This is a genomic window from Pseudothauera rhizosphaerae (assembly GCF_004801305.1).
Classification (GTDB): domain Bacteria; phylum Pseudomonadota; class Gammaproteobacteria; order Burkholderiales; family Rhodocyclaceae; genus Pseudothauera; species Pseudothauera rhizosphaerae.
In genome coordinates, this window is the sequence record NZ_SSOD01000008.1 from 1 (window position 1) to 111,895 (window position 111,895).

Below are 111,895 nucleotides of genomic sequence, written 5' to 3' on the forward strand. Positions count from 1 at the left end.
AGCAAAAACGGAGGGCAACAGCCCGAGGACGACCCGATCGGAAGCGAAAAACGCCATCAAAGTCGAAAGCCCGTCACTGATACGCGCTCGAAATCGGTCCGCGGGCATTTGTTCAGCACTTCCTTAGGTATTTTGGCGTAAAAATTCAGCATGATCGTAAAGCGTGAGTTGGGCCTCCGCTGCAAGCTCTTTGGCACTCGCCACATCCGATGATTTGACAATGAAGGAGCAATAGAAATCGGAGTTTGTCTCGAAGTGCAAAAGTGCTAAGCCTCTTGCGGTGAGCCACTCCGAAAGGGAAAGCAGTGCTTCGTGAACGGAACGAAATTCCGCTTCGCAATCGTGTTCCCAGCGTTCGCCGAAACCGAGTGTGCTCAGAATTTCGGAAACCTGCCAAGTAATTTCCTCTCGTGCTTTCCAATCTAATTGGATAAACACCCACTTACCTCTCCGTTGTCCATCTTCGCCTGACGCTACTTCACTCAGTGCTTCAAATGAGTCTTCTGTGTCATTCAGGGCTGATTTCCCAATTCGGCATAGACGTTGAGATTCAGTCTTGGTCAAATGGGATGTAGCGAACTGCAGAAACCGCTGTAGATTCTTCTTTCTTTTGGACAGTTCGGCCTTGTTCGTGGGATGCAGAATTTCCCATATTTCGTCCTCCGATACATTCGTATCAATGGGCTCTGCCGGAGTTGTGAGATCCCTGTTGAACAGTTTGCCTAGAAATTTGAGCATTCTGAATACCTAACGTTCAAGGTCAGGGACGCTGCGCGGCTTTATCGCGCAGCGTCCCCTGCACCGCAGGGTTAGCCCTTTTTTACAGGAGTGCATTATTGATATCGCTCGCGATATTTTTTCCGGCGCGGTGATCGCTGCTCGTTTTGGGAAGAGTGAACGTATAGCGGCCATCGCTCTGAAACACGACTTTGTAGTGCTTTCCATCTTCGGAGATGCTAAAGCCAAGATTTAGCAATGCACTCCGAGTTGGCGCATCCATGTCACGGTAGGTTTTGAATAGCGACTTGATTTCTTCCTGCATCCTCTCAGCGTGGCGTGATGGCTGGTTTATATTGAGTAGATCAGTAAGGACATGCTGGCGCCGGCTGTTTTCTCGAGTTGTACGTAATGCTTCCTGTAGTGCCGCAATCGCAATGTCACGAATTTCATGGGGATAAAGGTCTTGCTCTTTCCCGGGCGAGATAAGCCCCGCCACAGATGATTGATTGGCAGATGCAAGGCGCTTAATCTCGGCATGCAGGCGGGAGATTTCTTGCTCGGCCTCTATTAGCTTTCCATCCTTCGCTGCTTGTTCAGCGTCGAATGCATCAATGTACTCCTGTAGCGCAGTAGACCCTTGCGACCTGAGTAGATCGAATCGCTTGCGCGAAATCGTTTCTTTCAAATGAGCCCATGTGCAAGTAGAGCGCAGTCGCCGATTTGAAAGCGCTAGCCTGATGTCTTTCGCAATCTCCAGTTGGATGGCTCGCGGGTTCGGCATGGCTTCGTCGATGAAATACGACTTTCGGGCATCGCTCTCCGGCCAATAGACGCCGACCGTGCCGCCAAAGGCATTGCGGGAATTGGTAAGGGTCTTAAGGTGATACGAGAATTCGCGGCTTGGCTCAACCACGACGTGTGCCATTCCTGAAACGTACTGCGCGAGTTCATTCGGGTTGACGAGGAGGTTGCCGTCAAATCCCGCGCTGACATAAACGATAGGCAACTTATTTCTTGCAAGGCCACTTATCAAAGCGGCTGCGATGCTTGCCTCACCTTCGGCAAGGCGGAATGGTCTATCCGTCACTGGAACTTCGCCATCCATTCCGCCACCCAATTTTTCGAGGGCTTGCCGAATGAAATAGGGCTTTTTCGGGGGAGGAAGCCGGACAGCGGTACTCAGAGCCTCGCAGGAGACCTGAAGGCTAAGAACATGACGTTCATTTGTTTTGAGAGAAACAATGGATGTCGTCCATTCCAACCCACTTTCCGTGCGGACGTAGCGAAGGCCACCTATCGCAAAGTCTTGGCCGTTTGCGCAGGCTGTCGTTACCTGCTCGGAAAATGCAGATATGGTTCTTTCTGCATCAACCGGTAGTTCATCCAATTCGGCTTTGGGTATCTTCGTGTGCGGACTCCCAGATACCCACTGATACGCAAGGTGAACGACATCTGCAACGGACTTACCGGAGTCAATTGGGAATTCTGTGGAGAAGTTCGTGGTCATGGCAAAGGTGGGAAATGAAGAGGGCTAACGTGGAAATCACCGGGCGGCAAAAGCGCAGCTTTTGAAGAACCGGTGCATTGTAGGGTTAGGAGATGATGTGTGGTGGAACATTGTGTTTTTCCGCAATATTCCATAACCATAAATCGAACAGGATGATTGCAACAGACATTACAGCCCGAAAAATTTCATGTGAGACAAGGTAGGTAAGCAAAACTGCTGCAAGTGTGCCAAGTAGCCAAATAGAAATTTCACGCCAGAAGCGTTTTCGCGCAGCATAGATCACAGGAGCGAGACCACAGCACGATATGACCAAAACTACGCCTATAGCCAAGGCACTCAATGCAATCCCCTAACGAATGAATTCACCGGCCTGCGCGGCTTTTCGCGCAGGTCCGGTGGAATGATGGGTTAGGCCGATAGCCCAAAGCGCAAAAGTCGGCTTTGGCGAGACGGCGACCAAGACGCCAATGCTCATCGCGGCATGAGTGCGAACACACCCCAGCCTAGGTACTCGCGCGTGTAAGCGGCATGGCGTTTAGGCTCCGAGGTTAGTTTGGCTCGAACCTCTTTCGTTAACTCGTCGTCGGGATTGGCTTCAAGCCATCGGCGCATGGTGAGCCATTTGGCCGCTTCGTATCTGTCCCAACCGTCTTGATTAGCCAGAACCATTTCAACAACGTCGTAGCCGAGCTGATCGAAAGATGCGATAAGTTCTGGAAGGGTGAGGAAGTTGGAGATTGAGTTGGCAAGACATTCCTTGGCAATGTCTTCCGTTGGCGGCAATTGCCGCCAATAAGGCTCACCGATCAGAATGATTCCGCCGGTGCGTAGGCTGCGCGCCAGAAGCTCGATGGTGCCGGCGACGCCTCCGCCAATCCATGTAGCACCGACACAAGCGGCCACGTCGGCCTTCTCATCGGAGACGTAACCTGCCGCATCGTCGTGAATGAACTTGACTTGATGGGCAACACCGAGTTCTTCAGCGCGCTGTTTCGCCTGCTCGGTGAACAACGGACTCATGTCAATGCCGGTGCCGATAATGCCGTGATCGCGTGCCCAGGTGCACAGCATCTCCCCCGAACCGCTACCAAGGTCAAGCACTCGTGCCTCCGGCTCCAGACGCAATGCAGCGCCGAGACTAGCGAACTTGTCGGGTGTGAACGGGTTGTGGATACGGTGCGCACTTTCCGTGATGTTGAATATCCGTGGGATGTCCAATGCGAAGATTTCCTTAAAGGTTGCGAACAGATTGAGTAAAAGGCCTAACGTTCAAAATCACCGGCCTTGCGCGGCTTGTCGCGCAAGGTCCGGTGGATTGCAGGGTTGGGCCTCACGGTGGGTTGTTCCCCAGAGCCTAAAGATGGAATACATATGCCGCCACGGCTACAGCGGCAACGCATGCCGGAACAGCCAACAGAACCGATGCTATTGCGACTAGACGCTGCCCTCTTTTTAGACACTGGGCACCAACGACAACGCACGTGATGTTGATAGCGGCAAACAAAAGAGCCATTAAGTTGTGGGTGTGCTGGGGGACGCCAACACCAAGTATCCAGAAGACCACCGATACGAACGCACTGCCAAGAGCAAGCACAACAAACGACACAATGACCCAAGGGCCTACCCGCTTTGGCAGGGATGTGTTCAACGGGATGGAATGGCTATTGCTCATACGGGTTGTGAGGCCCAACGAATGAAAGGGACTTCCCCGTCCCGGCCTGACCGCATTGCGGTAATCGGCACCTGAGTGCCACGATGGGAAGTGCGAACTCTCATCAATCCGTCCGAAAGGGGAAGTCCATGAGCATTGTGACCGTTGGAATCGATCTCGCCAAGAACGTATTTGCCGTGCATGGCGTCAATGAGGCTGGCCGTGCCGGGTTGGTACGCCCGGCGGTACTGCGCGAGAAGCTGCATGAACTCATCGCAAGCCTGCCGCCGTGCGTGGTTGGCATGGAAGCGTGCTCGGGCGCGCACCACTGGGCGCGGTTGTTTCAGGCGGCCGGTCATACTGTTCGTCTGATCGCGCCGAAATTCGTGACGCCTTACCGCATGAGCGGGCGGCGCAGCAAGAACGATGCGGCCGATGCCGCGGCGATCTGCGAGGCCGTGCAGCGCCCACACATGCGTTTCGTGCCGATCAAGACGCTCGATCAGCAATCGCACCTGATGGTGCACCGTGCCCGCCAAGGCTTTGTCGAACAACGCACCGCTACGCTCAACCGCATCCGGGGTCTGCTGGCCGAGTTCGGCATCGTGCTGCCGCTCAAGGCCGCCACGGTGCGCAGGCGCGCGGGCGAATGCCTGGAGGAACTGCCCGGCTGGGCCAATACGGTCATCGGTGATCTGCTCAGCGAGGTCGGCCGGATCGATGAACGCATCGCGCAGTACGACCGCCACATCCGGGAAATTGCCCGTCAGGACAGTCGTGCTCAACGCCTTACCCGCCTGAGCGGTGTAGGCGAGACCACCGCCACCTGCCTGGTGGCCTTGATCGGCAATGGTCATGACTTCGAGTGCGGCCGCCAGTTCGCCGCCTGGCTGGGTTTGGTGCCCGGCCAGTACAGTTCGGGCGGCAAGGCCCGACTGGGGCGCATCACCAAGGCAGGAGATCCTTACCTGCGCAGCTTGCTGGTCATGGGCGCCCGGGCCGTGTTGGTGGCAGCCAGGAACAAGACCGACACATTGAGTCGCTGGGCGATGGCATTGCAGCAGCGGCGAGGCTACTGGAAGGCGGTGGTGGCCATTGCCGCCAAGAACGCACGCATGGCCTGGGCGGTACTGCGACGAGGCGAAGCCTTTGTGCTGCCAGCCTGATCCAGTTCCAGCCTGCAACCGACCAACAAGCACCGATTTGACCGCCGTGTGACGGCAAGCGTTGATGACAACAGGTCTGGACCTGCGCGGGGCGTGACCGATTAATTCAAGGGCGGCTGCATCAGCGCCGGCTAACGAATGGGTTCCCCGCGTGCGTCCTTCATCAGGGTCCGCAGCCACTGAAGCGCTGCAAGAGTGACCGTTTGTAGTCTGGCCAGTCCGCACCTTGTTGTTCTCGCCTTGTTTGCAGATCACTCGGAAGGTATTTGTTTGGCAAGAAAAATCACTGCCGCTCCGCCGGCCACGGGACGCTATTGCTTGACAGATGGGGAAGCCCTTGTAGTTTGAGGTAACCGGCGACCGTAGCGCGAAGCGCGGAGGGGACCGGCAAGCGCAGCTTGCCGGGCGTCCGGTTGACCGAGAGGTTAGAAGGTGAAAATGCTGATGAATTTAGCATGAGGCGTGGGCGGGAGAAAAGCCTTTGGGGGAATTTGGGGCGCGAGCGGACAAATGGCGAAGGCAGTGGTTTTGGAGGCGGCTAACTTGGTGAAGATGGCTACCTTTCGGTTGGCCGCCAAGTGGCGAACCGGTGGCTGTTTGAGGCAAAGCGCCTGAACTTGAGGCGGCGTATGCCAGGGAGTGGTGCTTGAAGTGGGGCGTGGGCGACAAAATTGGCTCGGAAAACGGCCCGCCTTCTAACGTAGAGCTAACCGGCGCTGCGCGGTTTTATCGCGCAGCGTCCAGCGACCGAAGGTAGCGGAGTTGAGCGACTAGTTAGGAGAATTTGCAAGGGCCAACACCTCGGGCTTGAAGCTGTTGCGCTCCAGCTTTTTGCCTACAAACCAAGTGCACGAGACGGTTGGTGCTTTTCCTCCATGCGGAAACTCCACTTCTCCAACATAGTCGACAGTCATGTCTGGGCCACCGCTCTTTAGCTTGACAACATCTCCAACCTTAAAGGTCATGATTTCTTCTCCTAACGTTCAAGGTCAGGGACCTGGCGCGGCTTTATGCGCCAGGTCCCCTGCATCGCAGGGTTAGCCCGCTGCTTCGAGAACTGCTTCATTAACGCCTCCAGTTGCGAGTAACTCCAGAGACCGAGAAAAAGCGCCCAGGCTTTCGTAGGTCGTGAGCAGATCAACGGCCAACGACGATTGCCCTTCCGGCCGGTTGTGTTGATGAACGGGAGTGGACAGCACGACGCGGCACCCGACCCGACCAAGGGAACCAACTGGGTAGAACGTCAAGCCGACATGCTCTTGCTCGAGGCCCTCACCAGACTTGCTCCAATAGCCACCACGGATTCCAAGTGGTGGATCGGCCGGTAGCGGAAATGCGGTGGCGAGTTTCTTCGCAAGCTCAACGAGGCCGCTTTCGCTAAACCTGGCCGAAGCGGCACCAGCAAAGCCGTTGGACAAGACTTCAGCGAACAACTCGCCCGTACCGTCCGTATCGGGCTTGAACTGAAGGCGAAGAGCATCGGCCATGTTTGTAGCGGGCTAACGTAGAAGTAACCGGCCTGCGCGGCTTTTCGCGCAGGTCCGGTTGACTGCCGGGTTAGGGCGCGGCATTTGGTTTCCCCGAGATGCGCTGCCACCAAGCGGCGGACGACATTTTGTACGGAGCGAGAAGCTCACATAGCTTCTTGCTTGGGGCTGAGGTGGAGTACGTTCCTTTCTCCCAAGATGCCGTAGTTGTCCATTCCATAGCTTTGGCTACTGCGAGTGCTTCGGGATACGTGAGCGCATAAGTAACAGCGTGCTCAGGTTCTTTGAGGCCCCAAACATACGCGAGTAGAAGGTTTGCGATCTTCGAGTACTTCCGGTCAATGGAGAACGCCCGAGTAGACGCAGCCTTCATCTGGATTGGGACGGCGACGAAACTGGAAACTTTCGATTCAAGATCAACGTAGGCAATTAGATCAACACCCCTATCTCTGGCCGGAAGTGCAACTTCGAGGCCGGCGAGAAGAAGTTCATCCACCAACCGATTGCGGCCCAGCAGTTCAATGGTCTGCGTGTCCATGCGGAATAGCGCCCTAACGTTTAGTAGACGACAAATGACGGCGTAAGGGTGTTATGCGACATACGGGTTTGTTGAAATGTCTTCCGTATCATTCTGATTTTTCTCGTATGATTCAACAACGACAATGTCATGGTGTCGCCTAACATGATTAGCACGTCACTCCCTTCCGCTCCCCGCCTGCTCGACGTGGTGCGCGACCGCATCCGCCTCAAGCACTACAGTCTGCGTACCGAGCAGGCATATCTGGGATGGATCAGACGATACATCATCCACCACGGCAAGCGCCATCCCCGCGACATGGGCAAGGCGGAGGTGGAGGCGTTCCTGACCGCGCTGGCGGTGGAGCGAGACGTGAGTGCGGCGACGCAGTCGCAGGCACTGGCGGCGATCCTGTTTTTGTACCGGGAGGTGCTGGAGCAGCCGCTGCCGTGGCTGGACGAGGTGACGCGGGCGAAGCGGCCGGCGCGGCTGCCTTCGGTGTTGTCTGTGGAGGAAGTGCGGCGCCTGATGGGCGCGGTGGACGATGGGCGTATGGAACTGGTGATCCGCCTGCTGTATGGCACGGGGATGCGCCTGCTGGAAGGCCTGCGCCTGCGTGTGAAGGACGTGGATTTCGCGCAGGGGCAGATCATGGTGAGGGACGGCAAGGGCGGCAAGGACAGGGTGACGGTGCTGCCCGCCCGACTGGTCGAGCCTTTGCGCGCGCAGGCGGCGCAGGTGGAGGCGCAGCATCGGGCCGACCTGTTGGCCGGGCGGGGCGAGGTGTGGCTGCCTCACGCGTTGGCGGCGAAGTATCCGGCGGCGGCGAAGTCGCCGGGCTGGCAGTATTTGTTTCCCGCGGACGGTTTTTCCACCGATCCGCGTTCGGGCGCGGTGCGGCGCCACCACCTGGATGAACGGCGGGTTCAGCGGGCGGTGAAGCGGGCGGCGGCGTTGGCGGGCATCGTCAAGCCGGTCAGCCCGCATACTTTGCGCCATTCGTTTGCCACCCATCTGCTGGAAGGTGGCTACGACATCCGCACGGTGCAGGAGTTGCTGGGGCATGCGGATGTGGCGACGACGATGATCTACACGCACGTGCTCAACCGGGGTGGGTTCGGGGTGGTGAGTCCGCTGGACAGGTTTTGACCGTTTCTTGCGGGCCGGGCGGTTTCAGGTGCGGGTCTGCATGTAGAGGCCGAAGAGTTCCCCGTTGAGGGCGCGCAGGCGTTTGCGCTCTTCGACGATGTCGGCGTGGCGGCCCTGGCGTTCGAGGGCGAGCAGGCGGATGAGGGTTCGGCAGGCTTCTTCCTGCGGGGTGCGCTGCGGGGTGGTGGCCGTTTGCAGGACGGTGCGCAGTTCGGGATGGTCGAGCAGCGCCCAGGCGGGAAACCAGGCGTGGTCGGCGGGGGTGTCGGCGAATTCCCGTTCGTATTGCAGGAGCAGGCCGGTCAGCGCCTTCGACGGCAGGCGGCGGGCAAGATCGCCGAAGCGCACGGCATCGAGCCAGGCGAGTTCGGCCAGCAGGGGCCATGCGGTGTCCAGGCCGTGCAGGTGAAAGCGGGCTTCCGCGGTCCAGGCCAGCGGGTGCGGAATGCGCCGCCAGGATTCGATGGCGCTTGCGTGGTGTTCCGCTTCGCACCAGTGGCGGGCGCGCAGAAACAGTGGGGCGGCGTGCGCTTCGGGCGCATCCGGATGGTAGGGCAGGTGTGCGGCCGCGTGAGCGAGGGCGTGCCAGGCGGGGTGCAGCCAGCGTTCCGCCTGTTGCTCGCCGAACAGGGATGCGGCGGCCGGGCGGGTTTCCCGTTCGAGGCGCGCGATGGTTTGCAGTGCGTCTGCGTGCGTGGGGAAGGGCGGGATGTCCGGGCTGAGCCGGCCGGCCAGCAGACGGGCCGGGGCCAAGGCAGGGTCGTGGGGAAATTCGGCAGCCAGCGCGGCGAGTGCGTGTTCGCTGGCCGGGGCATCGCGGGACCGGAGCGCCGCGAGCAGATCGTTGCGCAGCATCACGTCACGGCTGTGGGCGAAGAGATCGAGCTGCATCGGGAGGCGCGGCGATCAGGGGAAGGGCGAGATCAGCGGGATGGTCTTGCGGCCGTGGCGGCGATAGACATGGAAATCGCTGTCGAGGGTCAGGATGCGGCACGGGTCGTGGCATTCCGATAGCCTTATCAGGCAGGCATCTGCAAGTGAGGCGGGCACGTTGTCGTAGCGTTCGAACAATGCACGTACGGCCCTGATCTGCTCGTTCAGCGACATTGCGACCCGTACGGCGCCACGTTCGATCAGTGCCAGCGCCCTGGCCGGATCGAAACCGGAGCGGGCCAGCAGGAAGCAGGTTTCGGCGACAACGGCCTCGCAGGTCAGGAAGGGGCCGGGGTACTGTGCGAACTGCGCCCGCGCCCAGGCATGATGGGTGTCGTCACGGAACAGCAGTGCTACCCAGGGGCCGGTATCGAGGATGATGTGGCCGCTCACGTGCGTCCGAACCCGTCCAGATGGCGGGGGTTGGAAGACAGGTCGGCAGGGCCGCCGGAAAAGCAGCCGGCCAGTTCGCCAGCCAGATCCAGCGCGGAGATGAAGGAGTCTGCGGCCGTGCGCTGGCCGAGATAGATCGTCAGCGCACGGCGCACCAGTTCCGACTTGCTGACGTGTTCCTGTTCACTCGCCTGCTGCAGATCGTGTTCCAGGGCGGGTGGAATCTTGATGGTCAAGGTGTTCATGAAGTGGTCTTACCGAGTGGCGGTTGGTATTGCACTACTCTAGTCTCCGCTGCGTGGAAGATCAATGTCATCAGCAGGGTGGGGCAGTCGTATGAATGCTTTTGTCTCGAATGCCGATCAGGTGCGAGATGGTCCTGATGTCACCAGAAGAGGCTTTCCTGCTCGCCTTTTTCGCCCAGTTCCAGCATCGCATCGGCGAGCTCGGCGAGTGCCGGGGGCAGGTCGCCGCGCTGGCGCAGCCGTTCGAGCTGGCCGCGGTCGCGCTCGGTGAGGGGGCGGCGGTGGGCGAGGCGGTGCAGGTCCGCGCCGCCCATGTGCCAGGGTTCCCAGGCTTGTCCGGCCGCTTGCCACGGTCCGGCGGCCTGCAGGGCGATGGCGATGCCGTCCGGGTCGGGGTCGCAGGCGATGGCGGCTGGCGCGGGGGCGAGTTCCAGCAGATGGGCGACGGCCTCGCGCCACCAGCCGGGTGGGTAGCCGGGCAGCCAGAGCACGGCTTCATTGGGTTCGCGGGCGGCGGCGGCTTTTTCGAAGGCGCTGCGGTTTTCCACCAGGCGCCAGCGCCGGGGCGGGGCGTGGATGCGGGCGATGGCCTGCACCGCTTGCGGCGGCAGGCCGATGAAGGCGGGCAGGGCGGCCAGATCGAGCGTGCCGTTTCCGCTTTCCAGCCGGCAGCCGGCGGCGATGAGCAGCAGCGGGGCGTGGGCGGCAATGCCGAAGGCGGCGAGGTCCAGGTTGTCCGCAAGCCATTGCCATTCGGCGTCGGTTATTTTCTTGGTGTCCTGGCGGGCGAAGTACGCGAGGTCGCGCCGGGTGGCGCTGCCGCCGTCGCGGCTCTGCCGCGCCCATTCGGCCAGGGCTTCCAGCAGTTGCAGGCGGGCGAGCGCGCTGGCAGGCGGCAGAGTGTCCAGTGCGGTGCGGGCGGCGTCCAGGTCGGGGCGGTCGAAGGCGGTTCGGACGCGCTGTGCCCACTCCTGCCGGGCGGCGTCGGGTTCGGGCAGGCCGAGGGCGCGGCGCAATGCGGCGGGGTCGATGAAGCGCAGGCTGTGGGCCTGCCAGCCGTGGGGCGGGGCGCGGCGTTCTTCCACTTCGGCGAGGCCGTCGGCCAGCAGGCGTTCGAAGAGGGCGAGCGCGGTGTTGGCGCGGCCGGCACCGGCCTGCTTGAGCAGGGCTTCGTGGCGGCAGTGCTTGTCCGGCGTGGCACGGCGTACCCAGGCGCCGAGCAGTTCGCGCCACGGGGCGGGCCAGGTGTCCAGCGCCGCGGGGGGACGGTCGAAGGCGCGGCGCAGGCGCTTGCCGCGCAGGGTGGAGCGGGCGGGGTCGGTGAGCCAGGCGGTGGAAAGGCCGTGGGCGTCGGGCGGGAGCCAGTGGGGTTCGGTGACGGCCGGCATTCTTTTCGTCGGCAATACGTGGTGTGCTGCCGGTCAGTTCGATTGCTGGCGGCTGACGAGCGGGAAGCGTTCCGGATGGCGGATCGACTCCACGGCGAGGTCCACGTCCAGATCGGGCCAGTACAGGTGATTCACCGAAGGCCGTTCCACGTTCAGAACCTTGCCGATGGGAGCTTCCCGGAACCAGGGGAACTCCGTAAACGGCAGGAAGAGTTCCGCATCGTCGAGCAGGATCCAGAGGCCATGCGCGGAAATATTGGTGACTTCAGCCGGGGAAGTGCTGGTGCCAAGCGCGGCGGATGTCATGTTCGTGCTCCCGGACCAGGCGTAGCGCCTCGTTGATCTCCTGGCGGGCAAGACCCGTATGCTGGGCCAGCTCGATGGCAGGAGGCTCCAGCCAGAATCTTGCCTCGCCGTTCTGGCCTTGGACGTGAACGTGCATGCGCGGTTGTTCCCGCGAGAAGAAGTAGAACCGGAAGCCGCTGGCACGGAATATCGTCGGACTCGCGGCGCAATGATACGCGCGTCGGGAGCGCTACACCGCCCGCTGCAGCACCCCGATAGTCGGCGCCCAGTCGTCCCCTGGTTTCTTCTTGCGCGTCACCAGCGTGAGTTGCGCGGGGGCGAAGACGTTGGCGTTGTGGGTGACCGGGGTGGTGATGAGGTACTGGGCGCGGGTGGCGCGCAGGAAGGTGCCGACGCGGTCGATGTTGGCCACGTCCAGGTGGGCGAAGGGTTCGTCGATGAAGACGAAGCCGCCGGGGCGGGCGTCGTCCATCAGCAGGGCGATGAGCAGGATCAGCGACTTCATCACCTGCTGGCCGCCGGAGGCTTCGCCGTCGTTGAGGCCCACGGCGCCCTTGCGGTCGAAGTCGAAGCGCACTTCCAGACCGGCCTGGGTGAGCGACAGATCGTCGGTGCCGAGCGCCGGGGGCGGGCAGTCCACGCCCACGCCGGCCAGTTCGCCCAGGGCCTTGAGGTTCTTGCCGTACTGGCGCACGGTGGCGCGCAGTTTGGCGATGTAGGCGTTGCGTGCTTCCTCGGTGAGGCGGCGGGTGGTGGCGCAGTAGCCCTGGCGTTCCCGGTAGTCCTGTTCGCGCTTGGCCACGTCGGCCTTGAGGCGTTCGGAGACGGTGAGCACGGCCGGGTCGGTGACCCAGTCGCCTTCCGCGAGCCGCGTGCGCAGGCGGTCGCGCTCGCGGCGGGCACCGGCGGCGGATTCGTATCGTTCCGCGAGCAGGGCGATGTCGGCCGGGTCGCGCCAGTGGGCCGGCATGCCACGGCGGAGCGCCCGCAAGCGGATGAGGCGCTGGGCCTGGGCGTGGCGGCGCGGGGCGGTGTCCCGGTCGAGTTCGGCCAGGCGCTGTTCGATGGCGGCGAGCTCGCGGTTGCGGCGTTCGATTTCGATCTGGATGCCGGCAAGCTGGCCGCCGAGTTCTTCGTGCAGGGTCTCGATCTGGTCGCGCGCTTCGGCGGCGGTGGCGAGTTCGCTGCGGGCCTGGGGCAGTTCGGTTTCGGCCACGGCGTAGGTTTCCGCCCTGGCGGCGAGGAGTTGTGCGGATTGCAGGCCGAGCAGGCGCGAGCGCAGGGCGGTGAGGCGGTCGGCGGCTTCCTGTACCCGTGGGCGCAGGGCGGAGAGTTCCCGGTCCAGATCGCGGATGTCTTCTTCCAGCCGGGCGATGCGGGCCTGGCGGGCCAACTCGCCGAAGTGGAAGTCGGCCGGGCGGCCCAGGTGGCGGGCGCCGCGGCGTTCCCGGTGGTAGCCGTCGCGGGTGATCCATTCCACGTCGCGGGGCAGATCGCGGGCCGCTTCCACGTCCTCCACGCGGCGGATGCGGTTGAGCAGATCGGTGAGCCAGCGCGGTACGGGGGCGCTGAAGTTGACCACTTCGGCCAGGCTTTGGGGGCGCGGCGGCGGGGCGGTTTCCCGTTCCGGCACGACGAAGTGGCGGAAGCGTTCCCGCTCGCCCAGGGCCCAGGCGGCGTGGCGGTCGGATTCCCGCTCCAGCAGCAGCACGTGGCGGTAGGGGCGCAGCACGGCTTCCAGGGCGGCTTGCCACCCGGCGTCGGTGACTTCCACGACTTCGGCGAGGCCTCGGTGGGCGATGCCCTCTTCATCCAGCAGGGCGCGGAAGAGGGCCACGTCCGGGTCGCTGGGCGGGCCGCTGCGGCTCCGGGCGGCACGCAGGCTGTGGGAGTTTTCCTCGAAGCGGGCGACCAGCTCGCGCTCCTGGGCGCGCAGGCGGACGAGGACGGCTTCGGCCGCTTCGTGCTCCCGTTCCAGGGCGACGGCGTCGGCCCCGTGTTCAGCGGCGAGCTGGGCACGCAGGGCGTCGCGCTCGGCCAGCAGTTTTTCCAGGTCGCGCACGCGGTCGCGGGCGGCGAGGTAGGCGGTTTCGATGCCCTGGCCGTCCTGCTTCAACTGGGCGCGTTCGGCTTCCGCCGCGGTCTTTTCCGCGCGTACTTCGTCCAGGCGCTGCAGGGCCTGGCGGCGTTCGCTCTGGCGGGCGGCGCGCTCGGTTCGTTCGGCGGCGAGCTGCTGGCGTTCTGCGGCGGTGTCGCGGGCCAGTTCGGCGGCTTCCAGGCGGGGCACGATCTCGGCTTCCAGGGCCTGGGCCTCGTCGTCGAGCTGCTTCCACTGCAGGTAGTTGTCGGCTTCCAGGCGGCGGGCTTCGGCCTGGGCGCGCAGGCGGTCCAGGTCCAGGCCCAGGTCGTCCAGTTCGCGCTCGGCGTTCTTCTGTTCCTCGCGGGCGGTGGCGTAGTTGTCCAGCACCTCCTTGTCGCCGAACACGTCGAACACCAGCTCCAGCAGGGCCTTGGGCGAGTATTCGCACAGCTTGTCGGTGTCGCCCTGTTCGAGGGCCAGCACCTTGGCGATGGCCGGCGTCAGCCCGCCCCAGGCGAGCCGGCTCTGGTAGTCGCGCAGGCCGATCCAGTCTTCGGTGCGTTCCAGGGCCTCGATGGGCTGGTCGCCGTCCACGATGGCGTAGTCCCGCGTCCATTCGCCGCCGGCGCGGCGGATGCGGCAGGCGAGCGTCACTTCGTCGGCGAGGCAGGGGAAGAAGGGCCGCCGCCCCGTGCTGCCCGGCTGGTTGGCGACCACGGCGCGTATCCACGCGAAGCTGCGGTCGGCCCTGCGCACGTAGCGGCGGAAGTCGCGCTTGCCCGAGCAGCGCAGGGCGAACAGGGTGCGGAGCGCGTCGAGCAGGGTGGTCTTGCCCGAGCCGTTGGGGCCGACGATGGTGATGATCTGGGCGTCCAGCGGCAGGGAGAAGCGGCGCCAGTAGTCCCAGTGGACGAGTTCGAGCTGTTTGATGTGGAACATGTCAGGCGTCTTCCCCGGTCTCGTCCTCGTCCGGCAGCACGTCGGCCACCTCGAAGGCGTTGGCTTCCGGCATGGGATGGCCGGCGCGGGCGATGACTTCGGCCAGCGTGCCGTGGATGATGCGGTCGGCCAGCACGCGGTAGTCCAGCGCCACGTCCAGCAGCGGACCTTCGGCGACGATGCCGTTGCGGCGTTCGATGAAGCCCAGGCGGGCGAGCTTGCCGAGCATGAAGTTCTTCACCCGGCTGCGTCCGCCCAGCAGGGGGCCGAAGTCGGCGATCAGGGAGGCTTCCGGGATGCCGGCGGAAACCGCGTCGCCATGCTCCACCGGTTTCTCGGCGCCGAACATGTCGCCCTGGCCGTCGTCGGCGACTTCGCGCCGGGTGACCTGGCGCTCCCGCTTGGGCAGCACGATGAGGGACCAGATGACCACCAGCAGGGCGATCTCGTCCCGCGTCAGGCCCACGTTGCTGGCGGCGTATTCACGCTTGGCGCCGAACACTGGTTCCACCATCTCCGCGGCGAGGGCGGCGGCCACGTGTCCGGCGTAGGGGTTGTCCTGCAGTTGCAAGCCCACCGCGGCCAGGCGGTGGTCCAGTTCCACGCGGAAGGTCTCGTCCACCAGCGCGCGGCGCACCAGGCGGTCGCTGCGGGGCAGCCAGCGGTTGGCGAGCAGGCGGGCGGTGAGGGTCTTGATGTCCTGTTCCATGGGATGAATGGCCTGGTCTTCAACGACCGTTCGGGCTGAGCCTGTCGAAGCCCGTTTGTTGCAATCGCCCTTCGACAGGGCCTGTCCCGAGCCTGTCGAGGGGCTCAGGGCGAACGGTATCGTATCCATCGGATGTGCCACGCGGCGCGACCCGGCCGGCGGAGATCAGCGCGATCTCGTCTTCATTCACTGCTTCCAGCGTGTCGCCGAACAGCACGTCCAGCGGCAGGCGCATGAACTCGCCAACCGGGCCGTCGGCGGGGCCGGACGATTCGCCGTCGGCCAGCAGGGCCAGCAGCGACAGGCGGTAGGCGGCCGGGGCGAAACCGCCGCCGGCCACCACTTCGGCCAGGGACGCGGGCCGGGTGACGGCGCCGAGGCGGCCGGCGAAGTGTTCCAGCAGGGCGAGGTCCTCCGTTTCCGGCGCGGTGTTGACCTCGGCGGCGTCCGGCGGGGGCAGGGTGGTGTCCACTTCCCGGGCACGCACTTCGTCGGAGAGCACGGCCTCCGCCCGGTCCAGCAGTTCGTGGCCGCCGGCGAGCAGGGCGATCTCCGGCACCAGGGCCAGCGCCTCGTCGGCGAAGGCGGCCAGCCGTTCGGCGGTGAGCGTGCGCAGCCAGGCGGAGACGTCGGACGAGGAGATGCCCGAGGCGCCCAGCGTTACACGCTGGGCCTCGATCTTGTTCAGCGCGCGCTGGAAGCTCGCGTCCGCGCGCGCCAGGCGCGACTGGGCGAGGCCGATGCGCTGGGCGATGGTGGCGATCTCGAAGGGCACGTCCGGGTCCGCGAGCAGCTCGCGCAGGATTTCCGTGCCCCGCGCCAGCCATTTCTCGTTGGCCGACAGGCGCCGCCGTGCGGCGAGGATGTGGAATTCCGAGCCGGAGGCGATGGCTTCCTCGAAATGCCAGGTGAGGTCGTTGAGCTTGGAGAGGAGATGCCCGAGTGCTTCCGGCGTGAGGCTGCCCACCGCCTGCAGGCCGGCCAGTTGCGCGGTGAGGAAGCCGAGTTCCGCGTCCTCCCCGTCGGCGAAGCGCAGCAGCATGGCGATGGCCGCCACCGCGTTGCGGCCCAGGTCGGAGAGGTGGTACAGGCCGTCGTCGGCGAAGGCCAGCAGGGCGTTGTCGCGCAGGCGCTTGAGCACCGTTTCCAGCTTCACCGGGTCGAGGTAGGTGAAGCGTGCGCGCAGGGCGTCCGGCGACCAGCGCGGGCTATCGGATTCGCGCCCGATCTCGCGCAGCACCAGCAGGCGCAGCAGCACCTCGGCCTCGGAGCCGCGGAACAGGGTGATGAAGGCGTCCAGCAGCGGCCGCGCGGCGACCAGCGGCGCGAGTTCCGGCACGTCGTCGGCGGCGACGCCGGGGGCGAGGAATTCGGCGAGGTCGAGGGGCGGGTTCAATGGTGTCTGGTGTGTGGTAGATGACCGATGCAGGTCGGTCATTGGGGGTTCTCCCTCCCCTTCAAGGGGAGGGTTGGGGTGGGGATGGGTCTAGCACGTCGGGGAAACCCATTCCCCTCCCAGCCTCCCCCTTGAAGGGGGAGGAGTGTCCTTTGTGTTCCTGGCGCTTGGCTCACACCCCCTGCTTCAGGCTCGCCGCGATGAAGTCGTCCAGGTCGCCGTCCAGTACGGCCTGGGTGTTGCCCACCTCGTAGTTGGTGCGCAGGTCCTTGATGCGCGACTGGTCCAGCACGTAGCTGCGAATCTGGTGGCCCCAGCCGATGTCGCTCTTGCTGTCCTCCAGCTTCTGCTGCTCGGCCTGGCGCTTGCGCAGTTCGGCTTCGTACAGGCGCGCCTTCAGCATGGACATGGCCTCGGCCTTGTTCTTGTGCTGGGAGCGGTCGTTCTGGCACTGCACGACGATGCCGGTGGGCTCGTGGGTGATGCGCACCGCGGAGTCGGTCTTGTTGATGTGCTGGCCGCCGGCGCCGGAGGCGCGGTAGGTGTCGATGCGCAGGTCCGCGGGGTTGATCTCGATCTCGATGGAATCGTCCACTTCCGGGTACACGAACACCGAGGTGAAGCTGGTGTGGCGGCGCGCGTTGGAGTCGAAGGGGCTCTTGCGCACCAGGCGGTGGATGCCGGTCTCGGTGCGCAGATGGCCGTAGGCATAGTCGCCGGCGACCTTGATGGTGGCGCCCTTGATGCCGGCTACTTCGCCTTCGGACTCCTCCAGCAGCTCGGTCTGGAAGCCCTTGCGCTCGCAGTAGCGCAGATACATGCGCAGCAGCATGCCGGCCCAGTCCTGGGCCTCGGTGCCGCCGGCGCCGGCCTGGATTTCGATGAAGCAGGCGTTGGGGTCCATGGGGTTGGAGAACATGCGGCGGAATTCGAGCTTGTGCACGCCCGCTTCCAGGTCTCCCAGGTCGGCTTCCACCGCCGCCAGGGTGTCCTCGTCGTCCTCGGCTTCGGCGAGATCGAAGAGATCCTTGAGATCGGTGGACTGCTGGTCGATGTGGCGCAGGGTCAGCACCACGTCTTCGAGCTGGCGCTTCTCCTTGCCGAGTTCCTGGGCGCGTTCGGCGTCGTTCCAGACCGCCGGGTCTTCCAGGGCGCGATTTACTTCTTCGAGCTTCGATGCCTTGGCATCGTAGTCAAAGATACCTCCGCAGTTCGCGGCCGCGCGCGGCGAGGTCGGCCAGTTTTTCGGCGATGGCGTTGAGGCGTTCGGCTTCCATGGGACTGCTCCGGGGCAATGCGGAAAACCGCAAAGTATACCGCAGTCCTCGGACCCGCTCCGGGGAGATCAGGCCGGCTCGAAATGCTCCAGCATCAGTTGCACGCTGGACACGCCGTTGTACTCGTTGATGCTCAGGCGGAAGGCGGCGCGCAGGTCGGGCGGGGCGCCGTCGGCGTGGTTGAAGCGGATGGCATCGAAACGCGTGCTGCCCCTCACCAGTTGCAGCTTCAGGTGGCGGTCCTTGAGCAGGCGCTGGTTCTCGACGCGGAACACGTCGTCGAAGAGCGGCGCGGGGAAGCCCTGGCCCCAGATGTCCTGCTCGATCAGGCGCGCGCCTTCCAGGCTCATCCAGCCGGATTCCAGGGCGCCGTCCGTGTCCATGCGGCGGGTGAGGTCGGCGGGGCTGACCAGGCCGGCGACCACTTCCTCGAACACCTGGCTGAAGCGGTCGAAGTCTCCGGTGCGGATGGCGAGCCCGGCGGCCATGGCGTGGCCGCCGAAACGCAGGATGAGGTCCGGCGCACGCTTGCTCACCAGGTCCAGGGCGTCGCGCAGGTGCAGGCCGGGGATGGAGCGGCCGGAGCCCTTGATCTCGCCCTCGGCGCCGGGGGCGAAGGCGATGGTGGGGCGGTGCAGGCGTTCCTTGATGCGCCCGGCGACGATGCCGACCACGCCCTGGTGCCAGTCCGGCTCGTACAGGCTGACGCTGGCGGATTCGGCGGCGTCGAAGCCTTCCAGGCGGGCCAGCGCCCCTTCCTGCATGTCGGCCTCGATGGCGCGGCGTTCCCGGTTGAGCTTGTCCAGTTCCTGGGCGATGTTGAGCGCCCGGCCGGCGTCGTCGGTGATCAGGCATTCGATGCCCAGGCTCATGTCCGAGAGCCGCCCGGCGGCGTTCAGGCGCGGGCCGATGAGGAAGCCCAGATCCGTGCTGGCGGCGCGCGCCGGGTCGCGCCCGGCGGCGGCGAACAGGGCACGGACGCCCGGCTGCAGGCGCCCAGCGCGCATGCGCGCGAGGCCCTGGGAGACGAGGATACGGTTGTTGCGGTCGAGCTGCACGACGTCGGCCACGGTGCCCAGCGCGACGATATCCAGCAGGTCGCCCAGGTTGGGCTCCTTGCCTCCGGCGAAGGCGCCGCGCTCGCGCAGTTCGGCGCGTAGCGCGAGCATGACGTAGAACATCACCCCCACGCCCGCCAGCGCCTTGCTGGGGAAGTCGCAGCCGGGCTGGTTGGGGTTTACGATCACGTCGGCCTCGGGCAGTTCGTCGCCGGGCAGGTGGTGGTCGGTGATCAGCGTGGCCATGCCGTGGGCGCGGGCGGCGGCGATGCCTTCCACGCTGGCGATGCCGTTGTCCACGGTGATCAGCAGGTCCGGCTCCATGCGCGCGGCCAGCTCCACCATGGCCGGGGTGAGGCCGTAGCCCATGGTGGCGCGGTCCGGCACCAGGTAGTGCACGTCGGCGCCGAAGGCGCGCAGGGCGCGCACGCCCACGGCGCAGGCGGTGGCGCCGTCGCAGTCGTAGTCGGCCACGATGACCATGCGCGCGCCGGCTTCGATGGCGTCGGCGAGGAGTTCCGCGGCTTCCCGCGTGCCGGTGAGCGCGTCGGGCGGCAGCAGGGCGCCGAGGGAGTAATCGAGATCGGACGGCGCGACGACGCCCCGCGCCGCGTACAGGCGGGCGAGCAGGGGGTGGATGCCGGCCTGGGTCAGCATGGCGAGCGCGCGCTGGGGCACCGGGCGGGGATGGATGCGGGGCTGGGCGTTCATGGAGGGCTCAGGGCAGGGTCTTGTGCAGGGCGTCGAGGCTGCGGGGGCGCTGCCAGAACTTCCACAGGTTGCGGGCAGAGAGCGTGAGCTCCAGCGTGGCGCGTGTGCCGGGGGCGCTGAGGATGAGCGTTTTCAGGCGTCCGGTTTTCAGGGCGTCCAGTACAGGTACGTACCATTCCCGTTCCAGCGCTGCCAGGCCGTTGCGCCAGGCGTCCAGGTCCAGGTGGAGGGCGGGACGGGCGAGGTGCTCCAGGACCACCAGCGTGGGGGTGGTCAGCGCATCGATGGGGTTGGGCGTGCGGGGGTCGATGCCGGCGGCACGGGCCAGACCGCGTACTTCGGGGGAGGCCGCCTGCACCGCGGGCAGGGGCGAGCGGGCGCTTGCCGGCACATGGCCGCCGCCCCACAGCCACAGGCTGTTGATGAGCGGCCGGCCCGCTTCCTCCCGGGCACGGTTGACCGGATGGTTGTGCAGCATGATCTGGATTTCGCTCGTCACCCGCTGCCAGCGGGATGCGTCCGCCCCTTCCGGCAGGCTGCGCGCCACCGGGCGGCCGACGGCCTGCAGGAGCGGGACGAAGCGAGCCGCGGGCGGTTCGGCCGGGCGCAGGTACCAGCGTTCCGGCGTGGCGGCCTCGAAGCGGCCCACGTCGGCGAAGGTGTCGTTGAGGGCGTCGATCAGCGCGGCGGCTTCGCCGGCGGCAATGTCCAGCGTGGAGGCGTCCGCCAGGATCAGGTGTTCGCGGGCGAAACTCAGGCCCACCGGGTCGGCGCACAGCCAGTCGGCGCCTCCGGATGGGGTGCCGGCATCCTCCTCGCCAAGACGGCGCAGCGCGGCGGCCGAAACCTGCTGCGGATCGAGGGCGAAGGCGGCATGCAGCCAGTCGTCCGCTCCGGTCGGTGCGGACGTGCGCAGCCGGCCGTGGCCGAGCAGGCGTTCGAGGGCGGGCAGGTCGAGTCCCCCGGCCGGATCGGCAGTCTGGGTGCCGGGCCATAGCAGGCCGGGCAGGACGAGGTGAAGGTGCATGGAGGAAGAGGGTCGCTGCGGCAAGCGCGCAGTCTACCAGCCGCGGTGGCGGGGTGCCGGGGTGTCCGCGTCAGCCCTGGTGGGCAAGTATCCGGTCCAGGCGCTGGTGTCTGCGCCAGAGCTTGAGGAGATCCCGGGGCCGGAGGTGGATGTCCAGGCTGGCCTGCTCGCAGGGCGCAACGACGTGCAGGGAGGATAGCTGCTTCCTTCCGAGGGCCGCGAGGAGGGGGGCGAACCAGATCGATTCGACTTCCCGCAGGCGGCTGCGCCACTTGTCCCCGTCGCCACGCTGGGCGGGGCGGAGCAGGCGGGTGTCGACGATAAGGCTGTTGCGGCCGGGCAGGTGGTGGCCCAGGGCTTCGACCCGCGCGCCGGCCAGCCGTGCCAGGCCGCGGGTCAGCTTGTCGTTGCTGCGGATCAGGGAAGCCGGGGCCTGGGCGCGCTCCGGGAGGGTGCCTGCGCCCCAGAACCACAGGCCGTTGAACGGGCGGCGCCCGGCGGCTTCGCGCGCCCGGTTGACCGGATGGTTGCGCAGCAGCTCCTGGGCCTCGTGGATGATCCGTCTCCAGTGCAGCGCATCCTCGCCCCGGGGCAGGAACTGTTCGACCGGCCGGCCGACCACTTCCCGCAGGGAATCGAAGCTGACGGCCGGCGGTGTTTTCAGGCGCAGATACCAGCGCCGGGCCGAGCGTGCCTCGAAGCGCAGGAAGCCCTTCTCCACCGGCAGAAAATGGGCATTGAGGGCTTCCAGCAGCGAGGTGGCCTCGGTGGAGGAGAGGGGGGCTTCACCGATGTCGTCCAGCATGGGGTGATCGTGGGAGCCGTGCAGGTGGACCGGGTCGGCACACAGCCAGTAGCCGTCCACCGCGGCATCGTCCCGTTCGCCGAGGCGCCGCAGCGCGGCCACCGGCACGTCGTCGGGCGACAGGCCGAAGGCGCTGGCGACGGCACTCTCGTGGCTGGTGCCGACATCCCAGGACAGCCGGGCGAACCGGAGCATGGTTTCGAAGGCCGGCAGATGCAGGCCCGCCGCCAGCTTGCGCGTCGGCGGGAGCAGGCCGGGAAGCATGAGCTCGAAGTGCATGACGACGGTATGGAGATATGATGCGCGCCAGTCTAGCACGGGCTTTGCCGGGTCACGGTTTGATACATTTGCATGCCCGGCGAATCCGGGAATGGCGCTGAAACGATGGCGAGGCGGAACGGGGCGCCCGCTGGGCGTCCCGTTGCGGCACAATGGCGCCCTTTGGCCCCCGAGTGCTTCGCTCGATGCGATACGAATTCCTGGTCGGTCTGCGCTATACCCGCTCGCGGCGCCGCGCGCAGGGGCGCAACCGCTTCATCTCCTTCATCTCCGCCGTCTCCATGCTGGGCACCGCCCTGGGCGTGGCGGCGCTGATCGTGGTGCTGTCGGTGATGAACGGCTTCCAGGAGGAGCTGCGCACCCGCATCCTGGGCGTGGCCTCCCACATCCAGGTGAGCGGCTATGGCGGCGAACTGGAGTCCTGGCAGCGCGTGGCCGACGGGGCCGCGCGCCACCCGGAGGTACTGGCCGCTGCGCCCTACGTGCAGGAGCAGGGCATGCTGTCCTTCGACCAGGCGGTGCGCGGCACGCTGGTGCGCGGCGTGTTGCCGGCCGAGGAGGACCGCGTGGCCGATTTCGCCCGCTACATGAAGGCCGGCAGCCTGGACGAACTGCAGGCCGGGCGCTTCGGCATCGTGCTGGGGCGCGACTTGGCGCTGGCCCTGCGCGTGCATCTGGGCGACAAGGTGACGCTGATCGCCCCCCAGGGGCTGGTGACCCCGGCCGCGGTGCTGCCGCGGGTGCGCCAGTTCCAGGTGGTGGGCGTCTTCGAGGCCGGCATGTATGAATACGACTCGGGGCTGGCGCTGATCCACCTGCGCGACGCCCAGGTGCTGTACCGCCTGGACGATGCGGTGAGCGGCGTGCGCCTGAAGCTCGCCGACCTCTTCGCCGCGCCGCGGGTGGCGCGGGAACTGGTCGGCTATATGGACGAGCCGGTGGTGGTCACCGACTGGACCCGCAGCCACGCCAACTTCTTCCGCGCCGTGGCGCTGGAGAAGACGATGATGACCATCATCCTGTTCCTCATCGTCGCGGTGGCGGCCTTCAACATCGTGTCCACGCTGGTCATGGCGGTGCAGGAGAAGCAGGCGGACATCGCCATCCTGCGCACCTTGGGGGCGAGCCCCGCTTCCATCATGACGGTGTTCGTGCTGCAGGGGGCCATCATCGGCTTCGTGGGCCTGGCCGGCGGTACTGTGGCCGGGCTGCTGCTGGCCAACAACCTGGACGTGGTGATCCCCTTCCTGGAGTCGGTGACCGGCGCCACGTTGTGGAACAAGGAGATCTACTACATCAGCGAACTGCCTTCCAAGGTGCTGGCGGCGGACGTGGTGACCATCGTCTCGGTGTCCTTCGTGCTCACCCTGGTGGCCACGCTGTATCCGAGTTGGCGCGCTTCGCGCGTGAATCCGGCGGAGGCGCTGCGCTATGAGTGAGGCCGTGGTGAATCCGCAGACGAACGCGTCGGTGCTGGCCTGCGAGGGGCTGGTGAAGACCTTCCGCGAGGGCGCGGATGCGGTGGAAGTGCTGCGCGGCGTGGATTTCGCCGTGGCGCGCGGCGAGCGCATCGCCATCGTCGGCGCTTCGGGCTCGGGCAAGAGCACGCTGCTGCATCTGCTGGGCGGGCTGGACGTGCCCGGCGCCGGCACGGTGCGCCTGCAGGGGCGGGATTTCTCCCGCATGTCGGACGCCGAGCGCGGGCAGGCGCGCAATGCCGCGCTGGGTTTCGTGTACCAGTTCCACCACCTGCTGCCGGAGTTCTCCGCCCTGGAGAACGTGGCCATGCCCCTCTACATCCGCCGCATGGCGCGGGCGGAAGCGGACGCGCGCGCCGCGGCGATGCTGAAGGAAGTCGGCCTCGGCCACCGCCTCGACCACGCTCCGGGCGAACTGTCCGGCGGCGAGCGCCAGCGCGCGGCCATCGCCCGGGCGCTGGTCACCCAGCCCGCCTGCGTGCTGGCCGACGAGCCCACCGGCAACCTGGACCGGCGCACGGCGGAAACGGTGTTCGACCTGATGCTCTCCCTCAACGAGCGCCTGGCGACCAGCTTCGTCATCGTCACCCACGACGAGGCGCTGGCCGCGCGCGCCCAGCGCACGCTGCGGCTGCAGGACGGGCGCTTCGCCTGAGCCGCCGCGCGGCGGTAGTACGCGTTACCCACAATGGGCATACGTGCCGCGGGTGCATTACGCTCCCGGCGGCGCGTGCGGCATATGGCCTAAAGAAATGCGCCGCGCGGCCGTTCAAGGCATACCAACAAGAAATGTCCGCCCCTTGCCGCGGGGAGCGGACCGCTCCCCCCTTTGAGGAGAACCGACGATGTCGTTCCTGTTTTCGCCCGCCATTGCCCTGCTCAACCGGCTGCGGTTCCGCTGGAAATTCCTGCTGCTGGGCATCGTTTCCGCGGCGACGATCGCCTACCTGCTGGCGGCGCTCGTCGTGTCGCTGCGTACCGAAGTCGGCGTCGTGGACCGCGAACTCGACGGCCTCCATGCGGTGGGGCCCCTGCTCAAGGTGGTCGAGGCCGTGCAACTGCGCCGCGCATTGGCGGCCGGCGCGCTGGACAACGCCGACGACACCATGAAGGCGCGCCTGCCGGCGGCCACCCAGGCGCTGGACGAGGCCTGGGCCCAGGCTGAAAGCATGCTGGCCGGGCTGGAGCCGAGCTACGGCGGAGAAGGCACCCAGTGGCGCGCGCGCTGGACCGAGGCCGGCGAGATGTACCGCAGCCAGAAGGCGCGCAACATCAACGCCACGGTGCAGTGGGTGTTCGACGGCCATACGCTGATGATCAAGAACGTGGTGCTGGTGCTGCACGACCTGGCCGAGCGCACCGGCCTGGCATTCGATCCGCAGGCCAACACCGCCTTCCTGATCTCCCTGCTCACCGAGACCGTGCCGGACGCCACCGAGCGCATCGGGCGCCTGAACGGGCTCGGCTCGTCGGTGCTGGCGGAAAAATACCTCAACGGGCCGACGCGGCAGAACCTGACCCTGCAGATCGGCGAACTCGACCACTCCATGCTGGCCGCCGAGGAGATGCTGGAGCGGGCGGCGCTGGCCAATCCCGAGCGGCGCACGGAACTGGAGGACCTGCGCGTCGAGTTGGCGGTGGCGGTGGAATCGATCCGCGGCCGGGTCATCGACGACATCCTTTCCGAGTACTTCCAGCAGGAGCCCATCGCCTTCTTCGACGCAGCCTTCGCCGCGCTGAGGGTGGCGTTCGACAAGTCGTCGGCGGTCATCGTGCCGACCGTCGAAACGCTGCTGCAGGAGCGCCGTGCCGGGCTGCTGCGGGCTTCGAATGCGGTGGTCGCCATTTCCGTCGTGGCCGTCCTGCTGCTGGGTTATTTCGTCGTGGCGCTGTTCCTGGCCGTCGAGCAGTCGGTGCATGAACTGGGCGCGGGCGCCGAGCGGCTCGGCCAGGGCGATCTGACCACGCGCATTGCCCTGAGCTCGAGCGACGAGCTCAGCATCGCGGCCGGGCGCTTCAACGCCATGGCGCAATCCATTGCCGAGGTCATGCAGCGCGTGCAGCGCAGTGCGGACGAGGTGAGCCACGCCGCCGCGTCGATGGCGTCGTCGTCCACCCAGGTGAGCCGCAGCTCCGCCCACCAGAGCGAGGCCGCCTCCAGCATGGCCGCCGCGGTGGAGGAGATGACCGTGGGCATCGACGAGATCGGCCGCCACGCCAGCGAGGCCGAGGCCATCTCCAGCCGTTCCGGCGAAATCTCCGAGAGCGGTGCGCAGGTGGTGCAGCAGACCGCGGCCGAGATGGAGTTGATCGCGCGCGAGGTGGATGCCACCGCGGGCACCATCGAGGCCCTGGGCAAGACGTCCGAAGAGATCAGCAGCATCGTCAACGTGATCCGCGAGATCGCCGACCAGACCAATCTGCTGGCGCTCAACGCGGCCATCGAGGCCGCCCGTGCCGGTGAGACCGGGCGCGGCTTCGCGGTGGTGGCCGACGAGGTGAGGAAGCTCGCCGAGCGTACCAGCGGCGCCACGCAGGAAATCTCCACCATGGTGCAGGCCATTCAGAGCGGTACCGGCGAGGCGGTGCAGTCCATGAACCGCGGCGTCAAGCGCGTGCGCGACGGCGTGGAATTGACCCGGCGCGCGGGCTCGGCGATGGACGAGATCCGCAGCGGCGCGCAGACCGTGGTGCAGTCGGTCAGCGACATCTCCATGGCGCTCCGGGAACAGAGCGCGGCCAGCAACGACATCGCGCGCAACGTGGAGCAGATCGCCCAGATGGCCGAGGAGAACAACGCCGCGGTGGGCGAGGCGGCCAGCACCGCAGCCCATCTGGAACAACTGGCCGGGACGCTGCGCGAGGAAATCGGGCATTTCCGCCTGTAGCGGAGAGATGGCCCCATGCCGCTCTCCAACCGGGTTCAACTCATTGTCTATCCGGACCGTATCGGGAATGGATTGGCGGATCTCGCCGATTTCGTCGAGCGGCGGCTGGGGGCGGCGGTGGGCGGCCTGCACCTGCTGCCGCCTTTTCCGTCGAACGCGGACGGGGGGTTTTCGCCGCTGACCCACCACGACATCGACCCGGCCTACGGCGGCTGGGCGGACGTGGAGCGCCTGTCCGCGCGCTACGACCTGTGCCTGGACCTGGTGCTCAACCACATTGCCGACGAATCCCCCGAGTTCCAGGACTACCTGCGGCACGGCAAGGCGTCGGCCCATGCCGGCCTCTTCGTGGATGTGGATGCGCTGGGCGAGATCGGCCCGGACGACCTCGCCAGGATCCACATCCGCAGGGAGAAGGAACCCTTCCGCGAAGTCGTCTTCGCCGACGGCACGCGCGGGCGGGTGTGGTGCACCTTCACCGAGCGCCAGATCGACCTGGACTACGGGGCGCCTCAGACTTACCGGCTGATGGCCGGAAACATCGCCGCGCTGGCTGCCCATGGGGTCAGGCTGCTGCGCCTCGATGCCTTCGGCTACACCACCAAGAAGATCGGCACCAGTTGCTTCCTGGTGGAACCCGACGTGTGGGCGATACTGGACTGGTTCCGCGGTACCGCCGCCGCCCACGGCGTGGAACTGCTGCCCGAGGTGCACGACCATCCGAGCTGGCAGCACGCCATCGCCCAGCGCGGCATGTGGTCCTACGGCTTTGCGCTGCCGCCGCTGGTGCTGTATTCGCTGCTCGACGCGAACAGCCATTACCTCAAGGCCTGGCTGCGCATGTGTCCCCACAATCAGGTCACCGTGCTCGATACCCACGACGGCATCTGCATCCCGGACGTGGAGGACATCCTGCCGCGCTACCACATCGAAGCCCTGATCCGGAACGTTTCCGAACGCAGCGCCGACCCCATCCTGCGCCGCTCGGCGGCCAACGTGCATAGCGTGGGGGCCATTTACCAGCTCACCTGTACCTTCTTCGACGCCCTGCAGCGCAACGAGGATGCCTACATCTGCGCACGGGCGCTGCAGTTCTTCGCGCCCGGAATCCCGCAGGTGTATTATGTCGGGCTGCTCGCCGGCGGCAACGACGGGGAACTGATGCGGCAGACCGGCGAGGCGCGCGACATCAACCGGCATTTCTACAGCGTGGCAGAGGCGGAAGCGGCGCTCGCCGCGCCGGTGGCGCAGCGCCTGCTGCGCCTGATGGAACTGCGCTCCACCCATCCGGCCTTCGGCGGCGCGTTCGAACTGGAATACTCCAACGATTCCAGCGTCGCCATGGGCTGGCACAAGGGCGAACATCACTGCCACCTGTTCGTGGACCTCAACTTCCGCACCGCCACCATCACCTGTACCGAAGCGGACGGGGGCCGACTCAGCTACCGCTGTTGAGCGGCCGGACTGCGCCGCCACTTGCCGTCGGCATGCCGTTCGTCCGATGATGATCGGGTATGCGTGCCGCAATCGCGATGTTCGCGCTGGGGGTGTGGGCCTTCCAGCAACTGCCCACGCTGCCATCCGTGACGTGGCTGGCGGGCGGCAGCGTGGCGTTGACCGCGGCTGCCTGCGCCGCCGTGTGCCTGTGCCGGCGTTCCGATGCGCGCGCCGGCTTCCTGTTGGTCTGCCTGTCGGCGGCCATGGCCGGGGTCCTGTGGGCCGGCTGGCGGGCCGAGTGGCGCCTGGCGGACGAACTGCCCATGCAGTTCGAAGGCCGCGACGTGGCGCTGACCGGCGTGATCGCCGGGCTGCCGCGCCGGCTCGACGACGGGGTGCGCTTCGTGTTCCAGGTCGAGGAGGCCGCAGTCCCGGTGCCGCGCCGGCTGCAATTGTCCTGGTACGGCCCCCGGGGCACGGACGTGGCGCCGCCCGTGCCCCGGGTGGGCGAACGCTGGCAACTGACCGTGCGCCTGAAGCGCCCCCACGGCTTCGTCAATCCCCACGGTTTCGACTACGAAGCCTGGCTGCTGATGCGCGGGCTGCGGGCCACCGGCTACGTGCGCGCGGCGGCGGACAACCGGCGTCTCGCCGAATGGGCGGGCGGGCCGCTGGCTGCGGTGCATCGCGCCCGCGCGGCCATCGGCGAGCGCTTTGCGGCGGTGCTGGGCGACGCACCGCAGGCGGGCATCGTCACCGCGCTGGTGACCGGCGAGCAGCACGCCATCACGCCCGTCCAGTGGGAGGTCTTCCGCCGCACGGGCGTGACCCATTTGATGGTCATCTCCGGCGGACACGTGTCGCTGGTGGCGCTGCTGGTGGGCGGACTCGCCGCGCTGGCCTGGCGCCGCATCCCCGCGCTGGCGCTGCGCCTGCCGGCGCGCCGCGCGGCGGCGCTGGCCGGCCTGCTGGCGGCGGCCGGCTACGCGCTGCTGGCGGGCATGGAAATTCCGGTGCAGCGCGCGCTGATCATGCTCGCCGTGGTGGCGCTGGCCTTGCTGACCGGGCGCGAGGCGGCGGCCAGCCGGGTGCTGGCGCTGGCCCTGCTGGCGGTGCTGGTGGCCGATCCGTGGGTGGTGCTGGCGGCGGGGTTCTGGCTCTCCTTCGCCGCGGTGGGGGTCATCGTGCTGGTGCTCGGCGGGCGGCTGGCCATCCCGTCCGCCTGGCGCGCCGCGGTCCGCGTGCAACTGGCGATCACGCTGGCGCTGGTGCCCGCGCTGCTGTTGCTGTTCCAGTCCTTCTCGCTGCTGTCGCCGCTCGCCAATGCGCTGGCGATCCCGCTGGTGAGCTTCGTCCTCACGCCGCTGGCCCTGGCTGCGGCGCTGCTGCCGGTGGACGCGCTGCTGCATCTGGCGGCGTGGTTCGCCGGCTGGCTGCTGGTGGGGCTGGAGTGGCTGGCGTCCTCGCCGCTCACGGTGTGGCGTCAGGCCGCGCCGCCCGGCTGGCTGGTGGCGGCAGGTGCGGCCGCGGTGGGCTGGCTGCTGCTGCCACGCGGCACGCCCGCCCGCGGGGCGGCGTTGCTGGCGCTGGTGCCGCTGCTGGGCTGGAGCCCGCCGCGCCCGGCCCCCGGCGGTTTCGTCGCCACGGTGCTGGACGTGGGGCAGGGCCAGGCCATCCACGTGCAGACCGCCGGCCGCGATCTGCTGCTGGATGCCGGGCCGCCCTACGGGCCGGCGGCCGATGCCGGCGAGCGGGTGGTGCTGCCCTATCTGCTGGCGAGCGGCGTGGGGCGGCTGGACCGGCTGGTGGTGTCCCACGGCGACTCAGACCACGCGGGCGGCGCGGCAAGCGTGCTGGCGGGGATCGAAGTGGCCGCGCTGGCCGGCAGCCTCGCGCCCGGGCATGGACTGCCGGAGCGGGCCGGGCGGGCGCTGCATGCCTGCCGCGCCGGCGAGCACTGGGAGTGGGACGGCGTGCGCTTCGAGGTGCTGCACCCGGCCGCGGACGGCGCCCGGCTGCGCAAGGAGAACGACAATGCCTGCGTGCTGCGCATCGCCGCGGCGGGCGGCGCCGTGCTGGTGGCGAGCGACGTCGAACGCGTCGCCGAGCAGGCCCTGCTGGCACGGGCGGGGGAGGGGCTGGCGAGCCACGTGATCGTGGCGCCGCACCACGGCAGCCGCACGTCCTCGACGCCGGCGCTCGTCGCCGCGGTCCGGCCCCAGGCGGTGGTGTATTCGGTGGGCTACCGCAATGCCTTCGGGCATCCCCACGCCGACGTATGGGCGCGCTGGGCGGCGGCCGGCGCGCAGGCCTGGCGCACCGACAGCCAGGGCGCGATCCGCGTGGCGGTGGGCGTGGACGGCGTGTCCATCACGGCCGAGCGCGAACGGCGGCCGCGCTACTGGCATGGACGCTGATAGACTCCGGGGGTCGTCATCCACGCCAAGAACATGAAAGTGCTGGACGCCCTCCGCGAATTCTTCCGGCCCGAGCGCCGGCCCGCCCGTCCCTGGCATGGCCTGCGCGAGCGCTCGGTGCAATGCATCGGCCCCCACGGCCTGCACCGCATGGCCTACACGGAGTGGGGCGACCCCCACAATCCGCGCGTGCTGGTCTGCGCCCACGGGCTCACGCGCAACGGGCGCGACTTCGATTTCCTCGCCCAGGCCCTGGCCGACGACTACCGCGTGGTGTGCCCGGACGTGCCCGGGCGCGGGCGCAGCGACTGGCTGGGGGTCAAGGCCGATTACGGCTTTCCCCTCTACGTGGCGGACATGATCACGCTGCTCGCCCGCCTCGACGTGGAGACCGTGCACTGGGTGGGCACCTCCATGGGCGGCATCATCGGCATGCTGCTCGCCAGCCAGCCGCACACGCCCATCACCCGGCTGGTGCTCAACGACGTGGGGCCGGTGATCACCGCAGCCTCCCTGCAGCGCATCGGCCAGTACGTCGGCACCGCGCCGGTCTTCGCCGGCATGGCAGAGGCCGAGGCCTACGTTCGTGCGGTCAGCGCGCCCTTCGGTGCGCTTACCGACGCCCAGTGGCACCACCTGACGGCGCATTCGGTGCGGCCGGTGGAGGGCGGCTTCTCGATGATCTACGATCCGGGCATCGGCGACGCCTTCCGCACCACCCCGCTGGTGGCGGACGTGGACCTGTGGCAGGTGTACGACGGCATCCGCTGCCCCACGCTGGCCATCCGCGGCGCTGAATCGGATCTGCTCGAACGCAGCGCCCACCAGGCCATGGGTGAGCGCGGCCCGCGCGCGCGCCTGGTGGAGATCGAGGGCGTGGGCCACGCGCCGACGCTGATGGACGAGGCGCAGATCGGCGTGGTGCGAGACTTTCTGCTGGAAGGGAGGGGGACACGATGACCCGTCCGGAATTGCCGCCCGCGGCCGGTCTGCCGCTGCCCCACCCGACGCGTTTCGTCGATGCCGGCGGCCATCGCCTGGAAACCTGCTGGATTCCGGGGCTGCGTCCCGGCGCGCCGGCGCTGGTGTTCCTCCACCAGGGGCTGGGCTGCGCCGACATGTGGCGCGATTTCCCCGCCCAGGTGGTGGCGGCCACCGGCTGTCCGGCGCTGGTGTATTCGCGCTACGGCTACGGGCGCTCGGAGCCGCGCAGCACGCCGCGCGGGGTCGATTACCTGCACGTGGAGGCGCTGGAAGTCCTGCCGGCGCTGCTCGATGCGCTGGACATCCACGATCCCGTGCTGGTGGGCCATTCCGACGGCGGCTCGATCGCGCTGCTGCACGCCGCCGAGGCGCGCCGCCGGGTGCGCGGGCTGGTGGTCATGGCGCCCCACGAGTTCGTCGAGGAACTCACCCTGGCGGGCATCCGCGACGCGCGCCAGGCCTGGTTCGACGACCCCAAGCTGCGCGAGCGCCTGGCCCGCTACCATCCGGACGCCAAGGACGTGTTCTTCACCTGGAACGACACCTGGCTGCTGCCGGAATTCCGCGCCTGGAACATCGAGGCCTGCCTGGACCGCATCGCCTGCCCGGTGCTGGCGATCCAGGGCGAGGACGACGAGTACGGCACCCTGCGCCAGATCCAGGTGATCGCCGAGCACGTGGCCGACACCGAGTTGCTGGCGCTGGCCGACTGCCGCCATTCCCCGCACCGGGATCAGCCCGAGGCCGTGGTCGAGGCGATCGCGCGCTTCGTGGCGCGGCTCGCACCGGGCGGCTGATCAGCCGCTTTCCTTCCCGTCGTCCGGTTCGAGGCGGATCGACACCGAGTTGATGCAGTAGCGCAGCCCGGTGGGCTGCGGGCCATCGTCGAAGACGTGGCCCAGGTGTGCCCCGCACTGCTGGCACAGCACCTCGGTGCGGTGCATGAAGTGGCTGTCGTCCTCGGCCGACTCGATGTTGCCCGGTTCGGCCGCGGTCCAGAAGCTGGGCCAGCCGCAGCCGGCGTCGAACTTGTGCTCGGAGCGGAACAGCGGCGCGCCGCAGCAGGCACAGGCATAGGTGCCGTCGTCCCAGCGGTTCCAGTATTCGCCGCTGAAGGGCCGCTCGGTGCCCTTTTCGCGGGTGACGTGGTACTGCTCGGGCGTGAGGTGCTCGCGCCATTCGGCGTCCGGTTTTTCCACCTTGCGGGACATGGCGGATTTCCTCCTGGGTGGTGCCGTGCGCGCCGCGCCCTCAGTGCAGGTGGCGCGGCACGTGCTCGGCCTGTTCCTCCGGCATCTCCGCATGCACGACCTCGCCGTCGGGCGAGGGGTACATGGGCACGCCGCAGTCGTCGCAGTATTCGAGCGGGAAACGGTGCTCCAGGTTCACGATGTCGGTGACGCCGCATTCGCGCAGCACGGCCTCGATCTCGGCGACGCAGTCGGAATTCTCGTCCTCGGGCCCGAGCAGCGGCCACACCACGCCGTGCACCACACGGTCGCTGCCCTGCACGGTGAAGCCGATGCGGTATTCCTCCAGGTCGCGGTCGTAGAAGGGCGCGACCACCGCCCGCAGGCGCACCGCCGGGGTGTCCAGCGCGGTGCCGAGGAAGGCTACCGAGGCGCGCACGGCGTAGGGACGGCTGGCGCGGTCGGCCTGGCGGCTGGCGGCGAAGTAGGCCTCCGGCAGCACCACTTCCAGGGCGCAGCCGGGCAGCAGCGGGGCGAGGCAGGCGCCGCCCTGGGCGCGCCACTGGGTGAGCGACTGTTCGCGCGTGCCGTCCGGTTCCTGCCAGCGGAACAGCGCCTTTCCGCGCGGCACGGCGATGGCGCCGAGGAGATAACGGGTGTCGGACAGGAAGTGCGCGGTCTCCGGCATGCCCTCGGTGTCGATGGACAGGTCCTTGCCGGCCAGCGCGGCGCGGCCCAGGTCGGCGGCGAAGCGCGCGGTGGCGCAATAACCCTGCGGCAACTGGTCGGGGCTGAACAGGAAGTCCGCCAGCCCGAGCTTGACGCCCTCGGCCAGCACGTGCGCCTGCAGGTGCACGCGCAGGTTGGCGAGTACGGCCTGGGAAATGGGGGTCGCCGGAATCTGGTAGCGCGACCAGGCCAGCACGGGGGCCGCGACGAGCAGGATGTCGTGTTGCGGCGAGGTCGCAGCGGCCGTTTCGGCGCGGGATTCCACGTAGTCGGCGAGTTCGTCGTAGGCGCGCAGATCGATGCCGTAGAGGTGGTCGAGGGCGTCGTTGAGGGTGTCCTCGTCGCCTTCCTCGAGCAGCGTGTCGATGGCTTCGGCGAGCAGGTTTTCCCAGTAGCGGTCTTCGGCGCGGCAGCCGGACTGGGCGAGCCCGGTGGCCAGCCAGACCAGCCGTTCGGCCGTACGGGCAAGGCCGCCGCGGCGCTTGGTGCGCGTTCTTTTCATTGTCGATGTGTTCCGTGTGGGTGTTTCAGTAGGCCGGCCGGTTCAGCCGCACGGCCTGCAGGATGGTGGCCGAGATTTCCTCGATGGACTTGGTGGTGGAGTCCAGCCAGCGGATGTTTTCGCGCCGCATCAGCTTCTGCGCGGCCTCGATTTCGTAACGGCAGTTTTCCAGCGAGGCGTAGCGGCTGTTGGGCCGGCGCTCCTGGCGGATCTGCGAGAGGCGCTCGGGGGCGATGGTGAGGCCGAACAGCTTGGCGCGGTGCACGTGCAGTTCGCCCGGCAGCTTGTTGCGCTCGAAGTCCTCGGGGATCAGCGGGTAGTTGGCCGCCTTGACGCCGAACTGCATGGCCAGGTACAGGCTGGTGGGCGTCTTGCCCGAGCGCGACACGCCCACCAGGATCACGTCGGCCTCGGTGAGCTCGCCGTCGTGGGAAACGCCGTCGTCGTGGGCCATGGCGAAGTTGATCGCCTCGATGCGGTTCTTGTAGTCCATGCTGTCGGCGATGCCGTGGAAGCGCCCCACGGCGTGTGTAGAGCGTTGCCCCAGTTCGGCCTCCAGCGGGCCGATGAACTTCTCGAAGAGGTCGATGAACAGTGCGTCGGCCTGGCGCAGCCCGGCGACCGTCTCCGGGTTCACCAGGGTGCTGAACACGATGGGGCGCAGGCCGTCGCGCACCGCGGCGTCGCGGATCTGGTTGGCGCAGTCGATGGCCTTGTCCAGGTCGTCCACGAAGGGGATGCGCACCTGGCGGAAGCGCGCGTCGGGAAACTGCGCGAGCAGGCTGTGGCCAAGGGTTTCGGAGGTGATGCCGGTACCGTCGGAAATGAAGAAGACGGTGCGGACGGAGGTGTCGTTCATGGTCTCTGGGCGGCTTCCGTCGGCGGAAAACCGATATTGGGGCAAACCCACCTATGCGGCAGGGCAGCAAAATTCGCTAAAATTATACTTTGCTTTCTCCCCATCAATTTCGGAAGGCCACAATGACTCGTTACGTCATCCCCTTTGCTGAGCTGCGCATGACCGACGTCGAACAGGTAGGCGGCAAGAACGCCAGCCTGGGCGAAATGATCAGCCAGCTCCCGTCCAGCGTGCGCGTGCCTGGCGGCTTCGCCACCACCGCCGCCGCCTACCGCGAGTTCCTCGCGCATGGCGGGCTGGCCGGGCGCATCAACGCCGCGCTCGACGCGCTGGACGTGGATGACGTGGATGCGCTGGCCCGGACCGGTGCGCAGATCCGCCAGTGGATCGTGGACACCCCGTTCCCGGCCGCGCTCGAAGCCGACATCAAGGCCGCCTACGGCAAGATCACCGCCGAGGGCGAAGGCAGCTTCGCCGTGCGTTCGTCCGCCACCGCCGAGGACCTGCCGGACGCCTCCTTCGCCGGCCAGCAGGAAACCTTCCTCAACATCCACGGCTACGACAACATCCTGCACGCGATGAAGGAAGTGTTCGCGTCCCTCTACAACGACCGCGCCATCTCCTACCGCGTGCACAAGAACTTCGCCCACGCCGACGTGGCGCTGTCGGCCGGCGTGCAGCGCATGGTGCGCTCGGACACCGGCGCCTCGGGCGTGATGTTCACCATCGACACCGAGTCCGGCTTCAAGGACGTGGTCTTCATCACCGCCTCCTACGGCCTGGGCGAGACCGTGGTGCAGGGCGCGGTGAATCCGGACGAGTTCTATGTGCACAAGCCCACCCTGGCGCAGGGTCGCCCGGCGGTTGTGCGCCGCAACCTGGGCTCCAAGCTGATCAAGATGGTGTTCGCCGACAAGGCCGTGGCCGGCAAGTCGGTGCGCACCGTGGACGTGCCGGAAGCCGACCGCAACCGCTTCGCGCTCACGGACGAGGACGTGCTGGAACTGGCCCGCTACGCGGTGATCATCGAGCAGCACTACGGTCGCCCGATGGACATCGAGTGGGGCAAGGACGGCGTGGACGGCAAGCTCTACATCCTGCAGGCCCGCCCCGAGACCGTGAAGAGCCAGAGCAACGGCCTGGTGATGGAGAAATACCGCCTCAAGCAGTACGGCAAGGCGCTGGCCCACGGCCGCGCCATCGGCCAGAAGATCGGCGCCGGCACCGTGCGCGTGGTCGCCGATGCCACCGAAATGAACCGCGTGCAGGCCGGCGACATCCTGGTCACCGACATGACCGACCCCAACTGGGAGCCGGTGATGAAGCGCGCCAGCGCCATCGTCACCAACCGGGGCGGCCGGACCTGCCACGCCGCCATCATCGCTCGCGAACTGGGCATCCCGGCCATCGTCGGCTGCGGCAACGCCACCGAGGTGCTGGACGAGGGCGATTCGGTCACCGTGTCCTGCGCCGAGGGCGACACCGGCTACGTGTATCGCGGCAAGCTGGACTTCGAGGTGGTCACCACCGACATGGGCAACCTGCCCGACATCCCGGTGAAGATCATGATGAACGTGGGCAATCCGGAGCTCGCCTTCGAGTTCGCGCAGATTCCCAACGGCGGCGTCGGCCTGGCGCGGCTGGAGTTCGTCATCAACAACATGATCGGCATCCACCCCAAGGCCATCCTGGAACTGTCCCAGGTGCCGGCCAGCCTGCGCGACGAGATCACCCGCCGTTCGCGCGGCTACACGACGCCCAAGCGGTTCTTCATCGAGAAGCTGGTCGAAGGCGTGGCCACCATCGCCGCGGCCTTCTATCCCAAGCCCGTGATCGTGCGCATGTCGGACTTCAAGTCCAACGAGTACCGCAAGCTGCTCGGCGGCGAGATCTACGAGCCGGAGGAAGAGAACCCCATGCTGGGCTTCCGCGGCGCCTCGCGCTACATTGCCCACAGCTTCCGCGACTGCTTCGAGCTGGAAGTGGCGGCGATGAAGAAGGTCCGCAACGAGCTGGGCCTGACCAACGTGCAGATCATGATCCCCTTCGTGCGCAATCTGGAAGAGGCGGCGGGCGTTGTGGACCTGCTCGCCGAGCACGGCCTCAAGCGCGGCGAGAACGACCTCAAGCTGATCATGATGTGCGAGATCCCGTCCAACACGCTGCTGGCCGATCAGTTCCTGCAGTATTTCGACGGTTTCTCCATCGGCTCCAACGACCTCACCCAGCTCACGCTGGGCCTGGACCGTGATTCCGGCCTGGTGGCGCACGCCTTCGACGAGCGCGACCCGGCGGTCAAGCAGTTGCTGTCGCTGGCCATCCGCAGCGCCAACAAGCTCGGCAAATACGTCGGCATCTGCGGCCAGGGCCCGTCCGACCACGCGGACTTCGCCGAATGGCTGATGGACGAGGGCATCCAGACCATCTCCCTGAATCCGGATACGGTGGTGGATACCTGGCTCCAACTGGCGGCGCACAGCAAGACCTGATTCAATCCGGGTAGCAGGTCCGGGAAAGCGGCGGCTTCGGTCGCCGCTTTTTTTGTTGACGGTGATCATTATTCCAAGTGTGAAAAATGTTACACTTCGCGGAAAATTTATGTGTTGGAGCAAATGAAATGCGTTGGAATCCAAGCCCGCGCCGGCCGCAAAGGCCCGTCTGCAGGCGGTTCGCGGCGCTTTCCATGAGATAGGCATACACGTGGGCGCGACACCGGATGACAAGACAATGGCACCGGACGGCCGCTCGCGATCGAGGAGGGTTCAGGAGTGGCATTCGTCATTCTTTCGACCGGCGGTTTGACCCAGTCCCGACTGCTCACGGTCAGGACGCGAACCGTGCTGTTGGCATCCTTCGCGGTGCTCTTTGCAGCGCTGTTCGGCGGCGGCATGCTCGGTTACCGCATGGCACAGGAAAGTGCCGCACCGGCGGTGAACGAAGAGGCGAGCGCGCCGCTCACCCTCGGCCAGCCGGAAGGACGGGCGCTGATCGAGCGGGTCGGTGAACTCACCGGCCGTCTGATCCGTCTAGAGAGCGAAGCGGTCGCGCTGGCCAAGCGCGTCGGCGTGCTGAAGGAATTCGAGGAACAGGTCGGCGCCCAGGCCAAGCCGCAGCGCACGGCCGATACCGCCGAGTCGCCCAGTGGCGGCCCGCTGCTGCCCCCCGTCGGTGAAACCCTGTCCGCCCTCGCCGTGCGCACGTCGGCGCACGACGACGACTTCGGTACCGGACTGGCGGAACTGGAGCGCCACATGGATCGCATCGACGAGGCCTTCGCCTTCGTCGAGCAGGTGACTACCGAACGCAACCTGCAGAACATGGCCTTCCCGAGCCGCTCGCCGGTGCTGGAACCGCGGATCGGTTCCGGGTTCGGCAACCGCCTCGACCCCTTCACCCGCAAGCTCGCACGGCATACCGGCATCGATTTTCCCGCCCCCAAGGGCACGCCCATCGTGGCCAGTGCGGGCGGGCGCGTGCGGCGCGCCGGCTACAACCGCGACTACGGCTACATGATCGAGATCGATCACGGCAACGGACTGGTCACCCGCTATGCCCACTCCTCCAAATTGCTCGTCCGCGCCGGCGAACTGGTGATGCCGCAGCAACGTATCGCGCTGATAGGCTCCACCGGGCGCTCCACTGGTCCGCACTTGCATTTCGAGGTCATCCGCAACGGCGCCTACGTGGATCCGCGCCACTACCTCGCGTTGACTGCTAGCAACTGACGGCGCCAAATGCCCTTGCTGAAATCTTCACCGACCCACCGCCTGACCGGCACCAGTTTCGAACTGACCTCCGACCGGCGCTGGCGCAACGGCCTGATTGCCATCCTGGTGGTGCTGGTCCTCGTCGTCCTCGGCGCCGTCGGCGTGCGCTACTTCGAATCCCAGCTTGCCTCCTTCGCCCAGTTGGCCAGAATCGAGGGCGAGAACGACCGGCTGCGCGGCGAACTCGACAGCACGCGCATGGAACTGGAAATGGAGCGCGCCACGCGCGCCGAACTCAAGCGCCAGGTGGCTGAACTCAACGAGCGGGTAAGCCAGCTCAACCACCAATTGGGATTCTTCAATTCGCAGGCCAACGGCTCGAAAAAGCCCAACTAGGCCCGCAACAACGCATGGGGTATCGCACGATGTTCAGCAAGAAGCACAGCAAGTCGATCGAATCCACCAAGCTCTCCAGCCTGATTGCCGACAACGTGCACATCGTCGGCGACGTGATGTTCTCCGGCGGCCTGCGGGTCGACGGCAAGATCGAAGGCAACGTGATCAACAAGGGCGACGCCCACGGCCTGCTGGTGCTGAGCGAAAAGGGCAGCATCAAGGGGCAGGTGCGGGTCTACGACGCGGTGGTCAATGGCAGCATCTCGGGCGACCTGGAGGTGGAACACTTCCTCGAACTGCAAGCCAAGGCGCACGTGTCCGGCAACATCAGCTACCGCCAGTTGCAGATGGAGTGCGGCGCCACCATCGAGGGCAAGATCGAACGCGTCGGCGAAGGGCTGGCCGGCGCCGAGAGCGGCGTCACCAAGGTCGTCGATATCGGTGCCTCCCACCAGGTGGCCGGCGTGCGCTGACTGCCGCGTTGCGACGGGAAAGGGGGGCGGGTCGGGTATAATCCCGCCTTTCCGCCGGCGGTGGCTGCAGTGCGCGGCCGGCCTGCGCGTTTTGCCCCTTTCCCCGTCGCCTAAATGACCGAAATCCTCAAGCTGCGCGGCGCTGCGGCGCTTTCCGATTCCCGTCTCGAACGTCTCCAGCGCCCCCTCGGCGAAGCCCTGCCCAAGTGCAGGGGCGTGAGTGCCGAGCACTGGTATTTCGTCGAACTGTCCGCGCCGCTGGATACCGCCGGGCGCGAGCGCCTGGTGGACCTGCTGGGTGCCCACCCGGCCGCCGCCGAGGCGCCGCAAGGCCAGTTGCTGCTGGTGGTGCCGCGCCTGGGCACCATCTCCCCCTGGTCCTCCAAGGCCACCGACATCGCCCGCCAGTGCGGCTTCGATCAGATCGTCCGCATCGAGCGCGGCACCGCCTACACGCTGGCGCACAAGGAACTGGACGAGCGCCAGCGCGCCGCCGTGCTGCCCCTGCTGCACGACCGCATGACCGAAGCGGTGCTGCCCACGGCGGAGGCCGCCGAGGCGCTGTTCCACCACTACGAGCCGCAGCCGCTGACCACCGTGGACGTCATCGGCGGCGGTCGCGCGGCGCTGGAAACCGCCAACGGCGAACTGGGCCTGGCCCTGTCCGAGGATGAGATCGACTACCTGGTGGACAACTTCGGCCGCATCGGGCGCAACCCCACGGACGTGGAACTGATGATGTTCGCCCAGGCCAACTCCGAGCACTGCCGCCACAAGATCTTCAACGCCGACTGGGTGATCGACGGTCGGACCAGGGAGAAAAGCCTGTTCGGCATGATCAAGGACACCCACAAGGCCCACCCGCAGGGCACCGTGGTGGCCTACTCGGACAACGCCTCGGTGATAGCGGGCGCCACCGTTGACCGCTTCTACCCGGACGCGGACGGTCAGTGGCGCTACCGCAGCGAGGCCACCCACATCCTCGCCAAGGTCGAGACCCACAACCACCCCACCGCGATCTCCCCCTTCCCGGGCGCGGCCACGGGCGCGGGCGGCGAAATCCGCGACGAAGGCGCTACCGGGCGCGGTTCCAAGCCCAAGGCGGGCCTGGCCGGCTTCTCCGTGTCCAATCTGGAGATCCCGGACTTCGCCCAACCCTGGGAGCAGCCCTACGGCAAGCCGGAGCGCATCGCCTCGGCGCTGGACATCATGATCGAGGGGCCGATCGGCGCGGCCGCGTTCAACAACGAGTTCGGCCGCCCCAATCTGGCCGGTTACTTCCGCAGCTTCCAGCAGGCGGTGCAGGGCGAGGTGCGCGGCTACCACAAGCCCATCATGATCGCCGGCGGCGTGGGCAACATCCAGGCGCAACAGGCCGAGAAACCCACCTTCCCGCCGGGCACGCTGCTGATCCAGTTGGGCGGCCCCGGCATGCTGATCGGCCTGGGGGGCGGTGCGGCGTCGAGCATGGCCACCGGCACCAACACCGCGGACCTGGACTTCGCCTCGGTGCAGCGCGGCAACCCGGAGATCCAGCGCCGCTGCCAGGAGGTCATCGACGCCTGCTGGCAGCAGGGCGAGGACAACCCCATCATCGCCATCCATGACGTGGGCGCGGGCGGGCTCTCCAACGCCATGCCGGAACTGGCCGACCACGCTGGCCTGGGCGCGCATTTCGAACTGCGCGAGGTGCACATCGAGGAGCCGGGCATGAGCCCGCGCGAGATCTGGTCCAACGAGTCCCAGGAGCGCTACGTGCTCGCCGTGGCGCCGGAGCGCCTGGAGCAGTTCCGCGCCTTCTGCGAACGCGAGCGCTGTCCCTTTGCGGTGCTGGGCACGGCCACCGCCGACGGCCACCTGACCGTCACCGACCGCCACTTCGGCAACAAGCCGGTGGACATGGACATGCAGGTGCTGCTCGGCAAGCCGCCGAAGATGACGCGCAACGTGTCGCGCCGCGCCGTGCATCTGCCGCCCTTCGACCTCACCGACATCGACGTGGGTGAAGCCTGCCGTCGCGTGCTGCGCATGCCGGCGGTGGCGAGCAAGAATTTCCTCATCACCATCGGCGACCGCTCCGTGGGCGGCCTCACCGCGCGCGACCAGATGGTCGGCCCCTGGCAGGTGCCGGTGGCGGACGTGGCGGTCACTGCCATGAGCTTCCACGGCTTCGCCGGCGAAGCCTTCGCCCTGGGCGAGCGCACGCCGCTCGCCTGCGTGGATGCGCCGGCCTCCGGCCGCATGGCCATCGCCGAGGCCGTCACCAACATCGCCGCGGCGGACATCGCCGACCTGGGCGAGGTCAAGCTCTCCGCCAACTGGATGGCCGCCGCCGGCCACCGCGGCGAGGACGCCAGTCTCTACGAGACGGTCAAGGCAGTGTCCGACTTCTGCGTCGCGGCCGGGCTTTCCATCCCGGTGGGCAAGGATTCGCTCTCCATGCGCACGGCCTGGCAGGACTCCGGGGAGGACAAACAGGTGGTGGCGCCGCTGTCCCTGATCGCCACCGCCTTCGCGCCGGTGGGGGACATCCGCCGCACCCTCACGCCGCAACTCCAGTTCCCGGAAGGCGCAGAAACCGAACTGCTGCTGATCGACCTGGGGCAGGGCCGCAACCGCCTCGGCGGCTCGGTGCTGGCCCAGGCGTGGAATTCGGTGGGCGAGCACGCCCCGGACGTGGACCCGGGCGAACTGCGCACTTTCTTCCACACAGTGCAGCAGCTCAGGCGCGACGGCCTGCTGCTCGCCTACCACGACCGCTCCGACGGGGGGCTCTTCGCCACCGCGGCGGAGATGGCCTTCGCCGCGCGCAGCGGGGTGTCGCTGATCCTCGACACGGTGAGCTACGACCCCCACATGAACGACGTGGACGGCCTGGAGAAGAAGCCGGACACCCTGCTGGGCCGTTTCTCCGACAGCGCGCTGGCCGCGCTCTTCGCCGAGGAGGCGGGGGCCGTCGTGCAGATCCGCCGCGACGAACGTGCCCGCGTCACGGAGACGCTGCGCGCAGCGGGCCTCACCTACCACTTCGTCGGCGAACCCAACGGGCGCGACGAGATCCGCGTGTGGCGCAACGGCAAGCTGCTGTTCAGCGCACCGCGCGCGGAACTGCTGCAGACCTGGGCGGAGACCGGCTACCGCATCGCCCGCCTGCGGGACGACGCCACCTGCGCCCGGGAGGAATTCGACGCCCTGGCCGACGCCGGGAATCCGGGCCTGTCGGTGCACACCGGCTTCGACGTCACCGAGGACGTGGCCGCGCCCTTCATCACCACCGGGGTCAGGCCGAAGATCGCCATCCTGCGCGAGCAGGGGGTGAACTCCCAGGCCGAGATGGCCGCCGCCTTCGAGCGCGCCGGCTTTGCACCCTTCGACGTGCACATGTCCGACCTGCAGTCCGGCCGCGTGCAACTGGCCGGCTTCCACGGGCTGGCGGCCTGCGGCGGCTTTTCCTACGGCGACGTGCTGGGCGCGGGGCAGGGCTGGGCCAAGTCCATCCTGTTCAACGAAGCGCTGCGCGAACAGTTCGCCGCCTTCTTCGCCCGCACGGACACCTTCGCCCTGGGCGTGTGCAACGGCTGCCAGATGATGGCGCACCTGGCGCCCATCATCCCCGGCGCGGAAGCATGGCCCACCTTCCACCGCAACCGCAGCGAGCAGTTCGAGGCCCGCTTCGTGATGGCGGAGGTGCTGGAATCGCCTTCCATCCTGTTTACTGGCATGGCCGGCAGCCGCATGCCCATCGTGGTCAGCCACGGCGAGGGCAGGGCGGTGTTCGGCAACGAATCCGATCGCGCCAAGGCGCTGGCCGCCTTGCGCTACGTGGACAACCACGGCAAGCCCGCTGCCGCCTACCCGTTCAACCCCAACGGCTCGCCCGACGGCCTGACCGCCTTCACCACCGCCGACGGCCGCTTCACCATCATGATGCCGCACCCGGAACGCACCGCCCGCGCAGTACAGATGTCCTGGGCGCCGCAATGGCTGGTGGAGACCAGCCCGGACGCCTCGCCCTGGCAGCGCATGTTCCGCAACGCAAGGGTCTGGCTGGGGTGACGGGGATCGTGCGCGAGGCCGGCGAGCTCTCGTCACCGGCGGCGATCCTCGGCGAACTGGAGCGCTACCTGGCGGCGGCGCTGCGCGCGGGCGATCTGCGCCTGTCCAATGCCCAGGGCGACGGGCGCAGCAATTCGAGCGAGGACGAGCGCCGGATTTCCTCCGCCCTGCGCTTCTTCGTGCACGCCAACCAGGCCTTCAAGCAGCGCGGCCTGTCCATCGAGATCGCGCCACCACGCTGCTGGTACGACTTTCTCGTTAAGAGCGAGGACGGCGCGGTGTGGCTGCCGGTCAACGTCAAGGTCACGGCCATGCGCGGGCAGGACAACATCTCCTCCAAGGAGGGCCTGTTCTACGCCGTGACCGGCGTGCGCCCGGAGCTGGTCGGGCTCAACAACTGGGAGCGCTACTGCGAAGCGGTGGCGGAACACCTGGACCCGGACACCGCGGCCGATTACTACTTCCTGGTCGTGTCCAAGAATCAGGTGGGGCAGGTGTTCTGGACCAGCCTCAAACAGATCGACCGCGTCGTCCCCAACGGCAACAACCCGCCTTTCCAGTGCGCCTGGCGCGACAACCAGCAGCGCGTGGAACGGCCGCCACGTGAGGCCGTGGCCCGTCTGCTGGACGTGCTCGGCGAAACCTTCCGCCTGCGCGCCGAAGCCTGGCGCTATTACGGCGAGACCCTCGCGCCCCGGCTGCGCGGGCTGGACGCAGACTGAGGGGAGCGCGCGCATGAGCAGGCTGCTCGACGTCGCCACCCTGGGCCAGGTGTTCACGCCCGCCGACATCGTCTCCACCATGCTCGCCCTGCGCGCCAACCGCGGCCGCGTGCTGGAGCCCTCGGCCGGCGACGGCGCCTTTTCGCGCCATCTGCCCGGCTGCGTCGCCATCGAGATGGACGCCCGCGTCGCGCCATCCGACGCGCGGGTGATGGATTTCTTCGCCTACCCGCTCGCCGAGCGCTTCGACACGGTGATCGGCAATCCGCCCTACGTGCGCCATCAGGACATCGCCCCCGAGACCCGCGCGCGGCTCGATTCCACGCTTTTCGACGCGCGCTCCAACCTCTTCCTGTTCTTCATCGAGAAGAGCGTGCGCCACCTGGACGAGGGTGGCGAACTGATCTTCATCACCCCGCGCGAGTTCATCAAGCTCACCGCCGCGGCCAAGCTCAACGACTGGCTCTACGAGCAGGGCACCATCACCCACTGGATCGAGACCGGCGACACCCGCATCTTCTCCGGCGCGGTGCCCAACTGCGCGATCTTCCGCTTCGTGCGCGGCGACTTCTCGCGCCGCACCCTGTACCGCCGCATCAACGACGCCGCCTGGGACGAGCGCGAGATGGTGCATATCCGCGGCCAGCTCGCCTTCACCCACGCCCACCTCACAGTGCCGCTGGCCGCGCTGTTCGAGGTCAAGGTGGGCGCGGTTTCCGGTGCCGACGACATCTTCGAACACCCGGACGGCAATCTCGAATTCGTCTGCTCCAGGACCGCCGCCACCGGCGAGAAGCGGCGCATGATCTACGATCTGCGGCATCCCCATCTGGAACAGCACAAGGCGCGGCTGCTGGCGCGGCGGGTGCGCCACTTCGACGAGGGCAACTGGTGGAAATGGGGGCGGGCGTACCATGACGCGCCCGGCCCGCGCATCTACGTCAACGGCAAGACGCGGCGCGTGCGGCCCTTCTTCACGAATAAGTGCGAGGCCTACGACGGCTCCATCCTGGCGCTGTTCCCCAAGGTCGCGGGCATGGACGTCGCGCGCGCCGTCGACCTGCTCAACGACGCGGTGCCGTGGGAAGAACTCGGCTTCGTCGTCGATGGGCGCTACCTCTTCACCCAGCGCACGCTGGCGACCCTCCAACTGCCGGAAATCTTCGCCGAACTGCTGCCCCGGGAGCCCTCCCGTCCTGAACGGGATCAGGCCGGAGCAGCCGGGGAGGCGGCTATAATGGGTTCATCCTGAACTCCCGGCCTGCCATGTCCCCCATCCGCCGCCCGCGTCCCATCGCCTGGATCGCCGCCTTCGCGGTGATGCTGGCCGCGCTGGCGCCCACGCTGACCCATGCCCTGTCCTGGGTCAGTGGCGCGCAGGTGAAATGGACGGAGGTGTGCACCGTGGCCGGCGTGAAGCTGGTGGCGGTGTCGGACGACGGCGGCGATCCCGCGGGTTCTTCCGACGGCGGCCTGAACGGGCTGCAGGTGGATCATTGTCCCTATTGCCATCCCCATGCAGGCAGCTTCGCGTTGCCGCCGGCCGATGTGCCGGCGCTGCGGGTGCCCGCAGGCGGCGAGCCCTTGCCGCCGCTCTTCCTCAACGCTTCCCGGCCGCTCTTCGCCTGGGCGAGCATCCAGCCCCGCGCACCGCCCCACGCCGCCTGATCCCCGTCCGACGGTCTGCGCCGCTGCGGCGCCGGCCGGATTTCGTCACCGATCAGGAGCGTTGCCGATGTTCGCAACAAACCGTGCCTCATGCTGGCGGCAACTTTTCGCCGCCGCCTGCGCCGCACTGCTGCTGGGCGCCTGCACCAACGAGCCCATGTTTACCGCCACCGACATCACCGGCGCCACCTTCGGGCAAGATTTCCGCCTGTTCGACCCGGACGGCCGTACCCGCAGCCTGGCGGATTTCCGCGGCAAGGCGGTGCTGGTGTTCTTCGGCTTCACCCAGTGTCCGGACGTGTGTCCGACCGCGCTGATCCGCGCCGCCGAGGTCAAGCGCCTGCTCGGCGCGGATGCCGGCCGCCTGCAGGTGGTCTTCGTCACCCTCGACCCCGAGCGCGACACGCCCGCGGTGCTGCGGGAATACACCGCGGCTTTCGGCGCGGACGTCCTCGGCCTGTACACGACGGTGGAAAACACCGCCCGGGTGGCCGAGGAGTTCCGCATCTTCTACCGCAAGGTCCCCACTGGCGATTCCTACACCATGGACCACACTGCCACCAGCTACGTGTACGACCCCGCAGGCCGGCTGCGCCTGGCCGTCCTCCATGCCCAGGGCGCAGAAGCCCTGGCCGCCGACCTTAAAACCCTGCTGCAGTCCTTTTCCCGCTGAGGAGATTCCCATGAAACGTCTTGCCTTTGCTTCCCTGTTCGTCTTTACCGCTTCGACTGCTTTCGCCCAGGTCCACGTGGCCGAGCCGTGGGTGCGCGCCACCGTTCCGCAGCAGCGTTCGACCGGCGCCTTCCTGAAGATCACCTCCCAGGAGGATGCGCGCCTGGTGGCGGCGCAGTCGCCCGTGGCCAAGGTGGTCGAGGTCCATGAAATGAAGATGGAAGGCGACGTGATGAAGATGCGCGCCGTGCCCGCCCTCGACCTGCCCGCGGGCAAAACGGTCGAACTCAAGCCGGGCGGCTATCACGTGATGCTGATCGACCTGCACGCCCAGGTGAAGGAAGGTGAGGTGGTGCCGCTCACGCTGGTGGTCGAAGGCAAGGACGGCAAGCGCGAGCAGATCGAGGTGCAGGCCCCGGTGCATCCCCTCGCCGCGCCGGCCAACGGCAACCAGCATGGCCACGGTCACGGCCACTGATCCGCGGCAGTGCTGAAGGAAACGCCCCGGTCGCCGCAAGGCGCCGGGGCGTTTTTCCGGGTGCCCTGCGGGGGGCAGGGTGCCTACATGCCCTGATAGATCGGTCCTTCGCCGCCCTGGGGCACGACCCAGTTGATGTTCTGGGTGGGGTCCTTGATGTCGCAGGTCTTGCAGTGCACGCAGTTCTGGGCGTTGATCTGCAGGCGCGGCTGGTCGCCTTCCTCGACGATCTCGTACACCCCGGCCGGGCAGTAACGCTGCTCGGGGGCGTCGTAGCGGGCGAGGTTCACCGCGATCGGCACCGCCGCGTCCTTCAATTGCAGGTGACAGGGCTGGTCTTCCTCGTGGTTGGTGTTGGAGAGGAAGACCGAGGACAAGCGGTCGAAGCTCAGCACGCCGTCCGGCTTCGGGTACGCGATCTTCGGGCATTCGGCGGCGGACCTGAGGGCGGTGTGGTCGGCCGTGTTGTGCAGCGTCCACGGCACCTTGCCGCCGAAGAGCTTCTGGTCGATGCCGAACAGCAGCGAACCCAGCCACAGGCCCTTCTTCATGTAGGGCTTGAAGTTGCGCGTCTTGTGCAGCTCCTGGTGCAGCCAGCTCGCGCGGAAGGCTTCGGGGAAGGCGGTGAGTTCGTCGCGGCCGCGTTCGGCAACGAACGCATCGAAGGCCGCTTCCGCCGCCAGCGTGCCGCTCTTGATCGCCGCATGGGTGCCCTTGATGCGCGCGGCGTTGAGGAAGCCGGCATCGTCGCCGATCAGCGCGCCACCCGGGAACGCCAGTTTCGGCTGGCTCTGCAGTCCGCCCGCGGCAATCGCCCGGGCGCCGTAGGCCAGGCGCTTGCCGCCTTCCAGGAACTTGCGGATTTCCGGATGCGTCTTGTAGCGCTGCATCTCCTCGAAGGGTGACAGATGCGGGTTGGCGTAGTTGAGGCCGACCACGAAGCCGACGGCCACCAGATTGTCTTCCAGGTGGTAGACGAAGCCGCCGCCGTAGGTGGCGCTGTCCATGGGCCAGCCGGCGGTGTGCACCACCAGGCCTGGCGCGTGGCGCTCGGCCGGCACTTCCCACAGTTCCTTGATGCCGATGCCGTAGGTCTGCGGGTCGGCGCCGTCGCGCAGATTGAATTTCGCTTCCAATTGCTTGCCCAGGTGGCCGCGGCAGCCTTCGGCGAACAGCGTGTACTTGGCATGCAGCTCCATGCCGGGCTGGTAGTTGGGGCCCTGGCTGCCGTCGCGCAGCAGACCCATGTCGCCGGTGGCCACGCCCTTGACCGCGCTGTTCTCGTCGAACAGCACCTCGGCGCCGGCGAAGCCCGGATAGACCTCCACGCCCAGGGCCTCGGCCTGTTCGCCCAGCCACTTGGCCACGTGGCCCAGGCGCACGATGTAGTTGCCCTCATTGTGGAAGCTGTCCGGCAGCAGGGCGTTGGGAATCTGCCGCCCGCCGGTTTCCGACAGGAAGATCACCCGGTCTTCCGTCACTGCGGTCTTGATCGGGGCCCCCTGTTGGCGCCAGTCGGGGATCAGTTCGTCGAGGGCGCGGGGGTCGATGACCGCGCCGGAGAGGATGTGGGCGCCGATCTCGGCACCCTTTTCGATCAGGCACACGGAGACGTCGCTGCCCTTTTCCTGCGCCAACTGCTTGAGCCGGATCGCCGCCGCCAGGCCCGCCGGGCCGCCGCCCACGATCAGGACGTCAAACTCCATGGATTCGCGTTCCATCCTCTTCTCCTCGGTGTTGCGCGTGTTTGTTGGTCTCGCCCGCCGTGCCGCACGCGGCAGTGTAATACGCCCCATCCGCACCGGAGCGGGTGGGTTGAACATACGGTGGCGTATGTTACATTACCCCGATACCAAGAACCAATAGAGGAGACACGACATGCATGCCGAGCGCAAGCATCTGCTCACCACCCGCATCCCGGTGCGCTGGGGTGACATGGATGCCTACAATCACGTCAACAACACGGTGTACTTCCGCTATTTCGAGCAGGCCCGCGTCGAATGGCTGGAAGCGATGGCCTTCCCGGTGCGCCCCGACCAGGAAAGCGCGCCGGTGATCATCAACGCCAGTTGTACCTTCCTGATGCCGGTGAATTACCCGGCCACGGTCGAGGTACGGCTCTACGCCGGCGAGCCGGGGCGCAGCAGCGTGATGACCTGGTACGAGCTGTACGTGGAAGGCGACGACCGCCTGTACGCGGAAGGGGCGGCCAAGGTGGTGTGGATGGATACCCGCAGCGGCAAGTCCGTGGCGCTGCCGGACGAGCTGCGCGCCGTGTTTGCAGACTGATTACATATAAAAAGCGAGGAGACCCGCATGAGCAACAACGACCAACCGCTCTGGCAGCCATCCGCGGAGCGCATCGCCGCCGCCGGCATCACCGACTTCGCCCGCCGCGCCGAAGCGCGCTGGGGCGTGACGCTGCCCGACTACGAGGCCCTGCATGCCTGGTCGGTGAACCGGCCCGAGGAGTTCTGGACCAGCGTGTGGGAATACGGCGACGTGGTGGGCGAGCGCGGCGCGACGGTGCTGGTGGACGGCGACCGCATGCCGGGCGCGCGGTGGTTCCCCGAGGCGCGCCTGAATTTCGCGCAGAACCTGCTGCGCAGCCGGGACGAGGGCGACGCGCTGGTGTTCTGGGGCGAGGACAGGGTCAAGAACCGTCTCTCCCACGGCGAGCTGTACCGCGCGGTGGCGCACTTTGCCGCCGCGCTGCGGGAGCAGGGCGTGGGCAAGAGCGACCGCGTGGCGGCCTACATGCCCAACATGCCGGAGACCATCGTAGCCATGCTGGCCGCGGCCAGCATCGGCGCGATCTTCACCTCGGCCTCGCCGGACTTCGGCGTGCAGGGCGTGCTCGACCGCTTCGGCCAGACCGGGCCCAAGGTGCTGGTGGCCTGCGACGGTTACTACTACAACGGCAAGGTGGTCGATTGCCTGGACAAGCTGGCGGAGATCGCCGCGCGCCTGCCTTCCCTCGAGCGCGTCGTCGTCGTGCCCTACGTGCATGCGGAGCACGACCTGTCGCACATCGCCCACGGGCGCATGCTGGCGGATTTCGTCACGCCCCATCACGCCGTGACGGAAATTCCCTTCGAGCCGCTACCCTTCGATCATCCCCTCTACATCATGTATTCCTCGGGCACCACCGGTGTGCCCAAGTGCATCGTCCATGGTGCCGGCGGCGCGCTGCTGCAGCACCTGAAGGAACACAGGCTGCACGCCGACGTGAAACCGGGCGACCGGCTGTTCTACTTCACCACCTGCGGCTGGATGATGTGGAACTGGCTGGCGTCCGGGCTGGCCGCGGGTGCGACCCTGCTGCTCTACGACGGCTCGCCCTTCGTCGGCCAGGGCAGCATCCTGTTCGACTATGCGGACGCCGAGGGCATGACCCACTTCGGCACTTCGGCCAAGTTCATCGACGCCATCGCCAAGACCGGGCTGGAACCCGCGAAGAGCCACAAACTCGCCACGGTGCGCAGCATCATGAGCACCGGCAGCCCGCTGGTGCCGGAAGGCTTCGACTACGTCTATCGCGCGATCAAGGCCGACGTGTGCCTGTCGTCCATCTCCGGCGGCACCGACATCATCTCCTGCTTCGTGCTCGGCAACCCGGCGCTGCCCGTGTGGCGCGGCGAGATCCAGTGCAAGGGCCTGGGCATGGCGGTGGACGTGTGGGACGACGACGGCCGGCCGGTGCGCGGCGAGAAGGGCGAACTGGTGTGCACCCGGCCCTTCCCGGTGATGCCCATCGGTTTCTGGAACGACGCGGACGGCGCGAAATACCGCGCCGCCTACTTCGAGCGCTTCCCCAACGTCTGGTGCCACGGCGACTTCTGCGAGATCACCGCCCACGGCGGGCTGATCATCTACGGGCGCTCGGACGCCACCCTGAACCCGGGCGGGGTGCGCATCGGCACCGCCGAAATCTACCGCCAGGTGGAGAAGCTGGAGGAGGTAGTGGAAGCCCTGGTGATCGGCCAGGACTGGGAAGGGGACGTGCGCGTGGTGCTGTTCGTCAAGCTGCGCGAGGGGCTCGCCCTGGACGACGATCTGGTCGCCCGCATCAAGAAGACCATCCGCGACAACACCACGCCGCGCCACGTGCCGGCCAGAACCCTGCAGGTATTCGACATTCCGCGCACCAAGAGCGGCAAGATCGTCGAACTGGCGGTGCGCAACGTCGTCCATGGCCAGCCGGTGAAGAACATCGAGGCCCTGGCCAACCCGGAGGCGCTGGAGCACTTCCGCGGCCGCGCCGAACTGCAGAGCTGAGGAGAGTCCCCGCATGCTGATGAACGCCGACAAATCCACGCTGCTGATCATCGACGTGCAGTCCCGCCTGGCGCCGGCCATCCACGACGGCCCGGCGGTGGTGGACAACTGCGCCTGGCTGGCCGGCGTGGCGGCGCGCATCGGCGTGCCGGTGGTGGTCACCGAACACTTTCCCCACAAGCTCGGCGCCACCCTGGACGCCCTCAAGGCGGCCACCGAGGGTGCCCGCTACGTGACCAAGCAGTATTTCTCCGCCCAGGCCGACGGCTGCCTCGCCGGCACCGAGGCGGACCGCCGCCGCCAAGTGGTGGTGTGCGGCACCGAGACCCATGTGTGCGTGCAGCAAACCGCACTGGACCTGCGCTGGGCGGGCAAGGAGGTGTTCGTGGTGGCGGACGCCTGCGGTTCGCGGGATCCGGCCAACCGCGATCTCGCCTTCGCGCGCATGCGCCAGCACGGCATCGAGATCGTTGCGCGGGAAATGGTCGCCTTCGAATGGCTGCAACGGGGCGGCACCGAGCTCTTTGGGGCGGTCAACCGCGAGTTCATTCGCTAGCGCCCACCGCCGAAATTGCCTGCACCGCACCAAACGGTTATAATCCAAAGGCTTTTTTAGACCCGCCCGTCAAGGCGGGTCCGGCTGTTTCCGGTTGAGTTCAACAGGGATGGGCGTTTCGCCCATTTTTTATTTGTGGGCGGTCAAATGAATCTGGAAGCTCTGGTCGAGCAGATCGTCAATGGTCTCGGTTTCGAGCTGGTGGACTTCGAGCTGTCGCCGAAGGGGCGGCTGCTGCGGGTCTTCATCGACATCGGGCGTGGCGTCACCGTGGACGATTGCGCCACGGTCAGCAACCAGCTCACCCGCGCGTTCGAGGTCGACAACATCGACTACGACCGCCTGGAGGTGTCCTCCCCCGGCCTGGACCGCCCGCTCAAGAAACTCGCCGACTACGAACGTTTTGCCGGCCAGGAGGCCCAGGTCCGTCTCCTGCTGCCGGTCGGCAACCAGAGAAATTTCGTCGGCGTGCTCGGCGGCGTCAAGGAGGGCGCAGTGCTGCTGCGCACCGAGAAGGGCGAATTCGCCTTTCCCTTCGACGAGATCGAGAAAGCACGCCTTGTTCCCAAGTTTTGAGCATTCGGATGTGGAGGTTTTGAGGAAATGAGCCGCGAAATTCTGCTGCTTGTGGATGCCCTGGCCCGCGAGAAGAACGTCGCCAAGGACATCGTGTTCGCTGCGCTGGAGTCGGCGCTCGCCTCCGCGACCAAGAAGCGCATCCACGACGATGCCGACGTGGTGGTGCGCATCGACCGCGATACCGGCGATTACGAATCCGTGCGCCGCTGGGTGGTGATGCCCGACGAGGAAGTGACCAACGACGAAGCCGAGATGGGCATCATCGACGCCCGCGAGGTCAACGCGGACATCCAGCTCGGCGAGTACATCGAGGAGCCGCTGGAGCCCATCGACTTCGGCCGCATCGGCGCCCAGGCCGCCAAGCAGGTGATTCTGCAGAAGATCCGCGACGCCGAGCGCGAGCAGGTGCTCAACGACTTCCTGGAGCGCAAGGAATTCCTGGTCTCCGGCTCCATCAAGCGCATGGAGCGCGGCAACGCCATCATCGAGGTGGGCCGCATGGAAGCCGTGCTGCCCCGCGACCAGATGATCCCCAAGGAAAACCTGCGCGTGGGCGACCGCGTGAAGGCCTTCCTGCTGCGCATCGACCGCGGCGCCCGCGGCCCGCAATTGATCCTGTCGCGCACCGCGCCCGAATTCCTGATGAAGCTGTTCGAGCTGGAAGTGCCGGAAATCGAGGACGGCCTGCTGGAGATCAAGGCCTGCGCCCGCGACCCCGGCCTGCGCGCCAAGATCGCGGTCAAGTCCAACGACCCGCGCATCGATCCGATCGGCACCTGCGTGGGCCTGCGCGGCTCCCGCGTCACCGCGGTGCGCAACGAGATCGGCGGCGAGCAGATCGACATCATCGTGTGGGCGCAGGACCCGGCCCAGTTCGTCATCGCCGCGCTGCAGCCGGCGGAGGTGGTGTCCATCGTCGTCGATGAGGAAACCCACGCCATGGATGTGGTGGTAGACGAGAACAACCTCGCCATCGCCATCGGGCGCAGCGGCCAGAACGTCAAGCTCGCCTCCGAGCTGACCGGCTGGACCATCAACCTGATGAGCGAAGAGCAGTCGGCCGAGAAGTCCGAGCGCGAGCGTTCGGGCCTGCGCAGCCTGTTCATGAGCAAGCTGGACGTGGACGACGAGGTGGCCGACATCCTCATCGACGAGGGCTTCTCCTCGCTGGAGGAAATCGCCTACGTGCCGCTGGCGGAAATGCTCGAGATCGAAGCCTTCGACGAAGACACGGTGAACGAGCTGCGCAACCGCGCGCGCAACGTGCTGCTGACCGAGGCCATCGTCACCGAAGAGCAGTTGGAGAAGGTCTCCGACGATCTGCTCAGTCTCGAAGGCATGGACAAACCGCTTGCCGCGGAACTGGCGAGCAAGGGCATTCGCACCCGTGACGAACTGGCCGATCTCGCCGTAGATGAGCTAGTCGAACTTTCCGGGATAGACGAAGAGCGAGCCAAGGCGCTGATCTCCACGGCGCGCGCCCACTGGTTCGAGGAATGATGGGAGGGCATCGATGGAACAGATGAGCGTGACCCAGTTCGCCGGCGAACTGAAAATGCCGGCCGCGGTACTGCTCGAGCAGTTGCAGAAGGCGGGCGTCGACAAATCCGGCGCCAACGACCTGTTGAGCGAACAGGACAAGGCCCGGCTGCTCGAATACCTGCGCCGGGCGCACGGCGATACCGAGCCCAAGGGCAAGATCACTCTGACCCGCAAGCAGACCACCGAGATTCGCGCCACCGACTCCACCGGCCGCGCGCGCACGGTGCAGGTGGAAGTGCGCAAGAAGCGCACCTTCGTCAAGCGCGACGAGTTGCTGGCCGAAGCGCCGGCCGAAGAAGCTGCGGCCGTCGAGGAAGTGGCCGCTGCGCCGGTGCCCGAGGCGCCGGTCGCCGCACCCGAGCCGGAGCCGGCCCCCGTGGTCGCGGCCCAGGCCGAACCCGAACCCGCGCCGCAACCCGAACCCCAGGCCGAGCCCGAATCCGCGCCCGCCGCCGTGGCCGAAGAACCCCCCCGGCCTGCTGCGCCGGTATCCATCACCACGCTGCTGAGCGACGAAGAACGCGCCGTGCGCGAAACCGAAGCGCGCCGCCAGCGCGAGCTGCTGGAACGCCAGGCCGCGGACATCCGCGCCCGCCAGGAACGGGAGGCCGCCGCGCGTGCGGCGGCCGAGGCGCGCAAGCAGGAAGAGGAAGCCCGTGCCCGTGCCGAAGCCGAAAAGGCGGCCGAGGAGCCGAAGGCCGCCAAGGGGCCCAGCGGCACCCTGCACCGTCCGGCCAAGGTCGAGGAAAAGGGTGCCAAGGATGCCAAGCGTGGCGGCGCGCGTGACGCGCGCGAAGCCGAAAGCGCCAAGCGCCGCGGCCTCAAGACCCGCGGCGAGGTCGGCGGCGGTGCCGGCTGGAAGGGCGCCAAGGGCGGCGGCCGGCACGGCTCCCGCCACGCGCCGGAAGAGCGCTCCGGTTTCCAGGCGCCCACCGAACCGGTGGTGCGCGAAGTGCACGTGCCCGAAACCATCACCGTGGCCGACCTGGCGCACAAGATGGCGGTCAAGGCCACGGAGGTCATCAAGGCCCTGATGAAGATGGGCTCCATGGTGACCATCAACCAGGTGCTGGACCAGGAAACCGCGATGATCATCGTCGAGGAGATGGGCCACAAGGCCATGGCCGCCAAGCTCGACGACCCGGACGCCTTCCTGGAGGAAAGCGCCGAGCTGAAGGACGCCGAGCTCAAGCCGCGTGCCCCCGTGGTGACCGTCATGGGCCACGTGGACCACGGCAAGACCTCGCTCCTCGACTACATCCGCCGCGCCAAGGTGGCCGCCGGCGAACACGGCGGCATCACCCAGCACATCGGCGCGTACCACGTCGAGACCGACCGCGGCATGCTGACCTTCCTGGACACCCCGGGCCACGAGGCCTTCACGGCCATGCGTGCCCGCGGCGCCAAGGCCACCGACATCGTGGTGCTGGTGGTCGCGGCCGATGACGGCGTGATGCCCCAGACCCGCGAAGCCATCCACCACGCCCACGCCGCCGGCGTGCCGCTGGTGGTGGCGGTGAACAAGATCGACAAGCCCGAAGCCAACCCGGAACGCGTCAAGCAGGAACTGGTGGCCGAGAGCGTGGTGCCGGAAGAGTACGGCGGCGAGGTGATGTTCGTGCCCGTGTCCGCCAAGACCGGCGCCGGCATCGATCAATTGCTCGAATCCATCCTGCTGCAGGCCGAAGTGCTGGAGCTGAAGGCGCCGGACGACACCCCGGCCAAGGGCATCATCATCGAAGCCCGCCTGGACAAGGGCCGCGGCCCGGTGGCCACGCTGCTGGTGCAGTCCGGCACGCTCAGGAAGGGTGACGTGCTGCTGGTGGGCGGCACCTTCGGCCGCATCCGCGCGATGCTGGACGAGAACGGCAAGGCCGTCGACGAAGCGGGCCCGTCCATCCCGGTCGAAATCCTCGGCCTGTCGGACGTGCCGGGCGCCGGCGACGAGGCCATCGTGTTGGCGGACGAGAAGAAGGCACGCGAGATCGCGCTCTTCCGCCAGGGCAAGTTCCGCGACGTCAAGCTCGCCAAGCAGCAGGCCGCCAAGCTGGAAAGCATGCTCGAACAGATGGCCGAAGGCGAGGTCAAGACCTTGCCGCTCATCGTCAAGGCCGACGTGCAGGGCTCCCAGGAAGCGCTGGTGCATGCGCTCAACAAGCTGTCCACCGACGAGGTGCGGGTCAACGTCATCCACGGCGCGGTCGGCGCCATCTCGGAATCCGACGTGAACCTGGCCCAGGCTTCCGGCGCGGTCATCATCGGCTTCAACACCCGCGCCGATGCCGGTGCGCGCAAGCTGGCCGAGACCTTCGGCGTGGACATCCGCTACTACAACATCATCTACGACGCCGTGGATGAGGTGAAGGCGGCCCTGTCCGGCATGCTGGCGCCCGAGAAGCGCGAGGAGATCATCGGCCTGGTGGAGATCCGCCAGGTGTTCAACATCTCCCGGGTCGGCGCGGTGGCCGGCTGCTACGTGCTCGAAGGCCTGGTCAGGCGCGGCTCCTCCGCGCGCCTGCTGCGCGACCATGTGGTGGTGTGGAGCGGCGAACTCGACTCGCTCAAGCGCTTCAAGGACGACGTCAAGGAAGTCAAGTCCGGCTACGAATGCGGTCTGCAGCTCAAGAACTTCAACGACATCCAGGAAGGCGATCAGCTCGAGATATTCGAGGTGCGTGAAGTCGCCCGGACGCTCTGACGATGCCAAAGGAGTTTTCCCGCAGCCAGCGCGTGGCGGAGCAGATCCGCCGCGAGCTGGCCGAGCTGATCCGGCTGGAGGTGAAGGACCCGCGCGTCGGCTTCATCTCGCTGACCGACGTGGAGATCACGCCCGACTACGCCCACGCCAAGGTGTATTTCACCTCCATGAGCGGCGAGGAAGGGCTGGACGAGATCCTCGCCGGCCTGCGCCGGGCGAGCGGCTTCCTGCGCCGCGAGCTGGGCCGGCGGGTACGCATCCATACCACGCCGGAACTGCACTTCCATTACGACAAGTCGCTGGAGCAGGGCAGCCGCCTGTCCCGCCTCATCGACGACGCGGTGCGCGAGGACGAAGCGCGCCACGACAAGAAGGAAGACTGACTCCGCCGGCCCTGCCGGCGGAGCCCTTCCGCTTTCTCCGCTGCTCCCACCATGCAATTCCGCCACAAGCGCCGCCCGGTCGACGGCGTCCTGCTGCTCGACAAGCCGCAGGGCCTGAGCTCCAACACCACGCTGCAGAAGGCCCGCCGCCTGCTCGAAGCCGCCAAGGCCGGCCACACCGGCACGCTGGACCCGATGGCCACGGGCCTGCTGCCGCTCACCTTCGGCGAGGCCACCAAGTTCTCGCAGATGCTGCTCGACGCCGACAAAACCTACGAGGCCGAGGTGCGCCTGGGGGTGGAGACCGACACCGGCGACGCCGAAGGGCAGGTTGTCGCCACGGCTCCGGTGGTGGTAGACGAGGCCGCGGTGCAGGCCGCCCTGGCGCGCTTCCGCGGTGAGATCGAGCAGATTCCGCCCATGCACTCCGCCCTCAAGCGCGACGGCAAGCCGCTCTACGAATACGCCCGCGCCGGCATCGAGGTGGAGCGCAAGGCGCGCACGGTGACCATCCACGAACTCGAACTGCTCGCCTTCGCCGGCGACAGCTTCCGCATTCGGGTGGCCTGCAGCAAGGGCACCTACATCCGCACCCTGGCCATGGACCTCGGCCGGGCGCTGGGCTGCGGCGCGCATCTGGCCGCGCTGCGCCGCACCCGCATCGGTCCTTTCGGCGTCGATCGGGCGGTCACGCTGGACGCGCTCGCAGCGGCGCCGGAAGGCGAGGCGCGCGACGCGCTGCTGGCGCCGGTCGATGCGCTCGTCGCCCACCTGCCGGCGCTCGAACTCGATCCGGCCGCCGCCGCGGCGCTGCTGCAGGGGCGCCGCCTTCCGCTGCCGGGGACTTCGGCCGGACTGCTGCGCCTCTACGGGGCAGGACGCTTCCTGGGACTGGGCGAAACCGACGGCCAGGGCAGCCTGTTGCCCAAACGCCTCGTCGCCACCGGCGAGGCCGGTACCACCGCATGATTTCGATTGAGTTCCTGGCGCGGCGTGGGCTATAATCCGCCGCTTCTGATTGACAGAAATGAACGAGTAAACACGCACATGGCTCTCGATACCACTACCAAGGCGCAAGTCGTTGCCGATTACCAGCGCGCTCAGGGCGATACCGGCTCCCCGGAAGTCCAGGTGGCTCTGCTCACCACGCGCATCAACGGCCTCACCGGCCACTTCAAGGCCAACGCCAAGGATCATCACTCCCGCCGTGGCCTGCTCAAGATGGTCAGCCGCCGTCGCAAGCTGCTGGACTACCTGAAGCGCACCAACGCCGACAGCTATCGCAACCTGATCGAGCGTCTGGGCCTGCGCAAGTAAGCCGCCGGTCGTGACGAGTCCGACAGCGCCGAATTCGGCCGCTTAGCCAGCAAAGCCGGGACGTGCCCATGCGGGCCGGCCCGGCTTTGTCGCATTGGCCCAAACACTCGCGCCTCGGACACCCATCCAAGCAGTTGTAGTCCGCTGCACCAACAAGAAAGGAATTCCCCTTGCCTAACGCCATCAAGAAAACCTTCGCCTACGGCGCCCATACCGTCACCCTCGAAACCGGCGAAGTCGCTCGCCAGGCCGGCGGTGCCGTCATCGTCAACATGGACGACACCGTGGTGCTCGCCACCGTGGTCGCCGCCAAGGACGCCAAGCCGGGCCAGGACTTCTTCCCGCTCACCGTCGATTACGTCGAAAAGTTCTACGCCGCGGGCCGCATTCCCGGCGGCTTCTTCAAGCGCGAAGGCCGTCCGAGCGAGAAGGAAATCCTCACCTCGCGCCTGATCGACCGCCCCATCCGCCCGCTCTTCCCGGACGGCTTCTACAACGAAGTGCAGATCATCGTCACGGTGCTGTCGCTGAACCCCGAGGTCGACCCGGACATCCCGGCGATGATCGGCGCCTCGGCCGCGCTGGCGATCTCCGGTGTGCCCTTCAACGGCCCCATCGGCGCCGCGCGCGTGGGCTATGCCGACGGCCAGTACCTGCTCAACCCGACCGCCGAACAGCTCAAGACCAGTCAGTTGAACCTGGTCGTGGCCGGCACCGAAACCGCGGTGCTGATGGTCGAATCGGAAGCCGAGGAGCTGTCCGAGGCGGTCATGCTGGGCGCCGTGGTCTACGGCCACGAGCAGATGCAGCACGCCATCCGCGCCATCAACGAACTGGTGGAAGTGGCCGGCAAGCCCGAGTGGGACTGGCAGCCGCCGCCCGCCAATGAGGCGCTGATCGCCCGCATCACCGAACTGGCGCGCGCCGACCTGGAGCAGGCCTTCAACATCACCAGCAAGCAGGCGCGCAGCGCACGGCTGGGCGAGATCGAGAAGAACGTCATCACCGCGCTGACCGAAGGCGTGGAGAACGCGCCCTCGGTCAACGAGATCAAGGACATCTTCTTCGGCCTCGAATCGAACATCGTGCGCAGCCGCATCCTCAACGGCGAGCCGCGCATCGACGGGCGCGACACGCGCACCGTGCGCCCCATCGACATCCGTGTCGGCGTGCTGCCGCGCACCCACGGTTCGGCGCTGTTCACCCGTGGCGAAACCCAGGCCCTGGTGGTCGCCACCCTGGGCACCGGGCGCGACGAGCAGATCATCGACGCCATCGCTGGCGAGTACCGCGAAAACTTCCTGCTGCACTACAACTTCCCGCCGTTCTGCACCGGCGAGACCGGCCGCTTCGGCGTCACCAAGCGCCGCGAAGTCGGCCACGGCCGCCTGGCCAAGCGCGCGCTGATCGCCGCACTGCCCGCCGACGAGGAGTTCAGCTACACCATCCGCCTGGTGTCCGAGATCACCGAATCCAACGGCTCCAGTTCCATGGCCTCCGTGTGCGGCGGCTCGCTCGCGCTGATGGACGCCGGCGTGCCGATGAAGGCGCACGTGGCCGGCATCGCCATGGGCCTGATCAAGGAAGGCAACCGCTTCGCGGTGCTGACCGACATCCTCGGCGACGAGGACCACCTGGGCGACATGGACTTCAAGGTGGCCGGTACCGACAACGGCGTCACCGCGCTGCAGATGGACATCAAGATCCAGGGCATCACCAAGGAAATCATGCAGGTTGCCCTGGCCCAGGCCGGCGAGGGCCGCCGCCACATCCTGGAAAAGATGAAGACGGCGCTCGGTTCGCACCGCGGCGAGGTCTCCGAGTTCGCCCCGCGCATGATCACCATGAAGATCAACCCGGAGAAGATCCGCGACGTGATCGGCAAGGGCGGTGCGGTGATCCGTGGGCTGCAGGAAGAAACCGGCACCGTCATCGAGATCGAGGACGACGGCAGCATCACCATTTCGTCGGTCTCCTCCGAGGGCGCGCAGCAGGCGAAAGCGCGCATCGAGGACATCACGGCCGAAGTCGAGGTGGGCAAGGTCTACGAAGGCACCGTCGTGCGTCTGCTCGACTTCGGTGCCATCGTGAACATCCTGCCGGGCCGTGACGGCCTGCTGCACGTGTCGCAGATCGCCAACGAGCGCGTGAACAACGTCTCCGACTACGTCAAGGAAGGCCAGGTGGTGCGCGTCAAGGTGCTGGAAACCGACGAGCGCGGCAAGATCCGCCTTTCCATGAAGGCGCTGCTGGAGCCGCAGAACGCGGGCTGATCCGCTCTCGTGCAGCAGCAAAAAGGGACGCCGCGGCGTCCCTTTTTTCTTGCCGGCCCGCGCTGCAGGCCGGCGCCTTGAGAGGAGAAGATTCTTACTTGGCGACCTGGCGCTCGCGCATTTCTTCCAGTGTCTTGCAGTCGATGCACAGCGTGGCGGTGGGGCGGGCTTCCAGGCGCTTCAGGCCGATCTCCACGCCGCAACTGTCGCAGTAGCCGTATTCGCCGTCGTTGATGCGGCCGATCGCCTCGTCGATCTTCTTGATCAGCTTGCGTTCGCGGTCGCGGTTGCGCAGTTCCAGCGCAATGTCCGATTCTTGGCTGGCGCGGTCGTTGGGGTCGGCGAACACGGTGGCTTCGTCCTGCAGAGTGTGCACCGTGCGCTCGATGTCCTCCATCAGTTCGCGCTTGAGCGTTTCGAGGATGCCGCGGAAGTGCGCCAACTGATTCTCGCTCATGTAGTCCTCACCTTTGGCGGGAACGTAAGGCGGGAACTGTTTGTGCAGGGTTTCTTCTGCCATGACTACGACTTCCGTGATTGGAGGGAAGCGACTTAATAGCAGAAACACCCTGTCCGGGCAAGCCGTTCGATGGTGCCGGAAATGCACTCCGGGGCGGGCAGACGCGCCCGTCCGACGGGGCTGGAAAGGGTGCGGGAGGTGTTTGACGGAGGTCGGGCGAGTGTGTATGATTCGCCGCTCTCGGGGTGTAGCGCAGTCCGGTAGCGCGCTTGCTTTGGGAGCAAGATGTCGGGGGTTCGAATCCCTCCACCCCGACCAGCTCACCCCCGGATGCCCGCATGGAATCTGCCCGTAGCTCAATTGGATAGAGCACCGGCCTTCTAAGCCGGGGGTTGCAGGTTCGATCCCTGCCGGGCAGGCCAGAGTGAAAGTTTCCGGGCCGCGGCGTATGCCGAGGTCCTGATGGTGGCGGCATTAGCTCAGTTGGTAGAGCGTTGGATTGTGGCTCCAAAGGTCACCGGTTCGAAACCGGTATGTCGCCCCAAGCATCCCCAACGGCCAGTTCGTCGAACTGGCCGTTTTTCGTGCACCTGCACCAGGCTCAGAGGCCGAGGATCCACTTTACCGCGGCGTCGGCGTCGGCCTCGCTGATGTTGGGCGAGGGCGGCATCGGTGCCTGCCCCCACAGTTTGGCGTCGGAACCCTTGCGCACGCGCTCGGACAGCACCGGCAGTGCGCCGGTCTTGTCGTCGGCATAGCGCGTGGCGATCTCGGTGTAGGCCGGGCCGACCACGGTGCGTCCGGCCAGCAGATGGCAGACGGTGCAATTGTGGGCTTTGAAGATGGCCGCGACTTCGGGCGGCGGGTTGGCCGCGGCGCCGAGCGGGGTGAGACAGGCGGCCAGTGCCATGGTTTGCAGGATGCGTCGCATGGGAATCCTCGTTGTTGTCGCAGCGCAGGAAGTGTAGCCGAGCCCGGCGGCGGCCGTCACATGCGCAGGGCGGTGCGGCGGTGTTTGCGGAATTGACGGGGGTCAATCAAACTGCCGGCACGCCTCGCTAGCATTGCCGACGTCGGCCGTAGTGGTACGGCCATCCCCGACAGATCTGGAGACTCCCATGAAAATCAGAACCCTTGGCATTGCCGCTTCGCTTGCCGTCCTGCTGGCGGCCTGCGGCCAGGACGCACCCCCGCCGGCGGCGCCCGCCAGCGCGCCGGCACCGGTGGCGGCTGCGCCCGCACCCGCGCCTGCTCCGGCGCAACCGCAGAACGCGGTCGGCGAGAGCGTCTACAAGAAGACCTGCGCGCTCTGTCATGCCGCCGGCGTGGCCGGCGCGCCCAAGCTCCGCGACAAGGCCGATTGGGGCCCGCGTCTGGCGCAGGGCAATGATACCCTGTACAAGCATGCGATCGAAGGCTTCACCGGCGAGAAGGGCATGATGCCGCCGCGTGGCGGCGGCGCCTCGCTGTCCGACGACGAGGTGAAGGCGGCGGTGGACTACATGGCCGCCTCGGCGCAGTAAGGAAGGACCGCTCTGGCCGGGAAACCGGCGGAACAGGCGAAGCAGGGGAGCCGGATCGGCTCCCCTGCTCTTTTGTGTCTCAGTCGGCGTGGTTGACGGCACGCAGCGCAGCGATGCGCTCCGGCGTGATGTCGGCGAAGCCGATGACCTCGCCGCCGTTCGCCCGGGCGAAGGCGGCGGCCGCCTCCACACCGGCGAAGGCCGGCAGATTGGCGACCCGCATCGGCCCGCGGGCGGCCGAGTCGATGACGAAACGGGCCTCCCGGGCGGGGATCCAGCCGCCGGCGGCGAAGTCGGTGACGTAGAGCGCGGCTACGGTGTCGGCCTTGCGTTCCGGGTCGTAGCGCTCGGTGTCTTCCAGGAAGATGAACAGGCCGACCGGCGAGTCGAAGAAGTGCGCCGCGCCGTCGGCGAAGATGATCTGGGCGGCCCACTGCGGGTGGCGCGCCGGGTACATGCCGCATACCGGGCAGCGCACCTCGGCCGGCACCGGGCGCGCCGCGTGGATGGGCAGGCCGGAGTCCGGGTTCCACGGCATGGCCGGGGCGACCCGCGCCGGCGGCACGATGCACACGTCTTCCGCCGGCGGCACGAAGTCGACCGCATGCGGTGCGCTGCGCGGCAGCATGGCCAGGCCGAGCCCGAGGCCGAAGCATGCTACGGCCACGGAACCGAGTACTCGCGGCGACCTCACCAGGGCGTTCATGACTGGTCGGTGAGCAGCGGGTCGCCCAGCAGGGCCGCGATCACCGCCTGCAGGTTCTCCCACGGCGGCAGGCCGGGGCGGGTGAGGGGATCGTCCACTACCCGGCCGTCGGGCCGGTGCAGGTGCTGTGGCCCGCTGGCGATGCCGCGGTGGCCGGGCGCGGTGTCGATGCCCAGTTCCAGGCCGTCCGGCGTTCTCCAGCGCAGGGAGTAGTCCAGCGGCGAGGCGCAGGACACGGTGAGTTCCACGCCGTTGGTGAGGCGCAGCAGCAGGGCGTCCTGGCGCAATTCGGGCGGGGTGGCGAGGCGGCCGCCGACCTCGGCCGCGAGCGCCTCGCGCAGCGCCAGGTGGGGCGCTGAGGGCGCCTCGATGCGGGCGTCGCCGTCCTTCAGCCGTGCGGCCATCAGGCTGCGCGCGGTGCTGCGCGTGTCGTCCAGGATGCGCACGGCGAGGTAGTGTTCCCAGGCCGGATGTTCGCTGTCGCTGGCGGCGGCCAGCGCGGCGATGCGGGCTAGCAGTTCGGCGGGATCGTCGGTGCGGTACTGCTCCAGGATCAGCCGGCGGTGTTCGCGCGCCTCGTACATGATGCGCGCGAGCTGTTCGACTTCGGCGGCCCGTTCGGGCTCCAGGGCTTCGAAGAGCGGTTCCATGGGCTCACATCCTCTGGTCGTGGAGGGCGCCGCCGTCCAGCACCACCATGTCCGGCGTGACCTCGGCGAAGCGCAGCACCTTGCCGCCGAATTCCGTGGCGAACCTGCGCGCGTCGGCCTCCTCGGCGAAGGAGGCGATGGTCGGCCCCATGGAGCCGTGGCGGCGCGAACCGGCCACGTACCAGGCGCCGTGGGCGTCGATCCAGTGCCCCTCCGGCGCGTCCCAGTTCGCCTTGCCCATGTCCTGCACGTACAGGCCGCGCACGGCGCGCACCTGCTCGGGATTCAGGTAGATGGAGAACATCTCCACCGTGTCGCAGAAGAAGTCGGGCTCGGCGCGGCCCTCGTAGTGGATCTGCGCCTTGGGGCCGGGGTAGTCGGCGAGCAGCATGCCGTCCAGCGCGCACGAGGTGCTGCGGTCGATCTCGACCGGCACCAGCGCGCCGCCGCCCTCCGGCGAGCGTCCGCAGGCGGCCAGCAGGCCGGAGGCGGCGCCGGCCAGCAGCAGGCGCCGGCGGTTGATGCAGTGGTGATGGGTACACATGGGTTTTCTCCTGAGGGGTGCCGGCTGGTCGCCGGTCTCTATTTGCGGAAGCGCCAGCTCGCCACGCCCAGGGGGGCGGCGATCCAGCCCAGCATGACCAGCGTGAGCAGCCAGGGCTCGGCCAGTGCCGGCGGGAATACCGTGGCCAGCCCGTACAGGGTGCGCACGTCGTCCATGCCGAAGATGTTGAGGATGCGGAACACGTCGGCCGGGTTGAGCAGCAGCAGCCAGGGCAGCACCTCGCCGCCGGCCTGTCCGCCCGAGAACACGAGAGCGCCCAGCAGTAGCAGGTCGAACACCAGCACGAAGAAGAACCACAGCGCGATGGCCAGCCCCGAGGCGCGGGTGCGGTCGGCGGCGAACACCGACAGCATCACCGCGAGGCTGAGGAAGGCCATGCCCAGCAGCACCGAGCTCACCATGAAGCCGAAGTAGTGCACCAGCGCGGCCAGATCGATCTGGCGCGCCAGCACCAGCGCCACCAGGCCGAAGCCGGCCACGGTGGAGAAGGTGAGGGCGGCGGCGAGCCCCAGGTACTTGCCGAGGATGAGTTCGAAGCGGGTGATGGGCATGGACAGCAGGAGATCGAGCGAACCCCGCTCGCGCTCGCCGACGATGGCGTCGAAGCCCAGCAGCAGGGCGATGAGCGGAATCAGGTAGATCACCAGGCTGACCAGGCTGGCGATGGTGAGCTCGATGGAGCGGAAGCCCACCGCGCCCTGCTGGGCGGCGCCGAAGTAGGCGATGACCAGCGCGAACACGGTGAACACCAGCGCCACGGCCAGCACCCAGCGGTTGCGGATGCGGTCCCAGAATTCCTTGCCGGCGATGGTGGCGACTTGCGAGATTTCCATGGTGTCTGCCCCCGTCAGTCCGAAAAACCGAAGAACACGTCTTCCAGCGACGGTTCGCGCACCGAGAGGTCCAGCACCCGGTCGCCCAGCGTGGCGAGGGCGGCGAACACCGCCATCTTAGCCTCGCGCCGCACCTGCACCGCCACGTGGCCGTCGCGGGCCTCGATGGCGGCCACCGGCAGGCTGCCCAGCGCATCGCGCACGGCGGCGAAGTCGGCGTCGGCCACGCGCACCTCGAACCACAGGGGCAGGTCCATCTGTTCGCGCAGTTCCTGCACCGTGCCGAGCGCTTGCACCCTGCCGGCGGCCATGATGGCCAGGCGGTCCACCCGCTCCTGGATCTCGGCCAGGATGTGGGAGGTGATGACCACGGTCACGCCCTCGGCCCGCAGGCCGCGCAGGATCAGGTAGAACTCGCGGATGGCTTCCGGATCGAGGCCGGTGGTCGGCTCGTCGAGGAAGAGGATCTGCGGGCGGCCGAGCAGGGCCTGGGCGAAGCCCAGGCGCTGGCGCATGCCCTTGGAGTATTCTCGGACGCGGCGGGCGGCGGCATGGGTCAGCCCGACGCGGTCCAGCAGCGCGCCGCAGCCCGCGGCCGGCACGCCCTTGAGGCGGGCGAAGAAGTGCAGCGTTTCCAGCCCGGTGAGGTTGTCGTAGAGCACGACGTTTTCCGGCAGATAGCCGATCCGGCGCCGCACCGCGCGGAAGTCGCGCCCGCCCACGGCGGCGCCGGCTATGCGGATCTCGCCGGCGCTTGGCGGCACCAGGCCCAGCATCATCCTGAACAGCGTGCTCTTGCCGGCACCGTTGTGGCCGATGAGGCCGAAGACCTCGCCGCGCGCCACCGCCAGGTCGACGCCGTCCACCGCGCGCACCGCGCCGTAGTGGCGGGCCGCGCCGCGCGCCTCGATCACCGCGTCGCGGGGCGGGCGGGCGGCGGCCTGGCCGAGGGCCTCAGCGGCTGCCGGGGTAGTGCTTTCCACGCCAGTTTCTCCAGTTGTCGTCATTCGGTTGCATGCGCGGGTTCGGGTCCACCACGCTGGGGGCACGCAGCAGGGGGAATTGCTGGCCGACCAGGCGCAGGGTCTGCACCGCGGGGCTGGCGAGCAGCAGCTTCACCAGCGGGTGGCGCCAGGACAGGCGGTCCACCAGGTCGTTGGCTTCGTAGGGCACGTCGCCCCGTCCGTCGCCGTTGCGGTCCCAGCCCAGGTAGTTGCTCCAGTGGTTGCCGGATTTTTCGCCCCACACCATGTCGCGCGCGCCCACGTAGCGTACCTGCTCGCGGTTGGCGATGAAGTCGTTGTGCTCCACGGCGTTGTTCTTGGAGCCGGCCCACAGGTGCACGCCGACCACGTTGTCGGTGATCAGATTGCCGCGCAGGGTGTTGTATTCGGCATCGTAGATGAAGAAGCCGCGCGAGTTGCCGGCGACGACGTTGTTCTCCACCACCGCGTCCTGGATGGTGCGCAGCATGATGCCGTGGTCGGAATTGGCCCACACGCGGTTGTTGCGCACCACCTGGTCGCGCACCTCCATCAGCGCCAGGCCGCCCCGGTTCATCCACACGTCGTTGTCCTCCCACAGGTTGCGGTAGGAGTTCATGTAGTGGGTGCCGTAGCGGCTGTGGTGCAGCCTGTTGCCGCGGAAGATGGCGTCGTGGGTGACGTCCACGTAGAGCGCGTCGCGCACGAAGCTCACGTTGTTGCCAAACACCCGCGCCCGGCGCGTGTTGTAGAGCTGGATGCCGTTGCCGCGCATGGGCGAGCGGTATTCCCGCTTGCCGGTGATCACGTTGTTTTCGATGAGCACGTCGTCGGCCTGCTCCACCCACAGGCCGAACAGGTTGTAGGTGAGGTCGCAGTGGCGCACCACGGCGCGGTGCGCACCGGGCCGGATGTAGATGCCGGCGTTCTGCTCGCGCAGGCTGTCGCCGGAATCGGTGACGATCAGCCCTTCGACGGTCACGTCCTCGGCGGTGACGCGGATGGTGTCGCCCTTGAGCCCGCCGCTGACCGTGGGGCGGTCTAGCCCACGCAGGGTGAGCGTCTTGCCCACGAGCAGGTTCTCCACGTAGCGTCCGCGGTGGATCTCGATGACGTCGCCGGGGGCGGCGCGCTCGATGGCGGCCTGGATGGAATCGCCCGGCTGCACCTGCAGCGTCGCCGCCGCCGCGAGGGACGGCAGGCAGGCGAGCAGCAGATGAAGCAGGACGGACCTGCCTGGAAGCGGCGTCATGGCGGCGCCCCGCCTCAGAGCACCAGGGCGCCGGTGGACTTGAGCGCGATGAACAGCGTCGCGCCGATCAGCAGGTTCTTGAAGCCCACGTAGCACACCATGTCCATGAGCGTGGCCTTGCGGTAGCGCCGGCCCCACCAGGGGCCTTCCTTGACGTAGGGCTTGGAGCCGAGGCGCACGATGACTTCGAACACGCTCCAGCCGAACCACCAGCCGATGACGGCACCCGCATCCAGCCGGCCGAGGGCGGCGAGGACCCACATCACCGTGGCGCCGGCGGCCAGCGCCAGGCCGGCGGCCTGAAGCGTCCTCTGGCGGGCGAAACCGGTGCGGCTCCAGGGCCACAGGTGGTCCCAGACTTCGGCGGCGATCAGGCCCAGGGCGCCGTGGCCGGCGTAGGGTGGTTCCACCGGGTCGGTGGGCATCGTCGGGTTGACCATGGGATTCTCCTTATTTTCCTCAAACGGTGGCCGGCGTCTTCGCCGGGACCGGCTTGATCGGGATGTAGTAGCCGTCTGCGCCGATGGGCGTGAGCGGCAGGCCCGCCTTGGTGCGGCGCTTGCGTTCCTGGGCCAGCGGCGGGCAGCCGTGCCCGTCAGTGTAGAGCACCATGCAGTCCAGGCAGAGCAGGCATTCACGCTGGTCGATGCGGCCGTCCTTGTCGATGGCCAACGACCCGCAGCCCTTGGCGCAGGCCTTGCAGGTGTCGCATTCCTGCTTGCGCCTGAGACCGAACCAGCGGAAGGTGCTGGGCATGGCGAGCGAGGCGCCCAGCGGGCACAGGTACTTGCAGAACGGGCGCTCGATGAACACGGACAGCCCCAGCAGCCCGGCGGCGAACAGCGTGTAGGGCCAACTGCGGTTGAGCAGGCCGACCAGGAAGGTGGTCTTGAAGGGCTCCACCTCCGCCAGCATCTCGGCCAGCGTCATAGAGAACACCGACACGCCCAGCAGGCCGGCGAACACCGCGTACTTCACCCACTTCAGCCTGTCGTGCAGGGGCTTGCTCAGTTTGAACTGGAAGCGTTTCAGGCCGATGGCGCCGCCCAGCTTGTAAAGCAGTTCGGACAGCGAGCCGAAGGGACACAGCCAGCCGCAGAACAGCCCACGCCCCCACAGGAAGACGGTGACGATGATGAAGATCCAGAACAGGAAGATGAAGGGGTCGGTGAGGAAGAGCTCCCACTTCCACTGGAACAGCAGGGCGTGGAACCAGGTGAGCACCTGGGTGATGGACGGCTGCGCCATCAAGTGGAAGCCCACGTAGCCGATGCTGATCAGCCAGGCACTGTACTTGAAGGCGTTCACCGGCCACTTGTTGAGGTGGGTCGAGGCGCGGGTCAGGCGGTCGCGGTTGGCATACACGATACCCACGGCCACCAGCAGCGCGGCGAAAAGGGCGATTTCCAGCGCCCGGGTCTGCCATACGCGCAGCCAGGGCGGCACCGGCTGTTCGATGTGGGGGCGTCCGCCTTGCAGGTAGTGGGCGGGCAGCCAGTATTCCGTATCGAAGCTGGCGAAGCTGCGCTGGCCGGTGGCGCGGTCCACGCGGTTGCCGAGAAAGGCAAACTTCCACGGCCAGGCCGCCGAAAAGCTCGCGGCCTGGTGTTCCGGGCGGACGATGAAGATGGCCGATTCGTCGTAGGCCGGCGCACCAGCGGCGGCCAGGCCGTACAGGTTGAGGTAGTCCAGGTCGCGGAAGGTGAAGGTGTCCGCGCCCTGGCGGATCTGCACGCGGTCGTAGATACCGCCGCGCACGAAGCCCGAACCCTTGAAGGATTCCTTGCCGCCGCTGCGGATCACGAAGAGCGCGTGCTCGTTCTCGCCCAGGCGCTCCATCAACTTGCGCCAGGGAACGTCGCCCAGCAGGGCTCGGCCCACGTCGGGCTGGTTGAGATAGCCGAACCACAGTTCGATGAAGGGTTCGCCATTGCGCGGCAGGCCGACGTCCTCGGGGCGCACCGTGAGGCGCTGCACGCTGCCTTCCTTCACCAGCGCGGCCCAGTCCGGCGTCCTGCCGGTCTCGATGAAGCGCGCCGGTTCGCGCACCACCGGCTCCAGGATGCCGACCTGGCGCGCCACGGCGGTGCCGGAGGTCATCATCACCTGGTTCTGGGCGATCACCGTGACGGTGGCGCCGGAGATGGCGTCCAGGCCGATGATTTCCTCTTCCGGGCGGGTGCGGCCGATCTCTATCTTGTCGCCGACGAACTTGCCCAGGTACTGGTCGTTGAACTTCACCAGCGCGGACTCGGGGATGCCCAGCAGCAGGATGGGTTCGGAGTGTTTGAGTATCTTCACGCCGGCGAAGCGGCCGGTGCTGTCCATGCCGATCAGCGTGATCACCGGCTTGCCGGAATAGGCGGGGATGTCGGTGATGTCGGTGGACAGCATCACGTAGCCTACCAGCTCGCGCTGGCCGTCCTTGTGCGCGTAGCCTTCGACGTAGAAGGGGCGGCCCTTGCGTTCGGAGAATTCGGTGGCGCCCGGCAGCACTTCCGTACAGGGGGCAAGGCGGCACAGGTCGGGGGCGGTGTTGAGCTCCGCGGGCAGTTCGGCGTTGTAGGCGTCCGCCAGGGCGAGGGCGGAACACAGCGCCAGCGCTGCTCCGGTGAGCAGTTTTCTCAGGGGGGCTGGCATGTTCATTTTCGGATCGTCTTGCAGCATCGGGGTGTGAAGGCTTGCGCGCCGGGGCGGCTGCGCGCTTTTTTTGGGGCAACTCTAGAAGCGGGTGCCGGGGCTGTACTTGTTCCCGATCAATTCCGCCCGGCCGGCATCGTGTGCTGCGGGTTTGCGGGATTCAGGATACGCCCGGCAGACGGAAAAAAAGCGAGGGGCGCGGGGCCCCTCGAAGAGATCACCCGATCGACCCGCTCCTTGCGGAGCGGCTTGCACTGGCCGGGGCGCGAGCCCCGGCCGGGTGCCAGGTGACGCAGCGGATTGGATGGCGGTGCCCGTTCAGGCTTCCACGATCATCCGGCCGCGCATTTCCAGGTGCAGGGCGTGGCAGAAGTGGCTGCAGTAGTACCAGTACACGCCCGGCTTGTCGGCCTTGAAGGTGACCGACGCGGTTTCCTGCGGATTGACGATGAAGTTGATGTTGTACTTGGGCACGGCGAAGCCGTGGGTGAGGTCCTCGATCTTGTCCAGGTTGGTCAGGATGATGGTCACCTCGTCGCCACGCTTGACCTTGAACTCGCGCGGATCGAAGGCCGGCGCCTGGGAGGTGATCTTCACCGTGACCTTGTTGCCGTTGCGGAACACGCCGCCTTCCTTCGGGTCCTTCACCGCCAGCGGGAAGTCGTCCAGCGAGTACACCTGCTTGGGCTGGAGCAGTTCGCGCTTGAAGATGATGAAGTCGTGCGGCTCCGGGCGTACCGGGTGGTCGGCGAACAGGTGCATCTTGTCGCCGGAGATGTCCACCAGTTGCTCGTTCTCGGGGTGCAGCGGGCCGACCGGCAGGTAGCGGTCCTTGGAGAACTTGCACCCTACCGACAGCCACTGGCCGTCGGCGAAGGCCGTCTCGGATTGCGAAGCGTTGAGGTGGCCCGGCTGGTACTGCACGTCCAGGCGGTCCACCACGTATTGCGCGCTGGTGTCGCCGTTATGGAACTTGATCGCCGCATCCACGTTCCACTTGACCACCTGGCTGTCCAGGAACAGCGTGGTGTAGGCGTTGCCGCGGCCGTCGAAGGCGGTGTGCAGGGGGCCGAGGCCCAGTTCGACTTCGGCGACGATGGCCTTGTCGGGGTCGTCCAGCTTGCCGTCGAACCAGTCCAGCACCTTGGCCAGTTCGATCACCGAGGCGGTGGGCGACAGTTTGCCGGCGCAGATGAAGTACTTGCCGTCCGGGCTGGCGTTGACGCCGTGGGGGTTCTTCGGCACGGAAACGTAGGCGGTGAGCGCCGTGGCCGGGTCCGCGTTGGCCGCGCGGGTGCCATCGACCACCGGCACCTTGGAGTCGCCATAGGTGGCGAACTTGCCGTCCTTCACCGCCTGCTCGATGCGCGCGATGTTGAAGAACAGGCACGCGTCGCGCTCGGACGACATCATGCCTTCATAGTGGTAGCCGCCCTCGATGTTGTACTGGTTGGTGGCGGCCAGCTTGCCGTCGTAGGAGGTCGCGGTGAGGTCGCAGTTGCCGTCGATCAGTACCTGCCAGCGTACCGCCATGGTCTCGGCATCCACGCAGGTGAACAGCGAGCGGTACTTTTCCGGGTTGTCCGCGTCGCGGCCGTCGTTGGGCAGCGGAATGTGGAACTCGGCGCCGGCGAAAACGCGGGTGGTGTAGTTGATGGCGGGATCGACCGGATCGCGCTTGTCCGGGAAGATGCCGTGGAAGCCCTGGATGTTCGGGATCTCGGTGATCTTGTCGCAGACGAAGTAATCCAGGCGGATGCGCGCGATGCGGCTGTTGATCTTGTCGTTGATCCAGGCGTAGCGGCCGTCGTAGTTGCCGTCCTTGTACGAGCCGTGCACGTGGTGGGTGTCGCCCACGGTGTATTTCAGGCTGCCGTCGGGCTTGGTGCCCATGATGGCCTTGGACTCGTTGGTGATGCCCCAGCCGACCAGGGCATCCGGCACGAAGCACGGAATGCGGTGCAGTTCGCGGCCCGAGGGCAGGCCCAGCACGCGCAGGTCGCCGTTGTGGCCGCCGGACCACAGGCCGTAATAGGTGTCCAGTTCACCCGGGGCGAGGTGGTACTTGCTGCCGCCGGCCTTGGCGGCAGTCACGCTTCCGGCAGCGGGAGCCGGTGCGGGTGCGGCGGCCTGCTCCTGCTTGCAGGCGGACAGGCCCACCGACAGGCCAGCGCCGGCCAGGCCGGCGAAGGCGGCGGTGTTCAGGAACTTGCGTCGACCGGGATCGGGCTGGGCGTCGAGCATGTTGTTGGTGTGATCGTGCTTCATGGCTTTGCGCTCCCTTTCTACAGTGGTGATCGGTGATCGTCCCGGCACGGCCCGAAGTCGGGTCCGGGGCTCGCGCCTGCGTCAATTTGACGCTGCGACGATTTGTCGCAGATGGACTCTATCCAACCCAACATGGGGAAGCCTTGATTTACGACAAGAACGGGAAACTCACCGGAACGGGGGTGTTCGGCCTCGCGGAGAGGCGGGGTGCTGCGCATAATGGCGCCCATGCCGCATCCGCCTTCCGCCCCGCCTCCGCCCGCGCACAGGCACGGCCGCAGCCAGATCGCCCGCCTGCTGGTGTTGCGCTGGCTGTCGGTGGCTGCCATGGCGGCCGCCACGCTGGCGCTGCCGCCGCTGCTCGGCGTGGAATTGCCGCAGGCGCGCATGCTGGCGGTGGCCGTGGTGCTGGCCGGCTGCAATCTGGGGACACTGGCCTGGCTGGCCGGGCGGCCGGCTCCGCCCGGCCCATGGGCGCTGTTCACCCATCTCGCGGTGGATATTGCGGGCTGGAGCGTGTTCCTCTACCTGAGCGGCGGCGCCACCAATCCGCTCATCTCCCTGTTCCTGCCCCTGGTAGCGATCGGCGCGGCCATCCTGCCCGCGTTCCAGGGCTGGCTGCTGGCGGCGCTGGCGGTGGCGGCCTATTCGCTGCTGTGGCACGTGAACCGGCCCATAGCCTTCCGCGCCACCGCGGATGCGATGCACTGGCACCTGACCGGCATGTGGATCACCTTCGCCCTTTCGGCGCTGGTGGTGGTGTGGTTCGTGGCCCGCGCCACCGCCGCTCTGCGCCGGCGCGAACGCGAGCTGGCCGCGGCGCGCGAGGCGCAGGCGCGCGACGAGCAGATCCTCGCGCTGGCCAACCTCGCCGCCGGCGCCGCCCACAAGCTGGGCACGCCGCTGGGCACGCTGCGCATCCTGGCCGACGAACTGGCACGCAGCGCGCCACCGGGTGCCATGCGTGAGGACCTCGAACTGATGCGCGCGCAGATCGAACACTGCAAGCGCATCCTCGGCGGGCTCACCGCCGACGCCGGGGCCTTGCGCGCCGAAGGCGGCGGCGCGCTGCCGGCCGACGACTGGATGCGCACCGTGGTCGACCGCTGGCAGGCCTTGCGCCCGCACGTGCCGGCCCGCCTGACCTGCGCGGAGAGTCTGGCCGGAGAGCGCATCGTTGCCGACGCGACGCTGGGCGAAGCCCTGCACACGCTGATCAACAACGCCGCCGACGCCAGCCCGGGGGCGGTGGAGATCGAGGCCGGGCTGGCCGATGGCGCGTTGCGCGTCGAGGTGCGCGACCGCGGCCCCGGCATCGCGCCGGCGCTGCAGGCCGAACTGGGGCGCGCCCCGCTGGGCGCGCACGAGGACGGCATGGGCATCGGCCTCTTCCTCGCCCATGCCGCGCTCGCCCGCCTGGGCGGCACGCTGGCGCTGCTGCCGCGCGCGGGTGGTGGTACGATCGCCCGCCTGAGTGTGCCGCTGGAGCGTATCCGCTCATGAACGAAACCCGTCCCCATCTGCTCGTCATCGACGACGACGCGGTGTTCAACCGCGTGCTGTCGCGCGCGCTGACCCAGCGCGGCTTCGCCGTGTTCAGCGCCCACAGCCAGGCCGAGGCCCTGCAGCTTGCCGACGCGCACGAACCGGAGTTCGTCGTGCTCGACCTCAACCTGGACGGCGAATCCGGCCTCAAGCTGATCGCGCCGCTGCTGGGCATCAACCCCCATGCGCGCATCCTGGTGCTGACTGGCTATGCCAGCATCGCCACCGCGGTCAATGCGGTGAAGCTGGGGGCGGTGCAGTATCTGGCCAAGCCGGCCGAAGTGGAGGCCATCGTCAAGGCACTGCAGGCCGCCGAACTGGTCGTCGAGGACGAGATCGACACGCGCCCGCTGTCCGTGGACCGGCTCGAATGGGAGCACATCCAGCGCGTGCTGACCGAACACGGCGGCAACGTATCGGCCACCGCGCGCGCGCTCGACATGCACCGCCGCACCCTGCAGCGCAAGCTGGCGCGCCCGCCGGTGAGAGGCTGAGCGTAAACGCACGAAAGCCGGTCGAGTGACCGGCTTTCGTGATCTGGCTCCCCGACCTGGGCTCGAACCAGGGACCTGCGGATTAACAGTCCGTCGCTCTACCGACTGAGCTATCGGGGAATAAACGCTTGATGCAAACCATATCGGAGGCTTGCTGAAAACCGCCGTGACGGCGGTTTTTCTGAATTCTTTGGCTCCCCGACCTGGGCTCGAACCAGGGACCTACGGATTAACAGTCCGGCGCTCTACCGACTGAGCTATCGAGGAACAGAGCCGCGCATTCTAGGCAAGGCGCGGTATGGCGTCAAGGCGAGGGCGGCGTTTTTTCCTGCTTGCCGCCGCCCTGCGGACGGGTTTCAGACCTTGACCACTGCGGCAATCGCCTTGGCCACGTAGCCGATGTTCTTCGAGTTCAGCGCGGCCAGGCAGATGCGGCCGGTGGACACGGCGTAGATGCCGAAGTCGCTCTTCAGCTTCTCCACTTGGGCGGCGGTCAGCCCGGTGTAGGAGAACATGCCGCGCTGCTTGATGACGAAGGAGAAGTCCTGAGCCACGCCTGCGGCTTTGAGTTGCTCCACCAGGCCGGTGCGCATGGCGCGGATGCGCTCGCGCATGCCGGCCAGTTCGTCTTCCCACTGCTGGCGCAGTTCGGGGGAGTTCAGCACCGCGGCGACGACGGCGCCGCCGTGGGTCGGCGGGTTGGAATAGTTGGTGCGGACCACGCGCTTGACCTGCGACAGCACGCGCGCCGATTCGTCCTTGCCGGCAGTGACGATGGAGAGTGCCCCGACACGCTCGCCGTACAGGGAGAAACTCTTGGAGAAGGAGCTGGAGACGAAGAACTGCAGGCCGCTGGTGGAGAAGGCGCGCACCGCCACGGCGTCGGCGGCTATGCCGTCGGCGAAGCCCTGGTAGGCCATGTCCAGGAAGGGCACCAGGCCGCGGGAGCGGCAGGCGTCGACCACCTCGTTCCACTGGGCGTCGGAGAGGTCGGCGCCGGTGGGATTGTGGCAGCAGGCGTGCAGCACGACGACGGAGCCGGGGGCGAGCGATTCCAGCCTGGCCTTCAGTCCGGCGAAGTTCACGCCGCGGGTGGCGGCGTCGTAGTAGGGGTAGGTTTCCACCGGGAAGCCGGCGGATTCGAACAGGGCGCGGTGGTTTTCCCAGCTCGGATCGGAGATGTACACGGTGGCGCCCGGCAGCAGGCGCTTCAGGTAGTCGGCGCCCACCTTCAGCGCGCCGGTGCCGCCCAGGGCCTCGACGGTGATGACCTGGCCGTTGGCGATGAGGGCGGAATCCTTGCCGAACAGCAGGTTCTGCACCGCGCCGTTGTACGCGGCCAGCCCTTCGATGGGCTGGTAGCCGCGCGGCGGCTGGGCTTCCAGGCGGGCCTTCTCGGCGGCGCGCACGGCGGCCAGCAGCGGGATCTTGCCGTTGTCGTCGTAGTACACGCCGACGCCCAGGTTCACCTTTTCGGCGCGGGTGTCGGCGGCGAAGGCCTCGTTCAGGCCAAGGATCGGGTCACGGGGTGCCATTTCGACGGCGGCGAAGATCGAGGCGGGCATGTCGGCTCCAGTCAGGGGTGGGGCGTGCTGCCGGACGGGCGAACCGGACTGCGTTTGGGCGGTCCCTATGCCGTGCCTTGGCACGCAAAATGATCAATAATCCTCGTTTGCCACCGCGCCGGAAACCCTGCGGCAGGCACCCGAAAACAAAGTGAAAATTCTAGCATGACGAACCCCGACAGCGCCCGCGTGATCACCTTCGAGGGCAGCCCGTTCCGCCTGCACCAGCCGTTCCCGCCGGCGGGCGACCAGCCCGTGGCGATCGCGCAACTGGCGGAGGGGCTGCAGGACGGCCTGATGTTCCAGACCCTGCTCGGCGTGACCGGCTCGGGCAAGACCTACACCATGGCCAACGTCATCGCCCAGTGCGGCCGGCCGGCCCTGGTGCTGGCGCCCAACAAGACGCTGGCCGCGCAGTTGTACTCGGAGTTCAAGGAGTTCCTGCCCGAGAACGCGGTGGAGTACTTCGTCTCCTACTACGACTACTACCAGCCGGAAGCCTACGTGCCCTCGCGCGACCTCTTCATCGAGAAGGATTCCAGCATCAACGAGCACATCGAGCAGATGCGCCTGTCGGCCACCAAGAGCCTGATGGAGCGGCGCGACGTGGTGATCGTGGCCACCGTGTCCTGCATCTACGGCATCGGCGACCCGGTGGACTACCACAGCATGGTGCTGCACCTGCGCGAGGGCGAGCGCATCGCCCACCGCGACCTCATCGCCCGCCTGGTGGCGATGCAGTACACCCGCGCGGACATGGATTTCCGCCGCGGCACCTTCCGCGTGCGCGGCGACGTGATCGACGTGTTCCCGTCGGAAAACGCGGAGCTGGCGGTGCGCATCGAGCTGTTCGACGACGAGATCGAGCATCTGACCCTGTTCGACCCGCTCACCGGCCACCTCAAGCAGAAGATGGTGCGCTTCACCGTCTATCCGTCCAGCCATTACGTGACCCCGCGCGCCACGGTGCTGAAGGCCGTCGAGGCGATCAAGGAGGAGCTCAACCAGCGGGTGTCCTTCTTCCAGCGCGAAGGCAAACTGGTGGAAGCGCAGCGCATCGAGCAGCGCACCCGCTTCGACCTGGAGATGCTCAACGAAATGGGCTTCTGCAAGGGCATCGAGAACTACTCGCGCCATCTCTCGGGCCGCGCGCCGGGCGAGCCGCCGCCGACGCTGATCGACTACCTGCCGTCCGACGCGCTGTTGTTCGTGGATGAATCCCACGTGACCGTGCCCCAGGTGGGCGGGATGTACAAGGGCGACCGCTCGCGCAAGGACAACCTGGTGGAATACGGCTTCCGCCTGCCCTCGGCGCTGGACAACCGGCCGCTCAAGTTCGACGAGTTCGAGCGCCTGATGCCGCAGACCATCTTCGTCTCCGCCACGCCGGCGGCCTACGAGGAAGAACACCAGGGCCAGGTGGTGGAGCAGGTGGTGCGCCCCACGGGGTTGACCGATCCGGTGGTGGAGGTGCGTCCGGCGATCACCCAGGTGGACGACCTGCTGGGCGAGATCCGCCGCCGCGTCACCGCCGAAGAGCGCGTGCTGGTCACCGTGCTGACCAAGCGCATGGCCGAGGATCTCACCGACTACCTGGCCGAGCACGGCGTGCGCGTGCGCTACCTGCATTCGGACATCGACACCGTGGAGCGCGTGGAGATCATCCGCGACCTGCGCCTGGGCGAGTTCGACGTGCTGGTGGGCATCAACCTGTTGCGCGAGGGCCTGGACATCCCCGAGGTGTCCCTGGTGGCCATCCTGGACGCGGACAAGGAGGGCTTCCTGCGTTCGGTGCGCTCGCTGATCCAGACCATAGGCCGCGCCGCGCGCCACATCCACGGCACCGCCATCCTTTACGCGGACGTGATGACCGACTCCATGAAGGCCGCCATCGGCGAGACCGAACGCCGCCGCGCCAAACAGATCGCCTTCAACGAGGCCAACGGCATCACGCCGAAGACGGTGACCAAGCGCATCAAGGACATCATCGACGGCGTTTACAGCACCGCCGAGGGCGACAGGCGCGATGCCGCGCGGGTGGCGGAAGCCGGCGCCGACTACGAAGTGATGGACGAAAAAGGGCTGGCCCGCGCGATCAAGAAGCTGGAAAAGGCCATGCAGGAGCACGCCCGCAACCTGGAATTCGAAAAGGCCGCTGCGGCCCGCGACGAACTGTTCCGCCTGCGCCGCCAGGCCTTCGGCGCGGACCAGCACGGCAGCCTGTGACCGAGAGGGGTTCATGATGAAGGTATTGTTCATCTGCACCGGCAACATCTGCAGATCGCCCACCGCCGAAGGTGTGGCCCGGCACTTCATCGAAGCCGCCGGGCTGGCCGGCGAGATCGAGGTCGATTCGGCCGGTACGCACGGCTACCACGTGGGCGAAGCGCCCGACCCGCGCGCCCGCAGGGTGGCCACGCGGCGCGGCTACGATCTCGATCGCCTGGTGGCCCGCCGCCTGGAGGCGGCCGACTTCCAGCGCTTCGACCTGCTGCTGGCGATGGACCGGGGCCACTACGAGGCTATGCTCAAAATGAGCCCCGAGGTCTACCACCCCAAGGTCGATCTCTTCATGCGCTACGCGCAGCGCTTCGATTTCGACGAAGTGCCCGATCCCTACTACGGCGGCGAGGCCGGTTTCGAGGCCGTGCTCGACATGTGCGAGGACGCGGTGCAGGGCCTGCTTGCCGCGCTCGCCCTGCGGCGCTGAGCGTCGGCCACGAAGCGTAGCGCGGCGGGCAAGAAAAGAGGCGGGTCATCCCCGCCTCCTTTCCCGCCTTTAGGACGTGGCTCAGTCCTTGTGCGCGGTCTCCACCTGCTGCAGCGGCTCGTTCGGCAGCGGTTGCGCCGGGCGCGGACGGCGGCCGAGGGGCTGCGCCGGTTCGGCCGGCTGGGTCTGGAAGGCGGCGGCCTTGTCGTGGCTGGTCTCGATCATCACCAGGCCGCTCTGTTCCAGCGTGTCGCCCAGATCGATGGGCGCGGCCGGCGAGCGCGAGGGCTCGGTGTCGGCCGGCACCGCCTCGGTAAACGCGGCGGGTTGGACCGGCGCTTCCTGGGGGGCTTCCACGCTGGTTTCGGGAACCGGCGCTTCCGCTTCGACCACGGCCTCGGCGGCCTCGGCCGTTGCAACGGCTTCCACGGCTTCGCCGGCGGCGAGGGTTTCGGCGGCCGGTGCTTCCGCAGCAGCCGGCGCGGCGGCTTCGACCGCGGGGGTCGCAGCCGCAGGCGCTTCGACCGGCACTTCAGCCGTCTCGGCGGGAACCGCTTCGGCAGCGGTTTCCTTCACCGGCAGCGGCAGCGGCGCGGCTTCGCCGACCGGGCTGACCGCTTCGACCGTGCCGGCCACCACGGGCAGTTCGGCCGCGGCGGTTTCGGCAGCCTCTCCGGCGAGCGTGGCAGCACTCTCGGCCTCAGCAACGACCAGCGCGCCAGCCTGTTCACCTTCCTCGTTCACCGGGGCTTCGCCGGCGGCAAGCTGGGCCTGTTCGCCGTTGCCGCGACGGTCGCGGCGCCCGCGACTGCGGCGGCGGCGCTTCTCACCGCCGTTTTCCTCGGCAGCCGGTGCACCGGCCACTTCGGCGGCAGCACCGACGGCTGCGGCGGCGGCGACGTCGGCTGCTTCGATGACCGGCAGCTCGGCGGCCTTCTCGGCGACGGCTTCGGAACTGCGCGGCTGACCGCGTCCGCCGCGGCCCTGGCGGCCGCGGCCGCTGCCTTCGGCACGTTCACCGCGCTCGGCGCGCTCACCCCGTTCCGCGCGCTCCGGACGCTGGGGCTTCTCGCGTTCGGCCTGTTCGGCCTTTTCGGCACGGACCGGACGGCCGGCAGCAGTTTCCTCGCGCTCGCCGCGCTGGCCTTCGCGCCGGCCGTTGCGGCTGCCGCGGCGGTTGTCGCCGCGCCCGCGGGTTTCGCGCTTGGGCGTGGCCGGGGCGGCCGGCTGCGCTGCGGCGGCCGACGTGCGTTCGCCGCGCAGCCAGGACATCAGGCGGCCGAACAGGCCGACCTGCGCCGCTTCGGCGCGCGGCGCCGCGGCGGCGGGGCGGGGTTCCACGGTGGGCGCCGGCTGTTCGGGCGAAATGCCCTTGACCGCGGCTTCCGGGCGGGCCGGCTTGCCTTCGCCCGGCTTGGCCGGCAGACGCTCGCTCGCTTCTTCAGGCTTGGACGCCATCTGGTAGCTCGCCAGGGCGATGTCCTCGGCGTTGAGCTGGTCGTGGCGCAGGCGGATGATCTCGTGCTGCGGCGTCTCCAGGTGACGGTTGGGGACGATGATGAGCTGGATCTTGTGGCGCATCTCGATGCGCGCGATGTCCACCCGCTTCTCGTTGAGCAGGAAGGTGCCCACGTCCACCGGCACCTGCAGGTGTACGGCGCCGGTGTTCTCCTTCATCGCTTCCTCTTCGAGGATGCGCAGGATGTGCAGGGCCGACGATTCCGTGCTGCGGATGTGGCCGGTGCCGTTGCAGCGCGGGCAGGGGATGTAGCTGGTTTCGGCGAGCGCCGGGCGCAGGCGCTGGCGCGAGAGTTCCAGCAGGCCGAAGCGGCTGATCTTGCCGGTCTGCACGCGGGCGCGGTCGTGGCGCAGGGCGTCGCGCAGGCGGTTTTCCACCTCGCGCTGGTTCTTCTGCGACTCCATGTCGATGAAGTCGATGACGATCAGGCCGCCCAGGTCGCGCAGGCGCAGTTGGCGGGCGATTTCGTCGGCCGCTTCCAGGTTGGTGCGGAAGGCGGTTTCCTCGATGTCCGCACCCTTGGTGGCGCGGCCGGAGTTCACGTCGATGGACACCAGGGCCTCGGTGTGGTCGATGACCACCGCGCCGCCGGAGGGCAGGTTCACCTGGCGCGAGTAGGCGGACTCGATCTGGTGCTCGATCTGGAAGCGCGAGAACAGCGGCACGTCGTCGTTGTAGCGCTTGACGCGATTGACGTTGTTCGGCATCACGTGCGCCATGAACTGGCGCGCCTGCTCGAAGACGTCGTCGGTGTCGATGAGGATTTCGCCGATGTCGGGCTGGAAGTAGTCGCGGATGGCGCGGATCACCAGGCTGCCTTCCTGGTAGATCAGGAAGGCGCCGGCCTGCTGCTGGGCGGCGCCGTCGATGGCGCGCCACAGTTGCAGCAGGTAGTTGAGGTCCCACTGCAGTTCCTCGGCGCTGCGGCCGATGGCCGCGGTGCGGGCGATCAGGCTCATGCCGTTGGGCACTTCGAGCTGGTCCATGACCTCGCGCAGTTCGGCGCGCTCGTCGCCTTCCACCCGGCGCGACACGCCGCCGCCGCGGGGGTTGTTGGGCATCAGCACCAGGTAGCGGCCGGCCAGCGAGATGTAGGTGGTCAGCGCGGCGCCCTTGTTGCCGCGCTCGTCCTTCTCCACCTGGACGATGAGTTCCTGGCCTTCGCGCAGCGCTTCCTTGATGCTGGACTTGGCGTCGGCACCGGGCTGGTAGTAGCTGCGGGCGATTTCCTTGAACGGCAGGAAGCCGTGGCGCTCGGCGCCGTAATCCACGAAGGCGGCTTCGAGGCTGGGCTCGAGGCGGGTGATGACCGCCTTGTAGATGTTGCTCTTGCGTTGTTCCTTGGCGGCCGATTCGATATCGAGGTCGATCAGTTTCTGACCATCCACGATTGCGACGCGCAGTTCCTCGGCCTGCGTCGCATTGAAAAGCATGCGCTTCATTTTTGATCGTTCTCCCGCGAAGCACCCACGGGCAGGACGAACGGCGCGCACCATCGCGCTTTACGGGATCAGGAGCGGTTGGGTAGGGCTACTTGCATCCGTCTGGGTTCAGGCTGTGATGGGTCGGCTGGTCGATATTCTCTTGTTCCCCCGGCGCAGCCGCTGTGCGGGCCGCCGCGCGGGAACATTTGATTCCTGCGTGTGAGTGACGCGTCAAGGTCCAGCGGTGAAGCTGGAGTGTGTCGAAGATTGCGGTTTGCGCTAACATCGACGCCTTTTTGGGCGCCGACGCGGCGCTTCGGAAGTTCGGGAGCTCACCTGTAGGGCTCATCGTCGTCCGACCGCCTGCGCTGTTCATGCAGCAGGGGCGTCGACGCAACCGGAACAAGCCGAGCGGCAAGTATATTTCAGGATGACGATACAAGGCAAAGCGATTGCGGTGCGGCACGAGCGGATCGACGAGGCGTCGGCCGGCCAGCGTATCGACAACTGGCTGATGCGCATCGCCAAGGGCGTGCCCAAGAGCCACATCTACCGCATCCTGCGCGGAGGCGAGGTGCGGGTAAACGGCCGCCGCGTGCAGCAGACCTACCGCCTGGCCGAGGGCGACGAGGTGCGCATCCCGCCCATCCGCGTCGCCGAGCGCATGGCCAGCGCCCCGGCGCCGGCCGGCAAGCCCTTGCCAGTAGTGTGGGAGGACGACGCCCTGGTGGTGGTGGACAAGCCCGCCGGCAAGGCCGTGCACGGCGGCAGCGGGGTGAGCTACGGCGTCATCGAGCAGTTGCGCAGCCAGCGCCCCGAGGCGCGCATGCTGGAACTCGCCCACCGGCTGGACCGGGAGACCTCCGGTCTGCTGATCGTGGCCAAGAAGCGTTCCGCCCTCATCACGCTGCACGACATGATGCGCGAAGGTCGCATGGAAAAGCGTTACCTGGTGCTAGTGGCCGGACGCTGGAACAACCCGCTGCAGCATGTGAAGCTGCCCCTCTACAAGTACCTGACGCCCGAGGGCGAGCGCCGGGTGCGGGTGAGCGAGGAGGGCAAGCCCTCCCACAGCATCGTGCGCCTGCTGCGGCGCTGGCGGCGCTTCAGCCTGCTGGAAGTGGAACTGAAAACCGGCCGCACCCATCAGATCAGGGTGCATCTGACCCACTTGGGTTTCCCCCTTGCCGGCGACGACAAGTACGGGGACTTCGCCCTCAACAAGCAACTGGAAGGAGAGGGGCTGAAGCGCATGTTCCTGCATGCGGCCAGCCTGCGCTTCCGTCATCCGCTCACGGGCGAGGAGATCGCCCTGAGCTCGCCGCTGCCGGACGAGTTGCAGCAATTCATCGATCATCTGGACGCCGAGGATGCCCCGGAACATGGCTGAACAACGCTTCGAACTCATCGTCTTCGATTGGGATGGCACGCTGCTCGATTCGGCCGGCGCCATCGTCGCCGCCATTCTTGCCGCCTGCCGCGACCTGGGGCTGCCCGAGCCGCCGGAGTCGCGCGCGCGCCACGTCATCGGCCTGGGGCTCGCCGACGCGCTGCGCCACGCCGTGCCCGAACTGCCGGAAAGCGACTACCCGCGCATGGTGGAGCGCTACCGCCATCATTACCTTGCGCGCGATCAGGAACTGGCGCTGTTCCCCGGCGCCTTCGAGATGGTGGAATCCCTCGCCGCGCGGGGGCGCATGCTGGCGGTGGCCACCGGCAAGAGCCGGGTGGGACTCAACCGCGCGCTGGAACATTCCGGGCTGGGGCCGTTCTTCCACGCCACGCGCTGCGCCGACGAATGCTTCTCCAAGCCGCATCCGGCCATGCTGGAACAACTGCTGGACGAACTGGGCGTGTTGCGGGCGCAGGCGCTGATGGTGGGCGACACCACCCATGACCTGCAGATGGCGAAGAACGCCGGCGTGGCCGGACTGGCGGTAAGCTTCGGCGCCCATCCGCGCGCGGTGCTGGAAGCCGAGCAGCCGCTCGCCTGCCTGGACACGCCCCAGGCCCTGTCCGCGTGGCTGCGCGAGAACGCCTGATCTGCACATCGGCCGCCCTGGCCGACGGCGGCGACGGCGTGCGCTTCGAGGTCGCCCGCCACGGGGCGTGCGAGCCGGCCTTCGCGGTGCGCTACTGCGGCCGGGTGTACGCCTATCTGAACCGCTGCGCCCATGTGCCGGTGGAGCTCGACTGGGAGCTGGGACGCTTTTTCGATCTCACCGGCCACTACCTGATCTGTGCCGCCCATGGCGCGCACTACGACGTGCGCGACGGCCGCTGTGCAATGGGGCCGTGCAAGGGCGCGCGCCTGCAGGCGGTGGAGGTGTTCGAACGTGACGGCGCGGTGTTCGTGCGCGAGGAAGCCTGACTCAGGCCAGCAACAGGAACAGCGCCGGATGGCGCGCCAGCTCCGGGTGCGGCGCCTTGCGCCACTGGGCGATGCTGCGGCTCGCCACCCATTCGTCCGCGGTGGTCAGGTCCCGCGCCACGCACAGCCGGGTCTCGGCACGGCACACGCGCAGCAGGGCGTCCAGCATGCGGTCGTTGCGGTAGGGCGTCTCGATGAAGATCTGTGTGCACTGCTGGCGGCGCGATTCGTCTTCCAGCGCGCGCAGGCGGGCGTCGCGTTCGGCTTCGGCGACCGGCAGATAGCCGTGGAAGGCGAAACTCTGGCCGTTGAGCCCGGAAGCCATCAGCGCCAGCAGGATGGAGGAGGGGCCCACCAGCGGCACCACGCGGATGCCCAGGGCGTGGGCGCGGGCGACCAGGCGGGCGCCGGGGTCGGCCACCGCGGGGCAGCCGGCTTCCGACATCAGGCCCATGTCGTGGCCTCCGAGGGCAGGGGCGAGCAGGGCGTCGAGGGCAGCGGGGCTCTCTTCCCGCGGCAGCTCGCGGATGTCCGTGTCGCGCAGGGCGGCGGGGAAATCCAGTAGCTTGAGCTGGGCGCGCGCGGTCTTGGCGTTCTCGACCACGAAGTGGCGCAGTCCGGCGGCGATCCGCTGCACCTGCTGGGGCAGGAAATGCTCCCAGGGCGCGTTGCCCAGGCTCACCGGCACCAGGTAGAGCGCGCCGCGCGTCACGTCGTCGTTCAAGGCAGTTCGACGCCCTCGGCGCGCAGCATGCGCGACAGGGCGATCAGCGGCAGGCCGACGAGCGCCGTGGGATCATCGCCGGACAGGGCATCGAGCAACGTGATGCCCAGCCCCTCCGACTTGGCGCTGCCGGCACAGTCGAGCGGGCGCTCCTTGTCCACATAGCGCACGATCTCGGCGTCGGATAGTTCCCGGAAGCGCACCGTGGTGGGTACGCCTTCGCAATGCACCCGGCCGGTGGCGGTGTTGATGACCGCCAGGGCCGTGTGGAAGACCACCGTACGGCCGCTCATGCGCTGCAACTGGGCCACGGCGCGCTCCACCGTGCCCGGCTTGCCGAACACCTCGCTGCCCAGGTGGGCGACCTGGTCGCTGCCGATCACCAGCGCATCGGGATGGCGCGCGGCGACCGCGCGGGCCTTTTCCACCGCCAGCCGTTCCGCGGTCTGGGGTGGGGTTTCGCCGGGGAGGGGGGCTTCGTCCACCTCCGGACGGTCGGTTTCGAAGGTGATGCCGAAGCGTTCGAGCAGCATGCGGCGGTAGGCCGAGGTGGAGGCGAGGACGATCTTCATCGGGACGGGAGCGGAGTCGAAGGCGGGCAGAAGCTCGTCCGAACGGGGTAAGCGGCTGCTTTGACAGGGGAAGCCAAAAATAATATCATGCGCCCCTTATGTCGCAAGAAGGCTCCACCCCGGTCGTCATTGCCGACCCGATCAGGTTCGCGCGGGATGCACGCGTGTTGCGCGGTCAGGTGGCAGTGGGCAGGCTCGGGCGGCTGGCAGACCAGTTGTTCGACGCTTCCGGCTCGGTGGCGTGGGAATTGACGGGCCAGGCGGGCGAGGATCGCAAGCCGCGCCTGCTGCTGGCCGCCAACGGGACGCTGCGGCTGCGCTGCCAGCGCTGCCTGGGCGGACTGGATTGGCCGCTGGCGCTGTCCTCCCGGCTGTTGCTGGTGCCGGTCGGGCAGGAGATTCCCGAGGAGGAGCTGGAAGACGACGAACAGGATGCCATCGAGGCCGCGGCCGACATGGATGTGGTGGCGCTGCTGGAGGACGAGATTCTGCTCGCCCTGCCCATCGCCCCGCGACACGATGAATGTGATGTCCCGCGCCCCGAGGGCGGAGACTCGAAGAAATCGCCTTTTGCGGTGCTGGCCGGTCTCAAGGCCGGAGCCGGCCCGCGCTAGGCACGATATTGTTTAGGAGCAATTCATGGCCGTTCAGCAAAACAAGAAGTCCCCGTCCAAGCGTGGCATGCACCGTGCGCACGACTTTCTGACCAACCCGCCGCTGGCCGTCGAAGCCACCACCGGCGAGGTGCACCTGCGCCACCACATCAGCCCGAACGGTTTCTACCGCGGCAAGAAAGTCGTCAAGGTCAAGGGCGAATAAGAATCCGTCCTCGCATACAAGGCGGCGCAGCGCCCCGGGCGCATGCGCCGTTTTTTCGTCCTGAATTTTGAGTTCGATGCCACACGAAAACCCGATGGGTGTCACAGTTGCAATCGACTGCATGGGTGGCGATCACGGACCGAGCGTGACCGTGCCGGCCGCGCTGGCCTTCCTGCGCAGCCACACTGACGCCCGTGTCGTTCTGGTCGGCCAGCCCGATGTGCTCGGCCCGGCCGTGGGCGACGCCGCCGCACGCTTCGGCGAGCGCCTGCGCATCCGTCCTGCCTCCCAGGTGGTGGGCATGGACGAGGCGCCGGCGGTCGCCATGAAGAACAAGAAAGATTCGTCCATGCGGGTCGCCATCAACCTGGTGAAGGAGGGCGAGGCCCAGGCCGCGGTCTCGGCCGGCAACACCGGTGCGCTGATGGCGATCTCGCGCTTCGTACTCAAGACCCTGCCGGGCATCGACCGCCCGGCCATCGCGACCGTGCTGCCGTCGATGAAAGGGCGCGTCTACGTGCTGGATCTGGGCGCCAACGTGGATTGCAGCGCCGAGCACCTGCTGCAGTTCGGCATCATGGGCGCCCAGCTCGTGGCCGCCGTGGAGCATGTGGACCGACCCCGCGTCGGCCTGCTCAACATCGGCGAGGAAGAGATCAAGGGCAACGAAGTCGTGCGGGAGGCCTTCGGTCTGCTGCGCGCCAGCGACCTGAACTTCTGCGGCAACGTGGAAGACATCTACCGGGGCTCGGCCGACGTGGTGGTGTGCGACGGCTTCGTGGGCAACGTGGCGCTGAAGACCACCGAGGGGCTGGCGCAGATGCTCACCGCCATCCTCAAGCAGGAGTTCACCCGCAATCCGCTGGCGAAGCTGATGGCGCTGGTCGCCCTGCCGGTGCTCAAGGCCTTCAAGAAGCGGGTGGACCACCGGCGCTACAATGGCGCGGCCCTGCTTGGCCTGCGCGGCGTGGTGGTCAAGAGCCACGGTTCGGCCGATGCCTACGCTTTCGAGCAGGCCATCCATCGTGCCGCCGAAGCCGCCGCCAACCGCCTGATCGAACGCATCGGCGAACGCATGGCCAACCTGGCCCACGAGGAAACAGCATGATCTACGCACGCATCGCCGGCACCGGCAGCCATCTGCCGGGCGAACCGGTCTCCAACGACGATCTGGTCGCGCGCGGAGTGGATACGTCGGACGAGTGGATCGTCGGGCGCACCGGCATCCGCACCCGCTACCTGGCGCCGGCCGGCGTGAGTTCGAGCGAACTGGCCCGCATCGCCTCCGAGCGGGCCATCGAAGCGGCCGGGTGTAGCGCCGACGACATCGACCTGATCATCGTCGCCACCTCCACGCCGGACTTCATCTTCCCCAGCACCGCCGCGCTGCTGCAGGCCAAGCTGGGCATCCGCAACGGCGGCGCGGCCTTCGACGTGCAGGCGGTGTGCAGCGGTTTCGTGTATGCGCTGACGGTGGCCGAGAAGTTCATCCGCTCCGGCAGCCACAAGCGCGCCCTGGTGGTGGGTGCCGAGGTGTTCTCCCGCATTCTGGACTGGTCCGACCGCGGCACCTGCGTGCTGTTCGGCGACGGCGCCGGCGCGGTGGTGCTGGAGGCGAGTGCCGTGCCCGGCATCCGCGCCAGCGCACTGCATGCGGACGGCAGCCACCACGAGATCCTCAACGTGCCGGGCACGGTGGCCGCCGGCCAGGTGATCGGCGACCCCTTCCTGCGCATGGACGGTCAGGCGGTGTTCAAGTTCGCAGTCAAGGTGCTGGGTGACGTGGCCCTCGAAGTGCTGGAGCAGGCCGGCGCGCTGCCCGCCCAGGTGGACTGGCTGATCCCGCACCAGGCCAACATCCGCATCATCCAGTCCACGGCGAAGCGCCTGGGACTGTCCATGGACCGGGTCATCACCACCGTGGAACAGCACGGCAACACCTCGGCGGCGTCGATTCCGCTGGCCCTCGACCTGGCGGTGCGCGACGGGCGCATCCGCCCCGGCCACCGCATCATCCTCGAAGGCGTGGGCGGCGGCTTCACCTGGGGCGCGACCCTGCTCGACTTCTGATCAAGACGATGTGAATGACGCTGTGGCGGTGCGCCGCGGCGAACGTGGGAGGCAAGATGAGTTTTGCGCTGGTTTTCCCGGGACAGGGTTCCCAGTCCGTCGGCATGATGACCGGCTACGGCGAGAGTGCGGTGATCCGCGGCACCTTCGCCGAGGCGTCCGAGGCGCTGGGCGAGGACCTGTGGCAGATGGTGAACGACGGCCCGGCCGAGCGCCTGGCCCTCACCGTCAACACTCAGCCGCTGATGCTGACCGCCGGCGTGGCCGCGTGGCGCGCCTGGCAGGCCGCGGGCGGCCCGGTGCCGGCCATCGTGGCCGGCCATAGCCTGGGCGAGTACTCTGCGCTGGTCGCGGCCGGGGCGCTGGCCTTCCGCGACGCCGTGCCGCTGGTGCGTTTCCGCGCCCAGGCCATGCAGGAGGCGGTGCCCGCCGGCGAAGGCGCCATGGCCGCGCTGCTGGGCCTGGAGGCCGACGCGGTGCGCGAGGCCTGTGCCGAAGCCGCCCGGGGCGAGGTGGTGGAAGCCGCTAACCTGAACGCGCCGGGGCAGATCGTCATCGCCGGCGCCAAGGCCGCGGTGGAACGTGCGGTGGAGGTCGCCAAGGGCAAGGGCGCCAAGCGCGCCGTGCTGCTGCCGGTGTCCGCGCCTTTCCATTGCGCGCTGATGAAGCCGGCCGCGGAGCGCCTGGCCGAGCGCCTGGCCGGCGTGGCGATCGCCGCGCCGCGGATCGCGGTGCTGAACAACGTGGATGTGGCGGTCTACGACGAACCCGAAAGAATCCGCGACGCGCTGGTGCGCCAGGCCTTCTCGCCGGTGCGCTGGATCGAGACCGTGCAGGAGATGGGCCGCCGCGGCCTCTCCCACGTCATCGAGTGCGGCCCGGGCAAGGTGCTGGCCGGCATGACCAAGCGCATTGCCAAGGAAGTGGAAGGCGGCTCGGCCCACGATGCCGCCAGTCTGGAGCAGGCCATCGCGGCCGTGAAGGGGTAAGCGGGATGAGCAGCAATGTTCTCAGCATGGAAGGGCAGGTCGCCCTCGTCACCGGGGCCTCGCGCGGCATCGGCCGCGCGGTGCTGCTCGAACTCGGCCGCCTGGGCGCGACCGTGGTGGGTACCGCGACCTCGGAAGCCGGCGCCGCCGACATCGACAAGGCCGTCGCCGAAGCCGGCCTGAAAGGTGCCGGGCTGGTGCTGAACGTGACCGACGCGGCAGCCGCCGAGGCCGCCGTGGCCGACATCGAAAAGCGCTTCGGCGCGGTCGCGGTGCTGGTGAACAACGCCGGCATTACCCGCGACAACCTCGCCATGCGCATGAAGGACGAGGAGTGGGACGCGGTCATCGACACCAACCTCAAGGCCGTGTTCCGCATGAGCCGGCTGGTGATGCGCGGCATGATGAAGGCGCGCTACGGGCGCATCGTCAACATCACCTCGGTGGTGGGCAGCGCGGGCAATCCGGGCCAAGCGAACTATGCTGCAGCAAAGGCGGGCGTGGCCGGCATGAGCCGGGCGCTGGCACGCGAGCTGGGCAGCCGCAACATCACCGTGAACTGTGTGGCGCCGGGCTTCATCGATACCGACATGACCCGTGCGCTGCCGGAAGCCGCCCGCGATGCCCTGCTGGGCAGCATCGCCCTGGGCCGTCTGGGCAAGCCGGAGGAGATCGCCGCGGCGGTGGCCTTCCTGGCTTCGCCGGCCGCCGCCTACGTCACCGGCACCACGCTGCACGTCAATGGCGGCATGTACATGTCCTAACCGTACGTTGATCGTACGGCGCGATAGCGGTTCCGGCGCTTTTTGGTAGAATACGCCGGCTTTTTTTCTTACATACCTGCATCTTTCAGGGAAGGAGTTTGTTCATGGAGAACATCGAACAGCGCGTCAAGAAGATCGTCGCTGAGCAACTTGGCGTGAACGAATCGGAGATCAAGAACGAGTCTTCGTTCGTGGACGATCTGGGCGCGGATTCGCTGGACACCGTGGAACTGGTCATGGCGCTGGAAGAAGAGTTCGAATGCGAGATTCCGGACGAGGAAGCCGAGAAGATCACGAACGTCCAGCAGGCGATCGACTACGTCAACGCCCATCTGAAGAAGTAATTCCAGTCACCGCGGCCTTGCGGGCTGCCGGCCGTCCGGGCTCCGCGTTCGCGGGCCCGGACCGGTTCGTTCCGGACCGATCCCCGTTCTTCTCCGCCTTGATTCCATACGGAGCTGTCTGTGTCCCGTCGTAGAGTCGTCGTCACCGGCCTGGGAGTGATCTCGCCGGTCGGCAATACCGTTCCCGAAGCCTGGAACAACCTGATTGCCGGCAAGAGCGGCATCGGCGCCATCACCCGTTTCGATGCCACCGGCTTCGCCGCGCGCATCGCCGGCGAGGTGAAGGGCTTCGACGTTTCCGAGTACCTGTCGCCCAAGGAGGCACGCCGCATGGATGTGTTCATCCACTACGGCATGGCGGCGGGCATCCAGGCGGTCCGCGATTCGGGCATCGAGGTCACCGAAGCCAACGCCGACCGTATCGGCGTGAACATCGGTTCGGGCATCGGTGGTCTGCCAATGATCGAGGAGACGCACAACGATTTCCTGGGCGGCGGTCCGCGCAAGATATCGCCCTTCTTCATCCCCGGCACCATCATCAACATGATCTCGGGCAACCTGTCGATCATGTTCGGCCTGAAGGGCCCCAACCTCGCCGTAGTCACCGCCTGCACCACCGGTCTGCACGCCATCGGCACCAGCGCGCGCCTGATCGAGTACGGCGACGCCGACGTGATGGTGTGCGGCGGCGCCGAATCCACCGTCACCAACCTGGCCATCGGCGGCTTCGCGTCGGCCAAGGCGCTGTCCACGCGCAACGACGATCCCGCCACCGCCAGCCGGCCGTGGGACAAGGATCGTGACGGCTTCGTGCTGGGCGAGGGCGCCGGCGTGGTGGTGCTGGAGGAGTACGAACACGCGGTCAAGCGCGGCGCGAAGATCTACGCCGAACTGGCCGGCTTCGGCATGAGCGGCGACGCCTACCACATGACGGCGCCGGACACCGATGGCCCGCGCCGCAGCATGGTCAACGCGCTGAAGAACGCCGGCGTGAACGCGGACGAGGTGCAGTACCTGAACGCGCACGGCACCTCCACGCCGCTGGGTGACAAGAACGAGACCGAGGCCATCAAGCTCGCCTTCGGCGCCGACATCGCGAAGAAGCTGGTGGTGAACTCCACCAAGTCCATGACCGGCCACCTGCTGGGTGGTGCCGGCGGCCTGGAGTCGGTGTTTACGGTGCTCGCCGTCCATCATCAGATCTCCCCGCCCACCATCAACATCTTCGAGCAGGATCCCGAGTGCGATCTGGACTACTGCGCCAACGTGGCGCGGCAGATGCCGATCGAGGTGGCGCTGAAGAACAACTTCGGCTTCGGCGGGACCAACGGCACCCTGGTGTTCCGCCGGGTGAAGTAAGGCGCGGCGGGCGGTCGCGTCATGCGTTATCCGCTCGCAATCGCGCCGCGGCCTTCGCGCCGCGTCCGGACGCTGGTGTTGGCGATGCACGGCATCGCCGCATCGGCGTTTTTCTTTTCCGGCTTGCCCGTGCTGCTCGTGGCGGGGGCGCTGGCCGCGCTTGCATTGTCCCTGTGGTTCGGCAGGCGTGGCGGCGCACCGGTTGCGGGCCACAGCCTGGTGCTGCGCGAGGACGGGCTGGCGACGATAGGCGGCCACGAACGCTGCCGCGTCCTGCCCGGAACCACGGATTTCGGCTGGGCGGTCTGGCTGCATTGGGCAGACGAAGGCGGACGCCGGTACGCCGCGATGCTGGCCCCCGACATGCTGCCGGCGGACGACTGGCGCCGCCTGCGCATCTGGCTGCGCCACAAGGCTGCGGCCGTCGCGCAACCGGCTGCGACGGCCGGCTGAACTGCCGTCTTCCGCTTCCCTAGCTCTGCTGTGGGCGCTTGGGCGGGCGCAGCACGGTATCGCGCACGCGGGGCAGCAGGTCGGGGTAATCGCGGGAGTGGTGCAGCCCGCGGCTTTCCCTGCGGCGCAGCGCGCAGCGCACGATCAGGTCCGCGGTCGCCACAAGGTTGCGCAGTTCGATGAGATCGTTGCTGATGCGGAAGTGCGAGTAGAACTCGTGGATCTCCCGTTCCAGCAGGCGGATGCGGTGCTGGGCGCGGCGCAGGCGCTTGTTGGTGCGCACGATGCCCACGTAGTCCCACATGGCGCGGCGCAGTTCCGCCCAGTTGTGGGTGATGACGACTTCCTCGTCGGCGTCGGTGACCCGGCTTTCGTCCCAGGCCGGCAGCGCCGGCAGCGCCCGGCCCGGCTGGGCGAGGATGTCCCGGGCGGCGGCCTCGCCGAACACCAGGCATTCCAGCAGCGAGTTGCTCGCCAGGCGGTTGGCGCCGTGCAGGCCGGTGCAGGCCGATTCGCCCACCGCGTAGAGATGGCCGACGTCCGTGCGCGCAGCGAGGTCCACGACGATGCCGCCGCAGGTGTAGTGCGCGGCCGGCACCACCGGGATGGGCTGGCGGGTGATGTCTATGCCCAGTTCCAGACAGCGCGCATGGATGTTGGGGAAATGTCCGCGCAGCCAGTCGGCCGGCTTGTGGCTGATGTCGAGATGGACGCAGTCGAGGCCGCGCTTTTTCATTTCCAGGTCGATCGCGCGCGCCACCACGTCGCGCGGCGCGAGTTCGGCGCGCGGGTCGTGCTCGGGCATGAAGCGGGTGCCGTCGGGCAGGCGCAGCACGCCGCCTTCGCCGCGCACGGCCTCGGAGATCAGGAAGGACTTGGCGTGCGGGTGGTACAGGCAGGTGGGGTGGAACTGGATGAACTCCATGTTCGCCACCCGGCAACCGGCACGCCAGGCCATGGCGATGCCGTCGCCGGTGGCGACGTCCGGATTGGTCGTATACAGATAGACCTTGCCCGCGCCGCCGGTGGCCAGCACCGTGTTGCGCGCGCTGAAGGTCGCCACGTGGTCGCGGTCGATGTCCAGCACGTAGGCGCCCAGGCAGCCTTCGCCGGGACGGCCGACCTTGTCGCCGAGCACCAGATCGACGGCGATGTGGTTCTCGAAGATCTCGATTCCCTCGTGCGCGAGCACCTGGTCGGTGAGCGTGGCCTGCACCGCGGCACCGGTGGCATCGGCGGCGTGGATGATGCGCCGGTGCGAATGTCCGCCTTCCCGCGTGAGGTGGTAGCCCACGGTGGATTCGTCCTCGCGGGTGAAGGGCACGCCGCGGGCGATCAGCCAGTCGATAGCGGCCTTGCCGTGTTCGACGACGAAGCGGGTGGCGCGCTCGTCGCACAGTCCGGCACCGGCGGTGAAGGTGTCCTGGATGTGGGCCTCGATGCTGTCGGTGCTGTCGAGCACCGCGGCGATGCCGCCCTGGGCCCAGGCGCTGGCGCTGTCGGCCAGGCTGCGCTTGGTGACCAGGGCCACCCGCTGGCCGCGGTCGGCCAGGCGCAAGGCGAGGGACTGCCCGGCCGTGCCGCTGCCGAGGATCAGGACGTCGAATTGTCTGTTCAAGATCGAAAGTCATCCAGCCGGGGGTAGACCGGCGAAATATAGCACGGACGCGGAATCCGGCGGATTCCCGGCATGTCCATGATGGCATCTGAACTATTCAGGGGGTGTCCTGTCTTTTGGATAGGCCGCGATTTTGCGGTGCGCATGGGCAGTCGCTTATACTTCGACGGTTTCATCCTCGACGTATAACAACGACCTCCCCATGAGCGATCGCGAAATCGATCAGATGCTTGTCGAACGCGTACAACGCGGCGACAAGCAGGCCTTCGGCTTGCTGGTATCAAAGTACCAGCGCAAGCTGCACAGGCTGTTGTCGCGCCTGATCCGCGATCCGGCCGAAGTGGAGGACGTTGCGCAGGAGACCTTCATCAAGGCTTACCGCGCGTTGGGTTCTTTTCGCGGCGACAGTGCGTTCTATACATGGTTGTATCGCATCGGCATCAATACGGCGAAGAATTTCCTGGTCTCGCAAAGCCGCCGGGCGCCGACGTCCACCGAGTTCGATTCGGAGGAAGCCGAAACCTTCGAGGAAGGCGACCAACTGCGCGACATCAACACGCCCGAGCGGCTGATGATGACGCGCCAGATCGGCGAGACGGTGGAAGAGGCGATGGCGGCGCTGCCCGAAGAACTGCGCACGGCGATCATGCTGCGCGAGATCGAGGGGCTGAGCTACGAGGAGATCGCCGGCATCATGGACTGTCCGATCGGGACGGTGCGCTCGCGGATCTTCCGCGCGCGGGAGGCGATTGCGGAACGATTGCGGCCGTTGCTCGATACGGCTCCTGACAAACGTTGGTAGGTGGGTGGTAGGCATGAAGGACAAATTGTCGGACCTGCTCGATGGCAGCCTGGACGAACGGACGATGGCCACGGTCTTCGATTCGCTCAAGCGCGACCCCTCGGCACGGGAGGACTGGCACACCTGGTGCCTGATCGGTGACGTACTGCGCGGCGAGGAGGGCGGTTCGTCCGGCTTCGTCGCGCGGGTGATGGCGCAGATCGAGCGCGAACCGGTGGTGTTCGCGCCGGCGCCGGCCGCTGCCAGCGCGGCGAAGCGCTCGCTGTGGCAGTCGATCATGCCGATCGCGGCGTCCGTGATGGGGGTGGCGGCCGTGGGCTGGGTGGCTCACACGCTGTCCTCGCAGGATGCGACGCGAGTCGAGATGGCCGCCGCAGCGGTGACCCAGGGTGTGGAACGTACTGCCGTGGTCGACCTGCACCCCGCCCAGGCTGCCGCGCCGGCCGACCCGCATCGCGAGTATGTCTTCGTCCATCAGGCGATGAACGGCGGCCCCCTGCCTGCCGCCGTCCAGTACGTCCGCACCGTGTCCGAACTGCAGCGGGAAACCGGTCGATGAGGCGTCTTGCCGCTGTCCTGTGTCTCGGCGCCGCGTTCGCAACGCCCGCGTGGGCCGACGCTCCCGCTGATCCGCTGTCCTGGCTGGGGCGCATCGCCTCCGCGTCCCGCCAACTCAACTATTCCGGCACCTTCACCTATCAGGCCGGCGGGCATTTCGAGACTTCGCGCATCGTCCACCTTGTGGACGCCACCGGCGAGCACGAACGCCTGGAGGTGCTCGACGGCAGTCCGCGCGAGGTGATCCGTTCGAACAGCGAAGTGCGCTGCGTGCTGCCCGAGCAGAAGATGGTGATCATCGACGAAGCCGGCGGCCGGCGTGCCTTCCCGGCGCGCATTCCGGCGTCCTTCGCCGGCCTGGCGGAAAGCTACCGCATCCGCAAGGGCGGGAGCGCGCGGGTGGCCGGCTACGAGAGCCAGTTGATCGTGCTCGATCCGCGCGACGATCTGCGCTACGGGCACCAGTTCTGGTCCGAGCTGCAGTCGGGCCTGCTGCTCAAGGCGCGCATGGTCGACGAGCGCGGCGAGCTCATCGAGCAATTCACCTTCAGCGAGGTACGCATCGGCGAGGTGGACCGGGAATCCTTGTCACCGCGCTACCGGCGCGACGACGAATGGCGCGTGGTCAATACGCGCGGCAGCGAAATGGCGCAGGATCAGATCGGCTGGACGCTGCACGAGCCGCTGCCCGGTTTCGCGCTGACTTCGGTGGTGCGCCGGTCGCTGGGTGCCGGGCGCGGCGAAGTGGTGCATATGGTCTATAGCGACGGTCTGGCGGCGATTTCGGTGTTCATCGAACCGCTCGACGCCAGTGAGGAAGCGGGCGACATGAAGCCGCAGCGCTCCGGTTCGATCAACATCTACAAGCGCCGGGTGAACGGCCACTTGGTCACCGCGCTGGGCGAAGTACCGCAGCGCGCGGTGATGCGGATGGGCGACGCCATCGAGGCGATCGCACGATGATCGAGGCGCGGGCGGTGGTGCTGCGGATCGAGGGCGATCAGGCCTGGGTTCGCGTTACGGAACAGGCCGGGGGCTGCGGACGCTGTGACGAGCCGGGCGGCTGCCGCTCGGTCAGGATCACCCAGCTTTTCAAGCCGGCCCGGGAAACCTTCCGCCTCTCCAACGGGATCGGCGCGCAACCAGGCGACGCGGTGCGCATCTGCATGAACGACGGCGCGCCGCTGCGCGCGGCGCTGGCCAGCTATGGGCTGGGCGCCGTACTGGTGGTTGCCGGTGCCAGCCTGGCTGCGCTGGGCGGTGGCGACGGGGCGGTGCTCGCCGGCGCTCTTGGCGGACTGCTGCTGGCCGTGCCCGCCAACCGGTTGCTGATGCGCAGCCGGCGCTGGCGCAGCGGCCTGCACATGGCGGTACTGGGTGCGCAGCCGGGGTGTGCCCGCGTGCAGGAGGAAGGGCACTGAGCGTGCGGCATTCCCCGGGAGTATCCGCGTTGCGGCGCTGGGCGCAGGCGCTGTGGCTGTGTACCGCCCTGGTGTGGGGGCAGGGCGCCGTGGCGGCCGATCTGCCCGATTTCACCGAACTGGTCGAACGGCAGGGGGCCGCGGTGGTGAACATCAGCACCACCCAGGCGCCGCGCGAGCGCGGGTCGTCCTTTCCGGGCCTGGGCGAAGAGGGCGAACGCATGTTCGACTTCTTCCGCCGTTTCATGCCGCCCCATCCGCGCATCCCGGCCCCCGAGGCGGAGCCCGACGACGAATCCCTCGGTTCGGGCTTCATCATCAGCGAGGACGGCTACATCCTGACCAACGCCCACGTGGTCGAGCGCGCCGAGGAGATCGTCGTGCGCCTGGCCGACAAGCGCGAACTGCCGGCGCGGGTGATCGGTGCGGACAGGCGCAGCGACGTGGCGCTGCTCAAGATCGAGGCCAGTGGCCTGCCGCGCGTGACCCTGGGCGATCCGGGCGCGCTCAAGGTGGGTGAATGGGTGGTCGCCATCGGCTCGCCCTTCGGCTTCGACCACACCGTGACCGCCGGCATCGTCAGCGCCAAGGGGCGCACGCTGCCCGACGAGAACTTCGTACCCTTCATCCAGACCGACGTGGCCATCAATCCGGGCAATTCGGGCGGTCCGCTGTTCAACCTGCGCGGCGAGGTGGTGGGCATCAACTCACAGATATACAGCGAAACCGGCGGTTTCATGGGGCTGTCCTTCGCCATCCCCATCGACGTGGCGATGGACGTGCAGGCCCAGTTGCGCGACGCGGGCCGCGTGCGGCGCGGGCGCATCGGCGTGGCGATCCAGGAGGTTTCCCGTGAGATGGCCGAGAGCTTCGCGCTGCCCGCCGCGCGCGGGGCGCTGGTCAATGCGGTGGAGCCGGACGGTCCGGCCGCACGCGCCGGCGTAGAGCAGGGCGATGTCATCGTGCGCTTCGCCGGGCGCACGGTGGAGAGTTCGAGCGACCTGCCGCGCATCGTCGCGGCCACCCGGCCGGGCGAGCGCGTGGAGCTGGCCGTCGTTCGCGGCGGAGCCGAACGGCAACTGACGGTTGCCGTGGGCGAGTGGCAGGACGACGAGTCGCGGGCGGCGAAGCATGCCGGGCGCGGCGATGCCAAGAGCAACCGCATCGGCCTCGTTCTGGCGCAACCGACCGTGGCCCAGCGCCGCGAGCGCGGGCTGGAGCACGGCCTGCTGGTCGAACGCGCCAGCGGCGCGGCAGCCCGTGCCGGCATCCGCTCCGGCGACGCGGTGCTCGCCATCGTGAGCGACGGGCGGCAGGAAGCGCTGCGGGAGGTGGCAGCGTTCGAGCGTGCGGTGGCCGGTCTCGCCGCCGGGCAGAGCATCACGCTGCTGGTGCGGCGCGGTGCAACGTCGTCCTACCTCAGCCTGAAGGCCGGTGAATGAGCGCGGCCGCACGTGAACTGACCGTGTTGAGCCGCGAGTGGTGCCATTTGTGCCACGAACTCGTCGAACAGATCGAACCACTGGCGCGCGAACTGGGGTGGACGCTGCGGGTGGTGGACGTGGACCAGCATCCCGAACTGGAAGCACGCTGGGACGAACTGGTGCCGGTGGTGCTGGCGGGCGAGGTCGAACTGTGCCACTACCACCTGGACGAGGCGGCGGTTCGTGCCCATTGCAGCGGTTTTCCGCTAGAATCCGCCCCTTAGCCCGTCCGTCCGGCTTCACTTCCTGCAGGGTGCCGCAAGGCGCCCTTTCTGTTGTCATCCATGCAGCAACATATCCGCAACTTTTCCATCATCGCCCACATCGACCACGGCAAGTCCACGCTGGCGGACCGCCTGATCCAGTATTGCGGCGGCCTTTCCGACCGCGAGATGGAGGAGCAGGTGCTCGACTCCATGGACCTGGAGCGCGAGCGCGGCATCACCATCAAGGCGCAGACCGCCGCCCTGCAGTACAAGGCGCAGGACGGCCAAGTGTACAACCTGAACCTGATCGACACGCCGGGGCACGTGGACTTTTCCTACGAAGTCAGCCGTTCGCTGGCTGCCTGCGAGGGCGCGCTGCTGGTGGTGGACGCCTCCCAGGGCGTGGAGGCGCAGACGGTGGCCAACTGCTACACCGCGCTCGATCAGGACGTGGAAGTGGTGCCGGTGCTGAACAAGATCGACCTGCCGGCCGCCGACCCGGACAACGCGCGCGCCGAGATCGAGGACGTGATCGGCGTGGATGCGTCGGAAGCCATCCTGTGCTCGGCCAAGACCGGCCTGGGCATAGCGGACGTGCTGGAAGCCATCGTGCACCGCATGCCGCCGCCCCAGGGCGATCCGGGCGCGCCGCTGAAGGCGCTGATCATCGACTCCTGGTTCGACAACTACGTGGGCGTGGTGATGCTGGTGCGCGTGGTGGACGGCGTGCTGAAGCCCAAGGACAGGATCCGCTTCATGTCTTCCGGCGCCCAGTATCTGTGCGAGCAGGTGGGGGTGTTCACGCCCAAGTCGGTGGCGCGCGAGGAACTCGCGGCCGGCGGGGTGGGCTTCGTCACCGCCGGCATCAAGGAGCTGGAGGCCGCCAAGGTCGGCGACACCATCACGCTGGCCGCCAACCCGGCTGCGGAACCCTTGCCCGGCTTCAAGGAGATCAAGCCGCAGGTGTTCGCCGGCCTGTATCCGGTGGAGTCCTCGGAATACGACCAGTTGCGCGATTCGCTGGAGAAGCTGCGCCTGAACGACGCCTCGCTGCAGTTCGAGCCGGAAGTCTCGCAGGCGCTGGGCTTCGGCTTCCGCTGCGGCTTCCTGGGCCTGCTGCACATGGACATCGTGCAGGAGCGCCTGGAGCGCGAGTTCGACATGGATCTGATCACCACCGCGCCCACGGTGGTGTACGAGGTGGTGCTCAACGACGGCTCGGTGATCCACGTGGAGAACCCCGCCAAGCTGCCGGAGCCCGGCAAGTACCAGGAAATCCGCGAGCCCATCATCACCGCCACCATCTTCCTGCCCCAGGACTACGTGGGCCCGGTGATCACGCTGTGCAACCAGAAGCGCGGCGTGCAGGTGGATATGCGCTACCACGGCCGGCAGGTGCAGTTGATCTATGAACTGCCCATGAACGAGGTGGTGATGGATTTCTTCGACAAGCTGAAGTCCGTCTCCCGCGGCTATGCCTCGCTGGATTACGAGTTCAAGGAATACCGTACGGCCGACCTGGTCAAGCTGGACATGATGGTGGGCGGGGAGAAGGTGGATGCCCTGTCGGTCATCGTGCACCGGGCCAGCGCCCAATACCGCGGGCGGGAGTTGGCCGCCAAGCTGCGCGGCCTGATCCCGCGCCAGATGTTCGACGTGGCGGTACAGGCGGCCATCGGTTCGCACATCATTGCGCGCGAGACCATCAAGGCGCTGCGCAAGAACGTGCTGGCCAAGTGCTACGGCGGCGACATCACGCGCAAGAAGAAGCTGCTGGAAAAGCAGAAGGAAGGCAAAAAGCGCATGAAACAGGTCGGCAATGTGGAGATTCCCCAGGAAGCCTTCCTTGCCGTGCTGCGCGTCGAAGAAGGCAAATGAGAGGCAAGTAGGCGCCCGGCCCGTCGCCCCAAACCCATGGAGTCCGCGTGAATTTCGCCCTGATCCTATTCCTGTTGCTCGTCGTGACCGCCGTGCTGTGGGCGGCCGACCGTTTCTTCGCGCGCAAACGGCGCGCGCCCGGCGAACCGTCGCCGTGGTGGGTGGAGTACGGCGCGAGTTTCTTTCCGGTGATCCTGATCGTTTTCGTGCTGCGCTCCTTCATCGTCGAGCCCTTCAAGATCCCGTCCGGCTCGATGATTCCCACCCTGCTGGTTGGCGATTTCATCCTGGTCAACAAGTGGACCTACGGCATTCGCCTGCCGGTGCTCAACAAGAAGATCGTCCCGCTGGGCGATCCCCAGCGCGGCGATGTGATGGTGTTCCGTTATCCCGCCGATCCCTCGCTGGACTACATCAAGCGCGTGGTGGGCGTGCCGGGCGACCGGGTGGAATATCTGAACAAGCGGCTGACGATCAACGGCGAGGAAGTGTCCGTCCAGCGCGACGGCGATTACCTGCATACCGACCGTATGTACTATTCACCGCGCTACGTCGAAAAGCTCGGCGAAAGCCAGCACCAGTTGCTGATCGAGAACGACGCACCGGCCTACGTGCCCCAGGTCATGGATTTTCCGTTTCGCGACCAGTGCACCTATACTAGCGCTGGCGTACGCTGCACCGTACCCGAAGGGCATTACTTCGTGATGGGTGACAACCGCGACGCGAGCAGCGACAGCCGGGTGTGGGGTTTCGTGCCGGACGAGAACATCGTCGGCCGGGCCTTCTTCATCTGGTTCAATTTCAGCGACATGAAGCGCATCGGCGGTTTCAACTGAAGGAAGCGTGGACATGAAGAGCAAACAAAACGGTCTCAGCCTGATCAGCCTCCTGATCGTCGCCGCCATTCTCGCTTTCGTCCTGCTGATCGGTTTCCGCTGCGTGCCGGCCATTACCGAGTACATGGCCATTCAGCGTATCCTGCCGTTGGTGGCTGACGAGGGCGACAATGGCGCGCCTATCGCCGACATGCGGCGCAGCTTCGACCGCCGTGCGCAGATCGACGACGTCAGTTCCGTCAAGGGGGCCGATCTGGTGATCGTCAAGGAAGCCGGCCAAGTGGTCATCGAGGTCGATTACGCCCGCACGGTGCCGGTGGCCGGCAACGTCAGTTTGCTGTTCGACTTCCACGTTTCGAACGTGAAACGTTGAGCGCAGTGAATCCCGCGCGCCTGCAGCGCGGGCTGGGTCATGCCTTTTCCGATCCGGCGCTGCTGCAGCAGGCGCTGACCCACCGCAGCTTCGGGCAGCCCAACAACGAGCGTCTCGAATTCCTCGGCGACAGCATCCTCAACTGCGTCGTGTCGATGGCGCTGTTCGAGCGCTTCGGCGAACTGCGCGAGGGCGAGCTGTCACGCCTGCGCGCCTCGCTGGTGCGCCAGGAGGCGCTGCACCGCATCGCGGCCGAACTCGACTTGGGCGTCCACCTGCGTCTCGGTGAGGGCGAGATGAAGTCGGGCGGCTTCCGCCGTCCGTCCATTCTCGCCGATGCGCTGGAGGCGGTGTTTGCCGCGGTGTTCCTCGACGCCGGTTTTCCGGCGGCCAAGGCCGTGGTGGACCGCCTCTACCAGCCGCTGCTGGCCGATCTCGATCCCCACGCGCCCACCAAGGACCCGAAGACCGCGCTGCAGGAATGGCTGCAGGGCCGCAAGCTGAACCTGCCGCAGTACCAGATGGTCAAGGTATTGGGCGAAGCGCACGCGCAGGAGTTCGAAGTGGCCTGTGTCATCGACGCGCTCGGCCTGCGCACCGTGGGCCGAGGCGCGAGCCGCCGTGCCGCCGAACAGCAATCGGCCGAAGTCGCGTTGGCCCAGTTGAGAAAGAAATGAACCAATCTCCCGTCTCCGGTGGAGAACCATTCCGCGCCGGCTTCGTCGCCATCGTCGGCCGTCCAAACGTGGGCAAGTCCACGTTGCTGAACCGCCTGATCGGGCAGAAGATCAGCATCGTCTCCAGCAAGGCGCAGACCACCCGCCACCGTGTCACCGGCATCCGCACCGACGCGGGTGCGCAGTTCGTCTTCGTGGACACGCCGGGTTTCCAGACCCAGCACCGCAACGCGCTCAACCGTTCGATGAACCGCACCGTCACCCAGGTGCTGAGCGACGTAGACCTGGTGTTCCTGGTGGTCGAAGCCGGCCGCTATGGCGAGGCCGACCGCAAGGTGGTCGAAGTGCTGCCCGAGAACGCGCGTGTGGTACTGGTGATCAACAAGGTCGATCGCCTCGCCGACAAGCGCAGCCTGCTGCCCTTCATCGAGCAGATGAGTGCGGTCTATCCCTTTGCCGAGATCGTCCCGCTGTCGGCCGAGCGCGGCACCAACGTGGACGAGCTCGTGCGCGCCGCCGCACCGTTGCTGCCCGAAGGCACGCCGCTGTATGGCGAGGACGAGATCACCGACCGCAGCGAGCGCTTCCTGGCCTCGGAGTTCCTGCGCGAGAAACTCTTCCGCCTGCTCGGCGACGAGTTGCCCTACGGCATGGCGGTGGAGATCGAAAAGTTCGAGACCGAGGGCAACCTGCGCCGCATCCATGCCGCGGTAATCGTGGATAAGGCGGCCCACAAGGGCATCGTCATCGGCAAGGGCGGCGAACGCCTGAAGCGCATCGCCTCCGAGGCACGCGTCGAGCTGGAAAAGCTCTTCGACGGCAAGGTCTTCCTCGAAGTCTGGGTCAAGGTCAAGAGCGGCTGGGCCGACGACGAGCGTGCGCTCAAGAGCCTCGGCTACGAGTAAGCCGGCGGGCGGCGCGGCGTGAGCCAGAAGCAGCGCATCGAGCAGCAGCCGGCCTGGGTGCTGCACACCTATCCCTGGCGCGAGACCAGCCTGATCGTGGAGGTCTTCTCCCGCGACCACGGCCGCGTGGCCATGGTGGCCAAGGGCGCGCGGCGTCCGCAATCCACGCTGCGCGGCGTGTTGATGGCCTTCCAGCCGCTGCTCGTGGACTGGTCCGGCGGCGGCGAGGTCAAGACCCTGGTGCGCGCCGAATGGCAGGGCGGCCAGCCGCTGCTCACTGGTCGCGCCCTGCTGTGCGGCTACTACCTCAACGAGCTGCTGGTGCGTCTGACCGCGCGCGAGGACCCGCACCCGGCCCTGTTCGCCGACTACGCCCAGGCGCTGCGCGAACTCGCTGCCGGCGCGCCGCTGGCGCCGCTGCTGCGCCGTTTCGAACTGGCCCTGCTGCACGAACTGGGCTACGGCGCCGGGCTGGACACCGAGGCTGACAGCGGTGAGCCGGTGCAGCCCGGGCGGAACTACCTCTATATAATCGAACGCGGTCCGGTGCCGCTGCCCGACGATCTGCCGCCGACCGGCGACGCCCCGGCGATCAGCGGGCGCAGCCTGCTGGCCATGGCGCAGGGCGATTTTTCTGCTGCCGAGACCCTGGCGCAGAGCAAGACCCTGCTGCGCGCCGTCATCAACCACTACCTGGGCGGCCAGCCGCTGCAGTCGCGCCGGGTGCTCAAGGAGTTGCAGGAACTGTGAGCGCTGCGATCGCCACCGCCATCGAACTCGGCGTCAATATCGACCACGTCGCCACGCTGCGCCAGGTGCGCCGCACCTGGGAGCCGGACCCGGTCTGGGCCGCCGTGGAAGCCCACCTGGGCGGCGCGGACGGCATCACCGTGCACCTGCGCGAAGACCGCCGCCACATCCACGACGAGGACGTGCGCCGCCTGCGCGAACTCACCCAGGTCAAGCTCAACCTGGAGATGGCCGCCACCGCCGAGATGGTGGGCATCGCCTGCCGGATCAAGCCGGAAATGGCCATGCTGGTGCCGGAAGGCCGCCAGGAAGTCACCACCGAGGGCGGGCTGGACATCGTCGCCCACGAGGCCGCGCTGAAGGACGTGATCGCCCGCCTGGGCGAGGCCGGCATCGTCACCAGTGTCTTCATCGACGCCGACCCGGCCCAGATCGCCGCCGCCGCCCGCATCGGCGCACGGGTGTGCGAGGTGCATACCGGCCCCTACGCCCATGCCTTCCACGGCGCCGGGCGGGATGCGGAGGCCCCGGCGGTGGTCGCCGAACTGCAGCGCGTCGCCGCTGCCGGCGAGGCCATCCGCGCCCTGGGCATGCGCTTCAATGCGGGCCACGCCCTCAATTACTACAACGTGCAGCCCATCGCGCGGCTGCCCGGCGTGCGGGAACTGCACATCGGCCACGCCATCGTCAGCCGCGCGGTGTTCATCGGCCTGCGCGCTGCGGTGGCCGAGATGAAGCGCCTGATGCGCGAGGCTGCCGGCGGCTGAGGTGGGAGACGGCGCATGATCCACGGCATCGGCACCGACATCGTCGCGGTGGCGCGCATGCGCGACGCCCTGGAGCGCCATGGCGAACGCTTCGCCGCCCGCATCCTGGCGGAAGGCGAGCGCGCGGCCTGGGCGGAAAGCCGCGATCCGGCGCGCTTCCTCGCCAAGCGTTTCGCCGCCAAGGAAGCCTTCGGCAAGGCGCTGGGCACCGGCGTGGCGGCACCTGCCACGCTGCACGCGGTGGCGGTCGGCCACGACGGTCGCGGCAAGCCGCTGTTCGAGTACGACGAACGGCTCGCCGCCCACATGGCCGAGCACCGCCTGAGCGCCCACCTGAGCCTGGCCGACGAGGTGGATCACGTGGTCGCTTTCGCCGTGATCGAGAAGACATGAACGCCCCGTCCGTGGAACTCCCCCTCGGCCCGGTGATGCTGGACGTGGCCGGCATCGCCCTCACCGACGAGGAGCGCGAGCGTCTGCAGGACCCGCTGGTGGGCGGGGTGATCCTGTTCGCGCGCAACTTCACCGGCTCCGAACAGCTTGCCGTGCTCACCACCGATATCCGTAGCCTGCGCAACCCGCCGCTGCTGATCGCGGTGGACCACGAAGGCGGCCGGGTGCAGCGCTTCCGCAACGACGGCTTCACCCGTCTGCCAGCCATGCGCACCCTGGGTGCCCTGTGGGAGCACGACCACCTAGCCGCCCTGGATGCGGCGCGGGATACCGGCTATGTGCTGGCCGCCGAGCTGCTCGCCCACGGTGTCGATCTGAGCTTCGCTCCGGTGCTGGACCTGGACTATGGCTGCAGCAGCGCCATCGGCAACCGCGCCTTCCACCGCGACCCGGCGGTCACCGCCGCACTCGCCCAGGCGCTAGTGGCGGGCATGGCCGAAGCGGGCATGAAGAGCGTGGGCAAGCACTTCCCCGGCCACGGCTGCGTGGAGGCCGACTCCCACGTGGATGTGCCGGTGGACGAACGCAGCTTCGACGAAATCTGGGACCAGGACATCGCCCCCTACCGCCATCGCCTGGGCCGCCAGCTTGGCGGGGTCATGCAGGCCCACGTGATCTACCCGGCGGCCGACCCCAACCCGGCGGGTTTTTCGCGCTTCTGGCTGCAGGACGTGCTGCGCGGGCGGCTGGGTTTTGCAGGCGCCATCTTCAGCGATGACCTCAACATGGAAGGCGCGCTGGTGGCAGGCGACATCGTTGGCCGCGCGCGCGCCGCGCACGAGGCGGGCTGCGACATGGTGCTGGTGTGCAACCGCCCCGATCTGGCCGCCGAACTGCTGGACCGCTGGGCACCGGCTCCGGACGAGGCCGGCCGCCGCCGCATCGCCGCCTTGCGCGGCCAGGCGCGCCATGCCGACCCCTTCGCGCTGGAAATCGCGCCGCGCTACGCCCATGCGCGGGAGATCGTGCGCAGCCTGGCCGAAACCGACGCCGCAGCACCGATGATGGCCGCCGGCACCAGTGGCGACGCTCCATCCGCATGACCACTCCCCCCGCACCAGCCTTCGACGCACGCGCCTTCCTGAAGACGGTGCCGGAGGAGCCCGGCGTCTATCGCATGATCGGCGCCGAAGAGCGCGTGCTCTATGTGGGCAAGGCCAAGAACCTCAAGCGCCGCGTCTCCAGCTATTTCCAGAAGACCCTGTCCAGCCCGCGCATCGCCATGATGGTGGCCCAGGTTCAGCGCGTGGACGTCACCCCCACGCGCTCTGAGGCCGAGGCCCTGCTGCTGGAGAACAACCTCATCAAGAGCCTAGCGCCGCGCTACAACATCCTGTTCCGCGACGACAAGTCCTACCCCTACATCGAACTGTCCGGCGACGAATTCCCGCGCCTGGCCTACCACCGGGGCGCCTTCGCCAAGGGCGCGCGCTACTTCGGCCCCTTTCCCAACGCCTGGGCGGTGCGCGAGAGTATCCACCTGCTGCAGAAGACCTTCCAGTTGCGCACCTGCGAGAACTCGGTGTTCCAGAACCGCTCGCGTCCCTGTCTGCTGCACCAGATCAAGCGCTGTACCGCGCCCTGCGTCGGGCTGATCGATGCCGACGCCTACGCCGCGGACGTGAGGCTCGCCGCGCGCTTCCTGGACGGGCGCGCCAGCGAGGTCATCGACGACCTCTCCGCGCGCATGAACGCCGCCGCCGAACGCCTGGCCTTCGAGGAGGCCGCCGCCTGCCGCGACCAAGTGCGGGTGCTGCAGGCGGTGCTGCACCGCCAGTTCGTGGACAGCCGCAAGGACGAGGACGTGGACATCGTCGCCGCGGTAGAAGAGCAGGGCATCGCCTGCGTGAACATCGCCATGGTGCGCGGCGGCCGCCACCTGGGCGACCGCCCCCAGTTCCCGGGCAACGCGGCCGGCTGCAGTGCCGACGACGCGCTGGCGGCCTTCATCGAGCAGCACTACGCCGTGCATCCCATGCCCGCCCGGCTGCTGGTGGAAACGCCATCGGCAGCGCTGCGCGAAATTCTCGCCGAACTCTCCGACGCGCCCTGTGCCCTGGCCGCGCCGCGCTTCGCCGCCGAAAAGGCGTGGCTGGAGATGGCGCACAAGAACGCGGGCCTGGCCATCCAGGCCCGCGCGCGCGACACTGGCCGCGCCGAGCAGCGCCTGGAAGCGCTGCGCGAGGCGCTGGACCTGCCCGATCCGCCGCGCCGCATCGAATGCTTCGACATCAGCCACACCATGGGCGAGGCCACCGTGGCCTCCTGCGTGGTATGCGTGGACGGCCAGATGAAGAACGCCGAATACCGCCGCTACAACATCGCCGGCATCACCGGCGGCGACGACTTCGCCGCCATGCGCCAGGCGCTGGAGCGGCGCTACGGCAAGGTGGCGGCGGGGGAGGGCCTGTGCCCGGACCTGATCCTCATCGACGGCGGCCGCGGGCAGGTGAGCGCCGCCCGCGCCATCCTGGCCGAAGTCGGCCTGGAATCCGTCGCCATGGTGGGCGTGGCGAAGGGGGAAGGGCGCAAACCGGGGCTGGAATCCCTGGTCTTCCCGGACGGGCGCGAACCGCTGCACCTGGAGCCGGACGCGCCCGCCCTGCACCTGATCCAGGAAATCCGAGACGAGGCCCACCGCTTCGCCATCACCGGCCATCGGGCGCGCCGCGCCAAAGCGCGCATCGGCTCCAAGCTGGAGGACATCCCGGGTGTCGGCCCCTCGCGCCGGCGCAACCTGCTCGCCACCTTCGGCGGTCTGGACGGCGTGCGCAAGGCCACGGTGGAAGATCTCTGCCGTGTCGAAGGTATCAGCCGCAAACTTGCCGAACAGATATACTCGGCACTGCATTGACGCACTGATCCGCACGGCCGGCGGCCACTCCATGCCTTTCAACATACCCAACACCCTCACCTGGGGGCGCATTGCGCTCATTCCGCTGTTCGTCGGCGTGTTCTACCTGCCCGAAAGCGTGCTCTCGCCCGCCCAGCAGAACCTCGTCTCCACGGCGATCTTCATCATCGCCGCCGTCACGGACTGGTTCGACGGCTACCTGGCGCGCAGTCTGGAGCAGACCTCGGCCTTCGGCGCCTTCCTCGACCCGGTGGCCGACAAGCTCATGGTGGCCGCCGCGCTGATCCTGCTGGTCCAGCTCGGGCGCGCCGATGCGCTGATCGCGGTCATCATCATCGGCCGCGAGATCACGATTTCCGCGCTGCGCGAATGGATGGCCAAGGTCGGCCAGTCGGCCAGCGTGGCGGTGGCCTACATCGGCAAGCTCAAGACCGCCGCGCAGATGACCGCCATTCCGATGCTGCTGTACAACGCACCGCTGCTGACCCTGGACGTGCGAACCCTCGGCAACGTGCTGATCTACGTCGCCGCGGCGCTCACGCTGTGGTCCATGGGCTACTATCTGCACCGCGCCATGCCGCTGCTGCGGGCGCATGACGGAGGGCCGAAAGGCGGTTGACATCAGTGATTCGCCACCTATAATGGCGGTCTTTCCCGCGGGAATAGCTCAGTTGGTAGAGCGCAACCTTGCCAAGGTTGAGGTCGCGAGTTCGAGACTCGTTTCCCGCTCCAGATTCAAGGATGCGGCCCAGTGCGGCATCCGGCAGGACCCGATGGAGGCAGTCGGGGCCGCCGTCCAGTACAACGGCGCGATGGCAGAGTGGTTATGCAGCGGCCTGCAAAGCCGTGTACCCCGGTTCGATTCCGAGTCGCGCCTCCAATCAAATCAATGACTTGAACCCGCTTCGGCGGGTTTTTTGTTGCCCGGCATCCTGTGGGATGCCTCCCGGCGTCAGAGCTGTAGCGCGGCGCGATAATTGGCACTGATTTGCGCGATAAATGACACCGCTCGGGTTTTCGCAGTGCGCAAACAAATTGCGCAGGATCGCGGCTACACCCACACTCCGCGTGGGTCGCCCACTCCCCGCTGGTACCACTCACCGGTGACCGGCTGCAGCGAGCCCTCGATCGCGCGAGTCGCAGCCCCCACCTCATTACCGCGAGCAACCGGCCGTGCATAGGTCTCGCCGAATCGATAGAGCTGCAGCGCAGTCCTGTTGAGCGGGACGATCCGCGCGCGGCGTGCGGCTGCAGAGAGGTCGCCCTGCGGCAGCATCAGCACGTCCAGAATACGGAGCCCCGTCGATATGCCCATCTCCCATGCCGCCGCGATCCACGTCCCGCTGCTGTTACGCGCGTGTGGCTGAGTGAGCAGTTTGTCGGGCAGCTTCCCGCAGAAGAACAGGCTGGAGGTTAGGTGCCAATCGTCGTCGTTGAAGCCGGCACCGGGGCCGGTCTCGTCGGCCTCGTGCACCACAACACCGTCTATGGAGACCACGGTGCTTTTATGCCCACCCGTCCCCCGCACCATCGACGGCTGCCCCACCTCCCACCACGGCCGGCGGTACTCGCCGATGAACGATGCGCTGTGCTCGATGGTGACCTCGGTGACCGACAGCACGTCGCCATCGACCAGGAGTGAGTAACGGGCGGCCGTGGTGACCTGGGAGACGCTCTCGAACGAGGCCGAGAGCGGGTCGTCGAACCCTTCCTCCGGGGGGAGCTGCTCCGATACCGCGTTCACGATGGAGACGTCGTGAGAGCCACTCACCGCCGCGTCCCACGAGACGTCCACCTCCGCCCACACCACCTCGCCGCCGGCGTCGTACCAGGCCCCCACGGGAACCCGTGCAGCCGCATGGACGGAATACGGGCGCACACTGCCCACCCCCTCCCGATCGGCGCTCGGGTAGGGGAGTCCGCTGAACCCGCCCAGCGGCGCGGTCACCCAGTGATATGCCTCCTCGCGTTCCGTGGTCACGTCCCCCACGCTGAGATACGCCACGTCGTCGTACTGGCCGGGGCCAGCGACCACCTCGACGTGCAGGTGCGTCATGTCCACCCCGGCGGAGCCCGTGTATTCGGGCGGCGTGCGGGTTCCGAGGCAGTCGGCGCGCCCCTTGAGCAGCGTCGCGCTCACCGACTTGTTGCCTGAGATGCTCAACTCGACCCACGCCACCGCCCGCCGTTCAGCCCGGATCTGCGCCCAACTCGTCGGTGAGTCCGCCACCCAGTAGACGAGTGGCGCCGCGAGCAGCGCGCGCGATCCGTCCGCGACCACATCGACCAGGTCGAATTCCGCGATGCCCGCACCGGCGGCGACGTTTTGTGTGTTGCCCGCGGCAGTCACTACCTGCACAGGCACCCCCTGCTGCAGATCGATAGGGACGGTATCCCGCGTCTCGATGCCGCCCGGCGCGCCGAACCGCCCGAATCGCCTAAATTCCAGAGAGAACACGCAGACATCGGGGACGCCCTCCGTGGCCACGACCCGCACCCGCCACGGCTGCCCATCCGCATCGAACCACAGCCACCCGCCCTCCATGGAGCGCCCGCCGATCATCGTCTCACTCGTGCCCGCCGAGGCGCTGTTGAGCAGCGCGTAGTCGCGCCACTCCCACCCGCGCGCGGCATCCCCGGCGAGCTGCGCCGGGGTGCGCGGCGGAGCGATCCAGCCCGAGCGCCGCACCAGAGTGACATCCGTGCGCGGTCCGGTGGGGATCTGCAACATCGAGCCGTCCGGCAGCGTCAGCCAGCCGTCGAGCACCAGGCCGTGATAGGGCAGCCCGAGCGCGCCGACGCGCGCCAGCGGGTGACTCCCCGGCGTCCCCTTATTCATCGGGCTCGTCCGGATCCCCAAACGTCGCCCGACTGCCATCCTTAAGCAGGATGCTCTTGAGGGGCTCGACCTCGAGGACGAACAGCCCGTCCGAGCTCGTGATGGTCCGCACGGGCCAGTATTCGCGCTGAGATGCATCATCCTCCTCGAACGCGCCACCGCCGCTCCCCGCCGCCTGCTGGGCGGTCAGCGACACCCCGCGCGTGCTCGGAATCGGCTGCGCCGGCGATGCCGGCTCCAGCGTGCGCCGGTGCGTGGGATCGCGCGGAATCAGACGCCGCAGCGAGCGGCCCAGATCGCTCGCAGTCGTCACACCACTTCCTCGATAACGACCGACGTCTGCAGCGCCAGGTCCAGATACACGCCCACCGTTTCGCCCGCGGGCGTCCAGCGCACCCAGAACGGCACCGCATTAGCCACACCGCTCTCGATCTCGGTACCGACCGCGAGCGCCTCGCCGGCCGTGGCGCTGGCCAGCCCGGCCTGGGTCAGCGCCAGGCGCAGGCTCGAGGCGGGCTGACCCGTCCCGGCATCGACATCGTCGATCTCGATCATGATCGGATCCGCGCCCGGGTCGGACGCAGCCCGGAAAATGCGGTCAGTCGCAGTACTCCCCAGCCAGAGCTGCCGATCGACGGTGCCGCCGCCGAGGATCTGCGCGAGCTCGGCCGGACCGACAGCGGTGACCGGCGTCGTCAGCGCGGCGTCGAGATAACCCTTCAGAGAGACGCTCATACAACCTCCAGTACCAAAAATCCGCCGGGCGAACCGGCATAGATCTCCTGCTCCACCACGGCAGCCTCGAGCAGCTCGGTGTGCGCGGGATCGACCTCGGGCAACTCTACAGTGAAATGCTCCGGGTAGCTTGGCGCCTCCGGATCGAACTCCGGCCCACTCCGTGCGTTCGTGAAAAACCCGATCTGCTCGGCCGACAATTCCGGGGCCCCGGCGACCGACCCGACATGATTACCGCACGCCCCCGACAGCGCCGACACTCGAATCTCTGGATTGCCGGGTGGCGCCTGGTCGAGCGCGAACGCCTCCTGCGGCATATACCCCACCGGCGCCACCGCCAGCGCCACGGTCGTGACCGCCGTACCTGTGTCGTGGTCATACACCTCGCGCCAGCGCCGCACGCGGCCCAGCGCAGTCACTGCGCCGGTCTCGATAGCCAGCACGCTCGTCAGATCGATCGTGGGGTCCGCCGGCATGTCGAATTCCACCTCCGACGCCCGCAGCGACTCCTGGATACGCCTCACGGCGCGGGCGACCAGCACGGCGGCGGCGGTAGCCAGCGCATCGCGCCCATCCTCGTCGCGGTCAGTGACATCGAGCCAGCTCTCGCCCGCCCCGGCCGGCACCGGCACCGTGTACCGGTCAGTGGGAGCGGGTAAGGGCAGGTAGCTGAGGAGCTGGGCCGCGTTGCTGGCCGGCGGCGGCCCGCTCAACCAGTCATCGATCTCGGCATCGACCTGGAGCGCAAACGACTCCGACAGCGGCCCGGCTAGCTGAACGGCGGCCGGCGCAAACGGATTGCGCACCACCACGCGGTAGTGCTCCTCCACTTGTTGCGCGTAGCGCCTGTGCGCCCGGCCGCGGAAACCCCGGCACAGCGCCGGGTCGTACAGCACGTACGCGCCCCCTCCCGGCAGGCGCTGCCAGCCCGTGGGGTAGCGATGGAACGTAATGTCGCCCACTGTCCAGCCGGAGCCTGTGAGCGCGTCGATCACCGCGTCGCTGGGCAGATGCCGCAGGCCGTGCTCACGGGCGTAGATCTCACCCCACCCATACTCCCACGCCAGCTCCACGCCGCGGACCTTGAGCCGCGGATAGCGGTATCGGATGT

The 111,895-nt window shown here is 67.5% G+C and carries 106 protein-coding genes and 7 tRNA genes (1 of these 113 cut by a window edge); 68 read left to right on the forward strand and 45 right to left on the reverse strand.

From position 1 onward, the window contains the following. Positions 1–123 precede the first annotated feature (123 nt). From E6O51_RS11200 to E6O51_RS11210, 3 genes are all read right to left on the reverse strand, one after another. Positions 124–738, reverse strand: coding sequence for a DUF6630 family protein (locus E6O51_RS11200; protein ID WP_136385080.1), 615 nt, complete (start codon positions 736–738; stop codon positions 124–126). Between the two features lie 82 nt (positions 739–820). Beyond that, complete coding sequence (locus E6O51_RS11205) at positions 821–2,227, reverse strand: hypothetical protein (RefSeq protein WP_136385081.1); 1,407 nt, start codon at positions 2,225–2,227, stop codon at positions 821–823. Between the two features lie 471 nt (positions 2,228–2,698). Further along, complete coding sequence (locus E6O51_RS11210; protein WP_136385082.1) at positions 2,699–3,445, reverse strand: SAM-dependent methyltransferase; 747 nt, start codon at positions 3,443–3,445, stop codon at positions 2,699–2,701. Positions 3,446–4,027: 582 nt separating this feature from the next. On the opposite strand from E6O51_RS11210, the gene E6O51_RS11215 reads away from it, so the two are divergent. Continuing rightward, entirely contained in the window at positions 4,028–5,044 is a 1,017-nt protein-coding gene (locus tag E6O51_RS11215) for an IS110 family RNA-guided transposase (protein WP_136385083.1), read from the forward strand. Positions 5,045–5,814: 770 nt separating this feature from the next. On the opposite strand, the gene E6O51_RS11220 is transcribed toward E6O51_RS11215, so the two are convergent. The 3 genes from E6O51_RS11220 to E6O51_RS11230 all read right to left on the reverse strand — a co-directional run bounded on the left by E6O51_RS11220 (position 5,815) and on the right by E6O51_RS11230 (position 7,069). Further along, positions 5,815–6,009: a YodC family protein gene (locus tag E6O51_RS11220; RefSeq protein ID WP_136385084.1), complete on the reverse strand. Its 195-nt coding sequence runs from the start codon at positions 6,007–6,009 to the stop codon at positions 5,815–5,817. Positions 6,010–6,081: 72 nt separating this feature from the next. Next, positions 6,082–6,531, reverse strand: a complete 450-nt coding sequence (locus E6O51_RS11225; protein WP_136385085.1) for a hypothetical protein — start codon at positions 6,529–6,531, stop codon at positions 6,082–6,084. A gap of 70 nt (positions 6,532–6,601) precedes the next feature. Further along, positions 6,602–7,069, reverse strand: a complete 468-nt coding sequence (locus E6O51_RS11230) for a hypothetical protein (protein ID WP_136385086.1) — start codon at positions 7,067–7,069, stop codon at positions 6,602–6,604. Positions 7,070–7,198: 129 nt separating this feature from the next. Between E6O51_RS11230 and E6O51_RS11235 the strand changes: the two genes are divergently transcribed. Beyond that, positions 7,199–8,197, forward strand: a complete 999-nt coding sequence (locus E6O51_RS11235) for an integron integrase (protein WP_136385087.1) — start codon at positions 7,199–7,201, stop codon at positions 8,195–8,197. A gap of 24 nt (positions 8,198–8,221) precedes the next feature. On the opposite strand, the gene E6O51_RS11240 is transcribed toward E6O51_RS11235, so the two are convergent. The 13 genes from E6O51_RS11240 to E6O51_RS11300 all read right to left on the reverse strand — a co-directional run bounded on the left by E6O51_RS11240 (position 8,222) and on the right by E6O51_RS11300 (position 21,743). Continuing rightward, positions 8,222–9,088, reverse strand: coding sequence for a hypothetical protein (locus tag E6O51_RS11240; RefSeq protein ID WP_136385088.1), 867 nt, complete (start codon positions 9,086–9,088; stop codon positions 8,222–8,224). Between the two features lie 15 nt (positions 9,089–9,103). Then, positions 9,104–9,523 carry a type II toxin-antitoxin system VapC family toxin gene (locus E6O51_RS11245; RefSeq protein ID WP_230976765.1) on the reverse strand — a complete coding sequence of 140 codons (420 nt, stop codon included), beginning with the start codon at positions 9,521–9,523 and terminating at the stop codon, positions 9,104–9,106. Continuing rightward, entirely contained in the window at positions 9,520–9,768 is a 249-nt protein-coding gene (locus E6O51_RS11250) for a ribbon-helix-helix protein, CopG family (RefSeq protein ID WP_136385089.1), read from the reverse strand. Before E6O51_RS11250 ends, E6O51_RS11245 begins: the two co-directional genes overlap by 4 nt. Positions 9,769–9,908: 140 nt before the next feature. Further along, entirely contained in the window at positions 9,909–11,156 is a 1,248-nt protein-coding gene (locus E6O51_RS11255) for a toprim domain-containing protein (protein ID WP_136385090.1), read from the reverse strand. Between the two features lie 33 nt (positions 11,157–11,189). Then, positions 11,190–11,462: a DUF2442 domain-containing protein gene (locus E6O51_RS11260; protein ID WP_136385091.1), complete on the reverse strand. Its 273-nt coding sequence runs from the start codon at positions 11,460–11,462 to the stop codon at positions 11,190–11,192. After that, on the reverse strand, positions 11,422–11,598 hold the full coding sequence (locus E6O51_RS11265; protein ID WP_136385092.1) for a DUF4160 domain-containing protein: 177 nt from the start codon (positions 11,596–11,598) through the stop codon (positions 11,422–11,424). Before E6O51_RS11265 ends, E6O51_RS11260 begins: the two co-directional genes overlap by 41 nt. A gap of 93 nt (positions 11,599–11,691) precedes the next feature. Further along, positions 11,692–14,481 (reverse strand): AAA family ATPase, encoded by a 2,790-nt coding sequence (locus E6O51_RS11270; RefSeq protein ID WP_136385093.1) that lies wholly within the window; start codon positions 14,479–14,481, stop codon positions 11,692–11,694. A gap of 1 nt (position 14,482) precedes the next feature. After that, complete coding sequence (locus E6O51_RS11275; protein ID WP_136385094.1) at positions 14,483–15,190, reverse strand: hypothetical protein; 708 nt, start codon at positions 15,188–15,190, stop codon at positions 14,483–14,485. Between the two features lie 19 nt (positions 15,191–15,209). Further along, a complete protein-coding gene (locus E6O51_RS11280; RefSeq protein WP_230976766.1) occupies positions 15,210–16,586 on the reverse strand; it encodes a hypothetical protein in 1,377 nt (458 codons plus the stop codon). 172 nt (positions 16,587–16,758) lie between these two features. Further along, positions 16,759–17,863 (reverse strand): peptide chain release factor 2 gene (gene prfB, locus E6O51_RS11285; RefSeq protein ID WP_136385095.1). Its coding sequence is split into 2 segments (ribosomal slippage): positions 16,759–17,781 and positions 17,783–17,863, totalling 1,104 coding nucleotides; the frame shifts between segments, so codons are not numbered across the junction. Between the two features lie 68 nt (positions 17,864–17,931). Beyond that, the gene (gene recJ, locus E6O51_RS11290) at positions 17,932–19,632 is read right to left on the reverse strand and encodes a single-stranded-DNA-specific exonuclease RecJ (RefSeq protein WP_136385096.1); all 1,701 of its coding nucleotides are present in this window, start codon (positions 19,630–19,632) and stop codon (positions 17,932–17,934) included. Between the two features lie 7 nt (positions 19,633–19,639). Then, complete coding sequence (locus tag E6O51_RS11295; protein ID WP_136385097.1) at positions 19,640–20,659, reverse strand: hypothetical protein; 1,020 nt, start codon at positions 20,657–20,659, stop codon at positions 19,640–19,642. A 70-nt stretch (positions 20,660–20,729) separates the two neighbouring features. After that, positions 20,730–21,743 carry a hypothetical protein gene (locus E6O51_RS11300; protein WP_136385098.1) on the reverse strand — a complete coding sequence of 338 codons (1,014 nt, stop codon included), beginning with the start codon at positions 21,741–21,743 and terminating at the stop codon, positions 20,730–20,732. Positions 21,744–21,928: 185 nt separating this feature from the next. On the opposite strand from E6O51_RS11300, the gene E6O51_RS11305 reads away from it, so the two are divergent. The 7 genes from E6O51_RS11305 to E6O51_RS11335 all read left to right on the forward strand — a co-directional run bounded on the left by E6O51_RS11305 (position 21,929) and on the right by E6O51_RS11335 (position 31,744). Then, entirely contained in the window at positions 21,929–23,182 is a 1,254-nt protein-coding gene (locus tag E6O51_RS11305; protein ID WP_136385099.1) for a lipoprotein-releasing ABC transporter permease subunit, read from the forward strand. Next, positions 23,175–23,876 carry a lipoprotein-releasing ABC transporter ATP-binding protein LolD gene (gene lolD / locus E6O51_RS11310; protein ID WP_136385100.1) on the forward strand — a complete coding sequence of 234 codons (702 nt, stop codon included), beginning with the start codon at positions 23,175–23,177 and terminating at the stop codon, positions 23,874–23,876. The genes E6O51_RS11305 and lolD overlap by 8 nt, the downstream gene beginning before the upstream one ends. 190 nt (positions 23,877–24,066) lie before the next feature. After that, entirely contained in the window at positions 24,067–26,109 is a 2,043-nt protein-coding gene (locus tag E6O51_RS11315) for a methyl-accepting chemotaxis protein (protein WP_136385101.1), read from the forward strand. Positions 26,110–26,124: 15 nt separating this feature from the next. Further along, complete coding sequence (gene gtfA, locus E6O51_RS11320) at positions 26,125–27,564, forward strand: sucrose phosphorylase (protein WP_136385102.1); 1,440 nt, start codon at positions 26,125–26,127, stop codon at positions 27,562–27,564. A 59-nt stretch (positions 27,565–27,623) separates the two neighbouring features. Next, positions 27,624–29,963 carry a DNA internalization-related competence protein ComEC/Rec2 gene (locus tag E6O51_RS11325; RefSeq protein ID WP_136385103.1) on the forward strand — a complete coding sequence of 780 codons (2,340 nt, stop codon included), beginning with the start codon at positions 27,624–27,626 and terminating at the stop codon, positions 29,961–29,963. 33 nt (positions 29,964–29,996) lie between these two features. Then, positions 29,997–30,923, forward strand: a complete 927-nt coding sequence (locus tag E6O51_RS11330; RefSeq protein WP_136385104.1) for an alpha/beta fold hydrolase — start codon at positions 29,997–29,999, stop codon at positions 30,921–30,923. After that, on the forward strand, positions 30,920–31,744 hold the full coding sequence (locus E6O51_RS11335; protein ID WP_136385105.1) for an alpha/beta fold hydrolase: 825 nt from the start codon (positions 30,920–30,922) through the stop codon (positions 31,742–31,744). Before E6O51_RS11330 ends, E6O51_RS11335 begins: the two co-directional genes overlap by 4 nt. Here the strand turns inward: E6O51_RS11335 and msrB are convergent, their stop codons facing one another. The 3 genes from msrB to ppsR are packed head-to-tail and all read right to left on the reverse strand — an operon-like array spanning position 31,745 to position 34,227. Continuing rightward, complete coding sequence (gene msrB / locus E6O51_RS11340) at positions 31,745–32,158, reverse strand: peptide-methionine (R)-S-oxide reductase MsrB (protein ID WP_136385106.1); 414 nt, start codon at positions 32,156–32,158, stop codon at positions 31,745–31,747. Between the two features lie 40 nt (positions 32,159–32,198). Further along, positions 32,199–33,368, reverse strand: coding sequence for a DUF2863 family protein (locus tag E6O51_RS11345; protein WP_136385107.1), 1,170 nt, complete (start codon positions 33,366–33,368; stop codon positions 32,199–32,201). A 25-nt stretch (positions 33,369–33,393) separates the two neighbouring features. Further along, the gene (gene ppsR / locus E6O51_RS11350; protein ID WP_136385108.1) at positions 33,394–34,227 is read right to left on the reverse strand and encodes a posphoenolpyruvate synthetase regulatory kinase/phosphorylase PpsR; all 834 of its coding nucleotides are present in this window, start codon (positions 34,225–34,227) and stop codon (positions 33,394–33,396) included. A gap of 122 nt (positions 34,228–34,349) precedes the next feature. Between ppsR and ppsA the strand changes: the two genes are divergently transcribed. From ppsA to E6O51_RS11400, 10 genes are all read left to right on the forward strand, one after another. Further along, positions 34,350–36,716 carry a phosphoenolpyruvate synthase gene (gene ppsA, locus E6O51_RS11355; protein ID WP_136385109.1) on the forward strand — a complete coding sequence of 789 codons (2,367 nt, stop codon included), beginning with the start codon at positions 34,350–34,352 and terminating at the stop codon, positions 36,714–36,716. A gap of 348 nt (positions 36,717–37,064) precedes the next feature. Further along, positions 37,065–37,952: a M23 family metallopeptidase gene (locus tag E6O51_RS11360; protein WP_230976767.1), complete on the forward strand. Its 888-nt coding sequence runs from the start codon at positions 37,065–37,067 to the stop codon at positions 37,950–37,952. 15 nt (positions 37,953–37,967) lie between these two features. Further along, the gene (locus E6O51_RS11365) at positions 37,968–38,330 is read left to right on the forward strand and encodes a hypothetical protein (protein WP_136385111.1); all 363 of its coding nucleotides are present in this window, start codon (positions 37,968–37,970) and stop codon (positions 38,328–38,330) included. Between the two features lie 29 nt (positions 38,331–38,359). After that, positions 38,360–38,803 carry a bactofilin family protein gene (locus tag E6O51_RS11370; RefSeq protein WP_136385112.1) on the forward strand — a complete coding sequence of 148 codons (444 nt, stop codon included), beginning with the start codon at positions 38,360–38,362 and terminating at the stop codon, positions 38,801–38,803. A 114-nt stretch (positions 38,804–38,917) separates the two neighbouring features. Continuing rightward, complete coding sequence (purL, locus tag E6O51_RS11375) at positions 38,918–42,859, forward strand: phosphoribosylformylglycinamidine synthase (RefSeq protein WP_136385113.1); 3,942 nt, start codon at positions 38,918–38,920, stop codon at positions 42,857–42,859. Further along, positions 42,856–43,581, forward strand: coding sequence for a hypothetical protein (locus E6O51_RS11380; RefSeq protein ID WP_136385114.1), 726 nt, complete (start codon positions 42,856–42,858; stop codon positions 43,579–43,581). The genes purL and E6O51_RS11380 overlap by 4 nt, the downstream gene beginning before the upstream one ends. Before the next feature lie 13 nt (positions 43,582–43,594). Further along, positions 43,595–44,833, forward strand: a complete 1,239-nt coding sequence (locus tag E6O51_RS11385) for an Eco57I restriction-modification methylase domain-containing protein (RefSeq protein WP_136385115.1) — start codon at positions 43,595–43,597, stop codon at positions 44,831–44,833. A 14-nt stretch (positions 44,834–44,847) separates the two neighbouring features. After that, entirely contained in the window at positions 44,848–45,249 is a 402-nt protein-coding gene (locus E6O51_RS11390) for a DUF2946 domain-containing protein (protein ID WP_136385116.1), read from the forward strand. A gap of 67 nt (positions 45,250–45,316) precedes the next feature. Beyond that, positions 45,317–45,922: an SCO family protein gene (locus tag E6O51_RS11395; protein WP_136385117.1), complete on the forward strand. Its 606-nt coding sequence runs from the start codon at positions 45,317–45,319 to the stop codon at positions 45,920–45,922. 10 nt (positions 45,923–45,932) lie between these two features. Then, on the forward strand, positions 45,933–46,400 hold the full coding sequence (locus tag E6O51_RS11400; protein ID WP_136385118.1) for a copper chaperone PCu(A)C: 468 nt from the start codon (positions 45,933–45,935) through the stop codon (positions 46,398–46,400). 83 nt (positions 46,401–46,483) lie between these two features. Here the strand turns inward: E6O51_RS11400 and E6O51_RS11405 are convergent, their stop codons facing one another. Then, positions 46,484–48,121: an electron transfer flavoprotein-ubiquinone oxidoreductase gene (locus tag E6O51_RS11405; protein WP_136385119.1), complete on the reverse strand. Its 1,638-nt coding sequence runs from the start codon at positions 48,119–48,121 to the stop codon at positions 46,484–46,486. A gap of 157 nt (positions 48,122–48,278) precedes the next feature. On the opposite strand from E6O51_RS11405, the gene E6O51_RS11410 reads away from it, so the two are divergent. From E6O51_RS11410 to pnp, 10 genes are all read left to right on the forward strand, one after another. Further along, on the forward strand, positions 48,279–48,689 hold the full coding sequence (locus E6O51_RS11410) for an acyl-CoA thioesterase (protein WP_136385120.1): 411 nt from the start codon (positions 48,279–48,281) through the stop codon (positions 48,687–48,689). Between the two features lie 27 nt (positions 48,690–48,716). Then, positions 48,717–50,678 carry an acetoacetate--CoA ligase gene (locus E6O51_RS11415; RefSeq protein ID WP_136385121.1) on the forward strand — a complete coding sequence of 654 codons (1,962 nt, stop codon included), beginning with the start codon at positions 48,717–48,719 and terminating at the stop codon, positions 50,676–50,678. A gap of 13 nt (positions 50,679–50,691) precedes the next feature. Continuing rightward, complete coding sequence (locus E6O51_RS11420; protein WP_136385122.1) at positions 50,692–51,234, forward strand: hydrolase; 543 nt, start codon at positions 50,692–50,694, stop codon at positions 51,232–51,234. Between the two features lie 147 nt (positions 51,235–51,381). Continuing rightward, positions 51,382–51,810 carry a ribosome maturation factor RimP gene (rimP, locus tag E6O51_RS11425; protein WP_136385123.1) on the forward strand — a complete coding sequence of 143 codons (429 nt, stop codon included), beginning with the start codon at positions 51,382–51,384 and terminating at the stop codon, positions 51,808–51,810. 27 nt (positions 51,811–51,837) lie between these two features. Further along, positions 51,838–53,313 (forward strand): transcription termination factor NusA, encoded by a 1,476-nt coding sequence (gene nusA, locus E6O51_RS11430; RefSeq protein ID WP_136385124.1) that lies wholly within the window; start codon positions 51,838–51,840, stop codon positions 53,311–53,313. Between the two features lie 13 nt (positions 53,314–53,326). After that, positions 53,327–56,053 carry a translation initiation factor IF-2 gene (infB, locus tag E6O51_RS11435; RefSeq protein ID WP_136385125.1) on the forward strand — a complete coding sequence of 909 codons (2,727 nt, stop codon included), beginning with the start codon at positions 53,327–53,329 and terminating at the stop codon, positions 56,051–56,053. 2 nt (positions 56,054–56,055) lie between these two features. Then, complete coding sequence (gene rbfA / locus E6O51_RS11440) at positions 56,056–56,436, forward strand: 30S ribosome-binding factor RbfA (protein ID WP_136385126.1); 381 nt, start codon at positions 56,056–56,058, stop codon at positions 56,434–56,436. 51 nt (positions 56,437–56,487) lie between these two features. Continuing rightward, positions 56,488–57,405, forward strand: a complete 918-nt coding sequence (gene truB / locus E6O51_RS11445; protein WP_136385127.1) for a tRNA pseudouridine(55) synthase TruB — start codon at positions 56,488–56,490, stop codon at positions 57,403–57,405. 78 nt (positions 57,406–57,483) lie between these two features. After that, the gene (gene rpsO / locus E6O51_RS11450; protein WP_136385128.1) at positions 57,484–57,753 is read left to right on the forward strand and encodes a 30S ribosomal protein S15; all 270 of its coding nucleotides are present in this window, start codon (positions 57,484–57,486) and stop codon (positions 57,751–57,753) included. 170 nt (positions 57,754–57,923) lie between these two features. Then, complete coding sequence (pnp, locus tag E6O51_RS11455; protein WP_136385129.1) at positions 57,924–60,026, forward strand: polyribonucleotide nucleotidyltransferase; 2,103 nt, start codon at positions 57,924–57,926, stop codon at positions 60,024–60,026. Between the two features lie 94 nt (positions 60,027–60,120). Here pnp and dksA read toward each other — a convergent pair whose 3' ends face one another. Continuing rightward, positions 60,121–60,546 carry an RNA polymerase-binding protein DksA gene (gene dksA, locus E6O51_RS11460; RefSeq protein WP_136385130.1) on the reverse strand — a complete coding sequence of 142 codons (426 nt, stop codon included), beginning with the start codon at positions 60,544–60,546 and terminating at the stop codon, positions 60,121–60,123. 181 nt (positions 60,547–60,727) lie between these two features. On the opposite strand from dksA, the gene E6O51_RS11465 reads away from it, so the two are divergent. From E6O51_RS11465 to E6O51_RS11475, 3 genes are all read left to right on the forward strand, one after another. Then, positions 60,728–60,804, forward strand: a tRNA-Pro gene (locus tag E6O51_RS11465). 27 nt (positions 60,805–60,831) lie between these two features. Then, positions 60,832–60,908, forward strand: a tRNA-Arg gene (locus E6O51_RS11470). Positions 60,909–60,954: 46 nt separating this feature from the next. After that, a tRNA-His gene (locus tag E6O51_RS11475) sits at positions 60,955–61,030 on the forward strand. A 57-nt stretch (positions 61,031–61,087) separates the two neighbouring features. On the opposite strand, the gene E6O51_RS11480 is transcribed toward E6O51_RS11475, so the two are convergent. After that, complete coding sequence (locus tag E6O51_RS11480; RefSeq protein WP_136385131.1) at positions 61,088–61,417, reverse strand: c-type cytochrome; 330 nt, start codon at positions 61,415–61,417, stop codon at positions 61,088–61,090. Positions 61,418–61,604: 187 nt separating this feature from the next. Between E6O51_RS11480 and E6O51_RS11485 the strand changes: the two genes are divergently transcribed. Then, positions 61,605–62,009, forward strand: a complete 405-nt coding sequence (locus E6O51_RS11485) for a c-type cytochrome (protein WP_136385132.1) — start codon at positions 61,605–61,607, stop codon at positions 62,007–62,009. A 79-nt stretch (positions 62,010–62,088) separates the two neighbouring features. On the opposite strand, the gene E6O51_RS11490 is transcribed toward E6O51_RS11485, so the two are convergent. From E6O51_RS11490 to nosZ, 9 genes are all read right to left on the reverse strand, one after another. Continuing rightward, positions 62,089–62,715, reverse strand: coding sequence for a nitrous oxide reductase accessory protein NosL (locus tag E6O51_RS11490; protein ID WP_230976768.1), 627 nt, complete (start codon positions 62,713–62,715; stop codon positions 62,089–62,091). Then, entirely contained in the window at positions 62,712–63,365 is a 654-nt protein-coding gene (locus E6O51_RS22250) for a hypothetical protein (RefSeq protein WP_230976769.1), read from the reverse strand. The genes E6O51_RS11490 and E6O51_RS22250 overlap by 4 nt, the downstream gene beginning before the upstream one ends. Before the next feature lie 4 nt (positions 63,366–63,369). Continuing rightward, positions 63,370–63,909, reverse strand: a complete 540-nt coding sequence (locus E6O51_RS11505) for a nitrous oxide reductase accessory protein NosL (RefSeq protein ID WP_136385133.1) — start codon at positions 63,907–63,909, stop codon at positions 63,370–63,372. Positions 63,910–63,947: 38 nt separating this feature from the next. Then, positions 63,948–64,763 carry an ABC transporter permease gene (locus E6O51_RS11510; protein ID WP_136385134.1) on the reverse strand — a complete coding sequence of 272 codons (816 nt, stop codon included), beginning with the start codon at positions 64,761–64,763 and terminating at the stop codon, positions 63,948–63,950. Positions 64,764–64,777: 14 nt separating this feature from the next. Continuing rightward, positions 64,778–65,746 (reverse strand): ABC transporter ATP-binding protein, encoded by a 969-nt coding sequence (locus tag E6O51_RS11515; RefSeq protein WP_408003410.1) that lies wholly within the window; start codon positions 65,744–65,746, stop codon positions 64,778–64,780. Further along, the gene (locus E6O51_RS11520; RefSeq protein WP_136385136.1) at positions 65,718–66,998 is read right to left on the reverse strand and encodes a nitrous oxide reductase family maturation protein NosD; all 1,281 of its coding nucleotides are present in this window, start codon (positions 66,996–66,998) and stop codon (positions 65,718–65,720) included. The genes E6O51_RS11515 and E6O51_RS11520 overlap by 29 nt, the downstream gene beginning before the upstream one ends. Before the next feature lie 14 nt (positions 66,999–67,012). Beyond that, entirely contained in the window at positions 67,013–67,438 is a 426-nt protein-coding gene (locus tag E6O51_RS11525; RefSeq protein ID WP_136385137.1) for a transcription regulator, read from the reverse strand. 19 nt (positions 67,439–67,457) lie between these two features. Beyond that, on the reverse strand, positions 67,458–69,644 hold the full coding sequence (locus E6O51_RS11530; RefSeq protein WP_136385138.1) for a NosR/NirI family protein: 2,187 nt from the start codon (positions 69,642–69,644) through the stop codon (positions 67,458–67,460). Between the two features lie 312 nt (positions 69,645–69,956). Continuing rightward, on the reverse strand, positions 69,957–71,906 hold the full coding sequence (gene nosZ, locus E6O51_RS11535) for a TAT-dependent nitrous-oxide reductase (protein WP_136385139.1): 1,950 nt from the start codon (positions 71,904–71,906) through the stop codon (positions 69,957–69,959). Between the two features lie 207 nt (positions 71,907–72,113). On the opposite strand from nosZ, the gene E6O51_RS11540 reads away from it, so the two are divergent. Beyond that, positions 72,114–73,409 carry an ATP-binding protein gene (locus E6O51_RS11540; protein WP_230976770.1) on the forward strand — a complete coding sequence of 432 codons (1,296 nt, stop codon included), beginning with the start codon at positions 72,114–72,116 and terminating at the stop codon, positions 73,407–73,409. After that, positions 73,406–73,945, forward strand: a complete 540-nt coding sequence (locus E6O51_RS11545; protein WP_136385140.1) for a response regulator transcription factor — start codon at positions 73,406–73,408, stop codon at positions 73,943–73,945. Before E6O51_RS11540 ends, E6O51_RS11545 begins: the two co-directional genes overlap by 4 nt. Before the next feature lie 44 nt (positions 73,946–73,989). On the opposite strand, the gene E6O51_RS11550 is transcribed toward E6O51_RS11545, so the two are convergent. The 3 genes from E6O51_RS11550 to E6O51_RS11560 form a co-directional block, all read right to left on the reverse strand. After that, a tRNA-Asn gene (locus tag E6O51_RS11550) sits at positions 73,990–74,065 on the reverse strand. A gap of 71 nt (positions 74,066–74,136) precedes the next feature. After that, positions 74,137–74,212, reverse strand: a tRNA-Asn gene (locus E6O51_RS11555). Between the two features lie 89 nt (positions 74,213–74,301). Then, positions 74,302–75,510 (reverse strand): amino acid aminotransferase, encoded by a 1,209-nt coding sequence (locus E6O51_RS11560; protein ID WP_136385141.1) that lies wholly within the window; start codon positions 75,508–75,510, stop codon positions 74,302–74,304. A 165-nt stretch (positions 75,511–75,675) separates the two neighbouring features. Here E6O51_RS11560 and uvrB point away from each other — a divergent pair, with 165 nt between their 5' ends. Together uvrB and E6O51_RS11570 are read left to right on the forward strand one after the other, a co-directional pair. Then, positions 75,676–77,736, forward strand: coding sequence for an excinuclease ABC subunit UvrB (gene uvrB / locus E6O51_RS11565; RefSeq protein WP_136385142.1), 2,061 nt, complete (start codon positions 75,676–75,678; stop codon positions 77,734–77,736). A gap of 13 nt (positions 77,737–77,749) precedes the next feature. Further along, a complete protein-coding gene (locus E6O51_RS11570; protein ID WP_136385143.1) occupies positions 77,750–78,220 on the forward strand; it encodes a low molecular weight protein-tyrosine-phosphatase in 471 nt (156 codons plus the stop codon). A gap of 81 nt (positions 78,221–78,301) precedes the next feature. Here E6O51_RS11570 and E6O51_RS11575 read toward each other — a convergent pair whose 3' ends face one another. Beyond that, the gene (locus tag E6O51_RS11575) at positions 78,302–81,181 is read right to left on the reverse strand and encodes an Rne/Rng family ribonuclease (RefSeq protein ID WP_136385144.1); all 2,880 of its coding nucleotides are present in this window, start codon (positions 81,179–81,181) and stop codon (positions 78,302–78,304) included. Between the two features lie 412 nt (positions 81,182–81,593). On the opposite strand from E6O51_RS11575, the gene E6O51_RS11580 reads away from it, so the two are divergent. Genes E6O51_RS11580 through E6O51_RS11590 form a run of 3 tightly spaced genes read left to right on the forward strand, consistent with a single transcriptional unit; the run spans position 81,594 to position 83,534 of the window. Next, on the forward strand, positions 81,594–82,553 hold the full coding sequence (locus E6O51_RS11580; protein WP_136385145.1) for an RluA family pseudouridine synthase: 960 nt from the start codon (positions 81,594–81,596) through the stop codon (positions 82,551–82,553). Beyond that, complete coding sequence (locus E6O51_RS11585; protein ID WP_136385146.1) at positions 82,546–83,205, forward strand: HAD-IA family hydrolase; 660 nt, start codon at positions 82,546–82,548, stop codon at positions 83,203–83,205. Before E6O51_RS11580 ends, E6O51_RS11585 begins: the two co-directional genes overlap by 8 nt. Next, the gene (locus E6O51_RS11590; RefSeq protein ID WP_136385147.1) at positions 83,184–83,534 is read left to right on the forward strand and encodes a Rieske (2Fe-2S) protein; all 351 of its coding nucleotides are present in this window, start codon (positions 83,184–83,186) and stop codon (positions 83,532–83,534) included. Before E6O51_RS11585 ends, E6O51_RS11590 begins: the two co-directional genes overlap by 22 nt. A 1-nt stretch (position 83,535) precedes the next feature. On the opposite strand, the gene E6O51_RS11595 is transcribed toward E6O51_RS11590, so the two are convergent. Both E6O51_RS11595 and E6O51_RS11600 read right to left on the reverse strand, forming a co-directional pair. Beyond that, entirely contained in the window at positions 83,536–84,258 is a 723-nt protein-coding gene (locus tag E6O51_RS11595) for an SAM-dependent methyltransferase (RefSeq protein WP_230976771.1), read from the reverse strand. After that, positions 84,255–84,830 (reverse strand): Maf family protein, encoded by a 576-nt coding sequence (locus tag E6O51_RS11600; RefSeq protein WP_136385148.1) that lies wholly within the window; start codon positions 84,828–84,830, stop codon positions 84,255–84,257. The genes E6O51_RS11595 and E6O51_RS11600 overlap by 4 nt, the downstream gene beginning before the upstream one ends. 98 nt (positions 84,831–84,928) lie before the next feature. Between E6O51_RS11600 and E6O51_RS11605 the strand changes: the two genes are divergently transcribed. From E6O51_RS11605 to E6O51_RS11645, 9 genes are all read left to right on the forward strand, one after another. Beyond that, positions 84,929–85,444, forward strand: coding sequence for a YceD family protein (locus E6O51_RS11605; RefSeq protein WP_136385149.1), 516 nt, complete (start codon positions 84,929–84,931; stop codon positions 85,442–85,444). Positions 85,445–85,469: 25 nt separating this feature from the next. Further along, positions 85,470–85,649, forward strand: a complete 180-nt coding sequence (gene rpmF, locus E6O51_RS11610; protein ID WP_136385150.1) for a 50S ribosomal protein L32 — start codon at positions 85,470–85,472, stop codon at positions 85,647–85,649. A 94-nt stretch (positions 85,650–85,743) separates the two neighbouring features. Next, on the forward strand, positions 85,744–86,757 hold the full coding sequence (gene plsX / locus E6O51_RS11615; protein WP_136385151.1) for a phosphate acyltransferase PlsX: 1,014 nt from the start codon (positions 85,744–85,746) through the stop codon (positions 86,755–86,757). After that, entirely contained in the window at positions 86,754–87,719 is a 966-nt protein-coding gene (locus tag E6O51_RS11620; protein ID WP_136385152.1) for a beta-ketoacyl-ACP synthase III, read from the forward strand. Before plsX ends, E6O51_RS11620 begins: the two co-directional genes overlap by 4 nt. Before the next feature lie 56 nt (positions 87,720–87,775). Beyond that, positions 87,776–88,708, forward strand: a complete 933-nt coding sequence (gene fabD / locus E6O51_RS11625; RefSeq protein WP_136385153.1) for an ACP S-malonyltransferase — start codon at positions 87,776–87,778, stop codon at positions 88,706–88,708. A 5-nt stretch (positions 88,709–88,713) separates the two neighbouring features. Beyond that, entirely contained in the window at positions 88,714–89,472 is a 759-nt protein-coding gene (fabG, locus tag E6O51_RS11630; protein WP_136385154.1) for a 3-oxoacyl-ACP reductase FabG, read from the forward strand. 104 nt (positions 89,473–89,576) lie between these two features. Continuing rightward, on the forward strand, positions 89,577–89,816 hold the full coding sequence (gene acpP / locus E6O51_RS11635; RefSeq protein ID WP_102246441.1) for an acyl carrier protein: 240 nt from the start codon (positions 89,577–89,579) through the stop codon (positions 89,814–89,816). A 120-nt stretch (positions 89,817–89,936) separates the two neighbouring features. Beyond that, positions 89,937–91,175 carry a beta-ketoacyl-ACP synthase II gene (gene fabF / locus E6O51_RS11640; RefSeq protein WP_136385155.1) on the forward strand — a complete coding sequence of 413 codons (1,239 nt, stop codon included), beginning with the start codon at positions 89,937–89,939 and terminating at the stop codon, positions 91,173–91,175. 21 nt (positions 91,176–91,196) lie between these two features. Further along, positions 91,197–91,628, forward strand: coding sequence for a protein YgfX (locus tag E6O51_RS11645; protein WP_136385156.1), 432 nt, complete (start codon positions 91,197–91,199; stop codon positions 91,626–91,628). A 19-nt stretch (positions 91,629–91,647) separates the two neighbouring features. Here the strand turns inward: E6O51_RS11645 and nadB are convergent, their stop codons facing one another. Further along, positions 91,648–93,246, reverse strand: a complete 1,599-nt coding sequence (gene nadB / locus E6O51_RS11650) for an L-aspartate oxidase (RefSeq protein ID WP_136385157.1) — start codon at positions 93,244–93,246, stop codon at positions 91,648–91,650. A gap of 202 nt (positions 93,247–93,448) precedes the next feature. Between nadB and rpoE the strand changes: the two genes are divergently transcribed. The 19 genes from rpoE to E6O51_RS11745 all read left to right on the forward strand — a co-directional run bounded on the left by rpoE (position 93,449) and on the right by E6O51_RS11745 (position 108,090). Further along, complete coding sequence (rpoE, locus tag E6O51_RS11655) at positions 93,449–94,048, forward strand: RNA polymerase sigma factor RpoE (RefSeq protein ID WP_136385158.1); 600 nt, start codon at positions 93,449–93,451, stop codon at positions 94,046–94,048. A gap of 13 nt (positions 94,049–94,061) precedes the next feature. Next, positions 94,062–94,607: a sigma-E factor negative regulatory protein gene (locus E6O51_RS11660; protein WP_136385159.1), complete on the forward strand. Its 546-nt coding sequence runs from the start codon at positions 94,062–94,064 to the stop codon at positions 94,605–94,607. After that, positions 94,604–95,569: a MucB/RseB C-terminal domain-containing protein gene (locus E6O51_RS11665; RefSeq protein WP_136385160.1), complete on the forward strand. Its 966-nt coding sequence runs from the start codon at positions 94,604–94,606 to the stop codon at positions 95,567–95,569. The genes E6O51_RS11660 and E6O51_RS11665 overlap by 4 nt, the downstream gene beginning before the upstream one ends. Then, the gene (locus E6O51_RS11670) at positions 95,566–96,027 is read left to right on the forward strand and encodes a SoxR reducing system RseC family protein (RefSeq protein ID WP_136385161.1); all 462 of its coding nucleotides are present in this window, start codon (positions 95,566–95,568) and stop codon (positions 96,025–96,027) included. Before E6O51_RS11665 ends, E6O51_RS11670 begins: the two co-directional genes overlap by 4 nt. 2 nt (positions 96,028–96,029) lie before the next feature. After that, positions 96,030–97,469 (forward strand): Do family serine endopeptidase, encoded by a 1,440-nt coding sequence (locus E6O51_RS11675; RefSeq protein WP_408003411.1) that lies wholly within the window; start codon positions 96,030–96,032, stop codon positions 97,467–97,469. After that, a complete protein-coding gene (locus E6O51_RS11680) occupies positions 97,466–97,735 on the forward strand; it encodes a glutaredoxin family protein (RefSeq protein ID WP_136385162.1) in 270 nt (89 codons plus the stop codon). Before E6O51_RS11675 ends, E6O51_RS11680 begins: the two co-directional genes overlap by 4 nt. Before the next feature lie 60 nt (positions 97,736–97,795). Further along, a complete protein-coding gene (gene lepA, locus E6O51_RS11685; RefSeq protein WP_136385163.1) occupies positions 97,796–99,595 on the forward strand; it encodes a translation elongation factor 4 in 1,800 nt (599 codons plus the stop codon). A 47-nt stretch (positions 99,596–99,642) separates the two neighbouring features. Continuing rightward, positions 99,643–100,431 (forward strand): signal peptidase I, encoded by a 789-nt coding sequence (gene lepB, locus E6O51_RS11690; RefSeq protein WP_136385164.1) that lies wholly within the window; start codon positions 99,643–99,645, stop codon positions 100,429–100,431. A gap of 13 nt (positions 100,432–100,444) precedes the next feature. Next, a complete protein-coding gene (locus E6O51_RS11695; RefSeq protein WP_211091389.1) occupies positions 100,445–100,804 on the forward strand; it encodes a DUF4845 domain-containing protein in 360 nt (119 codons plus the stop codon). A 5-nt stretch (positions 100,805–100,809) separates the two neighbouring features. Then, positions 100,810–101,481, forward strand: coding sequence for a ribonuclease III (gene rnc, locus E6O51_RS11700; protein WP_136385314.1), 672 nt, complete (start codon positions 100,810–100,812; stop codon positions 101,479–101,481). Further along, complete coding sequence (era, locus tag E6O51_RS11705; protein WP_136385166.1) at positions 101,478–102,386, forward strand: GTPase Era; 909 nt, start codon at positions 101,478–101,480, stop codon at positions 102,384–102,386. Before rnc ends, era begins: the two co-directional genes overlap by 4 nt. Before the next feature lie 18 nt (positions 102,387–102,404). Then, complete coding sequence (recO, locus tag E6O51_RS11710) at positions 102,405–103,136, forward strand: DNA repair protein RecO (protein WP_136385167.1); 732 nt, start codon at positions 102,405–102,407, stop codon at positions 103,134–103,136. After that, positions 103,133–103,903: a pyridoxine 5'-phosphate synthase gene (locus E6O51_RS11715; protein ID WP_230976772.1), complete on the forward strand. Its 771-nt coding sequence runs from the start codon at positions 103,133–103,135 to the stop codon at positions 103,901–103,903. Before recO ends, E6O51_RS11715 begins: the two co-directional genes overlap by 4 nt. A 15-nt stretch (positions 103,904–103,918) precedes the next feature. After that, positions 103,919–104,296, forward strand: a complete 378-nt coding sequence (gene acpS, locus E6O51_RS11720) for a holo-ACP synthase (protein ID WP_136385168.1) — start codon at positions 103,919–103,921, stop codon at positions 104,294–104,296. Beyond that, positions 104,293–105,399: a beta-N-acetylhexosaminidase gene (nagZ, locus tag E6O51_RS11725; protein WP_136385169.1), complete on the forward strand. Its 1,107-nt coding sequence runs from the start codon at positions 104,293–104,295 to the stop codon at positions 105,397–105,399. Before acpS ends, nagZ begins: the two co-directional genes overlap by 4 nt. Next, positions 105,396–107,210: an excinuclease ABC subunit UvrC gene (gene uvrC / locus E6O51_RS11730; RefSeq protein ID WP_136385170.1), complete on the forward strand. Its 1,815-nt coding sequence runs from the start codon at positions 105,396–105,398 to the stop codon at positions 107,208–107,210. The genes nagZ and uvrC overlap by 4 nt, the downstream gene beginning before the upstream one ends. Before the next feature lie 31 nt (positions 107,211–107,241). Next, positions 107,242–107,829, forward strand: coding sequence for a CDP-diacylglycerol--glycerol-3-phosphate 3-phosphatidyltransferase (gene pgsA / locus E6O51_RS11735; protein ID WP_136385171.1), 588 nt, complete (start codon positions 107,242–107,244; stop codon positions 107,827–107,829). 37 nt (positions 107,830–107,866) lie between these two features. Then, positions 107,867–107,942: transfer RNA gene (locus E6O51_RS11740), tRNA-Gly, on the forward strand. A gap of 74 nt (positions 107,943–108,016) precedes the next feature. After that, positions 108,017–108,090, forward strand: a tRNA-Cys gene (locus E6O51_RS11745). Between the two features lie 171 nt (positions 108,091–108,261). Here the strand turns inward: E6O51_RS11745 and E6O51_RS11750 are convergent. The 4 genes in view from E6O51_RS11750 to E6O51_RS11765 are tightly spaced (each overlapping or abutting the next) and all read right to left on the reverse strand, a layout consistent with a single transcriptional unit that may run on beyond the window. Continuing rightward, entirely contained in the window at positions 108,262–110,049 is a 1,788-nt protein-coding gene (locus E6O51_RS11750; RefSeq protein WP_136385172.1) for a hypothetical protein, read from the reverse strand. Then, a complete protein-coding gene (locus E6O51_RS11755) occupies positions 110,042–110,362 on the reverse strand; it encodes a hypothetical protein (protein WP_136385173.1) in 321 nt (106 codons plus the stop codon). Before E6O51_RS11755 ends, E6O51_RS11750 begins: the two co-directional genes overlap by 8 nt. Then, the gene (locus E6O51_RS11760) at positions 110,359–110,784 is read right to left on the reverse strand and encodes a hypothetical protein (protein WP_136385174.1); all 426 of its coding nucleotides are present in this window, start codon (positions 110,782–110,784) and stop codon (positions 110,359–110,361) included. Before E6O51_RS11760 ends, E6O51_RS11755 begins: the two co-directional genes overlap by 4 nt. Then, a protein-coding gene (locus E6O51_RS11765) for a hypothetical protein (protein ID WP_168735249.1) crosses the window boundary here: on the reverse strand, positions 110,781–111,895 show its 3' portion. The gene runs 883 nt beyond the window's last position; the window shows 1,115 of its 1,998 coding nt (coding positions 884–1,998); its start codon lies off the right edge, out of view; the stop codon is at positions 110,781–110,783. The genes E6O51_RS11760 and E6O51_RS11765 overlap by 4 nt, the downstream gene beginning before the upstream one ends.

What these genes read in the sequence shown, in the direction of transcription:
- E6O51_RS11395 (WP_136385117.1), top strand. Translation starts at nt 45,317, where the DNA reads ATGTTCGCAACAAACCGTGCCTCATGCTGGCGGCAACTTTTCGCCGCC.
- E6O51_RS11510 (WP_136385134.1), bottom strand. Translation starts at nt 64,763, where the DNA reads ATGGAAATCTCGCAAGTCGCCACCATCGCCGGCAAGGAATTCTGGGAC.
- acpS (WP_136385168.1), top strand. Translation starts at nt 103,919, where the DNA reads ATGATCCACGGCATCGGCACCGACATCGTCGCGGTGGCGCGCATGCGC.
- E6O51_RS11620 (WP_136385152.1), top strand. Translation starts at nt 86,754, where the DNA reads ATGATCTACGCACGCATCGCCGGCACCGGCAGCCATCTGCCGGGCGAA.
- rimP (WP_136385123.1), top strand. Translation starts at nt 51,382, where the DNA reads ATGAATCTGGAAGCTCTGGTCGAGCAGATCGTCAATGGTCTCGGTTTC.
- E6O51_RS11255 (WP_136385090.1), bottom strand. Translation starts at nt 11,156, where the DNA reads ATGCCGGCCGTCACCGAACCCCACTGGCTCCCGCCCGACGCCCACGGC.
- E6O51_RS22250 (WP_230976769.1), bottom strand. Translation starts at nt 63,365, where the DNA reads ATGGAACCGCTCTTCGAAGCCCTGGAGCCCGAACGGGCCGCCGAAGTC.
- E6O51_RS11420 (WP_136385122.1), top strand. Translation starts at nt 50,692, where the DNA reads ATGCTGATGAACGCCGACAAATCCACGCTGCTGATCATCGACGTGCAG.
- E6O51_RS11270 (WP_136385093.1), bottom strand. Translation starts at nt 14,481, where the DNA reads ATGTTCCACATCAAACAGCTCGAACTCGTCCACTGGGACTACTGGCGC.
- E6O51_RS11295 (WP_136385097.1), bottom strand. Translation starts at nt 20,659, where the DNA reads ATGCACCTTCACCTCGTCCTGCCCGGCCTGCTATGGCCCGGCACCCAG.
- E6O51_RS11580 (WP_136385145.1), top strand. Translation starts at nt 81,594, where the DNA reads ATGACGATACAAGGCAAAGCGATTGCGGTGCGGCACGAGCGGATCGAC.
- pgsA (WP_136385171.1), top strand. Translation starts at nt 107,242, where the DNA reads ATGCCTTTCAACATACCCAACACCCTCACCTGGGGGCGCATTGCGCTC.
- E6O51_RS11490 (WP_230976768.1), bottom strand. Translation starts at nt 62,715, where the DNA reads ATGAACGCCCTGGTGAGGTCGCCGCGAGTACTCGGTTCCGTGGCCGTA.
- E6O51_RS11585 (WP_136385146.1), top strand. Translation starts at nt 82,546, where the DNA reads ATGGCTGAACAACGCTTCGAACTCATCGTCTTCGATTGGGATGGCACG.
- E6O51_RS11205 (WP_136385081.1), bottom strand. Translation starts at nt 2,227, where the DNA reads ATGACCACGAACTTCTCCACAGAATTCCCAATTGACTCCGGTAAGTCC.
- E6O51_RS11575 (WP_136385144.1), bottom strand. Translation starts at nt 81,181, where the DNA reads ATGAAGCGCATGCTTTTCAATGCGACGCAGGCCGAGGAACTGCGCGTC.
- ppsA (WP_136385109.1), top strand. Translation starts at nt 34,350, where the DNA reads ATGACTCGTTACGTCATCCCCTTTGCTGAGCTGCGCATGACCGACGTC.
- E6O51_RS11670 (WP_136385161.1), top strand. Translation starts at nt 95,566, where the DNA reads ATGATCGAGGCGCGGGCGGTGGTGCTGCGGATCGAGGGCGATCAGGCC.
- E6O51_RS11680 (WP_136385162.1), top strand. Translation starts at nt 97,466, where the DNA reads ATGAGCGCGGCCGCACGTGAACTGACCGTGTTGAGCCGCGAGTGGTGC.
- E6O51_RS11750 (WP_136385172.1), bottom strand. Translation starts at nt 110,049, where the DNA reads ATGAATAAGGGGACGCCGGGGAGTCACCCGCTGGCGCGCGTCGGCGCG.
- E6O51_RS11260 (WP_136385091.1), bottom strand. Translation starts at nt 11,462, where the DNA reads ATGACATCCGCCGCGCTTGGCACCAGCACTTCCCCGGCTGAAGTCACC.
- E6O51_RS11235 (WP_136385087.1), top strand. Translation starts at nt 7,199, where the DNA reads ATGGTGTCGCCTAACATGATTAGCACGTCACTCCCTTCCGCTCCCCGC.
- E6O51_RS11605 (WP_136385149.1), top strand. Translation starts at nt 84,929, where the DNA reads ATGTCGCAAGAAGGCTCCACCCCGGTCGTCATTGCCGACCCGATCAGG.
- fabG (WP_136385154.1), top strand. Translation starts at nt 88,714, where the DNA reads ATGAGCAGCAATGTTCTCAGCATGGAAGGGCAGGTCGCCCTCGTCACC.
- E6O51_RS11505 (WP_136385133.1), bottom strand. Translation starts at nt 63,909, where the DNA reads ATGTGTACCCATCACCACTGCATCAACCGCCGGCGCCTGCTGCTGGCC.
- E6O51_RS11240 (WP_136385088.1), bottom strand. Translation starts at nt 9,088, where the DNA reads ATGCAGCTCGATCTCTTCGCCCACAGCCGTGACGTGATGCTGCGCAAC.
- msrB (WP_136385106.1), bottom strand. Translation starts at nt 32,158, where the DNA reads ATGTCCCGCAAGGTGGAAAAACCGGACGCCGAATGGCGCGAGCACCTC.
- rbfA (WP_136385126.1), top strand. Translation starts at nt 56,056, where the DNA reads ATGCCAAAGGAGTTTTCCCGCAGCCAGCGCGTGGCGGAGCAGATCCGC.
- acpP (WP_102246441.1), top strand. Translation starts at nt 89,577, where the DNA reads ATGGAGAACATCGAACAGCGCGTCAAGAAGATCGTCGCTGAGCAACTT.
- E6O51_RS11525 (WP_136385137.1), bottom strand. Translation starts at nt 67,438, where the DNA reads ATGGTCAACCCGACGATGCCCACCGACCCGGTGGAACCACCCTACGCC.
- fabD (WP_136385153.1), top strand. Translation starts at nt 87,776, where the DNA reads ATGAGTTTTGCGCTGGTTTTCCCGGGACAGGGTTCCCAGTCCGTCGGC.
- E6O51_RS11335 (WP_136385105.1), top strand. Translation starts at nt 30,920, where the DNA reads ATGACCCGTCCGGAATTGCCGCCCGCGGCCGGTCTGCCGCTGCCCCAC.
- E6O51_RS11545 (WP_136385140.1), top strand. Translation starts at nt 73,406, where the DNA reads ATGAACGAAACCCGTCCCCATCTGCTCGTCATCGACGACGACGCGGTG.
- lepA (WP_136385163.1), top strand. Translation starts at nt 97,796, where the DNA reads ATGCAGCAACATATCCGCAACTTTTCCATCATCGCCCACATCGACCAC.
- E6O51_RS11600 (WP_136385148.1), bottom strand. Translation starts at nt 84,830, where the DNA reads ATGAAGATCGTCCTCGCCTCCACCTCGGCCTACCGCCGCATGCTGCTC.
- E6O51_RS11345 (WP_136385107.1), bottom strand. Translation starts at nt 33,368, where the DNA reads ATGAAAAGAACGCGCACCAAGCGCCGCGGCGGCCTTGCCCGTACGGCC.
- E6O51_RS11520 (WP_136385136.1), bottom strand. Translation starts at nt 66,998, where the DNA reads ATGACGCCGCTTCCAGGCAGGTCCGTCCTGCTTCATCTGCTGCTCGCC.
- ppsR (WP_136385108.1), bottom strand. Translation starts at nt 34,227, where the DNA reads ATGAACGACACCTCCGTCCGCACCGTCTTCTTCATTTCCGACGGTACC.
- E6O51_RS11275 (WP_136385094.1), bottom strand. Translation starts at nt 15,190, where the DNA reads ATGGAACAGGACATCAAGACCCTCACCGCCCGCCTGCTCGCCAACCGC.
- nagZ (WP_136385169.1), top strand. Translation starts at nt 104,293, where the DNA reads ATGAACGCCCCGTCCGTGGAACTCCCCCTCGGCCCGGTGATGCTGGAC.
- nusA (WP_136385124.1), top strand. Translation starts at nt 51,838, where the DNA reads ATGAGCCGCGAAATTCTGCTGCTTGTGGATGCCCTGGCCCGCGAGAAG.
- E6O51_RS11250 (WP_136385089.1), bottom strand. Translation starts at nt 9,768, where the DNA reads ATGAACACCTTGACCATCAAGATTCCACCCGCCCTGGAACACGATCTG.
- infB (WP_136385125.1), top strand. Translation starts at nt 53,327, where the DNA reads ATGGAACAGATGAGCGTGACCCAGTTCGCCGGCGAACTGAAAATGCCG.
- E6O51_RS11660 (WP_136385159.1), top strand. Translation starts at nt 94,062, where the DNA reads ATGAAGGACAAATTGTCGGACCTGCTCGATGGCAGCCTGGACGAACGG.
- E6O51_RS11415 (WP_136385121.1), top strand. Translation starts at nt 48,717, where the DNA reads ATGAGCAACAACGACCAACCGCTCTGGCAGCCATCCGCGGAGCGCATC.
- E6O51_RS11265 (WP_136385092.1), bottom strand. Translation starts at nt 11,598, where the DNA reads ATGCACGTTCACGTCCAAGGCCAGAACGGCGAGGCAAGATTCTGGCTG.
- purL (WP_136385113.1), top strand. Translation starts at nt 38,918, where the DNA reads ATGACCGAAATCCTCAAGCTGCGCGGCGCTGCGGCGCTTTCCGATTCC.
- rpoE (WP_136385158.1), top strand. Translation starts at nt 93,449, where the DNA reads ATGAGCGATCGCGAAATCGATCAGATGCTTGTCGAACGCGTACAACGC.
- nosZ (WP_136385139.1), bottom strand. Translation starts at nt 71,906, where the DNA reads ATGAAGCACGATCACACCAACAACATGCTCGACGCCCAGCCCGATCCC.
- E6O51_RS11665 (WP_136385160.1), top strand. Translation starts at nt 94,604, where the DNA reads ATGAGGCGTCTTGCCGCTGTCCTGTGTCTCGGCGCCGCGTTCGCAACG.
- E6O51_RS11570 (WP_136385143.1), top strand. Translation starts at nt 77,750, where the DNA reads ATGATGAAGGTATTGTTCATCTGCACCGGCAACATCTGCAGATCGCCC.
- E6O51_RS11530 (WP_136385138.1), bottom strand. Translation starts at nt 69,644, where the DNA reads ATGAACATGCCAGCCCCCCTGAGAAAACTGCTCACCGGAGCAGCGCTG.
- E6O51_RS11315 (WP_136385101.1), top strand. Translation starts at nt 24,067, where the DNA reads ATGTCGTTCCTGTTTTCGCCCGCCATTGCCCTGCTCAACCGGCTGCGG.
- E6O51_RS11230 (WP_136385086.1), bottom strand. Translation starts at nt 7,069, where the DNA reads ATGGACACGCAGACCATTGAACTGCTGGGCCGCAATCGGTTGGTGGAT.
- E6O51_RS11370 (WP_136385112.1), top strand. Translation starts at nt 38,360, where the DNA reads ATGTTCAGCAAGAAGCACAGCAAGTCGATCGAATCCACCAAGCTCTCC.
- E6O51_RS11695 (WP_211091389.1), top strand. Translation starts at nt 100,445, where the DNA reads ATGAAGAGCAAACAAAACGGTCTCAGCCTGATCAGCCTCCTGATCGTC.
- E6O51_RS11300 (WP_136385098.1), bottom strand. Translation starts at nt 21,743, where the DNA reads ATGCACTTCGAGCTCATGCTTCCCGGCCTGCTCCCGCCGACGCGCAAG.
- rpsO (WP_136385128.1), top strand. Translation starts at nt 57,484, where the DNA reads ATGGCTCTCGATACCACTACCAAGGCGCAAGTCGTTGCCGATTACCAG.
- plsX (WP_136385151.1), top strand. Translation starts at nt 85,744, where the DNA reads ATGGGTGTCACAGTTGCAATCGACTGCATGGGTGGCGATCACGGACCG.
- E6O51_RS11560 (WP_136385141.1), bottom strand. Translation starts at nt 75,510, where the DNA reads ATGCCCGCCTCGATCTTCGCCGCCGTCGAAATGGCACCCCGTGACCCG.
- E6O51_RS11200 (WP_136385080.1), bottom strand. Translation starts at nt 738, where the DNA reads ATGCTCAAATTTCTAGGCAAACTGTTCAACAGGGATCTCACAACTCCG.
- lolD (WP_136385100.1), top strand. Translation starts at nt 23,175, where the DNA reads ATGAGTGAGGCCGTGGTGAATCCGCAGACGAACGCGTCGGTGCTGGCC.
- E6O51_RS11325 (WP_136385103.1), top strand. Translation starts at nt 27,624, where the DNA reads ATGCGTGCCGCAATCGCGATGTTCGCGCTGGGGGTGTGGGCCTTCCAG.
- E6O51_RS11390 (WP_136385116.1), top strand. Translation starts at nt 44,848, where the DNA reads ATGTCCCCCATCCGCCGCCCGCGTCCCATCGCCTGGATCGCCGCCTTC.
- E6O51_RS11400 (WP_136385118.1), top strand. Translation starts at nt 45,933, where the DNA reads ATGAAACGTCTTGCCTTTGCTTCCCTGTTCGTCTTTACCGCTTCGACT.
- uvrC (WP_136385170.1), top strand. Translation starts at nt 105,396, where the DNA reads ATGACCACTCCCCCCGCACCAGCCTTCGACGCACGCGCCTTCCTGAAG.
- E6O51_RS11405 (WP_136385119.1), bottom strand. Translation starts at nt 48,121, where the DNA reads ATGGAACGCGAATCCATGGAGTTTGACGTCCTGATCGTGGGCGGCGGC.
- truB (WP_136385127.1), top strand. Translation starts at nt 56,488, where the DNA reads ATGCAATTCCGCCACAAGCGCCGCCCGGTCGACGGCGTCCTGCTGCTC.
- E6O51_RS11645 (WP_136385156.1), top strand. Translation starts at nt 91,197, where the DNA reads ATGCGTTATCCGCTCGCAATCGCGCCGCGGCCTTCGCGCCGCGTCCGG.
- E6O51_RS11410 (WP_136385120.1), top strand. Translation starts at nt 48,279, where the DNA reads ATGCATGCCGAGCGCAAGCATCTGCTCACCACCCGCATCCCGGTGCGC.
- E6O51_RS11485 (WP_136385132.1), top strand. Translation starts at nt 61,605, where the DNA reads ATGAAAATCAGAACCCTTGGCATTGCCGCTTCGCTTGCCGTCCTGCTG.
- E6O51_RS11225 (WP_136385085.1), bottom strand. Translation starts at nt 6,531, where the DNA reads ATGGCCGATGCTCTTCGCCTTCAGTTCAAGCCCGATACGGACGGTACG.
- uvrB (WP_136385142.1), top strand. Translation starts at nt 75,676, where the DNA reads ATGACGAACCCCGACAGCGCCCGCGTGATCACCTTCGAGGGCAGCCCG.
- gtfA (WP_136385102.1), top strand. Translation starts at nt 26,125, where the DNA reads ATGCCGCTCTCCAACCGGGTTCAACTCATTGTCTATCCGGACCGTATC.
- E6O51_RS11330 (WP_136385104.1), top strand. Translation starts at nt 29,997, where the DNA reads ATGAAAGTGCTGGACGCCCTCCGCGAATTCTTCCGGCCCGAGCGCCGG.
- E6O51_RS11215 (WP_136385083.1), top strand. Translation starts at nt 4,028, where the DNA reads ATGAGCATTGTGACCGTTGGAATCGATCTCGCCAAGAACGTATTTGCC.
- E6O51_RS11385 (WP_136385115.1), top strand. Translation starts at nt 43,595, where the DNA reads ATGAGCAGGCTGCTCGACGTCGCCACCCTGGGCCAGGTGTTCACGCCC.
- E6O51_RS11760 (WP_136385174.1), bottom strand. Translation starts at nt 110,784, where the DNA reads ATGAGCGTCTCTCTGAAGGGTTATCTCGACGCCGCGCTGACGACGCCG.
- E6O51_RS11220 (WP_136385084.1), bottom strand. Translation starts at nt 6,009, where the DNA reads ATGACCTTTAAGGTTGGAGATGTTGTCAAGCTAAAGAGCGGTGGCCCA.
- E6O51_RS11305 (WP_136385099.1), top strand. Translation starts at nt 21,929, where the DNA reads ATGCGATACGAATTCCTGGTCGGTCTGCGCTATACCCGCTCGCGGCGC.
- E6O51_RS11480 (WP_136385131.1), bottom strand. Translation starts at nt 61,417, where the DNA reads ATGCGACGCATCCTGCAAACCATGGCACTGGCCGCCTGTCTCACCCCG.
- recJ (WP_136385096.1), bottom strand. Translation starts at nt 19,632, where the DNA reads ATGAACGCCCAGCCCCGCATCCATCCCCGCCCGGTGCCCCAGCGCGCG.
- dksA (WP_136385130.1), bottom strand. Translation starts at nt 60,546, where the DNA reads ATGGCAGAAGAAACCCTGCACAAACAGTTCCCGCCTTACGTTCCCGCC.
- era (WP_136385166.1), top strand. Translation starts at nt 101,478, where the DNA reads ATGAACCAATCTCCCGTCTCCGGTGGAGAACCATTCCGCGCCGGCTTC.
- rpmF (WP_136385150.1), top strand. Translation starts at nt 85,470, where the DNA reads ATGGCCGTTCAGCAAAACAAGAAGTCCCCGTCCAAGCGTGGCATGCAC.